The organism is Lascolabacillus massiliensis (assembly GCF_001282625.1).
GTDB lineage: Bacteria > Bacteroidota > Bacteroidia > Bacteroidales > Dysgonomonadaceae > Proteiniphilum > Proteiniphilum massiliensis.
Genome location: NZ_CTEJ01000002.1, coordinates 579,215 through 694,557, shown reverse-complemented (window position 1 = coordinate 694,557; position 115,343 = coordinate 579,215). Strand labels below are relative to the sequence as shown.

100 protein-coding genes, 1 tRNA gene and 4 pseudogenes (2 of these 105 running past the window's edge) are annotated in these 115,343 nt (G+C 37.8%); 54 read left to right on the top strand and 51 right to left on the bottom strand.

Features of this window, described 5'->3' with window-relative positions; genetic code table 11:
• The 3 genes in view from BN1354_RS07675 to recR are tightly spaced (each overlapping or abutting the next) and all read right to left on the bottom strand, a layout consistent with a single transcriptional unit that may run on beyond the window.
• Positions 1-436, bottom strand: the 5' portion of a protein-coding gene (locus BN1354_RS07675) for a GNAT family N-acetyltransferase (RefSeq protein WP_045089004.1). The gene continues 101 nt to the left of window position 1, outside the view; the window shows 436 of its 537 coding nt (coding positions 1-436); the start codon lies at positions 434-436; its stop codon lies off the left edge, out of view.
• Positions 420-938, bottom strand: a complete 519-nt coding sequence (locus BN1354_RS07670; RefSeq protein WP_053826753.1) for a hypothetical protein — start codon at positions 936-938, stop codon at positions 420-422. The genes BN1354_RS07675 and BN1354_RS07670 overlap by 17 nt, the downstream gene beginning before the upstream one ends.
• Positions 935-1,567 (bottom strand): recombination mediator RecR, encoded by a 633-nt coding sequence (recR, locus tag BN1354_RS07665; RefSeq protein WP_045089006.1) that lies wholly within the window; start codon positions 1,565-1,567, stop codon positions 935-937. Before recR ends, BN1354_RS07670 begins: the two co-directional genes overlap by 4 nt.
• 238 nt (positions 1,568-1,805) lie before the next feature.
• Here recR and BN1354_RS07660 point away from each other — a divergent pair, with 238 nt between their 5' ends.
• From BN1354_RS07660 to BN1354_RS07645, 4 genes are all read left to right on the top strand, one after another.
• Entirely contained in the window at positions 1,806-2,732 is a 927-nt protein-coding gene (locus BN1354_RS07660; protein ID WP_045089007.1) for an NAD(P)-dependent oxidoreductase, read from the top strand.
• A 96-nt stretch (positions 2,733-2,828) separates the two neighbouring features.
• On the top strand, positions 2,829-3,908 hold the full coding sequence (gene serC / locus BN1354_RS07655) for a 3-phosphoserine/phosphohydroxythreonine transaminase (RefSeq protein WP_045089008.1): 1,080 nt from the start codon (positions 2,829-2,831) through the stop codon (positions 3,906-3,908).
• Positions 3,909-4,222: 314 nt separating this feature from the next.
• A complete protein-coding gene (locus tag BN1354_RS07650) occupies positions 4,223-4,585 on the top strand; it encodes a BlaI/MecI/CopY family transcriptional regulator (RefSeq protein WP_045089009.1) in 363 nt (120 codons plus the stop codon).
• Between the two features lie 29 nt (positions 4,586-4,614).
• Positions 4,615-6,708: a M56 family metallopeptidase gene (locus BN1354_RS07645; RefSeq protein WP_053826752.1), complete on the top strand. Its 2,094-nt coding sequence runs from the start codon at positions 4,615-4,617 to the stop codon at positions 6,706-6,708.
• A 95-nt stretch (positions 6,709-6,803) separates the two neighbouring features.
• On the opposite strand, the gene BN1354_RS07640 is transcribed toward BN1354_RS07645, so the two are convergent.
• The 6 genes from BN1354_RS07640 to trmB all read right to left on the bottom strand — a co-directional run bounded on the left by BN1354_RS07640 (position 6,804) and on the right by trmB (position 16,752).
• Positions 6,804-9,101, bottom strand: coding sequence for a transglycosylase domain-containing protein (locus BN1354_RS07640; protein ID WP_045090778.1), 2,298 nt, complete (start codon positions 9,099-9,101; stop codon positions 6,804-6,806).
• Between the two features lie 291 nt (positions 9,102-9,392).
• Positions 9,393-11,117: a hypothetical protein gene (locus BN1354_RS07635; RefSeq protein WP_045089010.1), complete on the bottom strand. Its 1,725-nt coding sequence runs from the start codon at positions 11,115-11,117 to the stop codon at positions 9,393-9,395.
• Positions 11,118-11,147: 30 nt separating this feature from the next.
• Complete coding sequence (locus BN1354_RS07630) at positions 11,148-14,138, bottom strand: tetratricopeptide repeat protein (protein ID WP_053827242.1); 2,991 nt, start codon at positions 14,136-14,138, stop codon at positions 11,148-11,150.
• 135 nt (positions 14,139-14,273) lie between these two features.
• Positions 14,274-14,798: an NUDIX domain-containing protein gene (locus BN1354_RS07625; RefSeq protein ID WP_053826751.1), complete on the bottom strand. Its 525-nt coding sequence runs from the start codon at positions 14,796-14,798 to the stop codon at positions 14,274-14,276.
• Positions 14,799-14,809: 11 nt separating this feature from the next.
• Entirely contained in the window at positions 14,810-15,919 is a 1,110-nt protein-coding gene (locus tag BN1354_RS07620; protein ID WP_045089012.1) for an Mrp/NBP35 family ATP-binding protein, read from the bottom strand.
• Positions 15,920-15,996: 77 nt separating this feature from the next.
• Complete coding sequence (trmB, locus tag BN1354_RS07615) at positions 15,997-16,752, bottom strand: tRNA (guanosine(46)-N7)-methyltransferase TrmB (RefSeq protein ID WP_045089013.1); 756 nt, start codon at positions 16,750-16,752, stop codon at positions 15,997-15,999.
• Positions 16,753-17,018: 266 nt separating this feature from the next.
• On the opposite strand from trmB, the gene gdhA reads away from it, so the two are divergent.
• Positions 17,019-18,356 (top strand): NADP-specific glutamate dehydrogenase, encoded by a 1,338-nt coding sequence (gene gdhA / locus BN1354_RS07610; RefSeq protein WP_053826750.1) that lies wholly within the window; start codon positions 17,019-17,021, stop codon positions 18,354-18,356.
• Here the strand turns inward: gdhA and BN1354_RS07605 are convergent.
• From BN1354_RS07605 to BN1354_RS07560, 10 genes are all read right to left on the bottom strand, one after another.
• The gene (locus BN1354_RS07605; RefSeq protein ID WP_053826749.1) at positions 18,341-19,135 is read right to left on the bottom strand and encodes a glycoside hydrolase family 16 protein; all 795 of its coding nucleotides are present in this window, start codon (positions 19,133-19,135) and stop codon (positions 18,341-18,343) included. The genes gdhA and BN1354_RS07605 overlap by 16 nt on opposite strands.
• 149 nt (positions 19,136-19,284) lie before the next feature.
• The gene (locus tag BN1354_RS07600; protein ID WP_053826748.1) at positions 19,285-20,364 is read right to left on the bottom strand and encodes an AGE family epimerase/isomerase; all 1,080 of its coding nucleotides are present in this window, start codon (positions 20,362-20,364) and stop codon (positions 19,285-19,287) included.
• A gap of 225 nt (positions 20,365-20,589) precedes the next feature.
• Positions 20,590-23,115, bottom strand: coding sequence for a glycoside hydrolase family 9 protein (locus tag BN1354_RS07595; protein WP_045089016.1), 2,526 nt, complete (start codon positions 23,113-23,115; stop codon positions 20,590-20,592).
• Between the two features lie 159 nt (positions 23,116-23,274).
• Complete coding sequence (locus BN1354_RS07590; protein ID WP_053826747.1) at positions 23,275-24,612, bottom strand: DUF5125 domain-containing protein; 1,338 nt, start codon at positions 24,610-24,612, stop codon at positions 23,275-23,277.
• Positions 24,613-24,634: 22 nt separating this feature from the next.
• Positions 24,635-26,128: a glycoside hydrolase family 30 protein gene (locus tag BN1354_RS07585; protein WP_053826746.1), complete on the bottom strand. Its 1,494-nt coding sequence runs from the start codon at positions 26,126-26,128 to the stop codon at positions 24,635-24,637.
• 4 nt (positions 26,129-26,132) lie between these two features.
• Positions 26,133-27,524, bottom strand: a complete 1,392-nt coding sequence (locus BN1354_RS07580) for a cadherin repeat domain-containing protein (protein ID WP_053826745.1) — start codon at positions 27,522-27,524, stop codon at positions 26,133-26,135.
• A gap of 36 nt (positions 27,525-27,560) precedes the next feature.
• Positions 27,561-29,099: a RagB/SusD family nutrient uptake outer membrane protein gene (locus BN1354_RS07575; protein ID WP_053826744.1), complete on the bottom strand. Its 1,539-nt coding sequence runs from the start codon at positions 29,097-29,099 to the stop codon at positions 27,561-27,563.
• 14 nt (positions 29,100-29,113) lie between these two features.
• Entirely contained in the window at positions 29,114-32,050 is a 2,937-nt protein-coding gene (locus BN1354_RS07570) for a SusC/RagA family TonB-linked outer membrane protein (protein WP_154904867.1), read from the bottom strand.
• A gap of 490 nt (positions 32,051-32,540) precedes the next feature.
• Entirely contained in the window at positions 32,541-33,728 is a 1,188-nt protein-coding gene (locus BN1354_RS07565) for a FecR family protein (RefSeq protein ID WP_052673073.1), read from the bottom strand.
• A 167-nt stretch (positions 33,729-33,895) separates the two neighbouring features.
• Complete coding sequence (locus BN1354_RS07560) at positions 33,896-34,438, bottom strand: RNA polymerase sigma factor (RefSeq protein WP_053826743.1); 543 nt, start codon at positions 34,436-34,438, stop codon at positions 33,896-33,898.
• Positions 34,439-34,581: 143 nt separating this feature from the next.
• Here BN1354_RS07560 and BN1354_RS07555 point away from each other — a divergent pair, with 143 nt between their 5' ends.
• Positions 34,582-37,497, top strand: coding sequence for a PD-(D/E)XK nuclease family protein (locus BN1354_RS07555; protein ID WP_053826742.1), 2,916 nt, complete (start codon positions 34,582-34,584; stop codon positions 37,495-37,497).
• A 4-nt stretch (positions 37,498-37,501) separates the two neighbouring features.
• Here BN1354_RS07555 and BN1354_RS07550 read toward each other — a convergent pair whose 3' ends face one another.
• From BN1354_RS07550 to metG, 7 genes are all read right to left on the bottom strand, one after another.
• A complete protein-coding gene (locus tag BN1354_RS07550; RefSeq protein WP_074010744.1) occupies positions 37,502-38,149 on the bottom strand; it encodes an HAD family hydrolase in 648 nt (215 codons plus the stop codon).
• A 23-nt stretch (positions 38,150-38,172) separates the two neighbouring features.
• Positions 38,173-39,162, bottom strand: coding sequence for a metallophosphoesterase family protein (locus BN1354_RS07545; protein ID WP_053826740.1), 990 nt, complete (start codon positions 39,160-39,162; stop codon positions 38,173-38,175).
• 149 nt (positions 39,163-39,311) lie between these two features.
• Positions 39,312-40,130: a copper resistance protein NlpE N-terminal domain-containing protein gene (locus tag BN1354_RS07540; protein WP_197272044.1), complete on the bottom strand. Its 819-nt coding sequence runs from the start codon at positions 40,128-40,130 to the stop codon at positions 39,312-39,314.
• Between the two features lie 25 nt (positions 40,131-40,155).
• A complete protein-coding gene (locus BN1354_RS07535) occupies positions 40,156-42,693 on the bottom strand; it encodes a YfhO family protein (RefSeq protein ID WP_154904836.1) in 2,538 nt (845 codons plus the stop codon).
• A 64-nt stretch (positions 42,694-42,757) separates the two neighbouring features.
• Entirely contained in the window at positions 42,758-43,483 is a 726-nt protein-coding gene (locus BN1354_RS07530; RefSeq protein WP_231623091.1) for a 3-keto-disaccharide hydrolase, read from the bottom strand.
• A 95-nt stretch (positions 43,484-43,578) separates the two neighbouring features.
• Positions 43,579-44,133 (bottom strand): hypothetical protein, encoded by a 555-nt coding sequence (locus BN1354_RS07525; protein ID WP_154904835.1) that lies wholly within the window; start codon positions 44,131-44,133, stop codon positions 43,579-43,581.
• A 118-nt stretch (positions 44,134-44,251) separates the two neighbouring features.
• Positions 44,252-46,318 carry a methionine--tRNA ligase gene (gene metG, locus BN1354_RS07520; RefSeq protein WP_053826736.1) on the bottom strand — a complete coding sequence of 689 codons (2,067 nt, stop codon included), beginning with the start codon at positions 46,316-46,318 and terminating at the stop codon, positions 44,252-44,254.
• Positions 46,319-46,439: 121 nt separating this feature from the next.
• Here metG and BN1354_RS07515 point away from each other — a divergent pair, with 121 nt between their 5' ends.
• Positions 46,440-47,228 carry an SDR family oxidoreductase gene (locus BN1354_RS07515; RefSeq protein WP_053826735.1) on the top strand — a complete coding sequence of 263 codons (789 nt, stop codon included), beginning with the start codon at positions 46,440-46,442 and terminating at the stop codon, positions 47,226-47,228.
• A 41-nt stretch (positions 47,229-47,269) separates the two neighbouring features.
• Here BN1354_RS07515 and BN1354_RS07510 read toward each other — a convergent pair whose 3' ends face one another.
• Positions 47,270-48,985, bottom strand: coding sequence for an alanine/glycine:cation symporter family protein (locus BN1354_RS07510; RefSeq protein WP_053826734.1), 1,716 nt, complete (start codon positions 48,983-48,985; stop codon positions 47,270-47,272).
• Positions 48,986-49,127: 142 nt separating this feature from the next.
• Between BN1354_RS07510 and BN1354_RS07505 the strand changes: the two genes are divergently transcribed.
• Entirely contained in the window at positions 49,128-50,498 is a 1,371-nt protein-coding gene (locus tag BN1354_RS07505) for a Gfo/Idh/MocA family protein (protein WP_045089029.1), read from the top strand.
• Positions 50,499-50,656: 158 nt separating this feature from the next.
• Here the strand turns inward: BN1354_RS07505 and BN1354_RS07500 are convergent, their stop codons facing one another.
• The 4 genes from BN1354_RS07500 to BN1354_RS07485 all read right to left on the bottom strand — a co-directional run bounded on the left by BN1354_RS07500 (position 50,657) and on the right by BN1354_RS07485 (position 52,674).
• Complete coding sequence (locus BN1354_RS07500; RefSeq protein WP_045089030.1) at positions 50,657-51,214, bottom strand: NADPH-dependent FMN reductase; 558 nt, start codon at positions 51,212-51,214, stop codon at positions 50,657-50,659.
• A gap of 159 nt (positions 51,215-51,373) precedes the next feature.
• Entirely contained in the window at positions 51,374-51,760 is a 387-nt protein-coding gene (locus BN1354_RS07495) for a hypothetical protein (RefSeq protein ID WP_053826733.1), read from the bottom strand.
• A gap of 181 nt (positions 51,761-51,941) precedes the next feature.
• Positions 51,942-52,376 (bottom strand): nucleoside deaminase, encoded by a 435-nt coding sequence (locus tag BN1354_RS07490; RefSeq protein ID WP_045089032.1) that lies wholly within the window; start codon positions 52,374-52,376, stop codon positions 51,942-51,944.
• 73 nt (positions 52,377-52,449) lie between these two features.
• Positions 52,450-52,674 (bottom strand): hypothetical protein, encoded by a 225-nt coding sequence (locus BN1354_RS07485; protein ID WP_053826732.1) that lies wholly within the window; start codon positions 52,672-52,674, stop codon positions 52,450-52,452.
• A 129-nt stretch (positions 52,675-52,803) separates the two neighbouring features.
• On the opposite strand from BN1354_RS07485, the gene BN1354_RS07480 reads away from it, so the two are divergent.
• The 9 genes from BN1354_RS07480 (at position 52,804) to BN1354_RS07440 (ending at position 59,803) form a co-directional block, all read left to right on the top strand.
• On the top strand, positions 52,804-53,166 hold the full coding sequence (locus BN1354_RS07480; protein WP_053826731.1) for a YraN family protein: 363 nt from the start codon (positions 52,804-52,806) through the stop codon (positions 53,164-53,166).
• A gap of 12 nt (positions 53,167-53,178) precedes the next feature.
• Positions 53,179-53,541: an MmcQ/YjbR family DNA-binding protein gene (locus BN1354_RS07475; RefSeq protein ID WP_045089035.1), complete on the top strand. Its 363-nt coding sequence runs from the start codon at positions 53,179-53,181 to the stop codon at positions 53,539-53,541.
• On the top strand, positions 53,525-54,277 hold the full coding sequence (locus BN1354_RS07470; RefSeq protein ID WP_053826730.1) for a biotin--[acetyl-CoA-carboxylase] ligase: 753 nt from the start codon (positions 53,525-53,527) through the stop codon (positions 54,275-54,277). Before BN1354_RS07475 ends, BN1354_RS07470 begins: the two co-directional genes overlap by 17 nt.
• 19 nt (positions 54,278-54,296) lie before the next feature.
• Positions 54,297-55,001, top strand: a complete 705-nt coding sequence (pyrH, locus tag BN1354_RS07465; protein ID WP_045089037.1) for a UMP kinase — start codon at positions 54,297-54,299, stop codon at positions 54,999-55,001.
• Positions 55,002-55,080: 79 nt separating this feature from the next.
• Positions 55,081-55,638 carry a ribosome recycling factor gene (gene frr / locus BN1354_RS07460; protein ID WP_045089038.1) on the top strand — a complete coding sequence of 186 codons (558 nt, stop codon included), beginning with the start codon at positions 55,081-55,083 and terminating at the stop codon, positions 55,636-55,638.
• The gene (gene rsgA / locus BN1354_RS07455; protein ID WP_053826729.1) at positions 55,638-56,600 is read left to right on the top strand and encodes a ribosome small subunit-dependent GTPase A; all 963 of its coding nucleotides are present in this window, start codon (positions 55,638-55,640) and stop codon (positions 56,598-56,600) included. Before frr ends, rsgA begins: the two co-directional genes overlap by 1 nt.
• 2 nt (positions 56,601-56,602) lie before the next feature.
• Entirely contained in the window at positions 56,603-58,027 is a 1,425-nt protein-coding gene (gene cls, locus BN1354_RS07450; protein WP_045089040.1) for a cardiolipin synthase, read from the top strand.
• A gap of 7 nt (positions 58,028-58,034) precedes the next feature.
• Entirely contained in the window at positions 58,035-58,586 is a 552-nt protein-coding gene (locus BN1354_RS07445; protein WP_045089041.1) for a shikimate kinase, read from the top strand.
• 8 nt (positions 58,587-58,594) lie between these two features.
• Entirely contained in the window at positions 58,595-59,803 is a 1,209-nt protein-coding gene (locus BN1354_RS07440) for an alanine dehydrogenase (RefSeq protein WP_053826728.1), read from the top strand.
• Here BN1354_RS07440 and BN1354_RS07435 read toward each other — a convergent pair.
• From BN1354_RS07435 to BN1354_RS07425, 3 genes are all read right to left on the bottom strand, one after another.
• Complete coding sequence (locus BN1354_RS07435; protein WP_231623090.1) at positions 59,800-61,179, bottom strand: MATE family efflux transporter; 1,380 nt, start codon at positions 61,177-61,179, stop codon at positions 59,800-59,802. The genes BN1354_RS07440 and BN1354_RS07435 overlap by 4 nt on opposite strands.
• A gap of 134 nt (positions 61,180-61,313) precedes the next feature.
• A complete protein-coding gene (ribH, locus tag BN1354_RS07430; protein WP_053826727.1) occupies positions 61,314-61,805 on the bottom strand; it encodes a 6,7-dimethyl-8-ribityllumazine synthase in 492 nt (163 codons plus the stop codon).
• A 5-nt stretch (positions 61,806-61,810) separates the two neighbouring features.
• The gene (locus tag BN1354_RS07425; RefSeq protein ID WP_053826726.1) at positions 61,811-62,515 is read right to left on the bottom strand and encodes a tetratricopeptide repeat protein; all 705 of its coding nucleotides are present in this window, start codon (positions 62,513-62,515) and stop codon (positions 61,811-61,813) included.
• A gap of 277 nt (positions 62,516-62,792) precedes the next feature.
• Here BN1354_RS07425 and BN1354_RS07420 point away from each other — a divergent pair, with 277 nt between their 5' ends.
• The 10 genes from BN1354_RS07420 to BN1354_RS07380 all read left to right on the top strand — a co-directional run bounded on the left by BN1354_RS07420 (position 62,793) and on the right by BN1354_RS07380 (position 70,249).
• A complete protein-coding gene (locus tag BN1354_RS07420) occupies positions 62,793-63,353 on the top strand; it encodes a DUF4468 domain-containing protein (protein WP_197272043.1) in 561 nt (186 codons plus the stop codon).
• Positions 63,354-63,577: 224 nt separating this feature from the next.
• The gene (gene rpmB, locus BN1354_RS07415; RefSeq protein ID WP_045089046.1) at positions 63,578-63,817 is read left to right on the top strand and encodes a 50S ribosomal protein L28; all 240 of its coding nucleotides are present in this window, start codon (positions 63,578-63,580) and stop codon (positions 63,815-63,817) included.
• A 32-nt stretch (positions 63,818-63,849) separates the two neighbouring features.
• Positions 63,850-64,038, top strand: a complete 189-nt coding sequence (gene rpmG, locus BN1354_RS07410; protein WP_053826724.1) for a 50S ribosomal protein L33 — start codon at positions 63,850-63,852, stop codon at positions 64,036-64,038.
• Between the two features lie 14 nt (positions 64,039-64,052).
• Positions 64,053-64,211 carry a DUF4295 domain-containing protein gene (locus BN1354_RS11885; protein WP_074010743.1) on the top strand — a complete coding sequence of 53 codons (159 nt, stop codon included), beginning with the start codon at positions 64,053-64,055 and terminating at the stop codon, positions 64,209-64,211.
• Between the two features lie 151 nt (positions 64,212-64,362).
• Entirely contained in the window at positions 64,363-65,316 is a 954-nt protein-coding gene (gene ftsY, locus BN1354_RS07405) for a signal recognition particle-docking protein FtsY (RefSeq protein ID WP_045089048.1), read from the top strand.
• A gap of 20 nt (positions 65,317-65,336) precedes the next feature.
• Complete coding sequence (gene rimO / locus BN1354_RS07400; protein WP_045089049.1) at positions 65,337-66,632, top strand: 30S ribosomal protein S12 methylthiotransferase RimO; 1,296 nt, start codon at positions 65,337-65,339, stop codon at positions 66,630-66,632.
• A gap of 43 nt (positions 66,633-66,675) precedes the next feature.
• Positions 66,676-67,581, top strand: coding sequence for an HU family DNA-binding protein (locus BN1354_RS07395; protein ID WP_053826723.1), 906 nt, complete (start codon positions 66,676-66,678; stop codon positions 67,579-67,581).
• Positions 67,529-67,957, top strand: coding sequence for a LysM peptidoglycan-binding domain-containing protein (locus tag BN1354_RS07390; RefSeq protein ID WP_053826722.1), 429 nt, complete (start codon positions 67,529-67,531; stop codon positions 67,955-67,957). The genes BN1354_RS07395 and BN1354_RS07390 overlap by 53 nt, the downstream gene beginning before the upstream one ends.
• A gap of 87 nt (positions 67,958-68,044) precedes the next feature.
• Positions 68,045-69,439 (top strand): Gfo/Idh/MocA family protein, encoded by a 1,395-nt coding sequence (locus BN1354_RS07385; protein WP_053826721.1) that lies wholly within the window; start codon positions 68,045-68,047, stop codon positions 69,437-69,439.
• Between the two features lie 30 nt (positions 69,440-69,469).
• Positions 69,470-70,249: a 3-keto-disaccharide hydrolase gene (locus tag BN1354_RS07380; protein ID WP_053826720.1), complete on the top strand. Its 780-nt coding sequence runs from the start codon at positions 69,470-69,472 to the stop codon at positions 70,247-70,249.
• 26 nt (positions 70,250-70,275) lie between these two features.
• On the opposite strand, the gene sucD is transcribed toward BN1354_RS07380, so the two are convergent.
• From sucD to BN1354_RS07350, 6 genes are all read right to left on the bottom strand, one after another.
• Complete coding sequence (gene sucD, locus BN1354_RS07375; protein WP_045089054.1) at positions 70,276-71,142, bottom strand: succinate--CoA ligase subunit alpha; 867 nt, start codon at positions 71,140-71,142, stop codon at positions 70,276-70,278.
• 13 nt (positions 71,143-71,155) lie between these two features.
• Positions 71,156-72,301, bottom strand: coding sequence for an ADP-forming succinate--CoA ligase subunit beta (sucC, locus tag BN1354_RS07370; RefSeq protein ID WP_053826719.1), 1,146 nt, complete (start codon positions 72,299-72,301; stop codon positions 71,156-71,158).
• Positions 72,302-72,649: 348 nt separating this feature from the next.
• On the bottom strand, positions 72,650-73,252 hold the full coding sequence (locus tag BN1354_RS07365; RefSeq protein ID WP_045089056.1) for a helix-turn-helix transcriptional regulator: 603 nt from the start codon (positions 73,250-73,252) through the stop codon (positions 72,650-72,652).
• On the bottom strand, positions 73,245-73,922 hold the full coding sequence (locus BN1354_RS07360; protein WP_197272042.1) for a hemerythrin domain-containing protein: 678 nt from the start codon (positions 73,920-73,922) through the stop codon (positions 73,245-73,247). Before BN1354_RS07360 ends, BN1354_RS07365 begins: the two co-directional genes overlap by 8 nt.
• Before the next feature lie 404 nt (positions 73,923-74,326).
• On the bottom strand, positions 74,327-75,925 hold the full coding sequence (locus tag BN1354_RS07355; protein ID WP_053827240.1) for a RagB/SusD family nutrient uptake outer membrane protein: 1,599 nt from the start codon (positions 75,923-75,925) through the stop codon (positions 74,327-74,329).
• 18 nt (positions 75,926-75,943) lie between these two features.
• Positions 75,944-78,886: a SusC/RagA family TonB-linked outer membrane protein gene (locus BN1354_RS07350; protein ID WP_053826717.1), complete on the bottom strand. Its 2,943-nt coding sequence runs from the start codon at positions 78,884-78,886 to the stop codon at positions 75,944-75,946.
• A gap of 382 nt (positions 78,887-79,268) precedes the next feature.
• Here BN1354_RS07350 and BN1354_RS07345 point away from each other — a divergent pair, with 382 nt between their 5' ends.
• The 4 genes from BN1354_RS07345 (at position 79,269) to nadD (ending at position 82,086) form a co-directional block, all read left to right on the top strand.
• The gene (locus BN1354_RS07345; protein ID WP_053826716.1) at positions 79,269-79,832 is read left to right on the top strand and encodes a nitroreductase family protein; all 564 of its coding nucleotides are present in this window, start codon (positions 79,269-79,271) and stop codon (positions 79,830-79,832) included.
• A gap of 8 nt (positions 79,833-79,840) precedes the next feature.
• On the top strand, positions 79,841-80,983 hold the full coding sequence (gene nspC, locus BN1354_RS07340) for a carboxynorspermidine decarboxylase (RefSeq protein WP_053826715.1): 1,143 nt from the start codon (positions 79,841-79,843) through the stop codon (positions 80,981-80,983).
• Positions 80,984-81,156: 173 nt separating this feature from the next.
• Complete coding sequence (locus BN1354_RS07335) at positions 81,157-81,399, top strand: GlsB/YeaQ/YmgE family stress response membrane protein (RefSeq protein ID WP_045089060.1); 243 nt, start codon at positions 81,157-81,159, stop codon at positions 81,397-81,399.
• A gap of 81 nt (positions 81,400-81,480) precedes the next feature.
• On the top strand, positions 81,481-82,086 hold the full coding sequence (gene nadD, locus BN1354_RS07330) for a nicotinate (nicotinamide) nucleotide adenylyltransferase (RefSeq protein ID WP_045089061.1): 606 nt from the start codon (positions 81,481-81,483) through the stop codon (positions 82,084-82,086).
• On the opposite strand, the gene BN1354_RS07325 is transcribed toward nadD, so the two are convergent.
• From BN1354_RS07325 to BN1354_RS07310, 4 genes are read right to left on the bottom strand one after another with little or no spacing between them, the layout of a single operon-like run.
• A complete protein-coding gene (locus tag BN1354_RS07325) occupies positions 82,056-84,287 on the bottom strand; it encodes a tetratricopeptide repeat protein (protein WP_053826714.1) in 2,232 nt (743 codons plus the stop codon). The two genes, nadD and BN1354_RS07325, sit on opposite strands and share 31 nt — an antisense overlap.
• Before the next feature lie 8 nt (positions 84,288-84,295).
• Positions 84,296-85,144: a hypothetical protein gene (locus BN1354_RS07320; protein ID WP_053826713.1), complete on the bottom strand. Its 849-nt coding sequence runs from the start codon at positions 85,142-85,144 to the stop codon at positions 84,296-84,298.
• Between the two features lie 25 nt (positions 85,145-85,169).
• Positions 85,170-86,402, bottom strand: coding sequence for a phosphoserine phosphatase SerB (gene serB, locus BN1354_RS07315; RefSeq protein ID WP_053826712.1), 1,233 nt, complete (start codon positions 86,400-86,402; stop codon positions 85,170-85,172).
• A gap of 20 nt (positions 86,403-86,422) precedes the next feature.
• The gene (locus BN1354_RS07310) at positions 86,423-87,265 is read right to left on the bottom strand and encodes a DUF4922 domain-containing protein (RefSeq protein ID WP_053826711.1); all 843 of its coding nucleotides are present in this window, start codon (positions 87,263-87,265) and stop codon (positions 86,423-86,425) included.
• A gap of 115 nt (positions 87,266-87,380) precedes the next feature.
• On the opposite strand from BN1354_RS07310, the gene BN1354_RS07305 reads away from it, so the two are divergent.
• Positions 87,381-87,854 (top strand): DUF4348 domain-containing protein, encoded by a 474-nt coding sequence (locus BN1354_RS07305; RefSeq protein ID WP_045089066.1) that lies wholly within the window; start codon positions 87,381-87,383, stop codon positions 87,852-87,854.
• A gap of 9 nt (positions 87,855-87,863) precedes the next feature.
• Here the strand turns inward: BN1354_RS07305 and cdd are convergent, their stop codons facing one another.
• Positions 87,864-88,346: a cytidine deaminase gene (gene cdd / locus BN1354_RS07300; RefSeq protein WP_045089067.1), complete on the bottom strand. Its 483-nt coding sequence runs from the start codon at positions 88,344-88,346 to the stop codon at positions 87,864-87,866.
• A 6-nt stretch (positions 88,347-88,352) separates the two neighbouring features.
• Here cdd and BN1354_RS07295 point away from each other — a divergent pair, with 6 nt between their 5' ends.
• The 17 genes and pseudogenes from BN1354_RS07295 to BN1354_RS07220 all read left to right on the top strand — a co-directional run bounded on the left by BN1354_RS07295 (position 88,353) and on the right by BN1354_RS07220 (position 102,365).
• Complete coding sequence (locus BN1354_RS07295; RefSeq protein ID WP_045089068.1) at positions 88,353-89,300, top strand: glucosaminidase domain-containing protein; 948 nt, start codon at positions 88,353-88,355, stop codon at positions 89,298-89,300.
• Between the two features lie 73 nt (positions 89,301-89,373).
• On the top strand, positions 89,374-89,967 hold the full coding sequence (locus BN1354_RS07290) for a DUF4290 domain-containing protein (protein WP_053827239.1): 594 nt from the start codon (positions 89,374-89,376) through the stop codon (positions 89,965-89,967).
• Between the two features lie 6 nt (positions 89,968-89,973).
• On the top strand, positions 89,974-90,495 hold the full coding sequence (gene rimM, locus BN1354_RS07285) for a ribosome maturation factor RimM (RefSeq protein WP_053826710.1): 522 nt from the start codon (positions 89,974-89,976) through the stop codon (positions 90,493-90,495).
• 34 nt (positions 90,496-90,529) lie between these two features.
• A complete protein-coding gene (locus tag BN1354_RS07280) occupies positions 90,530-91,558 on the top strand; it encodes an ABC transporter ATP-binding protein (RefSeq protein ID WP_053826709.1) in 1,029 nt (342 codons plus the stop codon).
• 53 nt (positions 91,559-91,611) lie between these two features.
• Positions 91,612-92,787 (top strand): 1-deoxy-D-xylulose-5-phosphate reductoisomerase, encoded by a 1,176-nt coding sequence (locus BN1354_RS07275; RefSeq protein ID WP_045089071.1) that lies wholly within the window; start codon positions 91,612-91,614, stop codon positions 92,785-92,787.
• A 12-nt stretch (positions 92,788-92,799) separates the two neighbouring features.
• Positions 92,800-94,122, top strand: a complete 1,323-nt coding sequence (gene rseP, locus BN1354_RS07270) for an RIP metalloprotease RseP (RefSeq protein ID WP_045089072.1) — start codon at positions 92,800-92,802, stop codon at positions 94,120-94,122.
• A gap of 63 nt (positions 94,123-94,185) precedes the next feature.
• Positions 94,186-95,136: a methylenetetrahydrofolate reductase gene (locus BN1354_RS07265; RefSeq protein WP_045089073.1), complete on the top strand. Its 951-nt coding sequence runs from the start codon at positions 94,186-94,188 to the stop codon at positions 95,134-95,136.
• On the top strand, positions 95,136-96,245 hold the full coding sequence (locus BN1354_RS07260) for a DNA polymerase III subunit (RefSeq protein ID WP_053826708.1): 1,110 nt from the start codon (positions 95,136-95,138) through the stop codon (positions 96,243-96,245). Before BN1354_RS07265 ends, BN1354_RS07260 begins: the two co-directional genes overlap by 1 nt.
• A 138-nt stretch (positions 96,246-96,383) precedes the next feature.
• Positions 96,384-97,526 (top strand): annotated as a pseudogene (locus tag BN1354_RS07255) (PSP1 domain-containing protein); the annotation flags it as partial.
• Entirely contained in the window at positions 97,489-98,010 is a 522-nt protein-coding gene (locus tag BN1354_RS11880; protein WP_045089075.1) for a gliding motility lipoprotein GldH, read from the top strand. The pseudogene BN1354_RS07255 and the gene BN1354_RS11880, both read left to right, overlap by 38 nt.
• Before the next feature lie 82 nt (positions 98,011-98,092).
• The gene (locus BN1354_RS07245) at positions 98,093-98,857 is read left to right on the top strand and encodes a Rossmann-like and DUF2520 domain-containing protein (protein WP_053826706.1); all 765 of its coding nucleotides are present in this window, start codon (positions 98,093-98,095) and stop codon (positions 98,855-98,857) included.
• On the top strand, positions 98,854-99,375 hold the full coding sequence (locus tag BN1354_RS07240; RefSeq protein WP_053826705.1) for a KdsC family phosphatase: 522 nt from the start codon (positions 98,854-98,856) through the stop codon (positions 99,373-99,375). Before BN1354_RS07245 ends, BN1354_RS07240 begins: the two co-directional genes overlap by 4 nt.
• Positions 99,376-99,451: 76 nt before the next feature.
• Positions 99,452-99,682 carry a 4Fe-4S dicluster domain-containing protein gene (locus BN1354_RS07235; protein WP_045089078.1) on the top strand — a complete coding sequence of 77 codons (231 nt, stop codon included), beginning with the start codon at positions 99,452-99,454 and terminating at the stop codon, positions 99,680-99,682.
• Between the two features lie 37 nt (positions 99,683-99,719).
• The gene (locus BN1354_RS07230) at positions 99,720-100,802 is read left to right on the top strand and encodes a 3-methyl-2-oxobutanoate dehydrogenase subunit VorB (protein ID WP_053826704.1); all 1,083 of its coding nucleotides are present in this window, start codon (positions 99,720-99,722) and stop codon (positions 100,800-100,802) included.
• Positions 100,803-100,814: 12 nt separating this feature from the next.
• Complete coding sequence (locus BN1354_RS12035) at positions 100,815-100,976, top strand: hypothetical protein (RefSeq protein WP_157360202.1); 162 nt, start codon at positions 100,815-100,817, stop codon at positions 100,974-100,976.
• Positions 100,977-101,018: 42 nt separating this feature from the next.
• Entirely contained in the window at positions 101,019-101,780 is a 762-nt protein-coding gene (locus tag BN1354_RS07225; protein WP_045089080.1) for a thiamine pyrophosphate-dependent enzyme, read from the top strand.
• A gap of 18 nt (positions 101,781-101,798) precedes the next feature.
• Positions 101,799-102,365, top strand: a complete 567-nt coding sequence (locus BN1354_RS07220; protein WP_053826703.1) for a 2-oxoacid:acceptor oxidoreductase family protein — start codon at positions 101,799-101,801, stop codon at positions 102,363-102,365.
• A gap of 674 nt (positions 102,366-103,039) precedes the next feature.
• On the opposite strand, the pseudogene BN1354_RS12165 reads toward BN1354_RS07220, so the two are convergent.
• Positions 103,040-104,269 (bottom strand): annotated as a pseudogene (locus BN1354_RS12165) (DEAD/DEAH box helicase); the annotation flags it as partial.
• Positions 104,270-104,445: 176 nt separating this feature from the next.
• Between BN1354_RS12165 and BN1354_RS07210 the strand changes: the two are divergent.
• The 3 genes and pseudogenes from BN1354_RS07210 to BN1354_RS07200 form a co-directional block, all read left to right on the top strand.
• A tRNA-Ser gene (locus BN1354_RS07210) sits at positions 104,446-104,530 on the top strand.
• Between the two features lie 282 nt (positions 104,531-104,812).
• A complete protein-coding gene (locus BN1354_RS07205; RefSeq protein ID WP_053826702.1) occupies positions 104,813-106,534 on the top strand; it encodes an ISL3 family transposase in 1,722 nt (573 codons plus the stop codon).
• 26 nt (positions 106,535-106,560) lie between these two features.
• Positions 106,561-107,985, top strand: a pseudogene (locus tag BN1354_RS07200) (TraM recognition domain-containing protein); the annotation flags it as partial.
• A gap of 19 nt (positions 107,986-108,004) precedes the next feature.
• On the opposite strand, the gene BN1354_RS07195 reads toward BN1354_RS07200, so the two are convergent.
• From BN1354_RS07195 to BN1354_RS07175, 5 genes are read right to left on the bottom strand one after another with little or no spacing between them, the layout of a single operon-like run.
• Entirely contained in the window at positions 108,005-108,970 is a 966-nt protein-coding gene (locus BN1354_RS07195) for a protein NO VEIN domain-containing protein (RefSeq protein ID WP_053826701.1), read from the bottom strand.
• Positions 108,967-110,835 (bottom strand): DEAD/DEAH box helicase, encoded by a 1,869-nt coding sequence (locus BN1354_RS07190; RefSeq protein WP_082331557.1) that lies wholly within the window; start codon positions 110,833-110,835, stop codon positions 108,967-108,969. Before BN1354_RS07190 ends, BN1354_RS07195 begins: the two co-directional genes overlap by 4 nt.
• Positions 110,836-110,840: 5 nt before the next feature.
• A complete protein-coding gene (locus tag BN1354_RS07185) occupies positions 110,841-112,106 on the bottom strand; it encodes a hypothetical protein (protein WP_053826699.1) in 1,266 nt (421 codons plus the stop codon).
• A 5-nt stretch (positions 112,107-112,111) separates the two neighbouring features.
• Positions 112,112-112,576 (bottom strand): BglII/BstYI family type II restriction endonuclease, encoded by a 465-nt coding sequence (locus BN1354_RS07180; RefSeq protein WP_197272041.1) that lies wholly within the window; start codon positions 112,574-112,576, stop codon positions 112,112-112,114.
• A complete protein-coding gene (locus BN1354_RS07175) occupies positions 112,563-113,462 on the bottom strand; it encodes a DNA-methyltransferase (RefSeq protein WP_053826697.1) in 900 nt (299 codons plus the stop codon). The genes BN1354_RS07180 and BN1354_RS07175 overlap by 14 nt, the downstream gene beginning before the upstream one ends.
• A gap of 249 nt (positions 113,463-113,711) precedes the next feature.
• Between BN1354_RS07175 and BN1354_RS07170 the strand changes: the two are divergent.
• Positions 113,712-115,195 (top strand): annotated as a pseudogene (locus BN1354_RS07170) (DUF3945 domain-containing protein).
• A 28-nt stretch (positions 115,196-115,223) separates the two neighbouring features.
• Positions 115,224-115,343, top strand: the start of a protein-coding gene (locus tag BN1354_RS07165; RefSeq protein ID WP_053826696.1) for a type IA DNA topoisomerase. Its footprint extends 1,962 nt past the window's final position; the window shows 120 of its 2,082 coding nt (coding positions 1-120); the start codon lies at positions 115,224-115,226; the stop codon falls past the right edge of the window.

Sequence of the window (115,343 nt, the reverse complement as noted above, 5' to 3'; positions counted from 1 at the left end):
CTTTGCTGAAAAGTCTTATACTGCCTCTGTTATTCTCAGGAATAATGGCATAGAGCTGTTTTATCTTCAGAAAATTAAACGAGTACTCCTCAAGAATATGTAATGCCTGCAATCCATATCCCTGTTCACGAAACTTCTCGTCTATAAGAATACCAACTCCTGCTCTCTTGTGAAAGGGATCAAAGTCATACAGATCAATTGTTCCAGCAACCTCATTTGACTCTTTTATAACTATCATCAGACGTAACTGTTTATCTGCATAAAGATCTTGTTTTGAGTCAATAAGATACTGTTTCAAAGCAAAACGTGAGTATGGAGCAATAGATGCGCCGTACTCCCATAGAGATGTGTCATTCTCCCACCTGTATAAATGATCCAGGTCTTCGGGCTCAGGAGCTCGTAAACGGATAACATTGTTTTCAAGTATTTTCTTCATCTGCTTCGTTTGCTTTATTTATTTCCTGAATCTCATTCCTCAAAGGTTTTTTCTGCTCACCTTTTTCGGTCAATCCTGTCAGTTCCGGATAGGAGGGTCTGCAGAAATAGTAAATAATAAAAAGTATTATAGTAAACCAGAAGAAGTTCATATTTCCTGAAATAGCATAAAGGGCTATATTCATTAATGTAACTGCATTAATTATCAGCAGACGAATTACTGATGCTCTTTTGTATCTTTTTATTACAGTTGCATTGTCGGAATCAGGTGATGTTTTTTTCAATATCTCTGCAAAGAGTTTTAGTGCAGCAGGAATAGCCAGTATTGTAATTACAATTGCATATCTCTCTAATGTTACACTTACTTCTGCTCCTTCTACTTTAATTGTAAGTACTTTAGAAATAAGAAGCAGGAAGAGTGGAACAACCGCTGCTATGCTAAACCAGTAATACAATTTTAAGCTGCTGATTGTTTCGTCGAAAATGTTTTTAGATTCACTCATTTAGATAATTGATTAAAAGATTCGTCAAACGGTGTCCTGTTTAAAATTGAGCGTCCCAGAGTAACCTCATCTGCATATTCAATTTCATCTCCAATTGATACTCCACGGGCAATAATGCTCACTTTTATATTGTAAGGCTGCAGTTTACGATAGATGTAGAAGTTGGTTGTATCTCCCTCCATTGTGGCGCTGAGGGCTAAAATAACCTCTTTAATTTCACCCGACTTAACTCTCTCTTCCAGACTTGCTATCTCAAGATCGGAGGGACCAATTCCATCAATTGGAGAAATTATTCCTCCAAGTACATGATATAGTCCCCTGAACTGATCAGTTTTTTCTATAGCCATAACCTCCTTCACATTTTCAACAACGCAAATGAGTGAGTTGCTTCTGGATTTATCGGAACAGATTTCACATATATCTATATCTGAAATGTTGTGGCAAATTGCGCAGTATTTTATCTCCTGTCTGAGTTTAAGGATAGTATCTGCAAAAGTAACCACCTTTTCTTCATCCTGTCTTAGCAGATGAAGTACAAGCCGCAGTGCAGACTTTTTCCCGATACCGGGCAATTTCGCAAATTCATTTACTGCATTTTCTAGTAAGGTGGAAGGGTAATGACTGTTCATAGAGTTATCTTTGGTGCATTATCACAAAGATAATATGAATCGATTTCCTGAACAAATATCTTTTATTTTTGGAACATTTGTGAACTTTGTCTTGTTTTTTTCTTCTAATTTCGTTTTTTGTAACGTTTAAGTTTGTAAATTTGTAACCATTAATATTTTTTATTATAGGAGAATTGTCTAAAAATCTACCAATCATATCAAGGTGTGATTCCAATTTATTTAATAAGTGAAACAAAATATGAAAGTACTTTTGGCAACAAGTAAACCTTTTGCTTTACAGGCAGTGCAGGGAATTCAAAATGTAGTTGAAACTGCTGGTCTTGAATTTGAAAAAATAGAAAACTATACAGAGAAATCGCAATTACTTGATGCCGTTAAAGATGCAGACGCTTTAATTGTTAGAAGTGACAAAATAGATGGTGAAGTAATGGATGCTGCTAAGCAACTGAAGCTTATTATCAGAGCCGGAGCAGGTTATGATAATGTTGATCTGGATGCTGCAACCAGTCGCAATATTTGTGTAATGAATACTCCGGGACAAAATGCCAATGCTGTTGCAGAACTGGTATTTGGAATGATGATATATATGCAGCGAAACAAATTCGACGGATCTGTTGGTCGTGAGTTGATAAACAGACGACTCGGACTGTACGCTTTTGGTAACGTTGCTAAAAAAGTTGCACGTATTGCACGTGGGTTTAATATGGCTGTTTACGCATATTCACCTGCTCTGACACATGATGACCTCAGGAAAGAGGGAGAGTATGGAGTAATTACTGCGTATAGCAATAGAGAGCTTTTTGAAAACAGTGATATAGTATCTCTTCACATGCCTTTGCTGGAAGATACCAGAAACTGTATCGACTATAAACTTCTGGCTTATATGCCAAAAGATGGTTTGCTGATCAATACAGCTCGTAAAGAGCATATTGTTGAGGATGATTTGATTCGGATAATGGAGGAACGTCCTGCTTTTCAGTACGTAACAGATATCAAACCTGATAAGCATGAAATCTTCCTGGAGAAATTCCCTAATCGTTATTTCGCAACACCAAAAAAATCAGGTGCACAAACTACAGAGGCAAACAGAAATGCAGGAATTGCAGCTGCCCATCAGGCAGTAATGTTTTTAAAGAGTGGAGATGACAAGTATAGAGTCAACTAATAAAAATCAACGGGATATCAAATAAAAGTCATCTTCCTGAATCAGCTTGAAGAGTGACAAACTGAATTCTGGATATAATTTTTAAAATAACAATCAATGGAAAAGTACAATTTTAATGCCGGACCCTGCGTGCTTCCCAGACCGGCAGTTGAGTCGGCTATTGAAGCAATCCGCAATTTTGACAACACAGGAATAGGTATTCTTGAGATTTCACATCGCACCCCGGGTTGGGAGCGAATCATGAAAGAGACAGCCGATTTGTGGAAGGAACTTCTGAATATTCCCGATAATTATCATGTTCTTTTTCTTGGTGGAGGTGCAAGTACACAGTTCTTTGATGTACCGGCCAACCTGTTAAAAAGTAAAGCAGCCTACCTGGAGACAGGCTCATGGGCAAAGAAAGCAATTAAAGAGGCTAAATTTTATGGGGAAGTTGAGGTTGTAGCTTCATCGGCTGACAAAAATTTCTCATATATTCCTAAGGGTTATTCTATCCCTGAAGATGTTGACTATTTCCATATAACAAGTAATAATACAATCTACGGAACAGAGATTCATGAAGATATAGATAGTCCTGTTACCCTGGTAGCAGATATGTCGTCAGACATCATGAGCCGTCCGGTTGATGTTTCTAAATATGGTATCATTTATGGTGGTGCACAGAAGAATGTTGGTCCTGCCGGTGTTTCATTCGTAATTGTACGTGAAGATATACTTGGAAAGACTGGTCGCCCTATTCAAACTATGGTTGATTACCGCACACATATAAGCGATTCGGAGAAAAACCGCTCAATGTTTAATACTCCTCCTGTATTCTCTATATTTGTTATGCATGAAACCCTTAAATGGCTCAAGGAGCAGGGCGGGGTAGAAGCAATCTATAAACTCAATAAAGAGAAAGCCGGAATGCTTTATGATGAAATCGACAGAAATAAACTTTTTGTTGGAACAGCTGCAAAAGAGGATCGCTCAATTATGAATGTATGTTTCGTAATGAAAGAAGAGTATAAAGATAAAGAGGCAGAATTCCTGAAATTTGCAACAGAAAGAGGTATGGTTGGAATAAAAGGACACCGTTCGGTTGGCGGTTTCCGTGCATCAATCTATAATGCCTGTCCAAAAGAAGCGGTTGAAGCTCTTATCAAATGTATGCAGGATTTTGAGGCTCAGAATTAAGAGATAGAACTAAACTTTTTAAATAATAAGGGAGTATCACCATTGTGATACTCCTTTTTTTTATTCATACTTAATATAAACTAAACATATACCTCGCCTTAACATTATACACTCTTTCATCTTTTTTATATAAGGTATATAAGAAGAAGGTAAGGCCAATGCAAGAGTTTGGTAAAATCCTTTTTAGGTCAGATTTAGGGTGTTATAATTATTTAACTATAAAAAAATACGAAAACATTTGACTATTACGAAAATATCGTACATTTGTGATGTAATAATATTGATTATTTGAAGTAGTCTAAAAATAAATGATTATGGAACGATTAACACCTCAGGAAGAAAATGTGATGTTGCATGTGTGGCAGCTTAATGAATGTGCAATTAAAGATGTTGTTGAAAGGATGGAGGAACCCCGTCAGCCATATACAACTGTTGCATCAATATTCAATAATCTTGAGAATAAAGGATATTTGACAAAAAGAAGATTCGGTAACGTAAAAGTGTATAAGCCAAAAATTACAGAATCAGCATATAAAAAACACTTTTTGTCTGATGTAGTGAAAAGTTATTTCGATAACTCATACAAAGAGCTGGTATCTTTCTTTGCGAAAGAGCAGAAGATTAGTGCTGATGATCTTCAAGAGATTGTGCGCCTAATCGAAAATAGTCAGAGGTAGAAATTTAAACACACTAAAAATCAGCGATCATGCATCCAATATTAGTATACATTTTACAGGTTAATTTTGCATTGGTGCTGTTCTATCTCCTTTTTACACTTCTGTTTAAAAGAGATACGTTTTTGAAAATCAGGAGGTTCTATTTCCTCTCGGCATTACTCTTTTCAGTTATATACCCACTTTTGGTTGTTCCCGGATTGAGTGATTTCTGGAATTTCAGATTCAGTGAGCCTCAGACGGTTGAAGCAACAGTTTTCTTTGAGGCACCAACACTAGAAGTGATGGTTGAAGAATCGGAAGCAGAAGCTGGCTCGTTAAATATCCCCTGGGAGCAGATCTTTATCACACTTTATATAGCTGTGACGATCTTCTTTATCCTAAGATTTTTATGGCAACTGATTTCAATCTTCAGGATTCGATTAAAGAGTGAAGAGACAGAGGTCTTGGGTATAAAGGTTTACGATCTTAAAGATAATATAACTCCATTTTCGTTCTTCGGGATGATCTTTATAAACTCAGAAATGCACTCAAAGGAGGAATTGGAGCAAATTATAATTCATGAGCATACACACGTAAGTGAAAAACACTCTCTCGATATAATGCTTGTGGAATCTATATTACTTTTTTCATGGTGGAATCCCGCTGTTTGGCTTCTAAAGCGAGAAATGGCAATGAACCTTGAGTACCTTGCCGATGTAGGTGTGCTTAGAGAGGGCGTTGACAGCAGGGAGTATCAATATCACCTGTTACGATTGACTTATCATGAAACTGCAGTTCAGATAGTAAATAACTTTAATGTATCACAATTAAAACAGAGAATTATGATGATGAATAAAACCAGGTCTTCTTCACTGAAGTTGGCTAAATACTTAACCATTTTGCCTATATTCTTTATTCTGATTGCTGCAAACAGCTCGTATGCCGGTGAGAAAGATCAGAGTCTTCAGGAACCCCCACCTGTAAAGAAAGAAGTAACAGAAGAAATATTTGTAGTTGTTGAGGAGCAACCTGAATATCCGGGAGGACAGGAAGCAATGATGAAATTTTTGTCAGACAGCATAGTTTATCCGGAAGAAGCAAAAGCCAAAGGCATACAGGGCAGGGTGATTTGCAATTACGTTGTAATGAAAGATGGATCTATTGACGATGTTAATGTTGTTAGGGGTGTTGATCCATTGCTGGATGCAGAAGCTGTAAGAGTTTTAAAGTCAATGCCTGCCTGGAAACCCGGCAAGCAGAGAGGGCAAGCTGTTAATGTGAGGTATACATTGCCTGTGGTATTCAGGATATCTGCTGAGGATTCCCAGAATAAATTGTTAACAACTGAAGACAGGAATAGAATGACAGATGGTGAGAAAGGTGATCAGAAAGTGATGCCGGAACCATCTGAAGTATTTGTAGTAGTTGAGCAACAACCTGAATTTCCGGGAGGACAGGAAGCAATGATGAAATTTTTGTCAGAAAGCATAGTTTATCCGGATGAAGCAAAAGCCAAAGGCATACAGGGCAGGGTAATTTGCAATTTCGTTGTAATGAAAGATGGATCTATTGACGATGTTAATGTTGTTAGAGGTGTTGATCCATTGCTGGATGCAGAAGCTGTAAGAGTTTTAAAGTCAATGCCTGCCTGGAAACCCGGCAAGCAGAGAGGACAAGCTGTTAATGTGAGGTATACATTGCCTGTGGTATTCAGACTTGATAATAAGCCTTTATCAGAAGAGAAAAAAGAGGAGCTTCAAAGAATTAAGGATAGTTTTGTAGAGGCCGAATTTCCAGGTGGAGAGAGTGCATATTTTAAATATTTAACTGAGAGCATTAAGTATCCTGTTATTGCTCAGGAAAACGGTATTCAGGGATTGGTTTTAGCAAGATATAGAATTCTTTCTAATGGAAAAGTTGAATTCATTGATATAACAAATGGAGCTGATCCTTTGCTGGGGAGGGAAGTACAGCGAATTATTGAGGGGATGCCTGACTGGACACCCAGTAGAATTGATGGCAAGGGTACCACCAGTGTTGCTACTTTAACTGTGCAATTTCGCTTGCAAGGTGATAACACAAAACCTTATGATGGTCCACCATTACCCGAAAATGCTATTGTTGTAGTTGGGTATGCTTCATGATAAAAGTTTATAAAAAAACTCCCCCACGGGGAGTTTTTCTTTCAAACAATCACTTCAAACGGGAGCTTTCAGTAATGAGTCTCCCGTTATGTTTTTTAATTGAATATATCATCAATTCCTTCGCTTTGTACAGGCTCGGTACTTTTGTAAAAGTCAGGTGAGTATCTCTCTGATCCTGCGCAGGGATTGAAATCTTCCGGGATATCAAATTTGCCATCATCAGTATAGTTCAGTTCAGGATCGGCATACACCTTCTGGTAGAAGAGACCATGCAGGGGAAGCGCCATACTGGCTCCCTGACCATATGCCATCTGATCGAAATGTATCGAGCGTTCTTCTCCTCCTACCCAGGCACCTGCAACAAGATCTGGTGTGAACGACATAAACCAACCGTCGGAGTTGTTATTGGTTGTACCAGTTTTACCACCCATAGCACCTTTTAAGTTGTATCTCCAGCGTAGACGGTTACCTGTACCTCCATCAACTACTGCTGTTAGCATATCCAGCATCTTGTAAGATGTTGATTCACTGAATATTTCCTTCATTCGGGGAACAAAAGCTGAAATCTCATTGCCGTATGAATCCTCAATACGGGTAACCAGCAGTGGTTCAACACGTATGCCTTTATTTATAAAAGACGAATAAGCTCCAACCATCTCATAAACAGACGCATCGTTTGGTCCTAATGCAAGAGAAACAACAGGATCGGCAGGCGTTTTTAGTCCAAATGACTGCAACATCCTTGCAAATGCATATGGAGAAAACTGCCCCATAAGATAAGCTGTTACCCAGTTGCTTGAACGCTGAAGTCCCCATTTAATAGTAACAGTCTCTCCACTTGTATGTCCTGGGTTTCTTGGTGTCCATGGATTGCCATTCTCATCCATAAGAGTGATTGGTTGATGAACTAAAGGTGTGCAGGGAGTTAATCCCTCTTCCATAGCCAAAGTGTAAAGATATGGTTTGATTGTAGAACCAATCTGACGTTTTCCGGTTGTTACCATATCATACTTGAAGAACTGATAATCCGGTCCTCCTACATAAGCTTTAACATGCCCTGTGTAAGGATCCATTGCCATAAAGCCGGTACGCAGATAGTTTTTGTGATAGCGTATTGAGTCCCACGGAGTCATTACAGTATCAATCTCGTGATGCTCCCATGAAAAAACCTTCATTTCAACGGGCTGTTCTTTGAAATTCTTAATGATATCAGCTTCAGACATACCTTCGTTCCTTAAAATACGGTAACGATCGGTCTGCCTCATTGCTCTAAGCATCAGGTCTTCTACCTGATCACTTACCTCACGTGAGTATGGAGCATATGACCTTCCTCTTTTTTCTCTGAAAAATTCATTCTGCAGATATCCTCCCATATGTTCGGTTACAGCATCTTCGGCATGTTTCTGCATACGGGAATCGAGCGTAGAGTATATCTTAAGTCCATCTGTATATATATTATACTTGGAACCGTCTGATTTAAAGTTTTTATTACACCATCCATAGAGAGGATCTTCAATCCATGCTAATGAGTCCTCTGTGAACTGCTGATTCTGCCAAGAAGCGTAGTTCTTTCTCTGAGGTTTCTCAGCCATCATTATCTTAGCAAGATGTTGACGATAATAGGGAGCAGAGATATCGATGTGACCTGAACGGTTGAAGTCGATCTCCAAAGGCAACTGCTTAAGTGAATCAAACTCCTGACGTGTTATATGCCCTGCTTTACGCATCTGACTAAGAACAACGTTACGTCTATCAAGAGTTATCTCGGGACGTCGTACAGGGTTGTAAAGAGATGAGTTTTTGAGCATGCCGATAATTGTTGCAGCCTCCTCAATTGAAAGTTCTCGTGGGGTTTTATTGAAGTAGGTGCGTGTGGCAGATTCAATACCCACGGCATTATAATTGAAGTCATATTTATTCAGATAGAGATTAATAATCTCATCCTTTGTGTAGTAGCGTTCGAGTTTTGCAGCAATTACCCACTCAACAGGCTTTTGGAAAACACGCTGAAGCTTGCTGGTAGCCCTGGGAGAGTAGAGCAGTTTTGCCAGCTGCTGAGTAATTGTACTACCACCTCCACTCTCTTCTCTCTGCAGAATTACTGTTTTGAATATTGCTCTACCCAGACCGATGATATCAATTCCCGAATGTGAATAGTATCGAATATCTTCAGTAGCAACCAATGCGCTGATAAGATGTGGTGATAGGTCGGAATAATCGATCATGATTCGATTGTCATCACTAAGTGAGTAGGTGAAAAGCAGCTCATTATCAGATGATATCACCTGAGATGCATATCGGTCAATAGGATTTTCAAGTTCGTCGATATTGGGCAGATAACCTATTGCTCCAACAGAGAGCAATCCAAAGAAAACTATAACAGCAGCCACCATCAGTCCAAATATACCCCAAAGAGTTTTAATTATATCACGTTTGGTTTTATTATAACCCTTTTTGTTTCCGCTGTCGGCTCCAGTTTTTTTGTTGTTTGTTGTTGTTTTTTTCTTACTCATAATTCAGTAGAGTCTCTACAGGATATTATACATGTTGCAAAGATGGCGCAAAAGTACACAAAACCAGTGACTAGAAGAAAGAAGTATTATTAAAAATAGTTTTTTAGGGAGTTTCGGCACATTATGAAACTCCCTTATATTAATCAATATTACCCTTAATTTATTCGGCTCTTAGAATTTAAAAGTGAACCCACCGGCAATATTAATTCCCTGTGCAGGGTAACCATACCAGATGTCATACCTCTGAGAGAAGAGATTATTTGCCTTCACATTCAGAGAAAACGAGTCATTTATATCATAAACAGCTCCCAGATTGAGATCGTTTATATTATCCATTTTAACATTCACCCTTTCAAAATTGTCAATCCTCTCGGAGAAAGTCCATCGGTCACTTGCCAGATAGTAGTTAAGAGTTAGCTTTAGATTGCTGATAATATCAAGTGTTGCCTTGATATCAGTTTCAAAACCGGGTTTGTTATAAGCCATTGGATCACTAACTTCTACACCATTAGATGTCATCTCAGCAGCTTCAAAGAAGTTCTTTTTTAAACGTAGTGATAAATTGAGAGGTGACCATATATTTGTTTGAATCATACCTCCTACAAAAGAGTGGGTGAGACTACCATATATGGGTTTAAGGGACTCCATAAATGGTCCGAATGCATCGTCACCAATGATGTCGCGACCATTTAAAATGAGAAAGTGCTCATCTTCTGTTTTCTTATATCCACCGAATAGGTCAAACCTGAAGCCACTCAGTTCACCAATCTTTAATCCTGCTTCTATATCCAGATGTGAAAAAGATGGGTTAACTGGTGCAAATGCAAGGAAGTACCTTGATTCATTCATCATATCCAGCAGAGTATTACTGTCAAATCCACCATGTATGGTTGCATAAACAGATGAATAATCAGTGAATCCTAACTTAAGATCTACATTAGGAACAACTCGGATTTTTGTACCTCCAGTTGATTGGAAAAGAATGTCAGCCCCAAGTTTAGCGTACCTGTTGAGTTCGCCAAAACGTATATATGGGGATGCATTTAAAAGAAAATAATTATCTCTTTCGCCATTATATAGAGCTGTCAGAAAAGAACCATCGACACCAATTTTGCTGCCTCCTCCAAAAGGTTTGTCAACTCCAATGCCGGCATGAATTTCATTTCCTTTCATCCAATCATATACAGGAGTTTCACTTCTTTTTGTATTGAAGTTGTTAAAGTCGATAAATACATTATAGTTCAACAGATCGTTTTTAGCAGATTCAAGAGCAACCATAGCATTCAGTACTCCCAGACTGTTTTTCTCGTTATCGAAGAAACGTTCATTTCCGAAAGTATTTCCATAATAGTTAAACTGTGAATTGAGGTACGAGATGTGCATATTGAGTTTGGCAGTCTCTGCATTATGGCTGTATACCAGTTTACCGATATTATCCATAAAAAAAGCATTGTTGCCGGCAGGATCTGACTCCTGTACATAATTTATATCACCGTTTGTGGAGTTATGCAGGAAAGAAAAAGCAAGGTTATGCTTAGCATTATCAACCAGCCTGTATCCCAATCCACCATTAAAGTTTGCATAATTGCCGGCATTAAAGAATAGGTAACCTCTCTTCATACTGTAGGGAATCTCAGTCATAATATCTCCTGGACGCGGAAGTGCTATTTCAAGAGGAGGAGCAATTCGTCCTGCCCAGTTGGAGTAATTGGTGTTTGCCTTTTGTACGGTTGGCTCTCGCAATGCAGGCAGAGAATTGATCTTGTCAGCATCCAGCAGAGTAGGGTTAAACTCCCTCTCAAGCTCCATCTGTCTTCTCAACAAAGAGTCCTGTGTCTGAGCAAATAGTCCGGCAGACAAGGTTAATGCAGTAATTATTATATATATCTTTCTCATATTTAGTTGTCAGTTTGAATATTCATAAAATCAATTTCCCAATCTTGCATTTATCAACTGCTGAATATCAGCTTCTGTGCCTTTATAGTTATTCCTTAAACTTTCGAGATATTGTTTTGCCTGAAACTCATCACCTTTAGCAAGGTATGTATCTGAAAGAACTATAAGTGCACGTGCCATCCAGTATTGATGAGGAGTACCTTTCTGCATAAACTCTTTAACCTGAGCTTCAGCCCTGTCATAAGAGCTCTGTTTGTAATATATGTCTGCAAGAATGAACTGAGCCTCTGATCCATAAGCACTTCTTGTGTCATTTGCAATAAATTGAAAATCTGCAATCGCACTGTTTATTTCGTTAACCTGCTGATATGCCTTACCGCGTATGTATCTTACTTCAGTAATTATCTCTGCCGAAAGAGAGTTGCTTGCAAGTAATTCTGTAGCAGCCCTTACAGCATCATGATGATTGCCCAGTTGAGATTGAGTGCGAACTATACCCAGTTGTCCGATCTGCTTGTTAGTAGCATTCCTTGCTGAGTTGGAAAGTCTTGCGTAATCTGAAAGTGCCTGTTGCAGGTTGCCATTCTGATATTCTGTCTGCGCAGTATAGATTAAAGCATTGTCGAGAAACTTGATATTACCTGCATCGATTACCCTTCTGAAATGAGATAAAGCTTCCTGTTTGTTATTCTTTTCATCAGCAATAGTTCCCAGATAATAGTGAGCATCACTGTTATAGGCACCATTTGGATATGACTGCAGATAGCGGTTCATTGCTGTTTCAGCCTCTGAACGGTTACCTCTCATATAAACACTCTCAGCTGCAAGGTAGGTTAAAGAGTCCTGCTTTGAAGTAGATATTCTTAATCCTCCTGGTAGTGAATTCGCATAATCAACATATGATTGTATGTCATTAATATCCCTGTAAACCGTTTCAAGAGAAATCAGCGCATTACGTGCATCATCTGATCCCGGGAAATTGGTTATTACATTTTTATAGGCCTGAATACTTTGCTGATAATTGCCAATGTTGTAGTATAGCTGACCAAGCTGAACACCACCCTGACTGGTGAGGGGACTTCTAGGGAAATCATTTACCAGTCGCTGTAATACACTTATTGCTTCGTTTTCCCTATTGAGCATTGTTAAAGCGCGACTCTTCTCATATAGTGCATCGTCGAAATATTGCGAGTTGGGATATCTGTTCATAAGATTATCCAGTGCAGTAATTTTACCCTGGTAATTGCGTTGCAAACCGAGTACAAAAGCACGCTGGTATGCTGCATAATCGGCTGCAGAGGGATTGGCATCGGCAGCCTGTGCGTAATATCTTTCAGCATCACTAAAATTACGGTTAAAATAGTAACTGTCTCCTATTCTGTTTAGTGCATCGGCATATTCACTTTTACTGCGGTTTGTTTCAGTAGAGATATATTTCTGAAAAGAGCCAACCGCTTGTGAGTATTGCTGTTGTTTGAATTGTGAGTAACCAAGGTTATACCACCCAATAGAGTAATTTTCATCGGAAGGGGATGCATTTTGTGTGAACTGTCTGAAATCACTTGCTGCACTGGTGTAGTTGCCCATGCGATAGTATGCCTCTCCTCGCCAGAAGTAGGCATTGTTACGTGCTTTTGTGTCGTAGTTACCCATACCGACACTGTTATTGAAGTATTGAACTGCCTGGTTCATATTTCCATTGATAAATTCTTGAGCACCAAGCTGAAATAGTACCATCTGTTTAGCTTCCTGAATTCTTCTTCCTGGGTTGCTTATACGGTTTATTGCGTTTAGGGCAGCCTGGTAATCCTTTGTTGTCAGGAATGTTTCGGCTAAAATGTCGTTTACCTGATCGGTATATTGAGAATTTGGGAACTGTTGAAGGAAGTTCTCGAAAAGTGATATTGACTCACTGAAGACCGAGAAATTAGTCTCATGAGCAAGCAGTGCGTAGTTGAACATTGCTGTTTCTCTTACTTGTGGACTGAAATTGTGCCTTGAGGCAGCTTCGAATGCCATTTGTGCCTGCTGTTTCTGGTTGAGTCTCAGGTATGTTTGTCCCAACTGCAGTTGTGCATTTTGCGATAGCTCATCTGGTTCGCCAACAGCTTGCTGGAACATTCTCAGTGCTTCGTTGTATTTTCCTGTCTCAAAATAGGATAGCCCCATGAAGTAGGCATCACCGCGAAGTGGTTTTTCCGCACCTAATAGATATCTCTCATAATATGGTATAGCACTGGTGGGCTGACCAAGACGATAATAACTGTTACCCAGTATACGGCTAAGCTCTGTGTTGTGTTCACTTACAGGATATCTTGTTATGAATGCATCGGAAAGTCGTATAGCATCTTCAATTCTACCATCAAAGAATGCTGACTGAGCAGTGTAGAAGGCAACATCTTCCTGATATAAAGGATTATTCCTTAGTCTATCGAAACGACTCATCGCAGTTGAATAATTTCCGTTGGCATACTCAATATATCCAAGATAGAAATCAGCTGCATCGCGGTATTTGCGACTGTTCTGTGACAAAAGTCCAAAATACCTTCTGGCTTCATCTCTGTTTCCCAGTTGCATTTGTGTGTAACCTAAACGGAAGCTGTAATCCTCCTGTTCATCGAGTGAGAGATAATCTAGATCAGCCATGTTAAACCACTGAAGAGCGTTCTGCCACTCTTTTTTGTCGTAGTAGTTAGAGGCAATAAGAAAATTTACCTGATGTTTGTGTACTGTTTCAGGATAACTTTCCAGGAACTCTTTTAGTATCTCTCCACTATTTTCATTTCCCTTTCGAAATGAAGAAACTGCAATCATATAGGCTGCCTCTTCTTTAAGAATCCGATCATTGCTCCCGGAAATATATTCTTTAAGAATGTCCTGGGCACCTGTATAGTTCCCTTCGAGAAACATCTCTTTTCCCTGGTTAAAGAGTCGTTCCGGTTGAGAGTTATGGACAGATTTCTGTGCCGGGGATGCGTGTGTTATTAAGGCAAGAGTAAAAACAAAGATAATTTTCTTCATGTTTTTGAGTATAATTAATTTACCTTTTACATTATTCATATGATCTAAGTTATGTTTGTTCTGTTCAGATATATCTTGATTGATGTGGTTTAATCTTAATGTAACAATTTGTCGTAAACGTGAGAATATTTTAATTTAATATTTATTCTGAATCAACAATTCAACTCCTTTACGGATAGAGAGTAGTCCGAAATCATCAGGATTGAGTTTGTCCAAAGCAATAAACTTCAGATCAGAAACATCATCCTGCGCTTTTAAGTTGCTGAAGTCATCTACGTTACATTTAAAGAAAAGATCTACAGTGTGTACTTCGAAGCCCGAATATACATAAATATTTGGTATTGAGAAAAGGTACTTTAACGAAATTATATCAAGGTTAGTCTCTTCCATAATCTCCCTTTTCACAGCATTTTCGGCAGTTTCACCTACATCAATAAAACCTCCGGGAAGATCGTAGGTTCCTTTTGCAGGGTCTTTAGCCCTGCGGGCAACTAAAATCTCTCCTTTGCTGTTTTCAATCACTGCAACAGATGCTGCAGATGAGTTGTAATAGTAGGTAAACCCACAATCAGCACACTTCTTGGATTTTTCGTTATTTTCCTGGAAATGTGCTGAACCACATCTGGGACAGAAGGTGAATTGATAAAGTGGGTGATTCATTTGATTGCAGCTTATTTACTCTTCATTTCCACTATTGAGGTCTTCGGAAGTGAACTGTTTCGTTTATCAACTGCAACAACCAAATTGTCGGCAAGCTGACTGAATGCGACTCCTGTGATGCTGTCCTGATTTAGTGCTACAGGCTGGCCATCATCACCTCCTTCACGAATGCTTTGAACGATAGGTATCTGTCCAAGCAGATTGTAGCCCTGTTCTTCTGCAAGCCTTTTACATCCTTCTTTTCCAAAAAGGTAGTATCTGTTTTCTGGCAGCTCAGCTGGTGTGAACCATGACATATTCTCTACCAGACCAAGAATTGGAACATTTACCTTATCACCTGTAAACATACTTATACCTTTACGGGCATCTGCCAGAGCAACCTCCTGAGGTGTGCTCACTATAACTGCACCAGTAATGGGTACTGTCTGTACAAGTGTAAGATGAATATCGCTTGTACCTGGAGGGAAATCTATGAGGAAATAGTCCAGATCGCCCCAATCAGCATCAGCGATCATCTGCTTAAGTGCATTGCTCGCCATTGCACCTCGCCATACAACTGCATCATTCTTGTTTACAAAGAAACCTATTGAGAGCATTTTAATGCCATAATTCTCGATGGGAACCATGAGGTCACGACCATCTTTCTTTGCCAATGCAGGTGAGGAGTCCTCCACTCCAAGCATTTTAGGTACAGAAGGACCGAAAATATCGGCATCGAGAAGGCCAACCTTATAACCTTTTAGTGCCAGAGCTACTGCAAGGTTAGTGCAGACGGTACTTTTACCTACACCACCTTTTCCCGAAGCTACAGCTATTATGTTCTTTACTCCGGGCAACAATTCAGGTAGTTCAGGTCTTGGTGCTTGCTTTGATTTCACAGATATGTTTCCAACGATATCTATATCTTTATCAGCATAGGTTAGAATAGCTTGCTCTGCCATCTTTACCAGAGATTTAATGAAAGGATCGTGAGCTTTCTCTGTTATAAGGGAAAAACTCACTTTCATACCCTCTATACGTATATCGTCTTCTACCATTCCTGCAGAAACGATGTCCTGACCGGTTCCCGGATATCGCACATTTTTAAGTGCATCAATTATAAGTTGTGGATATATTGCCATAATTATAAGTTTTCAATTTGAATATTCAATTTAACTGACGCTGTGTATTTAATGATCATATCAGCCTGAATATCTTATTAATCTTTGTTTTCATTTATGTTTCTCCTGCTTCTTCCGAAGCTGCGGTAGTTATCTTTTTCGATTTCTATATCTGGTTCTATCCAGTCGGTCTTCTCCTTGCAGATAAATTTGATATATTTAATAGATAAACCGCGTTCTAGCCACTGTTGTTCATAGAATGTCTGAATTCCTAATATGTCATCCTCAGGGACAGAGTTGTACAGATCGTCAGTATCAAAAAGCACATTTAGCTGATTCTCCTTAATCATTGCACTTGTATAACTATAAAGGAAATTACTGTCGGTTTTAAGATGTATAACACCATTGTCCTTGAGTATTTTGCAATATTCTTTCATGAATCTGGTTGAAGTCAGACGTTTGTTTACTTTCTTCATTTGCGGATCAGGGAAGGTAATCCAAATCTCTGAAACCTCATTATCTGAGAAGAAATAGTTTATCATCTCAATATGAGTGCGGATGAATGCAACATTATCAAGATTATCATTGAGGGCTTCAGTAGCACCTTTCCAGATACGAGCTCCTTTGATATCAATGCCTATAAAGTTTTTGTCTGGAAACTTACGAGCAAGGCCAACTGTGTACTCTCCTTTACCACAGCCAAGTTCAAGTATAATTGGATTGTTGTTTTTAAAATGGGTATTCCATTTACCCTTTAGAGGGAAGCCCTCTGTTTCCAATGTTTTAAAGGAATATTGAAATACATTGCTGTACGTTGCCATCTCGGCGAATTTGGCTAGTTTGTTTTTTGCCATTTGAGACTAAATTCGATTAACTGCTAAACAAATACATAGCAAAAGTAACATTTAAACGTTAAAAACAGAAATTTTCGATTATTGATTAACAGGTAGATTTAAAATTGACTACATTTAAGCTTTAATTTAGATGTATATACCATTGATAAGTTAGCTCAAATAGATAAAAAGTGAACCAAAACAGTTTTTGACTATCATAATTTTAGTATTTTGAGAAGTAATGTGTATTTTTGTAAAAATAATATTTATTAAACAAGCTATTTAACATGAGAGTAAATGATGTTATGACTCAACTGGAAGCTAAGCACCCAGGTGAGTCGGAGTACTTGCAGGCTGTAAGAGAAGTATTAGTTTCTATTGAGGATGTTTATAATCAGCATCCTGAATTTGAAAAAGCCGGTATTATTGAACGTATAGTAGAACCCGACCGTGTTTTCACATTTCGTGTACCATGGGTTGATGACAATGGCAAAGTACATGTGAACATTGGGTATCGTGTACAGTTCAACGGTGCTATTGGTCCATACAAGGGAGGAATACGTTTCCATCCATCAGTATCTTTATCTTCACTGAAGTTCTTAGGGTTTGAGCAAACATTTAAGAATGCACTCACAACATTGCCTATGGGTGGTGGTAAAGGTGGTTCTGACTTTGCACCTAAAGGGAGGTCACAGGCCGAAATAATGCGTTTTTGCCAATCTTTTGTAATGGAACTTTGGAGAGTTATTGGTCCTGATACTGATGTTCCTGCAGGTGATATTGGAGTAGGTGCCAGAGAAGTTGGCTATATGTACGGTATGTACAAAAAACTTGCCCGTGAGCATACTGGTACTTTCACAGGAAAGGGTCTCTCTTTCGGTGGTTCAAAATTGCGTCCTGAGGCTACTGGTTTCGGAGCTCTCTATTTTGTTCAGAAAATGTGTGATGAGTTTCATATAGGCTTAAGAGGTAAGACAGTAGCTGTTTCTGGTTTTGGAAACGTGGCATGGGGCGCTGTTACGAAAGCAACAGAACTGGGTGCAAAAGTGGTGACAATTTCTGGTCCTGATGGTTATATTTATGACGAAGAGGGTATTAATACACCAGAGAAGATTGAATATATGCTTGAACTGCGCAATTCGGGAGAGGATATTGTAGCTCCTTATGCTGATGAGTTTCCAAGTGCTAAATTCTACCCGGGTAAGAAGCCGTGGGAGTGCAAAGTAGATATAGCTCTTCCATGTGCAATTCAGAATGAACTAAATCTAGAAGATGCTAAACAACTGAAAAGTAATGGTGTAATTCTTGTTGCTGAGGTGTCCAACATGGGTTGTACATCAGAGGCAGTGGATTTCTTTACTGAGAACGAGATGCTGTTTGCACCTGGTAAAGCTGTAAATGGCGGTGGTGTTGCATGTTCAGGATTAGAGATGACTCAAAATGCAATGCATTTGTCATGGGATAATGATGAAGTGGACAGATGGCTGCGTCAGATAATGAATAACATTCACCAGCAATGCGCTGCCTATGGCAAGGAAGGTGATTATATCAACTACGTAAAGGGAGCTAACATTGCCGGATTTATGAAAGTTGCTGATGCAATGATGGCTCAGGGAGTTGTGTAGAACCTTACTCTGTCAATATACATTTCAACCGGGAGCGTTTCGGGATCTACTTTACCAACCCAGCTTCCTCCAAGCTGCATATCTATAAGCAGATAGAAGTCCTGATCATTGAATGGGAACTGTCCCACTTTATCAGTTTCAATTCTTGGATATTGGAAAGTAAGATTATTATTTACGAAAAAGGACAGAGTGTCTTTCCTTTTTTCTACAGCATATGTATTATAATCCTCCGGATTTATAGGGGCAGTTGCTCCATTCGGAGGATTTTTTATGTTTAAATTATAGGTGTAATTAGTATGAACTGTCTGATATACAATTGAATCGTAATCAAGTCGTTCCATAATATCAATCTCACCTCCATGTGGCCATTGTGCGTCTTCGGGCAGCATCCAGAAAGCAGGCCATGCACCTTTAGCTCCATTTAGTTTTGCTCTTATTTCTAAACGTCCTTCGCCGAATACTATCTTATCTTTAGTATATACACCTCCGGTTATAAAAGGTGCAGTATCATTTGGTAATACATTGTTAACTATTCCTCTTAAAATCAGATTGCCGTTAGCTACTTCGTAAAGTGAGTCATAATCACTCATGTAATTATTCCAGTCACTCTTCCCCCTTGGTATTTTCGACCATACAGAATAGTCAATATCTGAACCATTGAAATCTTCTTCCCAGACTAATTTCCATTCTGCTTTTATCTCTTTTGGCCTTTGGCTGTTACAGGATACTAAACCTGAAATCATTACTAAAACTATAACAATTATTGATGTGTACTTCATATCTTCTTTTATTTAACTATTACATCAAAGATATACTTATTGTAATTGATTAGGACTCAATTCATGAATATATTGTAAACAGAATGAGTTCTTTATCTATTATGTCAGAAATGTAAACATATGTTATGTCGTTAATTTACAGCTGTTTATTAACTGTATCTAGAGAGTCGGCGTAGTACCTCTAAACTCATTCGACTATTATGATATGGACATTTCCAGGCTGAAATTTTAGGTGCTGTTGTGTTGAGCTGCCCATCATTTCCAAATCCCCAGAACCATTCACCATACTCTTTATCTACAAAATTCTCTTCAGTAAACTTCCAGGCAGATAGTGTATGGTCAATCCATACATCATCTTTTGTCAACTCCCAAGCATTTATGAAACCGACAACTGCTTCAGCCTGTACCCACCATTGCAGCGATATTGAATTAACACCATCAACCGATTCATTTGTCAAACTACCATTCTTATTTAATGCTTCTAATGTAGATTCAGCCATAGCAATTGACGCTTTCTCCACTTTTTCAATAAGTTCTATATCACCCAATACTTCAGCAGCTTCGAGCATTAGCCATGAACATTCAATATCATGACCATAAGATTTAATATTAGTAATACTTTTCCAATCATGGTCAAAAAAATAGTATAGACGATTAGTTTCTGGATTTATTATCTTTTCAAGAGTGAGGATAATCATTTCTTGCAATCGATCCTTAACAACAGGAGATTGCCATACCCTGTATAGATTTGTGAGAGCCTCTATTATATGTAAACTCGTATTCATAGTTTTTGCTGCATCTCCAATCTCATTTATTGAGCTATCAGTAACAGGCGACCAGTCTCTGTTGTAAATTTCCCCATAACCTCCATATAATGTGTCATGAGCATGCTCTTCTAATCTTAGGAATGTGTTTTTAGCATGTTCTAATGCCGACCTGTTACCTGTTGCCATCACATATTCAGATAGCCCATAGATAAGAAATGAATTGGCATATATGCTTTTTATTTCATTTATCCAGTTGCCAGTATTGTCAACTGTATAAACAGCGCCTCCATATACTATATCTATAAAATTATCTTCAATATAGCTATAGGCTCTGTCAGCAACTGAGAGAAAGCGTTCATCCCTATCTTTAAAATAAAGAGATGAAAATGTCCAAAGAATGCGAGAATTCAGTATTAAGCCTCTTTCTGTTTCGGGATTTCCATTCCCCTCAGAATCAACCATTCCGTAAAACCCTCCATTAATACTATCTATACTGTAGTTAAGCTAAAATGGTATTACATTATCATATAAATTTTCCTCAACAGATAAAACTAAATGATTTAGTTTCTCTGATGAGCCGATTTCTTGTGCATAAGAAATGCAATGTACAGCTACTAGAAATAATAACAAATATTTTTTCATTACATATTTCTCAATGAGATTAGATAACGCTATCTCGTAAAAGACTTATTGTTCTGTCAATAATTGCTGTGCTGCCAAAACAAGAAACATATAGTGTGAAGACCCTCCTCCCATTACATATTCAACCTGTTGCCACAAAAAAGGAAACTCAAGTAATTCGGGAAAGTCAGGTCGAATCAATGCTGTACCTGAAATAACACCCCCAGGAATATATGACCAGTCAGCTCTGTTTAAACCGTATCCAACTGTTGCTGAATTTACTCCAATACCCGAAGCAAATGATGCAGTGTTAGATCCTGGATGACATCCTAAGATGAAGTTAAGTGCATTGTAAATATATTCAGTTCCAAAAATATCAGGATATGACTTATGTAGAAAATAGTGTTTGAATCCGAACTCCTGAATATTCCATCCGGCTCCCCAGATGTGCGGGCGGTAAGGAATTCCGTAAGGTGTTTCAGCGGCTTGAGTGTCCAGGTTATTTTTCAGACTATGCAGTGATTGTTCAATAGCTTTAGAGAATGCAGTATCGTTAATTCTCTTTTCTGCTCTTCCAAGAAACCAACCTAAACTATTTATATTTTTTACTATATAATCTGTTTCTTTGAGAAGCCACTCTTTATATTTAACATCACCGGTTGTAAGATATAGTTCAACAGCAGCATGCACCTTTGCTGATTTAGAGCGATTATTCTCCTCTGTGATTTCATAAATCTCCTTGGCGCACTCTATAGCCTGAATGCTTAGAGTATCATTAAAACCTTTCAATGCCCTTGATGCAGCAGCCACATTTGCTGCAGTAGTCAGTTCTCTGGCGGGATTATTCTCAGTAAACACCCATCGGTCATCATTATTACCAATCTCATTATCAGTCATAGCAGACGCATCTCCAAGAAGAACATAATCACGCAGACTGTTAGTGATTATCCCCCTGTATAAACGACCCAGTGAACGGTAAGCTCCAACAACAGACAATGTTCCATTTTCAATCTGTTGCAGCAGATCAGGCTTCCCGTCTGGCTGATGAATCTCTGTTATACGTGAGTGCTGATCAATAGTTGTAACATCATAATCTACATTAAAAGCCTCATAAGCTAAGGTTAAAATATAGGTTTCACCCGCCTGAGATTCTACTCTTAAGTCAAAGTCACCAGCATCATGCCAGCCTCCTATATTCAGACCTGGTACAAAATCACCCGGATTGAACTTAGTAAGTGTTGACGGCCCCTGTACATAACCATCAATATGGTTGAAATCAACAGGAGCCATCCGAGCATCGTCAAAGTGACACAGATCATGCCAAACACGATACTTCTCGTTTACTCTCATATGGCACATTTGAACAGGTAGGAAGTACTCAAGTACCGGTTGCCAGACTCCTCTGTCATATATATCCTTTGATATTCTAAAGATGCTTGATTTTGAATCACCGTAAATAACCTGGTATAAACCTTCTTCTTTGATATCTGAAAAATCAAATTTTAAATAGCTGTAACGTAAGAATTCACCCCATTTTTTACCATCATCTTTAAATATCTCTTTTACTCCATCAGAAGTAATCTTGTATAAAACAGGAGTGTCGCGACCTATATCCTTTTTATCCAGCTCGATAACAGCTACTTTAGGTTGATTTGGATGATATCCTACCTGTGAGGTTTGTACAACAGGTGTATATAGCCAATCTTCAACAACATTTGGTGTAATTACCCATTTGATTGCTTCTTTTGTTATTCCTTCAGGAACTTCACTTCTAACGACAAACCATCCATTGTTGTGATTCATCCTCCCATCATATAATTTTAGTTCTGTTCTTAACGATTCAATTGTGTAATTATTATATGGATCATCGGGTCGGACAACAAAACGTTTGCCTGTAGCATATGGCTCGGATACAATATCGTCAGCTATAATGGGACTGTATCCTTCTCCTGCAAGCTGGTCAACAGATGCTTTCCCGGTTTTGTTGAAATTACCTGTATGATTATGATTTGTATGTATGATGCTGGTAGGGCCATTTGGCTGTTGTGGAAATATACCCGACTGTTTATCATCCATTATCCATGGTTTACCAAAGAGAGCACCCGGAAAAAGTTCCAAATTGAAACCAACTTTACCAATGAACTCAGGGGGAATAGGACGGTCCAGGTCAACACTGACTATAATTGACTTACCCTCACTTTTGACTTTTACAGTATAATTAAATACCAGATCGGGATATATCATAGGATTAAATCCTGTCAGATGACGAGAAGAATCAGGATAACTCAAATGCACTGTTATTGTATTTGAACTATGATCAACAACCCTTTTGCGTTGTACTGGTACAGGCTGCCATTGTCCCGGTGTTGGTTCTAATCGGATATCACCATTGGTAGCCACACGATTTCCATGCATAATTAGTGATAAACCTCCCTGGTGACCTTCAGGATAGATATCATCATAAACCATCATGTCTACTCCCCTGTTTTGGAAGTATTCGGATGGAGTCAGCTTAAATTCCTGAGCACGAATGGACACTGTGAAGAGGCAAAGAAAAATAGAGGTTAAATTCAGTAGAAGCCTTTTGTTCATATAATTGTTGTCTTTAATGTGTTGGTATTATTTCTCAGATGAACAAATTTATATAATTATTTGATTAATTGGTAGTAATCAGTTGTATAAAAAACACTCCGACTTTCTACTTCTGTAAAAAGTCGGAGTGAGTACCATGATTGAATATCTCAATAAGTACTATTTCTTAACCACTGTGAGAACACCACTGCTGCTACCTGCTGAAAGATCAACAGTGAATACATATGTTGCTCCTACCTCCAGAGTAGTACCTTCTACAAGACCAAGGTTACCATTATCTCTGCCGTTATTACCGTCTCCAACAAATACAATATCACTTGATGATGATAATGTAGCACTTCCAAATTCACCGCCCCAATCTTTTTGATGGAAGAATTTGAAGTTAATCTCATTGGCATTTATTGATTCACCTGCAACAAGAGTCATCTGATAAGTTTTATTGCCAATAGGAGCCATACATAAAGCATTTGATGTATTCCAGCCTACATGATTCTCGGTATAAGAAGGTTTCCCTAACTGATCACCAATAACCCAAACTGCACCTGTTCCATCGGACTTTAAAGTTGCAGGAGAAGATCCATCAAGCACCTCCACTCTAAAGTATTTATGAGTCAGATTTGCCATTACACGATATTTGCCACTAATTGGGTTGAATCTGTACTTACCAGTTTCGATCTCAGTGAAAAAATCAACATCAATCCACCAGTCGGCAATATCCACCAGTCCCTCAATTTCAAACTCCTGATTTTGAGTTAGATCTATATCAATCTGATAATTCTGCTTATCAACCATCATCATCTTATTTCCATTCAGAAGTATTTCAAAAAATGGAGTTGCGGCATAAGTCATTGTATTAAATGTTACAGAGTAAGTGCCTCCGGTAGGACTTACAAACGGTATATTTTCAGATACACCCTGAGTAACTGCACCAGCTTCCCATCCAAATATAATTTCCTGTCCTTTATCATCTACAATCGGTGTTTTTATATATGCCGGAAGCTCAGTTGAAGGGAATGGTTCAGTTGCTGCATACTCGTTAGGCACACCTGTAGGAATCATTGGATATGAGCCATCAGCTGTAACAAGTATGAGGTATGGGTAAGATGCTCTTGTAATAGGAATATCAAAAGTTTGAATAACGCTTTTAAGAGTTGTATTAAGCAATACAAACTCCAAAGTTGCCGTTCCATCAGGTATATCCTTGAGGAAAGGAACAGTAATCTCACCTGAATACACACCATTCTCTTTTGTTCGTATAGTTGTTCTTTCAACCTCTTCTTCACCAAAGTAAAGAATTGCTGTTAGAGTAGAGAGGGGGATGTTATCACTCACCGTTGCTGTAAATGATAAAACATCACCAAAGTGTACGTTTGTAAACTGATTCTCTACTTGCAGTGAGGGATTACCTTCCTGCTGCAGATCACTTATTTCTTCTGCACAAGAGTATATGCCGAGAATCCCGAATATAGTAAGTATAAAATATATTAATCTTCTCATGATTCAAATGTTGTTCTGTTTACTATTTATTCCATTTATAAGAGATCACCGAATTAGCAGGAACTTCGTAAGTGAAGTGTTGCTTTCCATCATCAAGTGTAATACTTTTTGAGGCTGAAGTACTATTTAATAATACCACTGCATAAGTACCATCCGTATTCTCAAAGGCAGAATGAATAAACCCAGGGTCAGAGAATCCAGTTGTACCTATTCTTACAGCACCCGGTTTCACTACTGAAGAAAGATGCCCTATAATGTAATAATGCGAATTTCTGGTGATAGTAGAGAAGTCTGAAATATCAATGTCAACAGCTCCGTAGCAGGTCTGACAGCCCCCCTCACGATTTGGACCTCTTTCTGTATCAAGCATCAGATTCCATACGATGACTGCTTTACAACCATTATTAACAGTACCCAGTGCAACCTCACGCATATCATCAATCAGTCTTACCTGAAGATTACGACCATCATTCCATGTCCCGATTGAAGTTTCAGTAAATACCAATTCTCTCTCGGGGTACCTGCTTTGCACTTTCAATAATTCAGCCTTGTCACCTCCATAGTTGTGATAAGCAGCACCTGCCACCACATCTGAATCAATTCCTGCATCATAAATCTTCATAGGATAACCATTCTGGTCAGCCATATTATCATAATTATAATTATGGTCAAACAGATAGATTTTTGTGCTCAATGAAGCTGCCTTGAATTGAGGAACAAGATGATTTTGTACAAACTCAAATTGTTCTTCCCATCCCATATATAGAGATGCTGAATTACCTCTGTTAAGAGGTTCGTTCTGAGGAGTTACCGAGTATATTTTAATACCATTTTGATTCATTGCCTGAATCCATTTCACAAAGTATGTCGCATAATCACCATAATATGCAGGATTTAGCTGTCCGCTGGTCCATGAGTTGAACGGCTGCAGATCAGTGAGGTTATTCACTTTCATCCATTGCGGCGGTGTCCATGGAGATCCCATTATCTTCAAATCAGGATTGATAGCCAATATCTCTTTCAACACCGGGATCACATAATCAGTCTCTTCAGAAGTAAGTCCAAAATTCTCAATGCCAGGAGTATCACAAAGACTATACTCGCTCAAAGAGAAATCGGAGCAACCAATTGAAATTCGCACATAGCTCTGTCCCATACCTTCTGTAGGAGAGAATGTCTCCTTCAGAAACTTGGTTCTGTTTTCCTTCGTCATCTTCATCAGATTGAATGCAGTAGAGCCGGTTATAGCAGCTCCAAATCCATCCATTGTCTGGAACCTTTCAGCGGGATTAAGTTTTATGGTTGTAGGCGACATATTACTTTTACTGCTGAAATCTGCAGCCTGTTTTTTGAAATCCTGAGAGCGATTGTTGGTTGTAACATATATAGTCACATCTCCTTTTGGTAATTCAGGCTCTTCTCCATTACTATTATCTGGTATTGTTTTTTCACACGAAGAGCAGCTGCAAAGTGCAAGAACAAGTAAAATCAATTTAAATGAATGTATTATTTGCATTTTGTTATAGTATTATTTTTTCAATGTTTACAGTATTAGTATTGAGATTTATAGTAAATCTGTAGTTAGCAGGTTCCACCACCGGATCATTCTCTCCATTGGCAATAGTCCAGTCGTTATCTCCACTTATTATCTGTTCACCTGTGAAAGTAAAGTCACCCGCTTTCTTCTCATTACCCCAGCCAGTATTTTCAAAAGGTTTAAATCCGGCATATCTGTCATGATCCCCAGGTGTATAAAAAGTGCCTTGATAAACCCCTTCACTTATTTGACGCAGAAGAACATAATTCAGTACATTACCAAAACCCCAGCTGGTGTGAGTGCGTCCATGACCTGAATAAACAGCACCTATCTCTTCAGAAGTTACGTTTGTAGGATATCCAAGTCCCCAGCCACAAGCCAGCAAATAATCAGGATATGAAGGATTCTCTGTACCCACGAACACATTTTTTCTCACAGGATTAAAATAGATAGTATATTCACCGGTCTTACCCAGAAACTTAACACTACTTTCTGAAACTCTCTCGAAGAAATCAGGATTGTATATATTCTGTGAATCACCCAATGCTCCAAAAACGGTATATGTTTTATTATTCTCCAACGTGCGGGTCAAAGTATGGAAAGTTTCATTCTCAATATCCTGACTACCGAAACTGCTCAAAGAGATATCATCTGCTCCCAGGTTATCCCCCACCGCAGTTACACTAAAAGTAAGATTATTAAAGACAAACTCTTTTGTATAATCTACATTTGGAGTAAAAACAAATACCGATTCACCATTTTCAGTAATAAGCCCTAATTTTCCATTAACATTACCATAAACATCGCCACTATAATCGATGCTTTTATCTGCATGCAATTTCTCAGCAATTTTGAAATTAAAAGATGGGTCAAGCGTTAGGCCCTCATTCCCAAAACTATTATTGTCCCCTGGAAGAAGTGTTATAACTGTTCCATTATCGGTTACAAGATAAAGCTGAGCATACTGAGGTCTGTTTCCGGTAATACCTTCTATTGTATGCGAAGTCATACCTTTAAGCACATTCCTCGCAATCAGATTAAATTTCAACTGTACACCGTTAGCCTGATCTTTTAATAAAGGTATATAGATTGATGCAGTAATATTAGCAGTGTCACCATCAAGAGGGATACTTCCCGAAGTGATAACTCTCCCTCCGTCAGCTACCTCATAAAGCAGCTCAGATAGATTAGTAGCCGGATCAATAATTGAAGCTGTTAAAGTCACCGAGTCACCAAATGTAAAAGTGGTTGGACTAACAGCAGCAGATTTAAATTCAGGTACCGACTCTTTACGTGGTCCATATTCCTCATCACACGATATAAACAGCAGTGCAATAATTCCGGTTATTATTAAAATATTATATATATGCTTCATATAAATTATCTTTTTTAGAATGAATAGTTCATAAAATTAGTATCCCGGATTCTGAACAAGATTAGGATTCTGATCTATCACATCCTGTGGAATAGGAAGAATGTAAGATAAGCTTGTAAAAGGATATGCCTGAGCAGGACGTCCTTCATCCTTAGCATAAACTGCATTCATAACCTCTTCAACTTTATCAAGTCTTACAAGATCAAACCAGCGATGACCTTCAAGAGCCAGCTCAAGTCGTCTCTCTTTCAAATAAGCAGCCAGAATAGACTCCCTGCTAGCCGATGCCGATGTTGGCAGATCTGATAACCCTGCTCTGCGTCTTGTTTGATTTATTATTTGTGCAGCACCACTATAATCCCCTTTTGCAATTAAAGCCTCAGCTTTTAAAAGAAGAATATCAGCATATCTCATTTTAATAATACTGTTGTATGCACTGCGTGTCTTGTACATAAACGCATAGTGATCTGCAGGATAATAAACACTCCAGTCGGTCTGATAAAATACAACTGTCTGTTCATACCTCTTGTCACCAGGCTCACTGGTAAATGCTTTTATAAGGTCACGTGAAGGAGTAATCCACTTAAGCCATGTGAAGTAGAAATTCCAGTCATCCAGTGGTCTTCCAAACATCCATGTCACCCAGTTAGCATTACCTGGGAAAAACTGAGCCTCATAAATACTCTCAACGCTGTTTCTTGTCTTTGCCTCTATTGCCCTGTTTTCCTGAGAAGGGGGAGAGTTGGGATCAGTTAAAACTACATCAAAAAGAGATCTATATTCAGTTTCAAGAGTAAATCCATCGGCTGCAAGCTCATCAGCATACTGAATTACTTTATCATAATCACGTAAAGGCTTTTCGGCATACATCTTCGCAAGCAGAGCACGAGCAACAGATTTTGTAAACTTAGTTTTGTCAGTAGGATCATTTACCGGTGCACTCTGTAAACCCTCAAGAAGATCCTCCTCAATCTGCTGATATATGGTAAGAGCATCCACCTGAGGCGGGAAATAGGCGGGATAAACATCCTTAATCGTTTCTGAAGTAATATCACCTGCAGAGGTAATAACTAATGGAACATTTCCCCAAATCCTAACCATATCAAAATAAATCATTGCCCTGAGTATCTTAGCTTCAGCCTTAAACTGAGCTTTCTCTGCTGCGGTCAATGAAGCATCTGTTACCAGATCAACATTGTTAATCATTTTGTTAGCCTGAGCTATATTACCCATATGCCCGTTCCAGTCACGTCTTAGATTGGTATTAGAACCCTCAATAGAGTTAACCTCAAACGGAGTTGTCTCAGCGTTGGGTGAACCTGCATATGCATTATCAGAATGTGATTCTGCAAGCAGTAACATATCAAGATACCAGTGTTCCTGTCCGTTTTTAAACAGATCAGTCAGCGTTTGTCTGTGCGATAATACAGCAGCTTTATCCTTAAATACAACCTGCACGCTGTCATCACTCATACCCTCAGTAAGATCAGAGTATGTATCCAGCGGCTCATAATCAAGAGAACAGGAAGCCAGCAATAAAGCAAATATGATTGAAATTATATTTATTTTTTTCATTACTAATAGCTTTTTTAAAATTCAAGATTAATACCAAAAACAACAGTTTTACTGTGAGGATATGTTCCCCAGTCAATTCCCTGAACAGCACCACTGTTACCCCATTGGTTTACTTCCGGGTCCATACCGCTGTACTTAGTAATTGTCAAAAGATTGCTTACAGTTACAAAAGGCTGAAGCCGTGAAATTCCTGCTCTGTTCAAGAGGTTTCCTCTAAAATTATATGAGAGTGATACATCTTTTACTCTAAGATAGCTTCCATCTTCAACAAAGTAGCTCGATGGCTGAAGATTAAAACCGGCTTTTGGTATATCTGTTATCATCCCTGGTGTACGCCAGCGCTTAAGTACTTCAACCGACTGATTTTTTAAATCATACATACCTTCTGTATCGCCTTTCGAAGCATTGAATATATCGTTGCCTATTGATCCCTGGAGGAAAATATTAAGGTTGAATCCTTTATATGATAGAGTGTTAGTTAATCCATAAGTGAAAAGTGGATTAGGATCACCAATATAGGTTTTATCCGAAGCAGTCACCCTGCCATCTTCATTTATATCCCTATACATCAGTTCACCAGTTTCAGGATCAACACCATCACTTATATATCCGTAGAATCCACCAAGAGGTCTTCCCGGTTCATTTCTAACAACACGTGTCTGATGGAATGCCTGAGTAGTTTCGGCAGCGTAGTATATCTGCTGGAGCTCAAGACTTTCCAGCCTGTTTCTGTTAAATGATATATTGAAGTTAGTGTCCCAGCTGAATTTTCCTGTCATGTTACGAGAATCGGCGCTGAACTCAAAACCTCTGTTGGTCATCTCACCCTCATTCCTCACAATTTGAGTGGCTGCAGCAGCTCCTGAAGGCAGAGAAACATACATAAGCATATCTTCAGTACGTTTGTAGTACCAGTCCATAGCCAATGTAAGCCTGTCGTTGAAAAGAGTTGCATCCACACCCACATTAAACTGATTGGTGGTTTCCCATTTCAGGTCAGTTGTTCTCAGGTTAGCCTGAGTAATAAGAGGAAGAGCATCTGTTTTGCCTGTCTCAAACCAAGCCTGTCTGGTGATATTATATCTCTGCAGGTAAGCAAAGTCACCAATACCCGATTGGTTACCGGTCTGACCCCAACCACCTCTTAGCTTCAAATCAGATACCCAGTCAGCATCCTCCATAAACTCTTCAGAAGAGAGACGCCATGCGGCAGAAAGTGAAGGGAATGTGCCCCACCTGTGATCAGGATGCAGTTTCGAAGATCCATCCTCACGAACATTAAAAGTCATCAGATATTTGCTGTCAAAGTTATAGGATACACGCCCAAACAGTGAAAATATTCCCCATTGCGATGCATTTGAACCTGTATTATCCCATGCAATCTTATTTGCAGCATTTAATGTTTTGATCGAACTATCCTTAAAGTGAGAAGCGTTTATGTAGCTCTGCGACCATTGAGAATCGGTCCATGAACTACCAGCCATCACTTCCAGATTATGCCTTTCATTAAATGTATTCTTATATGTCATAACATTATCAAATACCATTAAGGTATTCATGTTTCGGGTATCCCACGCATTACCCCAGTCATCTCTGTCAGATCCGTGCGATGGAGGTGTAAAACCTGTAATCTTACCATTGCGGCGGTCAATTGTAAAAGTCGACTTAAGATTTAACTGAGGCGAAAAAGTAAATGTCATATTTGCAGAACCAATAAGTCTGTTCTCATTATTCTTATTGTTTCTTCCATTCTCAATCTCCTCTATTGGGTTTGCAATGTTTTGTCCGTAAAACAGTCGGTTGTATAGTCCTGTACTCTCATTCCTGATCAATGCAGAGGTAGGAAGATTTACAACAGCAAGAACAACACCACCGCGGTTAGATCCCTGACCTGTTGTTACACCATTGCTTGTATTGTCTGAATATGAAACGTTTACCCCAAAATGAAGCCATTTTCTTATCTGGCTCTCCACATTACTTCTGAAGTTAAATCTGCGGAAAAAAGCTGAGCTTAAAACACCCTGTTCGTCAAGATAACCAGCCGAAACAAAGTAACGCAATCTCTCATTACCATCTGATACCTGAAGCTGATAATTTTGAGTAATACCAGTTCCATACACCTCTTTAAACCAGTCGGTTCTGTCAGTAGTCCCCTCAGGAATGGCGCCCGGACGAATCTCATCAATAAGCTCTTTATACTGGCGTGCGTTAAGCGATTTAATAGGGTTGCTTACATTGCTTACACCCATTTGAACAGTTGCAGAGATCTTAGCCTCACTGCTTGCCTGTTTTGTAGTTATCAATACAACACCATTAGCTGCACGCGATCCGTAGATAGCAGCAGAAGAAGCATCCTTTAATATCTGTATACCTGAAATGTCTGTTGGAGAGAGGAAATTAATATTATCCACAGGTACCCCGTCAACCACATATAGCGGGTCGTTGCTACCATTAAAAGAGGTAGTACCACGGACACGTACAACCATTTCTCCCCCCGGTGTACCACTAGGTCTGTAAACATTCACACCTGCAGCTTTTCCCTGTATTGCCTGAGCTGCCGATACTATCGGTCTCTCATTAAGGTCATCCAGAGAAACAGTCGAAACTGCAGTTGTCACATCACCTCTCCTGACAGTACCGTATCCAATCACAACCAGTTCATCCAGAGCTTTAGTATCTTCCACAAGAACAATATTAATGCTTGTCCTTCCCGAAGTGTTTATCGTTTGATCATGGTAACCTATGTAGCTCACCTGAATTGTAGCATTATCCTCCACATCCAGTGAGTAATTACCATCAATATCAGTAACAGTACCATTTGTAGTGCCTACCTCAATAATATTTGCACCTATGATTGCCTCACCTGCCTGATCGGTTATATTACCTGAGATTCTCTTTTTTTGCTGTTCAATCTGAGTAATAGTCTTTGCAATTTCTTTCGTAGCTTGCATGACCTCATTCTGGTAAATTACTACCTGATCATCAAGAATTTTATACGTAAGTCCTGTAGCAGTAAGTATTTCATCAAGAATATCCTCAATCTTGTGAGTATTATCAGATAGAGTTACTCTCTTCCCAATAATCTTCCTTGCATTGCTGTCAAAAATAAAACGGAAATTGCTTTCACTTTCAATCTCAGCAAGTATTTCCTGAATAGATGCAGTCTTGAGATCTATATTTAATTCGGTCTCCTGTGAATAACCCGGGGCAGCCTGTGCGAGCAGAATGCCAAGGAACAAAAAGCAAAATGTTATTCTCATTATTATCAGCAGATGTTTTAAATTATCGACCGGGCTTTCCCCTTCAATAAAGTTATTATTCATATATTTGTATGATTTTAATTATTTTTATACTAGGTAATTAGAATTCTTTGTCGGACGATATTCGCACTATCGTTCGACTTTTTTTGAGGTCATTTTTTGTCTTACATAGGCATAAGTTTTAATTTTTGTAGATAAATATTGAATTATTCTCTCGTTTATAATTTGTGGAAGAGATAAGTGAAAGAGCAGTCAGCACATTATCCAGGTTGTCCGAAAGGATAATTTTACCTGTGCATTCTGAACCTGCAAATGACACATTATCACCAAAATTGAATGAAAGGTTGTAATACCTCTCAATCTGTTTTAATGCTTCCATGATGGGTGTATCGCTAAATGTTAGGTAACCATCCTTCCAGCTGGTGTAAAGACCGGCGTCAACATCTCTTCTGTTGAAGGTGCCGGAATCAGAAAGTAATGCCTGCTGGTTAGGTGCAAGAATGATCTCTTCTTTTGCTGCGGACGACTTGAGCTCTACGCTTCCTTCAACAAGGACAACTGATGAGCTTGAGCCTTCATATGCTGTTACATTAAACTTGGTACCAAGTACCTGCACATTAAATTCCGGGGCAATAACTACAAATGGGTGCTTGCTGTCTTCAGCCACCTCAATATACATCTCTCCTGATATTGTAACTGTACGGTTGCTTCCTTCAAACATAGAAGGAAACTCAAGAATTGAACCGGAATTAAGCCAAACCTTTGTTCCATCTGATAATATAATCTTGGATCTTTTACCATAAGGAACTATTAGCCTGTTCATAGTATTATCGGCAATTTTAACCTCCTTTTCTCCACTCTCGCCTGTTATTACGCGGGCACTGTTACCATTCTGAATATGAATATCTATATTTTCCTGAAAAGAGGTTACATTATTTCCTGACGATAAAATTATATCCTGCGATTCCAATTCACTCCCTACAATATAACCCGGTGAAAAAACAGCCTCATCTGCTGATTGGTTAAATCCTCTCTGGAAGTAAATAAGTGAAATAATCAAAATCGATATACAGGCAGCTGCAACATATCCTAAATTTCTTAATCTTCTTTTTCTGTTGAAACTCTCTACTGAGCTTTTAAGTCGCCTTCTCAGTTCAACCCTTTTTTCTTCAGGGATTTCAAAATAAGATAGTTTTATTTTATGAAAATGTTGGTCTGCCAGCTCCAGATTCTCCTTCTCTTCCGGGTGGCTTTTTACAAAATCACTCCAGAAATTATTCAGCTCATCATTAGGAAGCAGTTTCCACTCAATAAACTTCTCATCTTTCAGGTAATTGATATATTTATTGTTTTCTGTATTCAATCCCATTAGTCAAAATGTTAAAAATGACAGCTTCTCATTTTGGTATATTAAGATGCTTTTAATAATAGACGATTAAATTCAAAAAATATCATCACTTTTCGAAAGAAAAATGAATAACTGCTTAAATTTAACAATTAAGGTCGATTTATTGTAATATAGGATGGGTTATAAAATCAGTAAATGTATGTCAACAGATTCTGATTTTTTAATTTGCTGAGAGATTTACTAATCAGATTTCTTGATGATTCCACAGATATATTCATAATTTCTGCAATCTCCTCATAGCTGTGTTCCTCTATAAATCTAAGATATATGATTTCCCGCTGTCTGTCACTCAGTTTTTTAAGATACTCCTCAACTTTATGCCTGATCTCATCCTGAGCCTCTTTCTCAATCAGTTCATCTTCAACAGTCACATTAAGCATAAATGTAAGCTTCTCAGCATCCTCTTCCTTTTTTGTATTTTCAACTGTCTGTATTCTGTCTGAACGATTTATGTCTATCAGACGGTTTCTTAGCGCTCTTAACAGGTATGATTTATGGTTTGAAATATTATTTAGTACCGATTGATTGATGCAGAGTTTATAGAACACATCGTGTATAGCATCCATCGCGGTCTGTTCATTAAAACCCATATGAATAGCGTATGAATACATACTGTTTAGATATTCATCGTATAGAGAGGCTATGTATGAAAAATTTACTCCCCTTGTCATTAGGTTGTGGTTGCTATTACCGACAAATTTATAGAAAAAAATTGTTTATGTAGATTGTTAATGCATTAATATTCTTTTTACATAAAAGATATTGACTAAATTTGTAGGTAAGGAGATTAGTAATGTAACCTGCAAAAATATATATGACCCCTTTCCTTTATAAAGTAGCTGAAGTTTTTTTACGTGAGTATAGTTTTGATCTGTACAAGCTTACATTTGTATTCCCAAATCGTCGTGCTGCAATGTTTTTCCAGAAGTATCTTGCAGAGATAGCCGGGAAGCCACTGTTTTCTCCAAGGATGCTTACAATTCAGGAGCTTTTTTCTTCACTTTCTTCACTACTGCCTGCTGATAGAATTGAGATGCTTGTAATGCTATACAAACATTTTGTAAAGATTAGCGGATCGGACGAAACGTTCGACGATTTCCTTTTTTGGGGTGAGATGCTGTTGAATGATTTTGATGATGTCGATAAGTATCTGGCAGATGCGAAGCAGCTTTTCAGGAATGTTCATAATTTCAGATCTCTCGATGATGATCTCTCTCATCTAGATGAAAATCAGATAGAGGCACTTCGCCGTTTCTGGTCAAACTTCATGCCTGCTGAGGGCAGTAAGACAAAAGAGAAGTTTCATGAAACATGGAAGGTACTATATGAGCTATATGATTCATTCAGAACAGAATTGCTTGAAAGAGGGCATGCATATGAGGGGATGATTTTTAGAGATGTAGCTGAAAATATTAAAGACAGGGAGGTTGATGAGTGGCAGTCTGATGGTTTTGTTTTTGTGGGATTAAATGCGCTTACCCCTTCAGAAATGGTTCTGCTGAAGCATCTGAAAAGTATAGGCAAAGCTGATTTTTATTGGGACTACGATTCTCCATTTGTTCATGATGAACTTAACCGTGCCTCGTTGAGGGTGAAGGAAAATCTGACTCGTTTCCCCTCCAGGTTTGAAATTGCTGACAACTCTTCTGATATTAAGCCAAAGATGGAGGTTATTGGCGTTCCCTCTGGCGTGGGACAGGCTAAATTTATAACTCAGGTGATTCAGGATCTGATTAAATCAAATGATATTGCTGATCCGGATGAGGCTATTAATACGGCAATTGTTCTTCCTGATGAGAATCTCCTTTTACCTGTACTTTACTCTATTCCTGAAGAGATAGACAAAATAAATGTAACAATGGGATATAGCTTGTCTAATTCATCAATAGCGGGACTTATAAATCATCTCTCTTTAATGCAGCAAAACCTGAGAAAATGGAATGGGGAAGATGCTTTTTATCACCGTTATGTAAATGCTGTTCTTAATCACCCTTTGGTGAGCAGATCTGCCGGACCAGATTCTGAACAGCTCAAAAGTCATATTCTCAAATATAACAGGATAGTTGTTCCTGTTTCTGAAATTCCTACAAACAGTTTGCTAAGACTTATATTTACACCTATTGACGACTGGCGTAAGATTGGCGGATATCTGCATGAAATATTGTCTACTCTATATAATAGTTTAACCGCGGAGAAGCATGCTGATATGGAAAAAATGCAACCGGGTGATCTATCGGTAGAGGAGGAGATTGATGCAGATATGAGTAGTGCAGGTACCGACGATCTGGAGCGTGAGTTTATAGTTCAGTATTATAAGACTGTTACAAGATTGCAGGATACATTGAGTGAAGCCGGAAATATGAGTATAGATACATACTTCAGACTTCTCAAGAAGCTGGCACACAATATTACTGTCTCTTTCAAGGGTGAACCATTGTCTGGACTGCAGGTTATGGGTGTACTCGAAACTAGGGCTGTTGATTTTGAGAATTTGATAATTCTCTCGTTTAATGAGGGTGTATTTCCACTGAAGAATAGTGCCAACTCATTTATCCCAATCACTTTACGTAAAGGGTTCGGACTGCCTGTTTATGAGCACCAGGATAGTGTATATGCATATCACTTCTACAGGATGATCAGTCGCCCCAAAAACATTTACCTACTCTACGATACAAGAAGCGATGGTTTGCAGTCGGGTGAAGTAAGTCGCTATTTCTATCAGCTGAAGTACCTCTATAACGACTATTTTGATATCTCTGAGCGTGTTGTAACTTATGATGTTACAACACCACAGATTGCACCTGTGTCAGTTGACAAAACCGATATTATTATGGAGAAGCTAAGAGAATTCCGTCAAGGTGGAAGTAAATCTCTTTCAGCATCACTTATCAATAACTATATTGATTGTCCGCTAAAGTTTTACTTTACAGCAATAGAGGGACTCTCCGAGGAGTCGGAAGTACAGGAATCTGTTGAATCTGACGTGTTCGGATCAATTTTCCACCGCCTGATGGAGATAATCTATCAAAGGTATAAAAATAGTGTAGTGACAATTGATGTACTCAACGAGATAATAAAAGATGATAGCTACCTCACAGCTATTATTGAAAAAACATTTGCACAATACTATTTTAAAGACAGTGACAATCCACGCCCGCTTGAAGGACAGTACTACCTTATAGGTGAAATCCTGAGGAGTTATGTGAAGCAGACATTAAATATAGATAAGCAGTTTGCTCCATTCACCTATATCAGTTCTGAGTATCGTTTCAACAGGGAGTATAAGTTGAACGACGAGCTTACTGTCAACTTTAAGGGAAGTATTGACAGAATCGACATAGTAGGGGGTTCTGTTAGAATTATCGACTATAAGACCGGAGCAGGGAAGACAACTGTTAAAGATATCCCGGAACTGTTTGATGACTCCAAATCCAAACGCCCAAGCCAGATACTTCAGGTTTTTGTGTATGGCCTGTTCTACCTGCTCGAGAACCCTTCTGTTGAGCTATCTCCGGCAGTCTACTATCTGCGGGAAGTATTCAAAGATTTCAATCCCACAATTAAAGTAGATAAAAAAGTTGTTAGTAACCTTGCAGAATATCTACCTGAGTTTACGGAAATGTTCAATGAACTGATAGAAGAGATTTTCAGTCCGGAAATTCCCTTCTATCAGACAAAAAACAACGAAAACTGTAAATGGTGTGCGTTTAAAGGAATCTGCAATAAATAGCAGATTATAAATTTAATCTTTTCTGTAACTCAGCGTAGCTGTCCACAACAAAATCAGCTCCCGCAATCAATAATGTTTTTGCATCGAAAGATGTTGTAAGTCCCGCCACCACACAGCCGGCTGACTTAGCTGATGCAATCCCGTTAAGAGAGTCCTCAATGACCAGTGTCATTGATTTATCAGCCTCTAACCTCTCTAATGCCAGAAGATATGGATCGGGTTCCGGCTTATGCTTTTGAGTATCTTCCTCTGCTATAATCACCTCAAAATTATGAGTTATATCAAGAAGCTCATCAATCTTTTTTACAGTGAATTTAGAAGAAGAGGTAACTAGTCCCTTCTGAATATTTTTCATACCGATAACCTTTATAAACTCGGTAAATCCATCAACATACTCGAGCTCCTTCAGCATTCCTTCAAAAAATCTGTTCTTCTCTTCAAGCAGCTTCTCTACATCTACTCTGTTGTCAAAGTTATAATAAATATACCTAAAGAAAGATTCATCAGATTTCCCCACAAATTTATTCAAGATTGACTTATCATATACTACATTGTGTTTCTCCAGTGATAAGTCCATAGCTTTCAGGTGCAGCTTCTCAGAATCGATAACCACACCATCCATATCAAATAAATACGTTTTAAAATCTGTCATCTTAATTTAATCTTTTATTATTTTCAGGGCATCTTCTCAAAGTGATCAGGGTAAGTAACCTTATGCTTTATTGTTCCATCCATCTGATGCAACCATGTAACAAACTCACGCTTACCCTCTTTGAGTACAACAACCCTCACACCATTAACCGCAGGTTTAGGAGTATAGGTTGTAGTCCAGCCGCTGAAATGTCCATAAGCAAGTGCGATATTATAAAAGTTGACAATATAATCATTTATATGCTCATGCCCAACAAATGTTGCCATAATATCCTTCATCTCTTTCATTGCAAGAAACATTCCTGAGTTAAGTTCAGAACTGCACTCGTCCTCATTTCTTTCACCAAAAGAGATATTCTTCTTATCATTAAATGCTGTGCGGTATTCAGGCAGCGGTATATGAAAATAGGCCAAAGCAGGCAGAGGATTGAAGTTGTTCTGAACAGTGTAATGCATACTCTGTTTCTTATACCACTCAATCTGATCAGTAGTAATCCATCCATAACCACCCACACCATCAATCGTGGAATATGCTCCCGAATCGAAGCAATAGATAAGAGCAGCCGGGTTAAGATGCTTTTCACTGTGGTAGACAGGTATTGCATCATTCAGTACCCTTCCTCCGATATTATTAATACTGTTTACATTAAAGGGGTAAGAGGTGACAAGTTCAGCAATCTCTTCCCTTGTAACGCCATTCTCATGATCGTGATTGCCAAGGGTAACAGCAAATGGTATTTCCCGATCGATTACATATTTTGTGATAACATCCCATCCTTCTACAGAGCCTGTAACAATGTCACCAGTAAAAACAACAAGATCAGGCTTTTCACTATCAAGTATATATGGGACTAACAAAAGTGTTGTATCTGATTTAGGGTTTCCATGCACATAATGCATATCAGTAAACTGTACAACTTTAAATTCGCCCTCTTTGTTGAAGGATAGTTTTTGTGCACTCATCGAGATGCTTAGAGAAACAGCAATAAAGGCTGTGATAATTTTTGACTGCATAATTATTTTAATAGTTATATCACCAGCACAGTAGTGAATGATTAATATATTGATTTAACCTGTGACCTGTTTTATTCTTGGTTGGCTCTTATAACTATAAGGTTTATAAGAGCGAGGTAAGAGCAATATAAGAGCGAGGTATGAATATATTACCTTAGGTATACAGCTACAAATTTTGCAACAGGTGTGTCTCCGTCAGAAAAAAGTGAAAGAGTATCGTTTTCTATAGAGTATTTTTTGCTTCCATCAAATATTAAAAGATATTCATGCTCGTATTCAGCATCTAAACATGCCATTCTTGTTGCTGCAAGAGGTGAAAATTTTATCTCTCCCTGCTGTGCAGAACCCTCTGTAAGTTCATAGCTGCCCATCATATTGTTACATCCGCTGTTGCCTGTAATTCTGTTTTCATTACTATGGAGAATAAAATGAGCCTCTCTTCCTGTTTCATTGGCTGACGACTGAATACTCTTACCGTTTAATTCAATTAATTTCCAGTATTTTTCAGTTACAACATTGTCAATGTCGATTTTATTCAGTACATACTTCTCTTGTGGGATTGAGCTCTCTATCCTGTTGCCATCGATATCTAGTGCAATCAGTCTGTTTTCACCAACCTTGTACCACTCTTTGGTATCTGAAGATTTATCAGTGATTATAATTTTACCTCCTGTTTCATCCCAATCGAAACTACCTGATTCGCGAAGTTTATCATCTCCCTTACCCAGATAGTCCATTATCCTTTCAAAGCTGTTATCACTATTTAAACGTATTTCTGTAACAATACCCTCGCAGTCGGCACAAGGCAGTGTACCTCTATAAACTCCTGCCCAATCTAAGGAGTTTCTGCTACTATGTTCTGCTGCAAACTCTGCAGACAATTCAGTACCGCTTGAGGTTTTTTTACCGGTGTTGCAGGCAGATGCTACTGCAAATAAAATCATCAGAAGTAAAATAATTTTTCTCATAGTTTTTGTTGTTTTAATTGGTTTGTTAATAATCTTTTTTGATTTTGGTTTTATTTCTTTTAATTGCATTTATAAAAATAACAACTGCTGTCAGCAACATAATTAGCAGAGCACCATATGCAATTCTGTCTGTCACTTTTATGCTTTCGGGATCGAAGCGGAATTCAACAGTATGTTTTCCTTGAGGAATAGGTAATGCGCGAAGCGTATAGTTAGCCCTTAACATCTCAGCCGGTTCCCCATCAATTGTTATCTGCCACCCTTTTGGATAATACACCTCAGAGAAGATGGCCAACTCATCTTTTTTTGCATCAACAGAGTAGATTAGAAAATCTGAGTCGTAATCAGTAAGCATAATCGTTGATGCTGAATCAGCCTTAGCAGGTCTGAACCCCTGTTTAAAATTATCAAGTATGGGCTCATACTTTTTGTCAGCTACAGCAACACTGCACAGATCGATACTTCCTAATACCTCTATCTCTTCATCTGCATTATTTACAAAAAGAATCTCATCAACAAACCATGCGTTGCCCATCGCATGTGGATTTTCCACAGGTATATTTGCCCCTTCCTGAGAGGGAAGTATAACCCATTTGGTGTTGAGCATATTGAGTACCTTAAAACCGTTTGTATCCACTGAATCAAGATTACCTGCTGATGTGATTACAGCATAATGGATATTCATCAATTCATCTGTAAGGTATACATCGATAAGATCCTGATAACGTCTTAGTTTAGCTGCATGATAACCTCCAATAACCTTATGGTGATACGGAGTTATACCATCGTTAAATGTACTTGTTGCAAGATTAAGCACTCTGTAATATTTGGTGGTATCCTGCAGAATATGCTGATCTGTTGGAGTTAATGTGAAAAGTTGCTCCTGACTTGATTTATAGACAAAATCATCATCGTTGAGATAACGTCTGTTCACATCCCACATATCTGCAAGGCAAAGTAAAAGAATACCAGCTACAGTCCATGTAGCTTTAATCTTCTTCTGCAGAAAGAGCCATAATATCAATCCACCTATTGCTACAATTATAAAGCTTCTTAAGGCATCTGCAGTGAACAGTGACAGACGCATCTCCGTCAGGTTTGCCACTAATGGTTGAATATGAATGGGTGGTACAGCCTGACTAATAGCCTGCATCTCATTAGCCGAGATATAGGATGGGAAGAATATCTTTGGTGCAATAGCAAAAAGCAATGCTAAGCCACCGGTTAAACCGAGACTTATATATAAATACTTCAGATTGTTTTTTAGTACTTCCGGTTTATGAACTATCTCTTTAACTGTAAGAGCAGCAAGTAATGGAATGCAAAATTCAGCAACTACCAGAATAGATGATACGGCACGAAACTTATTATACATCGGAATATAATCGATGAAGAAGTCGGTCAGTGGCATAAAGTTTTTCCCCCATGAAAGGAGTATGGAGAAAATTGTACCTGTAAGGAGTGCCCATTTAACGGGCCCCTTCACGATAAACAGACCTAATATAAAAAGTGCAAGAACAAAAGCGCCTGCATAAACGGGACCGGAAGTGCCGGGCTGATCACCCCAGTACTGGCCTATCTGCTGATAAATCTGATAATATTCCGGGCGTGCTTTGCTCATTGCCTTCTCATTTTGAGAAAGAGGCACTGATGCTCCACCTTTAGTGTTGGGAACAAGCAATGTCCATGTTTCACCAATTCCGTAGCTCCAGGCAGTGATATAGTCACGTTCTAGTCCGTTGTCCGTTGTGTTTGCCTCCTCATGGTGGGAGAGCTCCGACTTCCCTCGCATTGTCTCTTTTGAATACTCATATGTATGATAGAGATTGCTTGAGTTTGCCGCTACACCAATGATTCCCGCTATTATCAGTACTCCCGTTGCTTTGAAGAAATTAGGCAACTCCCTTTTTTTATATGCATCAACAAAGAAAGCTATAACCATGAAAAGCATCAGGAACAGGAAGTAATAACTCATCTGTATGTGATTTGCCGAAATCTGGAAAGCCACGAAGATCATGAAGAGTAGTCCTCCCAAAAGATACCTCTTCCTGTAAACATAAACCATACCGGCAATTGTAGGAGGTATATAGGCCAATGTGATGAATTTCCATATATGTCCTGCCGAAATAAGAATAAAGAAATAGGATGAGAATGTCCATATTACCGCTCCCAGTGCACTAATCAGCGGAGATGCCCTGAATGCCCGCATCAGAATATAAAAACCGATGAGCATTATGAACATCAGGTAGACGTAATTTGGTAAAAACAGAGAATAGAGCTCTTTGGCACTATCCAGAGGCTTTGAGGAGTTGTAAGTGGGGCTCATCTGATATGATGGCATACCACTGAACATTGAAATGTTCCAGCGAGTGCGCTCGCCTTCATGACGTTCCATATAGTCACGCTGTTCCTGTCCCTGTCCTATAGCGGCAAGTGAGTCGTGCTGAGCAATTACCCGCCCGTCTATTACAGCCGGAGCAAAATATATGAATGAAATAATAATGAATCCCGCTATAACAATCAGGTCGGGAATTAACTTTCTGATATTGCCACTTATTTGCATGATCTATCCTTTGCAGTTTTATATTAAACCACAAATTTACATTTAATTATGATAAATCAATTAATTAAAGTTCCCTTATCCAAATATTTCTGAAACTTATTGGAGCACTCGGATCGCCATGGTCTTGCAGTCTGATTGGTCCTGCACCATGCTCAACAACTTTTGGGAAACCAATATATTCTGTTGTTCCAAGTATGATTGTATTATTTTGCAGAACTACACCATTCTGTATAACAGTTACCCTTGGATGTGTGCGGTAAGTTCCGTCAGCTTTGAATGTTGGAGCAGTATATATTATATCATATGTATTCCATTCACCCGGACGGTTCATTGCATTTACCAGTGGAGGAGTCTGTTTATAAACACTACCTGTTTGGCCATTCACATATGTCTCATTTTGGTAGCAATCAAGTATCTGAATCTCATACATTCCCTGCAGGAATACCCCGCTATTTCCGCGAGCCTGACTTTCGCCTGTAATGCCTTCCGGTATAAGCCATTCGAGGTGCAGCTGGAAATCGTTGAACTCCCTTTTTGTCTGAATATCACCAGTACCTTTTTTAACAGTAAACACACCATCGTGAACAGTCCATCCTGCCGCTTCACCCTTGCTGTTTTGCCACTCAGACAGATCTTTGCCATCAAACAATACTATAGCATCAGAAGGTGCAGCAGCTGGCGCTTGTGAACTGTTGCCCGGAGTAACCACAGGTGGCTGAGGTTGCCAGTATTCACTCATTTCAGGTCTCATACGTGCCTGTTCAGGATATTGTCTATCCTGCGAATTCATTGTAAAGACAAATAAAAAATTCAATAAAATCAATGTACCTAATGCTTTCATGTTTTTTTAATTAAAAAATTGTAATTGTATAAATTGATGGTTCTTTAGAATCTTTTTCCAATGGTAATACCCAGACGAGGATAACCTCCGCCATTTACGAAGTCTCGTCCCCCTCCGGCATATATCTCACCTACCCAGTTATTGCCTGACAGGTACTTCCAGCCCAGAGCAAGTCCCACTCCAGCTCCTGTAACGTTGTCATATACAGTGGCGAAGGTTTCATTCTCATAGTATATTGTTTCTTTCTCTTTTGTGAATATACCACCGTTTGCCTCAATAAAGAAACCTGCACCATATTTCTGAAGGTTTTCCTGATTGCCTCCAAAAAACCATCGCACGTACGGGGTGAAAAGTAAGTCAGTTGCGTAAATATCATCAAGAGAAACACCCAGAGAAGCACCTGCACTGAGATCTGAATTTATAATCCGCTCATAGGCAATTTCAGGGAATGAAGCGAAGATAGAGGTTCCCAGATTAATCTTCAGCTCATTCTTAGGAATGTCTTTTGTCAATTTCCATCCAAAAGCACGGTAGGTTCTCTGAGAAAACATTGATAAGCTAACAAACAGAGCAAAAATCAATAATAGATGTTTTTTCATAAAAAAGTTATTAAAAGATTTATACTTTACTCTTTAAATAAAACATTTATTAAGAGCACTATTTGATAGATTAATAACTATACCAATAGTTACAAAGTTGCTAGTTAAATTAACTTAATCATACTACCTGACTTCCAGGGTCAACATCTTTGGAAGGTGTTACCAGTGCTAGGGTTCCATCACTGTTTTCAGCTGAAAGAATCATTCCTTCTGATACAAACCCTCGCATCTTTCTTGGAGCCAGATTTGCAATAAAGCAGACCTGCTTACCCACCAGCTCTGCTGGGTTTGGATAGTATGCTGCGATTCCTGATAATATTGTTCTTTGTTGCAATCCATCATCGAGAAGGAATCTAAGGAGCTTATCAGTTTTAGGCACTTTCTCACACTCGATAACAGTACCAACACGGATATCAAGTTTTTCGAAATCATCAAAATCAATAGTAGGCTTAACAGGTTTTACTGCCGACTTCTCAGCTGCAACTGTTTTCTCATTTTCAGCTTCGTTAAGTTTCTTTGTATCGTGAAGCTTCTGAACCTGTTTTTCAACCACTTCATCCTCAATCTTTTCAAAAAGGAGTTCAGACTTGCCCAATGTATGGCCTTCTGAAAGCAGGTCGAAGCTACCTAACATATCCCAGTTGATGTGTTCTATATTGAGGAATGAGAGAATCTTCTCTGCTGTGAAAGGCAGGAATGGTTCAGTCACAATTGCAAGATTAGCAGTAATCTGCAAAGAGATATTAAGAATTGTTGCAGTGCGATTCATGTCGCTTTTGGCCGTCTTCCATGGCTCAGCATCAGCAAGATATTTATTACCGATACGAGCAAGATTCATAGCCTCTTTCTGCGCCTCTCTGAAATGGAAGTTGTTCAGATTATACTCAACAGCCTCCTTAACTTTTTTAGCCTCTGCTATAGCCTCACGGTCAAGATCGGTCAACTCACCTATAGCAGGCACTTTATTATCGAAATATTTCTGAGTAAGCACCATTGCTCTGTTTACGAAATTACCAAGCACAGCTACCAGTACATTATTGTTATGGGCTTGAAAATCTTTCCATGTGAAATCGTTATCTTTAGTTTCAGGTGCATTTGCAGTAAGTGTATAACGAAGTGCATCCTGTTTACCCGGGAACTCTTCTAGGTATTCGTGAAGCCAAACTGCCCAGTTGCGTGAGGTTGATATCTTATCACCCTCCAGATTCATGAACTCGTTTGAAGGTACATTATCAGGCAATATGTAGCTGCCCTCGGCTTTTAACATTGCAGGAAATACAATACAATGGAACACTATGTTGTCTTTTCCGATGAAATGAATCAGACGGGTATCTTCATCTTTCCACCATTTCTCCCAATCGTCAGGCAGAAGCTCTTTTGTATTAGATATATATCCTATTGGAGCATCAAACCATACATAAAGTACTTTGCCCTCGGCACCTTCTACCGGCACAGGGACACCCCAGTCGAGGTCGCGACTCACAGCACGAGGCTGCAATCCAAGATCGAGCCACGATTTGCACTGACCGTATACGTTACTCTTCCACTCTTTGTGCTCTTCCAATATCCATTGGCGCAGCCATGCCTCATGTTTGTCCAGCGGGAGATACCAGTGCTTTGTCTTGCGCATAACCGGTACGCTGCCACTTAGTGTTGATTTAGGATTGATAAGATCGTTGGGACTTAGTGATGTGCCACACTGTTCACACTGATCACCATATGCGTTTTCGTTGCCGCAATGGGGACAAGTGCCTGTGATATATCTGTCAGCAAGAAACTGCTGTGCCTCTTCATCATAATATTGCTCACTCTCCTGTTCACTGAATTCACCTTTTTCATAAAGTTTGCGGAAAAAATCTGAAGCTGTTTCCTTATGAATTTCAGAGGTGGTGCGAGAGTATATATCGAAAGTTATTCCGAACTCCTTAAATGACTTTTTAATCAATTCATGATATCGGTCTACAATATCCTGTGGCGTTACACCCTCTTTGCGGGCCTTTATTGTAATAGGAATACCATGTTCATCAGATCCTCCAATAAAGAGAACCTCTTCACCTTTCAGCCTTAGATAGCGGGCATAAATATCAGAAGGAACATAAACACCGGCGAGGTGACCAATATGCACCGGACCATTGGCATATGGCAGTGCAGATGTAATCAGTGTACGTTTAAATTGTTTTGACATGTCATGTATTAATTAAGTTGCAAAGATAGACAAAATCATAAATATATTTGTTTAAATTTGGTTCCACTTATTACTTATCCTGTGCAGTTTGGATGAATAAACGGAAATTTGTAATTAAGCTATGAACTTAAATTTAAAAGGAAAGACCGCAATTATTGGCGGCAGCAGTAAAGGTTTGGGCAAAGCATGTGCTGTTTCTCTTGCACGTGAGGGGGTAAATGTTGTAATATGTGCAAGAAACGTTGAGGCTTTGAAAATAACAGAGATGGAGATAGAAGCACATGGAGTTGAGACACTGGCGCTTACTGCTGATATGTCTGTTGCAGATGATAACCGGAGAATAGTAAGTGCTACTATTGAAAAGTTTGGTGGTGTTGATATACTGATAAATAATTCAGGGGGACCAAAACCGGGTACGTTTCGTGAAGTTTCTGAGGATGATATGGATGAGGCTTATAATTCAGTTTTAAAATACAATATACGTATGATAAATCTTTGCCTGCCTTATATGGAGAAAAAGGGGTGGGGCAGAATTATTAATATTGCATCGGTAAGTGTTAAAGAGCCGTTGCCAAATATTGTGTTGTCGAATATATTCCGTTCAGCAGTAGTTAGTTACGCCAAGACTATCAGCAGAGATCTGATCCCAAAAGGAATAACAGTGAATACAGTTTGTCCCGGTTACTTTAAAACTGATCGCATAACTCAACTGATAAACAGGGGTGCTGAAGCAGAAAATATCTCTGTTGAGGAGTATGAGAGGAGGGCAATTGAAGATTTTCCTCATAAGCGATATATGGATCCAATGGAGTTGGGTGAGATGGTTTGTTATCTATGTTCAGATCAGGCACGATCAGTTACAGGTACCACTATTCAGATTGATGGTGGACTGGTTAGTGGTTTGCTTTGATTTTAAGACTTTTCTGAATTAGATACACATCTGGAATCTTTTTATTCTTTTGGAACCTTTTCATTGGGATGCTCCTTACGGAAATCAACCCAGTAACTTCCTATTACAGACTTAACCTCTTTGTGCAGTATTAACAGGCCGATCAGATTTGGAACTGTCATAAAGGCTACTGTAAGCATCGACAGGTTCCAGATTATTGTTGTATCTACAAACGATGCAATAAAGAATGCCATAACAAATATTATCCTGTAAATCATAACATATTTTGCCCCAATAAGGTAGGTGATTGCCCTGTCGCCATAATATGACCATGCAATTGCAGTTGAGAACGCAAATAGAAGTAATCCGATAGCTACCACGTATTTGCCAGATTCACCAAGAAAGCTCTGTGTATAAGCAAGAGTGGTGAGTGGCGCACTATGAATAAGTGATTTGCCACTGAAAATAAGATCATTGGGCGTATCAGCTACACTTCCATTTGTTACAACTATTTCGCCACTATATAACACACCTCCTTTTTTTACCACTATATCTTCTGCAAGAGATCGGGCATGAATAATGGAGTTATTGTCAAGGATTTTACCATCGATGACTGTTAAAGTACCTGTGTAAAGCGGAATATCAGATTTGTTATTCAGATAATTACTCAGTTTTGCAACATTATCTTCACTTGATTCAGTATAGCTCTCTGCCAGCACAATAATATCTGTTTTCTGAAACTGATTGGGAACCTTTTCACTCCAAACTCCGGATGAAAGAATAACCATTCCGGTAAGAAAACAGATAACGACAGTATCAATGAATGGCTCAAGAATGGCAACAATACCTTCCGAAACAGGCTCATGTGCTTTTGCAGCAGCGTGTGCAATTGGAGCAGAGCCTTGTCCCGCCTCATTGGAAAAGAGTCCCCTGTTTACCCCATTATTGAATGCAAAAGCGAATCCGGCACCTAGAAATCCACCTATAGCTGAAGTGCCTGTGAATACATTCTCAAATATTGATAAAAATGAAGGAATAATATTTTGATAATTTGAAGCTATTATTGCAATTGCGGTTAGAAAATAGATGATGGCCATGAAAGGAACAAGTTTTTCAGTAACACTAGCAATGCGGCGTATACCTCCAATAATTATAAGAGCCAGTAATACAGCCATTACAGCACCAGTGATTATATGCTGAACTCCAAAAGTGGCAAATATAGCATTGGAAATACTGTTTATTTGAGGCAGACTTCCGGTTCCAAAAGATGAAAGTACAGTTGCAATTGCAAAAAAACCACCCAGCCAGTAACCGGTTTTTATCATTTTATTGTTCTTCAAAGGGATGTTTAGTCGCTTCCTCATGAAATACATGGGTCCACCCGCAACCATTCCTTTCTCATCAAACTCGCGATATTTATGAGAAAGAGTAACTTCAACAAACTTAGTACACATACCCAGAAATGCTGTAACCAACATCCAGAACAGGGCAGCCGGTCCTCCTAAATGAACAGCCAGGGCAACTCCGGCAATGTTACCTGTGCCAACTGTTCCTGAGAGTGCAGTTGCCAGCGACTGAAAATGGGTGGTATCTCCTTTGTCTGTAATTCTATCATATTTGCCTCTTACCACCCTGACAGCATGTCTGAAGTATCTTATTTGAGGAAATTTTAGATATAGAGTGAAAAACAATCCTGTTCCTAAAAGAAGGAAAATAAACCAGTTGTTACCTCCGATGTATTGATGTAATGTTGTAAAGATCTCGTTGAGTTGCTGCATATATAAGCAGAATAATGGTGAGAAAATAATTATACAAAAATTCAAATATATATATTTTTTTTAAACATGCACATTGAGGCTGTTAACTTTATTATCTTTGTAATTCATTAATTACTATATTTGTCAATCAACATTTATTATCATGGATAGACGAAATTTTCTTAAGAAATCAGCTATTACAGCAACAGGTTTAAGTCTGACACCATTAATGGGGAAACCTTTTAACTCAATATTTGGGCAGTCGGCACCTAGTAATAAAATAAAAATAGGATTAATAGGGTGCCGTAATCAGGGGTGGAGTAACCTTACTACATTTTTACAATATCCGAATGTGGAGTGTGTATCTCTTTGTGATATTGATGATCAGTGGCTTTATCAGCGAGCTTCTGAACTGGAGGAGATGACAGGCAAAAAACCTCCTCAGTTGGTAAAGGACTGGCGCCGTGTTATTGACAATAAGGATGTTGATATGGTGATCATTGGGACTCCTGATCACTGGCACTGTCTGCAGACTATTGCTGCCTGTGAAGCAGGGAAAGATGTTTTTGTAGAGAAACCACTTGCGAATACTATTGAGGAGTGCGACCTGATGGTGAAGGCTGCACGTAAATATAACAGGATAGTTCAGGTTGGTCAATGGCAGAGGAGTGATCCTCACTGGGATGAGGCTGCTGCTTATGTGCAGAGTGGAGTTCTTGGTAAAGTTAGAACTGTTAAGGTATGGGCATATCAGACAAGTAAGTGGACACTTCCTGTTGTTCCTGACTCTGCTCCTCCGGCGGGTGTCGATTATGATATGTGGCTTGGACCGGCTCCTAAACGTAATTTCAACCAGAACCGCTTTCATTATAATTTCAGATTTTTCTGGGACTATGCCGGGGGGTTGATGGCCGACTGGGGTGTGCATCTTCTCGACTATGCTATGAAAGGGATGAATGCTGGTTTACCATCATATGTTTATGGTGCAGGTGGTAAGTTTGGGTATCCTGATGATGCTATGGAAACACCGGATACATTAATGGCAACTTATAAATATCCCGATTTTAATATTATTTGGGATCATGCATGTGGAATTGGCAATGGGTTGTTTGACAAACGTGAAGGTGTTGCATTCTTTGGTGAGAACGGAACACTTGTGCTTACAAGAAGTGGCTGGGAGGTAATCCCGGAGCAAGCTGTGAATAGTAGAAATTTCCCATATTGCTATCCATGTGATGATGAAAGAAAACCAAACAGTTTGAGAATGGAGGCGGTTGAAATGCATAAGGGATTGGGAAAGGGACTTTATATGCATGCGGGTAATATGCTTGACTGTATAAGAACCAGGGAACTGCCTAACGCTGATATTGCAATAGGAGCTGAGGTGGCTAAACTGAGTCATATGGCAAATATATCATGTAGGGTAGGTTCTGCATTAAGATGGGATAATAAGACAGGGTTGTTTGATAATGAAGAGGCTAACCTGTTGGCAAAGGCTAATTACAGATCACCCTGGAAGCTTCCTGTTTTGTAATATTAATATTTAGATGAAGTACTATTGATCTGATAAACAGGATAGAAGTGCTTCTCTTAAAACTACTATAAAAAGAACATAAAAGGCAGAATATAGTAAATCTATACTCTGCCTTTAATATTTAGTTATTTGCCTTTTATCTGTGGTCTGTAATGATATTAATCATTATAGAATTTATGGACCCATGCTTCGAATGCTTTCAGCCAGTTATCCAGAAACTTACGAGTCTCGGGATTTGCAATTTCGTTATTCTCATTAAAGAGTGTTGTGGTGTTGCCAATATAAGCTTCAGGTTGTTGCATCATATATACATCAATGAAAACCATTGGCTGACGAAGTACATGGTTTGCAGCCTCTCCACCAAGCGCACTGATTGAACTGCTGACTATTGCACCTGGCTTGCCTCCCCAGTTGTTTTGTCCATATGGTCTTGATCCGACATCGATTGCATTTTTCAATACACCTGGAATTGATCTGTTGTATTCAGGTGTAAAAAACAGATAGCCATCTGCTTCTTTAATTTTTTTGCGGAATTCTACCCACTCTGCAGGTGGATTATGATCCAGATCCTCATTATAATGGGCTAGCTGACCTATTTCAACTATTTCCATATCTAATGTGTCGGGCTGCATTTTAATTGCATCGAGAGCTAATTTTCTGTTATAGGAGTCTTTTCTTAAACTGCCTACTATAACTGCGATTTTTTTCTTGCTCATATCTTTGTTTTTTTATGTTTATATAATTTTATATTTATGGTAACATTTAGATAATTACTTTTTTGTAAAGCAACTAAAAATCAATTACCTGTAAGTTCATATTTGAATATATAAACGCCATATAGAACAATTTGTTCTATAGTTAATATTTATAAGCTATTATTTGGGACGTATCAGTTTTTTTAGAGGAGAGATTTTAGTCTCACCTGTATTTAAGTTTCGAATATAATACTGTACAGATGAATCAGGCTTACTTACAATCATCGAGAAATTATAATTGGGTGGAACAATTACAGGCATTTGATCAATAGGGGATTTGAATGGCTTTATTTCCGATTCAGTAAACTCTCTTCTTAGCTTTTCCCATATACTATTGGGAATTGTATCTCCGGGGTAAAATCTGATTGTGTCTGGCAAGACAAATTCTCGTGGAAGCTGAGGCTTATATGGCAGAAAAAATGTATTGTCCTGAGTTAATACATCTTTTTGAGCAACAAGGGAAAAAGTAATAGATACAATAATACTTATTAGAATGAAGTGTTTCATAATCGTAAATATTATAGAGTTAGTATTGTTCTCAAAAATATTTATTTATTCTGGATTATGATACTGATATTTATTCTAATAACCTAAATTTTAATTATTTAACCTGTATGCGAGGGAGCAGATTAATTTTGTGTGTGACATCAGACTGTAGGTAAATAATAATTTGTAAATTAATCTCAAATCAACGAATGTTCTTAAAAAATGTCTGCATAAGTTCAGAACATTCATTTGCCATAACACCTTTTGTTACTGTAGTTTTTGGATGAAGTAAGAATGGCGAAATTGTTGAGTAACCTCTTTTCTCATCTGAGGCACCATAAACTAATCGTGATAATTGTGCCCAGCGAAGTGCTCCGGCACACATGGGACAAGGCTCTACCGTTACATATAGTGTACAGTCGGTAAGATATTTTCCTCCCAAAACATTTGTAGCAGATGTAATTACCTGCATTTCTGCATGTGCTGTAACATCATTTAGCAGTTCTGTAAGATTATGTGCTCTTGCAATAACTCTTTGTTCAGAAACTACAACAGCGCCGACCGGAATCTCATTTTTATTGAAGGCTTTTTGTGCTTCCTGCAGGGCCTGTTTCATAAAATACTCATCATCAAACATATATCTAACGCAATAAATTATATTATTATTCCCTGATAAAATCTTACTTTCGTAATGTTTCAAGCCTCTGCTATCAACGTCTCATTTCATTTTCTTCAAACAGAGTGGGGTAATCCTTTTCCATACTTTTTAAAACATGAGAAAGAATAGTTTCTCTATACCATCTTGATCTATTAGTAATTTTATATTTCTTAAGATAGAAATGAATTAAATCATACTCCTCTTCAGCAAGAGCAAAGACCACTTTTTTTGTGCGTGGTCTGGTTTTAACGTTCAAACTCTGTTTTTTAGTTCCCATTAAGTTATAATTGAAAATAGGGTATCCCTTTGTACATACAAAAAAACAAAATATTTTCGCTAAAAGGAAGTATTTATGCGGTAAATTTGTATTTTTACACTGTATATAGCGTTTTTCGTACTATATCTGATGGCTGATCATAACGATTTAGGAAATAAGGGTGAAGATAAAGCAGTGGCTTTTCTGAAGTCAAAGGGATATAGGATTATTGAAAGAAACTGGACTTTTCATGGTTACGAAATTGATATCATTGCAGAAGACAGCGAGTTTATAATATTTACCGAAGTAAAGACCCGGGCAACGGATGTCTGGGGAAATCCTGAAGATGCTGTAAGCAGACAGAGAATGAGGAGAATGATAAATTCAGCAAGTCACTATTTGAAAATTAACTGTATTGATAAGCCTGCCAGGTTTGATATTATCGCTATAGTCTGGAATGAAGACAAACCTGTTCTGGAACATTTTGAAGATGCCTTTATGGCTTTCTTATAGCAGAACCTGATTATGGATATTGAAGAGCTGTTTGATTATTGTATGTCTATTCCCGGTGCAGAGGCTACCACTCCTTTTGATGATGTAACTATTGTCATGAAGGTGATGGGGAAGATGTTTGCATTAATACCAACTGATAATGAAAGGTTTAGCATTACTCTGAAGTGTGACCCTGAAAAAGCAATATTATTGCGTGAATCTTATGAATGTGTGGAGAGTGCATACCACATGAATAAAACCTACTGGAACACAATCTTTCTGGATGGTGATTTGCCGGATAGTGAAATTAAAGTGTGTATCGATAATTCAGTAGAGGAGGTAATAAAGAAATTGCCAAAAAAATTACAAAGGGAATATTATGGAACTTTTAAGTGAAGAAAGATTGGTTGTGCATCTCGACGAAGTGGATTCTACAAATAATTATTTACATAGTCTGGTCAGAAAGCAAAAACCTGAAGAGGGATCTGTTGTAATTGCAGAATTCCAGCTGGGAGGACGCGGACAAATGGAAAATGGCTGGTTCTCAGAAAAAGGTAAGAATCTTCTGTTTAGTTTACTTATCTATCCTGATAATGTGGAGGCAAACGCGCAGTTTATAATTTCCCGTATAGCATCACTTGCTGTAAAAAATACTTTAGACCAGTTTACTGATGATATTCGTATAAAATGGCCTAACGATATATATTGGAAAGATAAGAAAATTGCAGGGATATTGATTGAAAACGATATCAGTGGAAGGGTGATAACAAATTCGATTATCGGAATAGGAATAAATATAAATCAGGATCAATTCCCTGAAGAATTGCCTAATCCTGTTTCATTAAAACAGGTTACAGGGTCTGAGTTCGATAGAGACTATATTCTGGATAATTTCGTTAGAGAGTTCTTTCTTATTTATCGTGAATTCCAGAATGGAAACGAGAAAGCTATAGAAGATGAATATATGCTAGATCTCTATAGAATCAATGATTACTACTGGTTTGAAGATGATAATGGACGTTTTAAAGCAATAATAAAAGAGGTGCTTCCTTCGGGTCATCTGGTACTAAAGACTCTTGAGACAGCTGAAGAGAGAGTATATGCTTTTAAAGAGGTCTCATTCGTGGATTAAGTTGATACAAAAACTAGATATGGAATATAACAGAATTTTACTGAAGCTCAGTGGAGAGTCGCTTATGGGTGACAAACAGTATGGTATTGATGAGGTAAGACTAAATCAATATGCAGAACAGATACATGAAGTGGCTCAAATGGGTATTCAAATTGCAATTGTGATTGGTGGAGGTAATATCTTCCGTGGACTGAGTGGTACCTCAAAAGGATTTGATCGTGTTAAGGGTGATCAAATGGGTATGTTGGCAACAGTGATAAATAGTATTGCATTGAGTTCTGCGCTCACTAATGTGGGTCAGCGAAACCGACTATATACAGCTATCCGCATGGAGCCTGTAGGTGAATTATACTCTAAATGGAAAGCGATTGAATCAATGGAAAAAGGTGAAGTTGCAATAATTTCAGGTGGTACAGGTAATCCTTTCTTTACTACAGATACTGCCTCTGCATTAAGAGGGATTGAGATTGAGGCTGATGCAATGTTAAAGGGAACCAGAGTTGATGGTGTGTATACTGCTGATCCGGAGAAAGATCCAAATGCTACTAAATTTCAGACTATATCTTTTGATGAGGTTTATAAAAGAGGGCTGAAGGTGATGGATCTGACAGCAACTACTATGTGTAAAGAGAATAATTTGCCGATAGTAGTTTTTAATATGGATATTTACGGAAATCTGAAAAGATTGATGCAGGGCGAAAACATCGGTACTGTGGTTAAATAGTTGTTCTATAGATTTTATTCACTATTTTTGCTTATTAAACAGATTATAACAGAAAAACAAAATAAAACGATATTTTTATATGGATACATTAGCAATAAGACAAGAGGCTGAAGAAAAAATGAAAATGACCCTCGAGTTTTTGGATGAAACTTTTTCACGTATAAGGGCAGGACGTGCAAACACTCATATCCTTGATGGAATTCGTGTTGAATATTATGGAAGTAATGTTCCTCTATCAAATGTTGCCACAGTGACTACACCTGATGCAAAAACGATTGTGGTGCAACCCTGGGAAAAATCAATGCTTAAGGTTGTGGAAAAAGCAATAATGGACTCCGAGGTTGGTATTACTCCCGAAAATAACGGAGAAGTAATTCGATTGGGTATTCCTCCACTTACCGAAGAACGCAGAAAGCAGCTTGTAAAACAGACCAAGCAGGAAGCTGAGGATGCTAAAATAAGTATTCGAAACGCACGCAGAGAAGGTATGGAAGAGATAAAAAAGGCTGTTAAGAATGGTCTGCCAGAGGATATGGGTAAAGATGGTGAAAATGAACTACAGAAACTGCATGATAAATATATCAAGCGAGTGGATGAGGCTTTTGCCGAAAAAGAGAAAGAAATTTTAACCGTTTAATGGTAAACGAACTTGATGAAAGAACCCGGAAAGGTGTTAAAGGTCTTGTAATTAAGAATACCGGTAACACCTATTTCGTCCGGGATTACAACAATAACGAGTATATATGTAAGGCTAAGGGTAACCTTAGGCTTAAAGGAATAAGGAGTACAAGTCCAATTGTTGTAGGTGATATTGTTTTCATGGATGTTAATGCCGATGGGACTGCTTTTATTTCGGATATAGAAGACAGAAGAAATTATATCGTGAGAAAGGCCTCAAATCTATCAAAGCATTCACATATACTTGCTGCAAATATTGATTTGGCATTGTTCTGTTTTACTGTACGATATCCTGAAACAACTACTGTATTCACAGACAGATTTCTTGTTACTGCAGAAGCATACTCCGTACCCGTACATATTATATTTAATAAGATAGATCTTTTTAATGAAGAGGAAAAAGAGTATCTTGATGCAATAATTAATCTTTATAATACGATTGGTTATCCCTGTCTTAAAACTTCGATGGAAACTGGTGAAGGGGTAAATGAACTGAAAGATATTACTACGGGTAAAACGGTTCTGCTTGCAGGACATTCAGGAGTTGGGAAGTCTACAATAATTAACACCCTGATGAAAAAACAGGTTCAGAAAGTAGGAGAAATATCGGATTACCATTTTAAAGGAAAACATACTACAACATATTCAGAGATGATTGAACTTGATAATGGGGGGTTCATTATTGATACACCAGGCATAAAGGGGTTTGGTACAATTGATATGGGTGTTGAGGAGGTTTCACACTATTTCCCGGAAATATTTAAAATATCAAAAAAATGCAAGTTCAATAACTGCCTTCATGTAAATGAACCTGACTGTGCAGTGCTGGATGCTGTAGAAAATCACTATATCAGCGAAAGCAGATACAACTCTTATCTGAATATATTAGTGGATATCAATGAAGGTAAATACCGCTTGTAATCATGCAGATCAACGCAGCATTACTACTGATAATTGAAATTCTATATTTGCTTACAGTTGTGAGTATCGTGGTTGTGGTTATCTCTGAAAACCGTAACCCGATAAAAACTGTTGCATGGATTCTTGCTGTTCTTTTTCTACCTTTTATAGGAATTATCTGGTATGCTATTTTTGGGCAGGATACCACAAGGAAGCATATAATTTCCAAGAGGATGTATAGTAAATTAAAAAGGAGACCTCTTGATGAAATGGGAACACCGGTAGAAATTAAAGTCCCTGATGAGCATGAAAATCTGGTTGAACTGCTTCGTAATATTGATTATAATCCTCTGTTGGGAGGGAATGATGTCAAGATATTCACAAATGCCAAAGATAAGTTCGAACATCTTTTTGCTGATATTGAGAATGCAAAAGAGCATATTCATATAGAGTATTATGTGTTGCAATGTGATGAGATTGGAGAGAAGTTTAAGAATGTTCTAATCAGAAAGGCAAAAGAGGGTATCGAAATTCGTATCATATATGATAGCTTTGGCTCTCGTAAGCTGAAGAAACAATTTATTGAAGATTTCAGGATGGCCGGTATCGAGATAGAGCCGTTCCTAAAGCTATCCTGGAGTTCATTTACCTCAAGACTAAATTATAGAAATCACCGGAAGATAATAGTAATTGATGGTCAGGTTGGCTATGTCGGAGGTATGAATATTGCAGATCGTTATATTAAGGGGTTTGATTGGGGAGAATGGAGGGATACTCATGCTCGTATCGAAGGTAAAGGAGTGCAGGGGTTGCAGTCTGTGTTTCTGATCGATTGGTATTTTGTGTCTCAAACACTTATCACTTCAAGAAAATATTTCCCTTTACTGGAGAATTTTGGAGATGTTCCAATGCAGATTGTAAACAGTGGACCACTTATTGATGATAAAAATATTTCACACGGAATAATCCAGGCTATTTACGATTCTAAGAAATCTATCTTTATTCAAACGCCCTATTTTTTTCCTCCAGAGGCAATGATAGATGCATTGCATGCTGCCGCCATTCGTGGTGTTGATGTAAGAGTGATGATTTCTAAACGCTCTGATGTGGCTTTGGTACAGAAGGCTTCACGATCTTATATCAAGAGTATTCTTGAGTCAGGTGTGAAAGTCTATTTTTATAAAAAGGGTTTCTTACACTCAAAGATGATGGTGTTTGATGACTCACTAACATTAATTGGATCGGCAAATTTTGATACCAGGAGCTTCGAACAGAATTTCGAAGTTGAAGCATTTATATATAGTGAGGAGGTGGCAATTGAAGCAAATGAGATATTTGTTGAGGATCAAAGCCATTCTGAGCAGGTTGTGTTGAAAGAGTGGTTGAAACGTCCATTGTTACAGAGATTTTTTGAGTCTGTATTGCGCCTGTTCGCACCTCTGTTATAATAAAAGTATGAAAAGAGTATTTCTAATAGGATATATGGGATCGGGGAAAACAACAGTTGGTAAGAAACTAGCAAGTTTACTCAAGCTCTCATTTATTGATCTTGATGCATATATAGAAGGTAAACACAGGAAGAAAATATCAGAAATCTTTGCTGAGAAAGGTGAGGATGAATTCAGAAAAATAGAAAGAAGAGCTCTTATTGATGTGTCTCAGATTGAAAATGCAATAATATCAACCGGTGGAGGCGCACCCTGCTTTTTTGATAATATGAGTTTGATGAATGAGTCGGGTGTAACTGTTTATATTGAGGCAGATCCGGAAGAACTTGCTGCGAGGCTAATGGCATCTAAGACAGTGCGACCTCTTATTGCAGGGAAATCTAAAGATGAGCTTATACCTTTTATTACGAAACATTTAGCTGATAGAGAGCGTTATTACAGGAACGCAAAAATCATTTATCACACTGAAAGAATGATTTCCAAAGAGGATGTATACCTGACAGTAAATGGAATAGCAGAGCAATTGAATAAATATCTACCTGAAAGTTTTCAGAAATAAACATAGAAATGATCTATAAATCTCAAAAAAAGAATCAGTTTGTAGTAAGTGAACTTATGCTGAAAACTGATAAGCATAAGGTTACAACTATTATTGGTGTTCCAAAGGAAAATCAGGAAACGGAGAAAAGGGTTCCTATTACACCTGAAGGGGTATCATTACTTGTTTCAGCCGGGTACAGGGTAATGTTTCAGAAAGGTGCCGGATTGACTATAAACTATTCAGATTCATACTACGCTGAATCGGGTGCGGAAATCGTAGATACGGCTAAAGAAGTTTTTCAGGCTGATATTATTCTAAAGATAATGCCTCCCACACTCGAGGAGGTTGAAATGATGCGTCCCAGAACTTCAGTGTACTCTTTTCTTTATCTTCATAACTTGTCGAGAACCCTTCTGGAACATATGATGGAAAAGAGAATAAACGCACTCTCTTATGAGCTGATTAATGATGATACGGGTGCATCTCCTTTTGTAACTGCAATTTCGGAAATAGAGGGTGCCTCATCTATTACTCTTGCGGCAGAGATGTTGAGTAATGCAAATGGCGGTAAAGGTATTCTGCTGGGTGGGATTCCAGGAATTACTCCAGCTGAAGTTGTAATAATAGGTGCTGGTGTTGCAGGTATAATGGCTGCCAGGGTTGCTATTGCAATGGGTGCTTCTGTAAAGATATTTGATAATGATATTATAAAACTTAGGGCAATACGTCACGAATTAGGAAATCCTGTATATACTTCCACGCTGCAACCGAAGGTCTTAAGAAATGTTTTTCGCTCTGCTGATGTCGTAATTGGAGCATTGCAATATATAAACAAAATACATTTTTACAGAATTTCCTCAGACCTTATTAGCGAAATGAAAGAGGGAGCTATTATAATAGACCTTCGAATGGAACAGGGTGGATGTTTTGAAACTACAATGGAGGCATGCTTGCCTGGTCATCCATCTATATTTGAGAAATATGGTGTGCTGCATTTTTGTGAGATGAGTTTGAGTTCACGTGTTGCGCGCACTTCATCAATTGCTTTGAGCAATATTTTTGTATCTATGTTCAATGCAATGGGTGATTCTGGAGGAATTGATCATTTTGCACGGTTTGACCGTGGGTTTGCTTCAGGTTTTTATACCTATTCAGGTAAAATGGTGAATTCTTATGTGGCAAGTCATTTTAATTTGCCTGTTTCTGATATCGGACTATATCTGCAGGGTTTCTAAATTGAACTTAAGTTCGGTTCCTTTAATACTCTTCTTTTTAGTAAAAGATACCAGATAAATAGTATTGAGCCTTTAAATATTGAAGTGATAGTAATTGCCCACCATACACCGGTAACTCCAATTAGTGAACCTAAGAATATTGCAAGAGGTATTCTTAGTGTATTGAAAACAATACTAATTATTGCAGGGGGCGATGTCCTTCCTAATCCGTTAAACATTCCCTGAGTAGTAAGTTCAAGCATCATAAAGAGCTGAGATATTCCCAGTACAAAAAGATATTCTCCTCCTGCCATGTAAGCTTCTTTCTCGGGTACAAAAAGCGAGAATATCTCTTTTCCGTAACCCATAAATGCGATACTGGCTATTCCACCCAAAATACCCATTAGAATTAAGGTTGTTCTAAAGGCATTTTTGGCACGATTCATCTTTCCGGCAGCATAATTTTGTGCCACAAAACTACCCAATGCAGTGGAGAATCCTGATGATGAGTTCCATGTGACTCCTTCAATCTGACCACCGGTCGTTTGACTCATTATTCCAAGATGTCCCCCATATAGTGATGCTATGCGTGCAAGGTTCATATTTATAAATGCAAAATATACATTCATGGCGGCAATTGGAAGTCCCAGTTTAAGTATATTTATAGTGTAGCTCTTGCGTGGTCGAATAAAATATGAGAAACCTCCAAATAAACCTCTTTCCTTTTTTAAATGGTTGATAAAAAGAAATACTACAACACCCTGAGATATAATAGTAGCCAGGGCAGCTCCTTTAACTCCCATTTCCGGAAAAGGTCCAATACCGAAAATAAGCAATGGGTCAACTATAATATTAATAATTAATCCTGCAGAATTAAAATAGAATGGTATATCACTTCTCCCTGAGCCAATATATATCCCTGAGAAATTAAGGCCCAGAAATACGAATGGTATTCCAAGTGAAATAATTCTAAGATAACCTTCAGCCTGTGCTGCAATGTCATTTTCGAGTTGATAGAATGAAACATAAGGATTCGGAAAGAGGAAGAAGGTCACTCCAAATGCTATTCCCAGTATTATAGCAATAGTGGTTGTATGAGAAGCATAAATTGAGGCCTTATCTAATCTGCGAGCCCCAATAGATTGGCCAATTGTAATTTCTGCACTAACCTTTGAAATAAGAGCAAAGGAGTTCATCATCCACATCAGCATACCTATGGATCCAACTGCTGCTACCGCTTCGCTTCCTATACGCCCAATCCAAAGAATATCTATGAGGTTATAAGCCATCTGAATAAAACTAATGGCAAGAAGTGGTAATGCAAGGGAGAACAGCTCACGGGTGATATTACCCTGAGTCAAATCACGCACATAATTGTTTGATTGTTGTTCTCTCACAGTTAAATAGGGCTTTTATTATTGCTATTTGAATATTATAGAATATATAATAGCGAGGCTTTTATTTCGGACAGATTAAAAAAAAGAAGTAACCGCTAAGTTACTTCAATAATTTATATATAAATAAATGCAGATTATTTATAACGTTGCTGAAGTTCAATCATCTTCAGAGCAGTGATTGCCGCTTCATCACCTTTATTTCCATGCCTTCCACCTGATCTGGCAATTGCCTGATCCAGAGTGTTAGTAGTAAGTAGTCCAAAAACTACAGGAACATTATATTTTAAATTAAGTTCAGTTGTTCCCTCTGTAACACTGTTGCATACAAAAGTAAAATGAGGTGTTTCACCTTGTATAACGCATCCAAGAATAATTACACTGTCAACATCTGTATTCTCAATGAGTACCTTTGCACCATATGTTAGCTCAAAACTTCCGGGCACATGTTCAATGATAATATCTTCAGCGTCCACACCAAATTTTACAAGTGTGTCATACGTGCCTTTTAACAGGCTGCCTGTTATGTTTTTATTCCAGTCAGAAACAACTATTCCAATCTTTTTTCCTTTGCCATCAGGAATTGAATCATGATCGAATGAAGAAAGATTTTTTAGTTCTGTTGCCATAATATTTATTTAGACTCTTTTTGTAACTCTGCCTGTTTGATGAATTTATCTGCTTCCTGGCCTTCAGGTGAATTCAGATAGTCATTCTTCAACATTGTAAATGTTTCCAGTGCTTTGTCGAAATTGCCTATGTGTAAATAAGCTTCTCCTGCTTTTTTGTAATAAATAGGGCTAAGCATATCATCACCTGCTTTTTTAGCAGCTTTCAGATATTGTGAAATAGCTTGTTCTGTTTCTCCAATATTCATGTATACATCACCTATTGCACCTGCTACAGATGGTGTGATAAGGATATCTCCACCTTTAAATTTCTTGAGGTGTTCAAGGGCTTTTTCATAATTACCCAAACGATTGTAAGAGATACCGGCATATGCATGTGCAAGATCAGCTGTTTTTGTTCCTTTGTACTGATCGATAACTGATTCAAAGCCGATATAGTCGTTGCCATTGCCAAACAAAGCAAGGGAGTCCTCACCTTCCTGGAAATAGCGTTCACCTTTATATATTGCAGCCTGAGCTTCGTTATTACGAGGCAATTTGTATAGATAGTGGTACGCCAGAAAAGCACCAACAATAACTATTACAACCAGCAATCCGGTTAAAATACTTTTTTGATTTTTTTCGAGAAACTGTTCCGTTGTGGTTAACGCTTCACCAATATTTTCGAAGTTCTTCTCGGCCTTCGATTCTTTAGTTTTTTTAGCAGACATATTTTACTGAAAAAATGTTACGTTTGTTTTTTGAGTTGCAAAAGTAATCGTTTTTAGCAGATAAATAAAATTTAATCAGCTGTTTTTAATAAAAAGTGACTGCCTAATTTAATCTTTTTCGTATGTTTGTAGTCAAAGGGTTGTTTTTGGAACATATTTAGTATGATTGAAACTCTAAAATACAAAATAAGTTTTACGGAATTTGAAAATATAATGTTGTCGAGTTTAATGATTTATATATATGTTTCAAGGAAATAAGACCAATATATATATAATTATGAAAAAAACAGTACTTACAATAAGCCTTTTACTTGCAATAATACTAAACCTTGCAGCCCAGAATGATGCTGTGTTTAGTTCTGTACCAGTTGTTAACGGTAAGGTTGTATTTGAGCAGTTTATTATAACAAATTCAAATAAATCAGCTGAACAGAATTATGCACAACTACAAAATTGGGTGAAATCAAAATATAGCGGAAGTCCCTTACTGTCAGGTATCAGATTTGATGAAAAATCAAATTTCGTTACAGTTAGTGCCGGAACAAATCTCATACTACCGGCAAACAAAGCTGGTGTAAGGGAAGAAATGACAATGAACTACCGTTTTGATGTCTCAATTACAGGTGCCGGATGCATGCTGGTTGTAAGAGATATAACTTATCAGAGTGCGAAGAAAGATGGAGACTCCTTTTTCCCAAAAAAATATACAGCCGAGCAAACTATAACGGATCAATCTGTGAACGTATCCGGAACTGAAGGCGAGCTTAGGGCCAACCTCAGGAAGGCTTCTCTGGATTTCTTCAACGGACTCTATTCTGAAATAAACAAACTGTTTTAAATTTTTATTTAAAGAGATATTGCAGATTGATTGTATAAGTTTACAGATATATTGAGATAATTACCGAATACAAATTTGAATTAAATAGTTGAACCTGATTGAAATTAATTTACTAAAACCTTTGGTAAATTAAAATTATCTTCTTAATTTTGCGCCCTGATTTGTGAGGAATGTTCTGTTTTTAAGGACGTAAGGAACCAAATAATAAAATACACTATATAGCAATGTCTAAGATTTGTCAAATAACAGGAAAAAAAGCAATGGTTGGAAACAACGTTTCGCACTCTAATACTAAAACGAAACGTAAATTCAACGTGAACTTGTTTAAAAAGAAATTTTATTGGGTGGAAGAAGATGTATGGATCAGTCTGAACATCTCAGCAGCAGGATTGCGTACCATTAATAAAATTGGATTGGATGCAGCAATAAAAAAAGCTGCCGAAAAAGGATATTTAAACGCGTAATCTATACGCAATAAAAAGAGGAGGAAGCAGAGATGGGTAAAAAAGCTAAAGGAAACAGGGTACAAGTGATTCTTGAATGTACAGAACACAAAGAGAGTGGTATGCCCGGTACATCCAGATATATTACAACTAAGAATAGAAAGAATACAACGGCAAGACTTGAATTGAAAAAATACAATCCCGTCTTAAAGAGAATGACCGTTCATAAAGAAATAAAGTAAAATTATTATAGACTATGGCAAAGAAAGCAGTTGCGGGTTTCCGCGATAAGACAACCACTACAGGACGAAGCCACACAAAAGTAATCAGAATGGTTAAATCACCTGAAACTGGTGCATATAGCTTCAAAGAAGAAATGATCCTTAACGATAAGGTAAAAGATTACTTTAAATAGGATATTCGTCGTTGAGGTTAGTACTCACGATAATATTCGTTAATAATATCTAAAAGCTTCCCTGTGCCAAAACGCAGGGAAGTTTTTTATTTACTATTTAGTAGATTTGCAAACATATCAATTCCGCCTATAATTTAATAATCACTTCAATATGGGTTTATTTAACAGATCCTCTAAAGGGAAAAAAGATGTACTCGATAAAGGTCTTGAGAAAACAAAAGTCAGTTTTTTCTCTAAAATCACTCGTGCGGTAGCAGGAAAATCTAAAGTAGATGATGATGTTCTCGATAATCTGGAAGAGGTCCTGGTGTCATCTGATGTTGGCGTTGATACCACATTGAAAATTATTGAAAGAATAGAGGCACGTGTGGCAAGAGATAAGTATGTTGGTACAGATGAGCTAAATAGTATACTACGTGATGAAATAACATTTATGCTCACCGAGAATCAATCAACTGATGTTGAGGATTTCACTGTTGCAGGAGATAAAAAACCTTACGTTATAATGGTTGTAGGAGTCAATGGTGTTGGCAAAACCACAACCATAGGAAAGCTTGCTTATCAGTTCAAACAGAACGGAATGTCTGTATATCTTGGTGCAGCCGACACTTTCAGGGCCGCAGCAGTAGAACAGCTTGACATTTGGGGACAACGAGTCGGAGTACCGGTAGTAAAGCAGAAGATGGGATCAGATCCTGCCTCAGTTGCTTTCGACGCGGTAAGTTCAGCTAAAGCACATAATGCAGATGTGGTAATAATCGATACTGCAGGCCGTTTACATAATAAAGTTAACCTGATGAATGAGCTTACCAAGATCAAGAATGTTATGGGCAAAATTGTTCCTGATGCACCTCATGAAGTTCTTCTTATACTTGACGGATCAACCGGACAGAATGCATTTGAACAGGCTAAACAATTTACTGCAGCTACTGAAGTAACAGGTCTGGTAATTACAAAACTCGACGGAACAGCAAAGGGTGGGGTAGTATTGGGTATCTCAGATCAGTTTAAGATACCTGTAAGATATATTGGTCTGGGAGAACAGATGGAAGATCTTCAGGTATTTCGCAGAAAAGAGTTTGTTGACTCTCTCTTTGGCGAGTAATAGAAAAGGAACGATTTCATATGATAAAGAATAGGATAGATGTGGTAACCATGGGTTGCTCAAAGAATCTTGTAGACTCTGAGCTGCTGATGCGTCAGCTTATCGCTAACGGATATACTCTTGAGCATGATCCCGAAACACCTAAAGGTGAAATTGCTGTTATTAATACTTGTGGATTCATAGGCGATGCAAAAGAGGAGTCTATTAATATGATACTCTCGTTTGCTGAAGCCAAGAAGGAGAGGGGTCTTAAAAAACTTTATGTTATGGGCTGCCTTTCTGAAAGATACAGAGAGGAGTTGCAGAAAGAGATACCAGAAGTTGATAAGTTTTATGGCAAGTTTGATTGGCGAGGACTTATTTCTGATCTTGGGAAATCATATAATAAAGAGCTTGAGTTCGATCGTTCTTTGTCAACGCCACCTCACTACGCATACCTAAAGATTTCGGAAGGGTGCGACAGAACCTGCTCCTATTGTTCTATACCAATTATTACAGGTAAATATAAATCCCGTCCTATCGAAGATATTGAAGATGAAGTTCGCCGTTTAGTTACCGGGGGTGTAAAAGAATTTCAGTTTATTGCTCAGGATCTTACCTATTATGGTATTGATCTCTATAAATCGATGAAACTGCCTGAATTGGTTGAGAGAATATCAGATATAAAAGGGGTTGAGTGGATCCGATTGCATTATGCCTATCCTGCTCATTTCCCTGTCGACCTGCTCAGGGTTATGCGTGAGAGGGACAATGTATGCAACTATCTGGATATCGCTCTTCAGCATATCAGTGACAGGATGCTTAAAATAATGCGCAGAAATATAACCAAACAGCAAACTTATGATCTGATTAAGCTCTTCCGTAATGAGGTGCCGGGCATACATATCCGTACAACAATGATGGTTGGACATCCTGGAGAGACTGAAGAGGACTTCAATGAACTTGTTGATTTCGTAAAGGAGATGAAGTTTGAGCGACTGGGTGCATTTCCTTATTCTCACGAAGAAGATACTTATAACGATAAGAATTACTCAGATGATGTGCCCGCTTCTATTAAACAGGAGCGAATGAATACTCTGATGGATATGCAGGAGGGTATCGCTCTTTCTGTTAATGAAACGAAGGTTGGGCAGACCATGAAAGTGATCATAGATCGCGAAGATTCGGATTACTTTGTAGGACGAACCGAATTTGATTCTCCTGAAGTTGACGGAGAGGTATTAATCAGTAAGGCCAAAGATCTTGTTGTAGGTGAATTCTACAATGTAAGAATCGAGGCAGCTTATCCTTTTGATCTGCTCGGTACTGTTATTTGAAATTATTTCATTTACCGTATAATCTTAACAAAATCCTAAAGGAATGACACAAAAAGAGTTTATAGCGAAGCTTGCAGCCAAACTTCAGTGGGATGAATCTAAAACTTCTGCGATTCTGAGTGATATTGTAGATGTTCTTACTGAACAGTTGTCTGATAACAATGTGGTGACGGTTGATAATTTTGGTCACTTCTCTACTCACAAATTTCCGGAATATATTTTAGTAGACGCTGAAACTAAGGATCGTTATCTAATGCCACCCGAGGTAGTTGTGCTATTTGAACAGGAAATGGATGATACTTCAGTGTCTGTAGAACCAAAGCTCTATATTTCTTTTGAGATTGATGATTCATTTAAAAGCAGTATCAACAGTGCATTTACTAACTTCGAACCCACGCTGTTAAACGAAGGGGTAGAGTTACCAGGAATTGATGTTATCAGTACCAAGCAGCCTGAAGAAGAGGTAGAGGAGATTAAAGACGAAGCTGTTCCGGAAATTGAGAAGTCTGAGATTGAAGAGAGTCTTGTTGTCGAAGAATACGATAATATTCATGAATCAGAAGTAGAAGAAACAGACATTAGTGATGAATCCTCGGAAGATACTGATAATTATAAAGATCTATTAGCCGAAACATCAGAAGATGAGGTAGTTGCTAGTCTCAGCGAGTATGCCGATACTGAAACAGAACCCGATCTTAATTTAGAACCGATGCCTCAAGATCTACCGGAACCACTTTTAGTCAGACAAAGAACAACATTTACTGAGCATCAGTCCGAACAAGTTTTGCAATCAGGACGGAGTCCGAAATCCAGATCCCGTTCCCATAAAAGCTCCAGAGTTTTTGTTCCTATATTAGGTGGTGTAGTCATTGTTATGGCAACTCTTTTTTTTTTCAATGGCGTTGCAAACAGAAAAAAAAACAATAAGAGAAAAGGACATAGAGGTTGAAACATCACAAGTTTCAAGTGATGCAGAGCAAATCACATACTCCAGTAAAATGGAATCTGATATTGAATCAGATCAAATAACAAATTCCGAAACAGCTGCTGAGAACATTGTAAAACCTGAGAAACAGCTCCCTGCATCAATAACACTTGGTCAAGGGGAAACTTTACGTACAGTCGCACTTGATCTGTTCGGAAGTAAAGAGTTTTGGGTCTATATCTATCAGGAAAACATGCATAGCGTCATAAATCCAAACGTAATCCCTGTAGGTACAAAACTATTACTTCCTGATGTTGAGAAGTATGATATCAATGCCAACGATCCACACTCAATTGCCAAAGCAAAAGAAAAAGGTGCAAGGATAATTAATGGTTTGTAGTATTCTTATATAAAATAAGTATATTTACATTCTTAAGCTATAACTACTCCACCATGAGTCTTTTAAACATAAAAATACTAACATTCTATGCAAAAACATTTTGTATTGATAGCCATACTGCTGGCTATGTTGCTTACTACTGGTTGCACTACAAACAACAAAACCAAGAGTAGTCAGGTTATTGAACCAATTCAGGTTGATGTGCCTTTACGACCCGAAGGTCAAATGGATGTTCTGGAACTGAGAACCCCAAAAATTGATACTGTCAGGGTAGGTTTTATTGGCTTAGGTTCAAGGGGACCGGGTGCTGTTCAACGTTATGTACATATTCCCGGTGCAAAAATTGTAGCACTTTGTGATATTTATGAAGAGAATGTGGAAAAAACTCAAGCTATACTTGATAAAGCTGGGTTACCAAGGGCTACAGGTTATAGTGGCAGTGAAGATGCCTGGAAACAGCTGTGTGAGAGCGATCAGGTGGATCTTGTATATATTGCAACCGACTGGAAGAATCATGCAAAAATGATGATCTATGCGATGGAGCAGGGTAAACATGTTGCATGTGAAGTGCCGGCAGCAATGACTCTCGACGAGATCTGGGCTATAATAGATACTGCAGAAAGAACTCAAAAGCATGCCATGCAGCTTGAGAACTGTGTATATGATTTCTTTGAACTTACTACTCTGAATATGGCACAGCAAGGTGTTTTTGGAGAGGTGCTTCATGTAGAGGGGTCATATATCCATAATCTAAACAACAATTGGGAAAGGTATGTAAACGACTGGCGCTTGCAGTATAATAAAGAGTTTCGTGGAGATGTTTATCCAACTCACGGTATTGGTCCGGTGGCTCAAGTACTTAATATACATCGTGGTGACAGGATGAAAACATTGGTTTCAATGGATACTAAACCGGTAAATCTCCCAGAATATCTTATAGAGAAACGTGGTGTCGACAGAGACAGTGCATATAATTTTGCAAACGGACAGCATACAATGACGATGATTAGTACTGAAAACGGGAAAACTTTGCAGATTCAGCATGATGTAACATCGCCTCGTCCCTATTCACGCATGTATCAGGTGAGTGGAACAAAAGGGTATGCCAATAAATATCCTGTTGAAGGTTATGCTATAGAAGATGAAGGGCAGGGTTTTTCTTCTCACGATTTTCTCTCTCAGGATAATATGAATATGCTTATGGATAAATACAAACATCGTATTCACAGAGAGCTTGAAGAAAAGGCAAAAGAGGTTGGCGGGCATGGTGGAATGGATTTTATAATGGACTATCGCCTCATTTACTGCCTGAGAAATGGTTTGCCTCTTGATATGGATGTGTATGATCTGGCTGAGTGGTGCTCATTAGTTGAGTTGAGTCGCATATCAATTGAAAACAACAACTCACCGGTTGCAATACCTGATTTCACTCGTGGAAACTGGAACCGTATTCAAGGTTATAGCCATGCATTCGCAGATTAAAATTAAATAACATTGTTAATCATTTACATCATGAAGCGTCAATTATCGATTATACTAATTGCTATTGCAGGTTTCTACTTTTCTGTCTCTGCACAACAGAAGTATATTGATCTTTTTAATGGCAAGGATCTGAGTGGATGGTATATTTTCCTTAAAGAAAAAGGTGTAAACAACGATCCGAACGGGGTGTTCACTGTTAAAGATGGTAATATTGTAATCTCAGGTGAGGAGTTTGGCTGTATCACAACAGAAGATGAGTTCGAGAACTATAAACTGACAGTTGAATTTAAATGGGGAAAAAGAACCTTCTACCCTCGTGAGGATAGAGCACGTGATAGTGGAATACTTCTTCACTCGGTAGGCGAAGATGGCGCTTCTGACGGTACCTGGATGCACTCTATTGAGTGTCAATTAATAGAGGGAGGTACAGGAGATATAATAGTTGTAGGCGATGGTTCAGAAGATTTTGCTATAACCACCACTGTCAGTGGAAAAACAACGCAAGGTTCTCACTATTTTCAGCCCGATGGTGAACCGCTTACATTTAACGGAGGACGAATAAACTGGTATGGCCGTGATCCTGAATGGAAAGATGTTAAGGGCTTTCGTGGAGCAAATGATCTTGAAAAACCGCTGGGTGAATGGAATCTGATTGAATGTTATGTGAATGGAGATGAGCTGTTGATATATCTTAATGGAAATCTCCTGAATAGGGCATATAATGTAAAACCGAGCAAAGGTAAAATACAAATTCAGTCTGAAGGTGCCGAACTGTTTGTTCGAAAGGTACACCTTACCAGACTGAATTAATAAATACTTATATGACCTTTATTTAATTAAAACCTGTTTAACAGTAGTTGGGGTATCTCTTTTGGTTCTTTTGCCACGGGAACTCCAACTGCTTCAAATGCAGCAATCTTTTCAGCTGCACTGCCTGTACCACTCGAGATTATAGCGCCGGCATGTCCCATCTGCTTTCCCGGAGGTGCCTGTTGTCCCGCAATAAATGCAACTACAGGTTTGGTTACATGGTTCTTTATATATTCTGCGGCCTGCTCTTCAGCATCACCACCGATTTCACCAATCAGAACAATTGAGTCTGTTTCAGGATCTTTCTCAAACATCTCGAGGAGTTCAATGTAATAAAGTCCCACTACCGGGTCACCACCAACACCAACTGCTGTTGATTGTCCTATCCCTTTTTCCGTAAGGTTGTAAACCAGTTCATACGTTAAAGTTCCACTCCTGCTTATTACACCTGTATTTCCCTCTTTAAAAACCAGCGAAGGCATAATTCCAACCAGACTCTTTCCCGGTGACATAAGTCCGGGACAATTAGGACCAATCAAACTGGCTCCTTTACTCTTAATGAAACTGTGTGCTTCAACAACATCAAGTGTTGGCACTCCCTCTGTAATACATACAATTAGCTTTATCCCCGCATCAGCAGCTTCCATCATTGCATCCTTGGCAAACGGAGCTGGCACAAAAATCACCGATGTGTTTGCGCCTGTTTCATTAACAGCATCTCTTACTGTGTTAAAAACCGGAATGTCATCTACAAATTCTCCTCCTTTTCCGGGTGATGTTCCACCAACTACATTGGTTCCATACTCTTTCATTTTTGAAGTGTGAAAACCCCCATCACGACCGGTAATTCCCTGTACTATCAGTTTTGTGTTTTTATCTATCAGAATACTCATAATCTATGTTTTGTCAATATTGATGTTGTTGGGCAAGTTCAACTGCTATTCTGGTTGCTTTACTCATCGTTTTGGCTACATGCAGATCTGTGTCTTTGAGCATAGCGCGACCCTCTTTCTCGTTTGTACCGGTAAGACGAATTACAACCGGGATATCTGTTTTTATCTGTCTGAAAGCCTCCAGAAGTCCTTTAGCCACGTCATCACAACGGGTAATACCACCAAAGATATTAATCAGAACTACTTTCACATTCTTATCGTTAAGCAGTAGTCTCATTGCCTCGATAACTTTGGTTGGACTGGAACTTCCGCCTATATCCAGGAAGTTGGCAGGGTTTCCACCATAAAGTTTAATGATATCCATCGTAGCCATGGCAAGTCCGGCTCCATTTACCATGCAACCAATCTCCCCTCCCAAATTTACATAACTAAATCCCTTGCTTTTAGCAAATAGCTCCTTTTTCTCCTCTTCGGTAGGCTCATTCAAGGCTGCAATCTTTGGATGACGGAACAGTGCATTATCATCGAATGTCATCTTGGCATCAATTGCAATTATCTCTTCTTCCTTAGTGAGAACAAGTGGATTAATCTCAGCCAGCGATGCATCTGTATCAACAAAGAGTTTATACAACCTCTGAATTATAACTGCAGCATTACGTACATGTTTGATATCGTCAAACAGTTTAAAGGCTGCTTCACGTGCAAGATAATCAGGGACGCCAGCCAAGGGGTCAATTGCAAATTTATGGATCTTCTCCGGAGTATCTTTAGCTACCTGCTCAATATCCATTCCACCCTCCTTGCTAAGCATCAGGATAGCAGATTTTGAACGTCTGTCAATAACATAGCTTATGTAAAACTCTTTCGCGATGTTGACTGCCTGACCAACAAGTATACGGTCAACCTTAAATCCTTTTATGTCCATCCCCAGAATTGCAGCAGCATGTTTGCGAAGCTCAATTTCGTCACCGGCAAGTTTTACACCACCTGCTTTACCTCTTCCTCCTGTATGAACTTGCGCTTTAACAACCACTTTCTGTGAGTCAATACGCGAATAAGCCTTCACAGCGTCCTCCACCGAACGGCAAACTATACTTTGCTCAACAGGGATTCCGTATGTCGAAAACATCTCTTTTGCTTGGTATTCATGAATTTTCATGGCCCTCAAGTAATATTTTTATATGATAAAGAAATTTTAAAAACTACTATTTTGTAAATCTAAGATAAATGTTTCAAAATGCGATAATCATTTTAAATTTTAACTTAGAAAATCTTCCAAAGGCTTGAAACGTATAAACCCGATGTATTGTTTATTAAATGTTACAAAAAACTGTTGAAGTTTAAAATAGCTGACAGTTTTATTGCTCTTACCTTCTTCTTACCTTCTTCTTACATCGCTCTTATCAACCATATAAAATATTGATGTTTATAAGATTCAAGATTGAACCAGATACGAATAATGTTAAGCTGAGGTGTAACCGATAACTGTCAAATTTAATAAGGATTATCAAATCTCAATATCCTCAATTTCCACAATCTTTTTAGATATTGCATAAATTGTCAGACCGGACTGACTTCTTATTCCTGTTTTTGTAGTAATGTTTTTTCTATGTCTTACAACGGTATGTATACTTATATTGAGCTCATCAGCAATCTCTTTGTTTATTTTTCCGTTCACAATACAGGTGAGAACTTCAATCTCTCTTTTCGTCAGGTTATCGTCATCATCCCTGTTGTTGGTAAGTGATCTGTTTTTATTGTCTATCCGCGAAATCAGGTTGATGATATGTTCAGGCGTATCATATAGTGAAAAAGATGCATCTGTTTCAGTAACAGTTTTTTGCATAAGTCCAAAATCGATACCCAGAATCGAAAGTGAAGGAAACTCCTTTCTTATCTTTTTCACCTCCTTGTCCCTGTTCACAAAATGGAGAGGATTGGCAATAATCTGGTCGATTTTCTCAGTTCTCAGTAAATCCAGCAGTTCATCCAGATTCTCAGCTTTATATATTCGGCAATTGATATCAGACTGATGCAGTATTGAGTATAATCCCTCGAAAATAATTTTCGAACTCTCAACAACAACTATATGAAGAGGTGAACTAAGCATTTTCTTTCTTTTCGATGTTTACACCTGAAGGAATCAGTATTGTTTCCTCAATCAGTGAGTGTACAAACAGATCATACTCAAGTTCATATAGTGCAAAGAACAGTTTCCTGCGCAGATCCAGATCATTATCGATTTTCACATACTTAAGCAGCAGATTCTTAAGGTCATGCAACTTAAGCTCAATGTCAGAATGATGCTCACTATACTCAATAGAAGAATATTGTTCGAAGCTAAAGTCGTCACTACTTTTTTTCAGCAGATTGATAAAATATGGAAAAGCAACATTGTCTTCATAGTCAAGATGTTCAAGCACTTCAGTGAAATATTCATTGAAAAACTTCTCAAGCAGTTTTAACTCCCTCTCGGGATGATTTTTCTGCAACATCTTAATATATGAGTTTATCTGTGGGTACATATCTGAACGATAGTAGTGGTGACTATTTTTCAGAAAATCTATTACCTGCAGCAGATCTTCCTTCGTGTAAGTGTGATTTTTTTTCGTTCCAAAGCCATTATAAAGATTGGCAATATCAACAAAAAGAGTCTCGCTGATTTTATATTGCTTGCAAAGCTGAGAAACAGTAAGATCGCTCATCCTGAAATCTATATTAAAATGTTGCAGCATCAGCAGTAAGCGTGGATTGGCATCTATCTGATCCGCCATTTTCATAGACGGACTCATTTTTGTTGCAGTGAAATGAGGCATGATCTGTTTTATTTTCTTGCAAAAGTAGTAAAAATAGTTGGTTATTTAGAACAATTCCATATAATAGTTTTGATCGGTCGATATTTTATTTTGGAGCTAATTATAAAAGACTAAATAAAATAAGACACTACTTTAAAAGATAAAAGTAATTTTCAAAAGAATCGATTTCACTATAAAGATTTTATTATTTTCTATTCTAAAATTATAAAACTGACAATTAATTAAGAGCCTTATTTAAAACTTTAAAACAGTTAAACTCAAATAAAAGGAGGAATGTCAATAGGTCTTCCTCCTTTACTTATATAAAGCTTTCTTATTATACGATAACTTTGTAAAATTATTGTATAAAGCTTTATATTAAACTAACATTAATAACCAGTATTCTGTATCAATCCAGGCTCAACTTTCAAGCTGTTCTCGTGAAATGGCCATCTGTAGTTGTGTGGTAAGAAAGATCTATCTTCAACCTTCAAAGTCTCTTTTTTACCATCAACAATTCTCGTGTGACCTTCAGCAGGTTTGTTTAGTACATTCTCAGCAAGCTTCCATCTGATTATGTCGTCGTAGCGCTGACCTTCTGCAGCAAGCTCAATACGTCTTTCATTCTGTAGAAGTTCAAGCCACTGCTGTTGAGTATAGTTTGCATATTCAGGAAGTGTAACGTCTGCAACACTCATATCCAAACCAGCTCTTCTGCGAATATCATTAATACATTTCTTAGTCAAATCGTCCACCTGATTAAGCATAATTTTAGCTTCGGCATATGTGAGCAATACTTCAGCGTATCTAAGCAATGGGAAATGCATGTTGCCGCCCGTCTTAAACGCATCGGACTCATCAACAAACTTTCTGAACCAATATCCGGTTCTACTTGCTCTTAGCTTCTGATAATGCATTGGAGAGTTTTCATTATAAATATCAATCTCTTCACCATAGAACATGTCGCCATGACCCATTATTGAAGTAGCATAACGTGGGTCTCTGTTTAAAGAAGGATTTAGCTCATATTCCTCTTTTGTGTGTAACGGACATTTGTCAATTGGCCTTCCCTGAGCTGTCCAGTACGCATCAACCAATGCTTTTGTAGGAACTACATACGATTGTCCTGGTCCAGTTCTGTAGTGTGGGCCTAGGTGCTGGAATGATTGTGTTGCACTGTTGGCATGGCTATCCATGTCAAACCACATAATAAATTCATTATTGGTTGAGTGTGCCTCATACGTAAACAGATCTTCATATACAGGATGTAGTGAGTATTTGCCACTATCAATAATCTCTTTAGCAAGTCTTGCAGCCAGTTCATATCTTCCATTATATAGTGCATAACGCATTGTTAGGGCCTTAAATGAATATCTGTTAAACATATACTTATCAGTAGTATACTCTTCGGTAGGCAACTTTGCAGCAATCTCTTCGGCTAATGGAAACAGTGTGTCTAATATTTCATCTTTAGGAGTAACTGGCTGACGCGCGGTCTCTAAGTCGGCAGGCTCCAACACAAATGGAACATCACCCCATCTCATTGTTAGTCTGAAGTAGTGCCAAACTCTCAAAGCTTCTAAAATACCTGTATACTTATCTCTTACGCTTTCATCTTCTACATAAGGCACATGAGTGTTTGCAATAAAAGTATTCAAACGACCAAGGTGTTTCATATACAACTCATAATAATATAAAAATGCTGTAGAGTTACTGTTGAAGTTACCATTAGCAATATTCTGATGATGGTCACCTTCCACTCGGCTATAAGCGTTATCAGACTTAGCCTCTTCCATATAAAAAATAATAGCTCTCGATGTAGGGTTTGTAAACACGTCTAAATAACTACTGTAAACCACCCTTCTCAAGTCCTCTTCATCATTAAAGAATTCAACAAACGAGGTGGCAGTCGGGTCTTTCTTGTTGAGAAAATCTTCACAAGAGCCAAATGCAATAATAAGTAAAAGTAAAAATATAATTTTTTTCATCTTCATATAGTTTTAAAATTAAAATAAAGTAACTTGAAAACCAATGCTATAAGTTGCCATTCTTGGATAAGCTCCATTACCACCGTCACGCTCAGGTTCTAAACCTTCCCAATTTGTAAAAGTAAGGAAGTCCTGTGCATTAAAGTAAACTCTTAAATTTCTAACATGAGTTCCAATTCTTGTAATTGTGTAACCAAGTTGAAGCGACTTAATTCTGAAGAAAGAGGCATCGCTAATCCATACATCACTTAGGTAAGTGTTAGTGCTTGTACCTGTCCATACACGTGGAAATCTGCTGTTTGGAGTCTCTGGAGTCCATCTGTTGTCAACATAATACTGACGAGGAGCACCAAGGTTGTTACTACCACCATCAACAAATACGGGAAAACCTTCCTGACCTCCAAGTCTACCCACTCTTTTGCCAACACCTTGACCAAGTAAACTGAAATCCCAATCCTTATAACGCATATCTAACGATAGTGAGTAGTTGTAGTGAGGTGCAGGGTCACCAAGGAAGACTCTATCGGCATCATTAATAACTCCATCATTATTCTGATCCACATATTTGATATCTCCAGGCAATGTGTTAGGGAATTTTGCGGTTGTTGCATCAATCTCAGCTTGATTCTGGAAATAACCATCAGTTTCGTAACCATAGTAATTTTCAATAGGAATACCACGATACCATATTCTGTCGTTAGTTCCTTTGAAAATCAAAGTATCAGTTGGGTTGTAGCCCGCTTTAAGCACGCTGTTCTTGTTGTCGAAAATCATACCACCAATGCTGTATGAGAAATCGCCAATCTTGTCCGACCAGTTGGCCGAAACTTCCCAACCCTTGTTCTCTACCTCGCCAATGTTAACCGATGTTTCAAGATAGTACGAGCCAGTTAATGGAGGTACTGGGAATTGCGAATAGATCAAGTCGAATGAGTGTTTGTGATAAACATCTGCAGTGAGTGAAAATCTATTTCTCAGCATAACAAGGTCCATACCCACATTCCACTGATTCTGTTTTTCCCAAGTAAACTCAGGGTTAGGCACACGCATTGTCCATCCCCAAGTGTTTACAACTTCTTCCCATAAGTATGGAGCAACATTTTCATTACCAATTCTTCCCCAAGATGCTCTCAGTTTTAAATCATTTATAGCTCTTGATTCTTTTAGTGAGTTCATAAACGATTCGTTATGTACATTCCATCCTATTGATGCTGATGGGAAGAAACCCCACTGATTACCCGGAGCAAACTTACTACTACCGTCGGTTCTTACTGTTGCTTCAAGTAGATATCTGTTATCAAAAGAGTAATTCCATTTAGTAAAGAAAGATGCTTTTGTAATCTCCCTGTAGTCGGTAAAAATATAAGACATTGCTTCGGCACCTAAAATTGCATATAGCTTATCTTTATCTTTTCTAATATCTTTTTCGAAGTTAAGTAGAGCACGACCAGTCAACTGGCTCTGGCTCACATTCTGTTCCGAGCCGATATCATTTGCCCAAGATGTAACAGGCTTTCCATCACCATCAAAGAATTTATGAGTCAATCTTCTCCATTTGCTAGCCGACTTGTCAATCATATATGATACATTACCTTCAAGGTTTAAGTCGTCTGTAATGTAATAACGTGGTCTTAAATTGATTGTACTCTTGTCGTACATATTATTCCAGGTACCACCCTTCTCAATAAATGCAACTGGGTTTAGGTCGTTATGAAGCATATAGTGTTTTTCAATATCAGTGTTTTCATAATATACCCCCTGAGTAGGATTCATTCTCCATGCAATCTGATAAAGACCATGGCCATCATTATTTCTTCTAAGCCTATCCACTTTTAGTCTGTGAGCATAAAAGTCGGCCAATAAAATAAACCTGTCAGCAATATTGATATTGGTGTTGAAGCGAGCACTGAACTTATCAGTACCCTCAATCTTGTTCAATCCATTCTCCTCAATGTAGTTCAACATCAGATTAAATGTTCCAACACCACCACCACCAGAAATACTAGCTGATGTATTATTGGCCGAAGCCTTTCTTTCCATAATCTCTTTAATCCAATTGGTATTAGGTGTCAACCCCTGTTCTGCCTTTGATATATCCTCATCTGTATAAAGCAGAGGCTGACCCTGAATTGAATGCGCTTCGTTCCTATAACGCATGAAATCTGCCGAATTCACAAAGTCAGGCAAATTAAGTGCATTCTGTATAGCAAACCAGGTGTTAATGTTAACTGTAAATTGACCGGTGTTACCTCTGTTTGTTTCAATTACAATAACACCGTTAGCACCTCTTGAGCCGTACATGGAAGCAGCCGCAGCATCTTTAAGAATATTGATGCTCTTAACCTGATTCGGGTCCAAATCTGATAGCGACATCTCCATACCGTCAATAATAACAAGAGGAGCAGCATTCTGTAGAGTACTTATACCCCTAATTGATAAGCTGCCTGGTATAGAACCTGGAAGGTTACTACCCTGAAGCATTGTTAAACCAGGCACAGTTCCTGCAAACACCTGTTCTAGTTTAGTGATTGGACGAGTAACCATTCTCTCCATATCAACCGATTCGATAGATGATGCCAAGTGTCTTCTCTCAACAACGTTATAACCTGTAACTACAACCTCGTCGAGTCTTACGTTATCCTCTAGCAAGACAACATCTAGTCTCGTTTTTCCTTCAGTTGAAACCTCAAGATCTCTGAAACCCATGTAACTGAATATCAGAGTCACATCGTCGGTAATGTTCATTTCATAAATACCGTTTTCATTAGACGTAGTACCAATGTTTGTACCCCTAATAATAATTGTAACATACGGCAAAGTTTCTCCATTCTGGTCAGTTACAGTACCGTAAATGCGACGCTGACGCTGTTCCACTCCTGCATTTTCATTACCAATAACTTTTTCTCCCGATATCACAGAAAATAATACCAAGAAGAACAAATAAACTCTTGCTTTCTTCATTTTGATAATTTTAAATTTAGTAATGTTATTATGATATGTGATATTAAATATGGATATAAATTAATATTTGTTCATGAATTACGTATTCTCAGTTAAATTCTATCATATTAGATTGATTTTTTTCATATATTAGTTCAGTGTTGGTGTAAATATAATAAAAAAACCATTTACTTCAAATAAAATTAGGTTTTTAAAGTTAATATAGTTTAAATATTCTAAATGACAGTTTTTATGTTATAATATTTAGCGAAAAAAAATATTGAGCGAGTCTTAAAATTCTAAAGTTCCTTTCTTTTGATTATTATTGCAATTTCTTTTGAGATAAGCACTATATACATAGTAGAATTGATTTTATAGTTTACATAATAACTGATAATATAAAATGGGAAATTTTCAACAATTACAGATAAAACGACGAAGTGTTCGCAAGTACATAAAAGAGCAACTTAAGCCGGAAGAAACAAAAAAGATTCTGGAGGCAGCACTTCTATCGCCCACTTCTAAGAATAAGCACTCATGGAGTTTTATAGCTGTAGAGGATAAGGAAACAATAGCCAAGTTGGCAGAGTGCAAACCTCAGAGTGCATCTTTTATTACCGAAGCACCCCTGGTAGTAGTAGTTGCAGGCGATCCGCTAATCAGCGATGCATGCATAGAGGATGCCTCAATTGCAGCTATCAACATGCAGCTGCAGGCTGAAGAGCTGAACATTGGCAGCTGCTGGATACAGGTTAGAAATAGGTCATACTCAGATAACATGACATCAGGCGAGTATATAAATGAACTGCTTGATATACCCATGCCTCTAGAGGTAATTTGTATGATTGCTTTTGGTAAAAAAGAGGCAAACAGGAGGCCAGCTGATATAAACAACCTGCGCTGGGAGAAAGTGCATATTGGCAAATACAGGTTAGAGTCAGCCAGTTCAGAACAAGAAGAAAAATAAAAATTAAGATGATAGATATATTAAAAGTACCATCGCCATGCTTTGTAATGGAGGAGGATCTGCTGCGAAAGAACCTGGCATTGATTAAGTCGGTTAGTGACAGAACCGGAGTTGAAATAATTCTTGCCTTTAAAGCCTTCGCAATGTGGAAATCCTTCCCTATATTTCGTGAGTATATTGATCACTCCACAGCTAGTTCCGTTGCCGAAGCCCAGCTCGCTTTTGAAGAGATGGGAAACCTTGCACACACATATGCACCGGCATATACAGATGAGGATTTTCCTCTGTTTATGAAATACAGCAGCCATATTACCTTCAACTCACTTTCACAGTTTGAGCGATTTTATCCACAGGTTTTATCTTCGGGTAAGAATATAAAGTGTGGACTAAGAGTCAATCCGGAGTATTCGGTAGTTGATACAGCTCTGTATAACCCAAGCAGTCCCGGTTCCCGTTTAGGCGTAACATCGTCAAAATTAGGAGATACATTACCCGAAGGGATAACAGGATTACATATGCACAATCTGTGTGAAAATAACTCGTATGATCTTGAGAAAACACTTGAGGTATTGGAGAATAAGTTTGGAAAGTTTTTCGGAAATATTGAGTGGCTGAATCTTGGAGGTGGTCATCTTATGACCCACAAAGATTATGATACTGATCATCTAGTGAATTTGCTTATCAGTTTCAAAAAGAGATACCCAAATCTGGAAATAATTATGGAGCCGGGTAGTGCCTTTGCATGGGAGACAGGAGTATTGGTGGCAACTGTAGCTGATATTGTAGAAAACAATGGTGTTAAAACAGCAATGCTTAATGTCTCGTTTTCATGCCATATGCCCGATACATTGGAGATGCCATACAAGCCAAGAATCAGAGGAGCTTACCAGGAGCCGGTAGAGGGTAAACCAACATACCGTATGGGTGGAAATAGCTGTCTTAGTGGAGATTTTATGGGTGACTGGTCATTCGACAATCCTCTTAAAATTGGAGACAGGATTGTGTTTGAAGATATGATACACTATACCACTGTTAAAACAACTATGTTTAATGGTGTTTCTCATCCATCGATAGGAATATGGACCAGTGAGAATGAATTTAAACTTTATAGGAAGTTTGGCTATGAGGATTATAAAAGCCGTATGAGCTAACATCTTGTAATATAGTTATATGTGAAGTGTTTGTTTGCACTTATCATTAAAAATTTCGTAACATCGTTTTAAGTTTTTGTGTTAATGTTAAACTATTTATAAGTTTTCATTGTTTAATTATCAGATTTGTTAATACAATATTGACAAAAATTATTAACTAAAAACTTTACAATATGGGATGGTTATGGTGGATAATTATCGGAGCAATTGCCGGATGGCTTGCAGGTAAATTAATGAGAGGCGGAGGCTTTGGACTCTTGGTCAACATCATTGTAGGTATTGCCGGTGCAATAATCGGCGGGTGGGTTTTCGGCCTTCTCGGTATATCAGCAAGTGGTATTTTAGGAAGTCTTATTACCGCACTGGTTGGGGCAATTTTATTACTTTGGATTATATCACTGTTTAAGCGAACGTAGATATTATTCATCTAAAGGCACTAATAAAGATCGGTACTTCTAGAAAAAGGGGTATCGGTTTTTTCTATAATCATAAATAAAATGCATAAAAGAGAGATAGGTATATTTTCAGGTTCATTCAATCCAATCCATAACGGACATTTGATGCTTGCAAGCTATCTAAGTGAATTCACCTATCTGGATGAGGTGTGGTTTGTGGTAACCCCTCATAATCCGCTGAAAGATACTAAAACCCTGATTGAAGATGATGTCAGGCTTGAAATGGTCAAGATCGCAGTGGAAGGGTATAAAAAGCTGTCAGTATCAGATGTGGAGTTTAATATGCCGCGACCATCTTTCACGATAGATACCTTAAATAGACTTTCTATAGAAAACCCGGATATAAACTTCACACTGATAATAGGAGCTGACAACTGGTCGATTTTTAACCGTTGGAAAAATGCTAATGAGATTATAAGCAAATATAAAGTACTTATCTATCCAAGAGCAGGCAGCGAGATTATTATTCCTGATTCATACGGACAAAATGTACAGTCAGTTAATGCACCTGTAATAGAGGTTTCCTCTACATTTATACGCAAATGTATCAGTGAAGGGAAAAGTATGCAAGCATTTGTGCCTGAAAAAGTGTATAAGTATATAATTGAGAAACGACTCTATTTGACCTCTGAATCACCCGAGTCATAAAGCATTTTATCGATAATTACAGGCAAAATATCAGTATCTACACCAGCCTCCTGTAATTCGTCAATATCATCCTTAAGCATTTTCAGGAAAGTATCGAAACTGCCAGTCTGCTTATATGATAGGGCATACAGTTTTACTGCATCCCTGTTATTTGAAAGACAAAGTTCAACATGCCCTGCGTTGAGATAGTCATGAGCATTTGGTTTGTTTTCAAGAATCCGCTTGTAGTATCTCTGTGCAATATCAAACTTCCTTGATAGGAATGCACACCATGCGATCGATCTCCATGCACGTGTGTTATTGCTGTTAATAAGCTCCACCTTGAAGTAGTAGTTAAGAGCCTCATCATACTGCTTCAGTTCAAGGTAACAGTGACCAATATTAAGCTGTATATTCAAATCATCAGGTCTGAACTGCTCAAGTCGGCGATAATATTCCAAAGCTGTATCAGCCTCCTTCAACACCCTGTAACAGTGGGCTATACGGTTAAGCAGCCATGTGTTGTTGTCCTCAATCAGGTCGGCATGCAGATAAGCATCAAGTGCCCCTCTTATATCTACCATCATCTGCTTACAGAATCCTATTTTTTGCCACACCTCACTGTTTCCCGGCACTTTCCCTGCCAGCATATTATATGCACCAAGTGCTTCATTGAAGTTGTTTTTCTCAAAGTAATAGAGAGCAATTTTCTCTAGATTTTTAGTTTGCAGTACAATCGGCTGAAATGCCTCTATCTCGTGATAATTGAGCGGGAGACTGAATATGTCAGTGAAGTCGGCTCTACGAGGATGTAGCTTGTAAAAACGATAAAGATCCTGTATATACTGTTTGATTATTGTAGATTCCTTCTGATAAGGATTCAGTGTCATCTCCTCCTCCTGAATCTTTTTCAGTTCATCACCTTCAGAGCCAAGCTGATTAATCATCATACTGCGGTATTGCTCAGGCATCATCATAACACTGAAAGAGAGAGAGTACTTGTCGGAATTACATATTATTGAAGAGCCCAGCATAGTATCGATAAACTGATCACTTTCACCCGATTTGGAGAGCAGTCGCTGGAGACTACTATGTTGGGGATCATATGGCATAAACCAGTTACTCATCTCATTAAAGAATGGATAGTTCTTAAGATTAGAGAAAGTAGAGTGAAATACATCAGCACCCTCAAGCTGCAGATCAGAAAACTCCTTAAGCTTATCTGTCAAGCCACTTTCTTCAAGTATCTTCTGCCATTCAGGATTTTTATCATCAATACCACTTTCTTCCATCCATTCGTCAAGCTTTATCTTCTTGCCAATCATGGGACTCAGTTTCATCATCTCAGGAATTATCTCCTCAGTCAGTCTCTTCGTAATCTTCTCAGTCTCATGAGCCTGAATAAACCCGAGTACAGTAGCCATAAACCGTCGGGTAAACTGTGCATCATCCGACAGTAGTTTCAGTCGGTCACTACATTCCGGATATAGATGCCACCTTGTTCTGTATCGCTGAAAAATTGGAATAATACCGGTTATTGCGCGAGCAGATATTTCAGCTTCATGTCTGCGGCAAACATCAAGCAAAAAAAGTACTTTTGCAGCATCAAAACGCTGCATTATATTAAGTGTAATTGCCGAAATCAACATACACTTATCATTCACAGGTATTGTCTCATTCTCAATAAAACTATGTAGCGATTTTATGAAATCAGCATTAGCTCTTGGAGAAACAAAAATTGAATAAAACAGATCTCTAACACTATTTTCATGAGCAATAGCACACGGTATTTTTCGTAATTCTTTTTCGGGGCCTTCGTCCAGTAGTTCAATAATTGAGGAGATGTCTGTCTGTTTTACAATGGTGTGTATATATTCATCGATTGAGATTGTATTACGAACATTCATTAATCTTTCTCTCTCGAAAAAAAAAGATGAACTATCCCTTACAAGCAGATTCTCGGCAGCATCATCAGTAATAGAGTAAATATCGCGAATAAGCTTATTATAGATTTTATCCTGATCCGGGTCACCCTTACCTTCAACAAGGTAATGGAGCATAAATTTATAATTTGTTTCCAGCTCATCAATTTTTTCGGAAATAGCCCAATTATGTTGCAGTTCAATAAGCTCTTTTACGCTATCAATTGCATGCTTTAATTGTTTCTCTTCTATAAAACTATGAATTTCTCTTACTTTTCTATTTATTTTAGTTGGACTCATAAATTCCTTTATGTTGTTTTTTCTTTTATAATAAGTGTGGATGGCAGAAATTCAATCCAGGGTAATGAGGTGGCAATCAGTTTGTACCACCCATCTATGCCAAAAATACAGAGATCCTGATTTATTATAAAATCGTTATCAATCTTTTTGTTTACGTCCCACAGATACATTCTATCATCAGCTTTTTTTACATAGGTCTGATATATCTTCTGCATCTTGGGATTTGACTCAATAGCTCCAATTGCATCCCAAACCATTATATCAACATTCTCTTTTTGTACAAAACGCATTGTTGTGTAAGGAATTGCCTGAATATCAGTTGTACTTAATATTGGAACAAATATATTTTCAATACGTTTCAGGTTGTTATAAATAAACAAACCTATAGAAATAGAGTTCAAATCAAGCAGTGAAGTGATGTTGTTCATCATTTCAAACTCATTCTCTGTAAACTGCTCCTGTATGTATGCGTCAGAATTGGCAGGGTCGCTCTTTAACCTGTTATATTTCTGAAATATATCAGGAGACAGAATACTCCTGTTAATTCCAGCCACAATGAAATCGCTATTCTGCTCTTTTGAAACATTGATAATTTCTGATACGTAATTATCATATCTTCTGGCAAAATAACGAATAGTGAGTTTGCTCTTATCAATGATGTCTATGAAATCTTCTAATTTATTTTGATTATCATGATTCTCTTTTTCAATCAGATGTAGAAAGGTGGCAGTGGATTTTTCAGATCTTGATCCGGCTAAACTTACTGCCATTCTGCTTAAAACCCGGCCTATCTCAGGATCAGTGAAACAGACAAGAACATTAAGCGGCTTCTTTAAAATATTTTCAACAGATTCCATAAATTATAAAATTTAAATAGCAGAATCAACCTTTAAGCATCTCACTGTCGAGCATAGAGTCTTTATATCCAAGGAAGTACAATATACCATCGATACCCACAGACGATAGTGATTGCCCAGCATTTTGCTTAACCTTTGGCTTAGCATGGAAAGCGATACCCAGACCGGCGATACCAAGCATTGGAAGGTCGTTTGCCCCATCTCCAACTGCTACAGTCTGCCTTATATCAATCTTCTCTACCTGTGCTATAAGCGAAAGAAGCTCAGCCTTCTTTTTTCCGGTTATTATATCGCCCAGATAGTTACCGGTTAGTTTACCATCAACAATCTCCAGCTCATTTGCATACATATAATCAAAACCATACTTGTCCTTAAGGTAGTTACCAAAATAGGTGAAGCCTCCCGATAGAATTGCAGTTTTGAAGCCAACTTTCTGGAGTACCTTCATCAGTCGGCCCAAACCTTCCGTAATTGGCAGATTCTCAGCCACCTCTTTAAGGACAGATGCATCGAGACCTTTCAATAATTTAATCCGCTGTTTGAAGCTCTCCTCAAAATCGATATCGCCATGCATTGCCGACTCTGTAATGGCTTTTACTTTATCCCCAACACCAGCTCTTTCGGCAAGTTCATCAATCACTTCAGTCTGAATAAGTGTAGAGTCCATATCAAAGCATATAAGACGACGCATCCTTCTATACATACTCTCTTCCTGAAATGAGATGTCGAAATTAAGTTTGGATGAGAGCTCAAGGAACGACTGCTGCATTTTATTCCTGTCTGCCAGGCTTCCGCGTACAGATAGTTCAACGCACGACTTAGCAGCTCGCTGTTTTTCATCAAGCGGGATACGACCTGTCAGTCGTATCATATTATCGATATTAAGATTTTGATCTGCAATAATTCTGGAAACGGCTGCAATCTGTTCTGCCGTGAGTATTCTTCCCAGCAGCGTTATGATATACCTGTTCTTGCCCTGCATTGCTACCCAGTTTGAGTACATTTCTGCCGAAATAGGAGTAAATTTGATATTCACATCCATCTCATATGCTTTGAAAAGCAGATCCTTGAGGATTTCACCAGAATTGTTGTGCATCGATTTAAAAAGTATACCTATTGCTACATTTCTGTGGATGTCCGACTGACCAATATCCAGAATAAATGCACCATGCTTTGCCAGAATCTCGGTCAAAGCAGCAGTTAAACCCGGTTTATCCTCTCCATTAATATTGGCTAAAATAATTTCTGAATTTTCCATTTTAATTTTTTATTATGTTGTTACATAATTGGTAAAGATACCTGCATATAGATATCTTCAATATCCTGTTTTTCTATTTTGTTGAAATCCTCCTCTCTCACAGTGATGATCATTCCCGACATATCAAGGGCTCCAGGACTTATCAATAGTTTCTTACTGCCCTCTTCATAATACTGTTTTGGGCGATGAGCTTTTCTTGGGAAAATATGTATTTTGTATCTGTCTCCCTCCATAAAGGTGATAATGTTTAACATCGGCTCCTCTTCTTCAGGCTGAAGAGTGCGGAGATACTGATAAACCTCTTCAAAAAGCTCAGTGCATTCAGAAATAGTTGACCCCTCGATGATAAGGCATGATCTCAATTCATTGTCACCCTGTGTAAGTTCTGCTGTTTTGAGTCCTGCCTGCAGATGAAAATGATCTGGTGCTGAAGCACCGCTTTTCGGACCGTTGTAGAAAACCACATAATCCGGCAACTTTTCCGTCAATGTAAGCATTTCACCTACCTTATGCCTGATGCGCTGAGGAACATGTGAAAATAGCGGAATGGTCAGATGGTTTCTGAGAATTGGGAAAGGGTTACATAAAATTAAATATTTATCTAAAAATATTATACCCTTCTGTTCCGATGGTCGGTTTTGTTCACACAAAAAACAGGGTCTTTCATCGATAAACTTTTTATCTATTTTTGCTCCTGTAGATGTAATTCTTGCAGGGTTGAACTGAACTTTTACAGAGATGTTGTCTCCCCAGTTAAGCTGTTTAACCATCACATCATCAAGTTTAAGAATTGCATCGTTCAATTGAGGCCACTCTTTTTTCTGTAAAGAGAAAAGATTTTCTATATCGTTCTGTAAGCTCATTATAATATTTTTTTGTAGTAACAAAGATAAGGATAATTTTTACTATTTGGTTATCAAGTTTTTTTATACCTTTGTGAGACAATAGAGGGGTTATTTAATTTACTTTTTATAACAAATGAAAAAAGCAGCTTTTTTATTTTTCTGCATTATTTTGGTGTTTCTCATCTCATGCACTCAAAACAGAGGTGAAAAGGGTATGAAAGGTAAAGAGATAGCTGATTCGGCTCTTACAGAAGAATTTGAGGTTGAAGAGTTCAGTGAGTTTATGGAAAGATTCAGTTTGGAAGAGTCATTTCAACTTCAAAGAATAAAATTCCCAATAAGTGTTATCGTTCCTGATACAGGCAATGAAGGTATGGCTCCAATCAGGGAAGTGATTGGCAGGTATGACTGGGAACCGCTTGACCTGACATATGATAGTACTTACTTAACCAGGCCATATGATCAATATTACCAGGTTGTACGCTTCAATAATGATACTGCGGTTGTCGAGATAAGAGGTATTGACAATGGTATTTACGCAGATTATTATTTTGAGCTTATCGACAGGAAATGGTATCTTGTAACACTCTATGAAGCCTCTTTCTAAGAGATTCAGCTATTTCTTGAGCATTTCGTCACCAAAACTTAGTGGTAAAAGATCTTTTATACTGCTAACAACATAAACTGAGTCGTTACCGCACATCATAACCTTCATTGGTGAATTGAACCGGTTCTCTGCCTCAAGTAGTACCTGCCTGCATCCACCGCAAGGAGTGATTACATCTTTTGTAAATTCCCCTTTATTCCATGCTGCTATAGCGATAGCTTCAACTTTCTGATCAGGATATTTGGAATGAGCATAGAAAACAGCAGTTCTTTCAGCGCATAATCCCGAAGGGTATGCAGCATTCTCCTGATTATTTCCGGTGATTATTTCACCATTGGCCAGTAATGCTGCAGCACCCACGTGAAACTCAGAGTATGGTGCGTAAGAGTTTAATGTTGCATTTTTAGCTGCTTCAATAAGTTTTTTTTCGATATCGGAGCACTCCTCTATCGGATAAACAGTTATCTTTGTGGATAAATTGATTTCTTTCATATTATAATGCAATATTTATCTTACAAATATACATTTATTTCATCGTTAACGCTATTACTATCATTTTTATTTAATATTTCTAACCTGTCAGCTCAATCTGGGGTAAGAACATATGAATTATACATTGAAAGATATAGTGATCTGGCTATACAGCATATGGATAAATATGGTATTCCTGCATCCATAACGCTGGCACAGGGTATATTAGAATCGGGTGCAGGTATGAGCGATCTGGCAAGACGATCGAATAATCATTTTGGAATTAAATGTCATAGCGTGTGGAGCGGACCCAGAGTGTATGCCGCAGATGATACGCCAAATGACTGTTTCAGAAGTTACAGCAGAGTTGAGGATTCATATCAGGACCATTCAGAGTTTTTAGTAGGTAGTGCCAGATACAGATCTCTGTTTGAGCTTTCGATTACGGATTATAAAGGATGGGCAAGGGGACTACAAAAGTCGGGCTACGCAACAGATAAAGCCTATGCCAATAAGCTTATAAAACTTATAGAGGATTATGAACTTTACAGGTTTGATGACAAGAAGTATCGACGCGGAGTTAGCAAACGCGACCGTGAAGCTATTCGTTCGGCAGAGTCTTCAAGGGCATCATGGACACATGAGCCTTATATAACACATGGACTGGTATATGTGATTGCTGTAGATGGTGATACGTTTGGAAGTATTGCAAAAGAATTTGGTTTCAGTGAAAAGGATTTACTGAAATTCAATGAGGTGCCTGAGGATTTCCCACTTAGTGAAGGTGATATAGTATATTTTCAGAAGAAGAAGACAAGGGCGGACAAGCCTTATGAATATCACACGGTGCAGGTAGGTGAATCTATGTACAGTATATCTCAGACTTATGGAATACAACTGAGGAACCTGTACAGGCTGAACAAAAAGAGTTATGAATACATTCCTGAAGAGGGTGATGTGCTAAAATTAAGATGATTTCATTATGATATGAATGAAAATATTTTTTTCATTTGTATGAATAAAAAAATAAAAGATGAGAAATATGGAAATGAAATATAATACTCAAAAAGAGAAACTTATAATGCCTGAATACGGACGCAATATCCAGAATATGGTAAATCATTGCGTAAGTATTGAAGATCCTGAGGAGCGTAAAAGATGTGCCAATGCAATAATTGATGTTATGGGCAATATGTTTCCTCACCTTCGCGATGTTAATAATTTCAAGCATATCCTTTGGGATCATCTTGCAATCATGTCGGATTTCAAACTGGATATTGATTACCCATATGAGGTAATTAAAAAAGAGGAACTCTATTCTTCTCCGGGACGACTAGAATATAGTCGCCCAAGCATGAAATATCGTCATTACGGTAAAATTCTTGAGAGGATAATCAACATCGCCACAAAAATGGAGGATGGAGAAGAGAAGAAACAGCTGGTTAAACTGATTCTCAACCAGATGAAGAGATCATATGTTCAATGGAACAAAGCAATTGATGATGAAAAGATCTTTGAAGATTTAAGAGAGTTGTCGGGTGGAAAACTTAATATTAAGAGTGAAGACTATTCAATTCCTGAAATAAAAGTTACACCAAGCCGCACTAAACTTAAGAATATAAAATATCAACGAAAAAAATAAAAAAGGATGATCTCAGAAAAGGATATCATTAAAATTGGCAGCACTCAAAAGCCTTATGGAATAAAAGGGGAGATAGTCATACTTTTTTCAAGGGAAGAATTTGCTGAAGCTGATTCCGAGTACTATTTCCTAATGATTGATGGTATCCCTGTTCCTTTTTTTATTGAAGAATTTACATTCACAACAGATCGGTCTGCACGTATTAAATTTGAGGATATTGAGGATGAAAAAGATGCTTCTAAGTATTTGAATCTGGATGTGTATGTGCCACGCAGCATTCTCACTGAGGAAAATCCTGAAATAGAAGAGAGCTGGCACCTGTTTGTGGGTTATGATATTGTGGATCAGAGTGGAAACATGATTGGCACAATCAGCGATGTTGACGATTCTACATTAAACGTGCTTTTTATACTATCGAAAGATGATAAGGAGCTCCTTATTCCTGCTACAGAAGATTTTATAATTATGATAGACGATGAGAATAAAGTAATCGAGATGAATCTTCCAGAAGGTCTTATTGATAGTTAATAGTTGTAACTGGTTACAGATCACATATAATCGAATGCCTTTCCTTCAAATTTCAGATGTAACAATAGGTTATACAGCAAAAAACAGGCTAAATGTAATACAGACAAGCCTGAATTTAACTGCTGAGGAAGGAGAGCTTATTGTTCTGGTCGGCAAAAACGGTTGTGGTAAATCAACACTCATAAGATCTATTGCCTGCCTTCAACCAATTTATGGAGGCAGAATAACACTTAACGGGAAAAATTTAACTGAACTCTCACCGGCAAAGAGAGCGCGACTACTTTCGATAGTGCTTACTGAACAGCAATCAGTTGCCTCTTTTACAGTCAAAGAACTTATATCAATTGGGCGCGATCCATATACAGGCTGGTTGGGTAAACTTACTGATAAAGATATAAGGATTGTTTCGGAAGCTGCTGAACTCACTTATCTTAAAGGGTTCGAATATAGGAACATTCATGAGCTCTCTGACGGTGAGCGGCAACGTGTGTTTATAGCAAGAGCTCTGGCACAGGATACCCCAATGATAATTCTTGATGAGCCTACTTCTCACCTCGACCTGCCAAACCGTATAAATATTTTGCTTCTTCTCCAGAAGCTTGCACGTGATACCGGAAAGACGATTATAATTTCTACTCATGAGCTGGAGACCGCTATGCAGGTGGCCGACAAGCTCTGGATTATGGAAAACAGGGGAGGGGTTACTGTTGGTATTCCTGAAGATATGGTTCTTAACGGTAGTTTTGATAAGGTATTTCATCATCACAATTATGAGTTTGATAAAGAGTATGGAAGTTTTGTAGTGCAGAAACAGCTGGATAAAAAAATAACAACTTTCGTAGATAAACCTGATGGTTTAATAGCAAGATGGACTACAAAAGCTCTTTCGAGAAAAGGATACAGGATTGTTGAAGATGCTCCCGTGAGACTTTACGTTGATGAGGGTAGTCGCACCTGGACAATCAGAAAGGATAACCAGTCACTCGTAACCTATAGCATTGAAGATGCATTACGGGGAATAGACGAACTTTATCAACCCTCCAATTCGTCAGCAAACCTGTAGAATGCCTCTCAATTTTTTATTATCTTTGCAAGATTTCAGGTGAAATAAACAACATGCAATTAAAGAAACGACATATAGCTATTCTTGGTTCTACAGGCTCGATAGGCAGACAGGCACTGGATGTGATTTCAAACCATCCTGAAAGGTTTGAGCCCTACGCACTTGTGGCAAATAATAGTGTTGAACTACTTATACAGCAAGCTCGTACTTTCATGCCAGAGGTTGTTGTAATTGCAAACGAGGATAAGTATGATCAGCTAAAATCTGCATTGAGTGACCTGCCGATCAAGGTTTGGTGTGGCAGCAAATCAATAGAGGAGGTGGTGCTTGATGAGAATATTGATATGGTGCTTACGGCAATGGTGGGTTTTTCAGGTTTAAAACCAACTATTAATGCTGTAAAAGCCGGGAAGGCAATTGCTCTGGCAAACAAGGAGACGCTGGTTGTTGCGGGAGAACTGATTACATCTCTTGCAATAGAAAACAGAGCAGCCATACTGCCTGTTGATTCTGAGCATTCAGCTATTTTTCAATGCTTGAATGGAGAAGGGAACAATAATGTTGAGAAATTGTTATTAACTGCTTCAGGCGGACCATTCCGCAGCTTTTCCAAAGATCAGCTGCAGAGTGTTACCAGAGATCAGGCGCTTGCTCATCCAAACTGGAGTATGGGGGCAAAGGTTACAATCGACTCATCAACCCTCATGAACAAAGGTTTTGAAATGATTGAAGCAAAATGGCTGTTTGGAGTGGACTCTTCACAGATAGAGGTGCTTGTTCATCCGGAATCTATTATTCACTCGATGGTACAGTTTGAAGACAAATCAATTATTGCACAGTTGGGACAGCCTGATATGAGAGTTCCCATACAATATGCTTTTTCATATCCTGAGAGACTGAAAACTGAAGTAGATGAGGTGGACTTTTTCAAGCTTTCGCAGCTTACCTTTGAGAAGCCCGATCTGAATAGGTTTCCTAACCTCAGCTATGCTTATGAAGTTATAAAAACAGGTGGTAATATGCCATGTATACTCAATGCAGCAAATGAGATAGCTGTAGAACTTTTCCTTCAGGAAAGGATTGGGTTCCTGGATATGAGCCTGTTGATTGAGAAAACATTACAAAAAGCTTCGTTTGTGAAAAATCCATCGCTTGAGGATTACTTGCAGACTGACAGTGAGACAAGAGATATAGTTACAGAATTATTCAAAACACACATTACTGTGTGAAAAATTTAGTGGATGGAATCATTTTTAATTAAAGCGTTGCAGCTCATAATGAGCTTATCGATTTTAGTAATCGTACACGAGTTTGGGCATTATATTTTCGCGAGAATGTTTAAAATCAGGGTAGAGAAGTTCTATCTGTTTTTTGATGCAGGCTTCGCACTTTTCAGATACAAACCGAAAAATAGTCAAACCGAGTATGGTGTTGGCTGGCTTCCTTTAGGAGGCTACGTTAAGATCTCCGGTATGATTGATGAATCAATGGATAAAGAGCAGATGGCTCTGCCTCCGCAACCATGGGAATTCAGAACCAAGCCGGCATGGCAGAGGTTGCTGGTAATGGTTGCAGGTGTCTTCTTCAATCTTATCCTGGCATTTTTTATCTATTCCATGGTTCTATTTGCATGGGATGATACATATCTGCCTCTTGAAAATGTTACTCAGGGGATGGAATTTAGCACTGCAGCTAAAAAAGCAGGTTTTCAGGATGGTGATATTCTATTGATGGCTGATGGTAAAAAGCTTGAAAGATTTGGAGTACGTACACTGCTTGATGTGGCTGATGCTGAGGTAGTAACTGTAAAAAGAAATGGAGATATTATTGATCTGAAAATGGAAGAAGGGCTGATGAAGAATCTGCTTACTGACAAAGAAGGATTTGCAACATATCGTATACCTACTGTAATTTATGATACGATGGAAGGTAGCTCTGCAGAGCTGGCCGGACTGACAAAAGGTGACAGTATAGTAGCCGTAAATGGTGTAACTACTCCATCATTTGCAGATTTGCGAAATATCCTTGATGAAAATCGTGACGGTGAAGTAGCCCTTGATTATTATAGGGGTGGTATCCAATATTCAACAACAGCTAAGCTTGATTCTGCAGGAACACTTGGATTTTATGTAATGCCTGCAGCCATGGTTTACAATACCCATACACTTACATATGGCTTTTTTGAATCTTTCCCTGCCGGGATGAAAATGGGTATTCAGACATTAAAAGACTATATTGCACAATTCAAATATGTGTTCACTAAAGCGGGAGCTTCTTCCCTTGGAGGATTTGGTGCTATTGGTAATTTGTTCCCTGCACAATGGAACTGGCAGTCATTCTGGATGATGACCGCATTTCTGTCTGTTATTCTTGCATTCATGAATATTCTGCCTATACCTGCACTCGATGGGGGCCATGTAATGTTTTTGATATATGAAGTTATTACAAAGCGCAAGCCCAATGAGAAGGTAATGGAATATGCACAGATTGCTGGAATGGTATTGCTGTTTGCATTAGTGCTGTATGCAAATGGAATGGATATTGTAAGAGCTATCTTTAAATAAATTTTTACTGAATAATCAGAATAGTTTATTAATCGGTTGATCTAAAGAATTAAAGTGTATAGTATGAATATTCCAGAATTAATTGGAAAAGGAGGTAAAACAGCTTTTTCTTTTGAATTGCTGCCTCCCCTGAAGGGAAACAGTATACAGCAGGTGTACAGGACTATTGATCGCTTGATAGAGTTTGATCCAAAATATATTAATATTACAACTCATCATAGTGAAAACATATATAAAGAGGATAGCAATGGTGTTTACCGTAAGGTAAATGTCAGAAAGCGTCCGGGATCAGTTGCGATTGCCGCGGCAATTCAGAACAGATATGGGGTGACAGCTATTCCTCACATTATATCACAGGGATTTACAAAAGAAGAGACCGAGTATGCACTAATAGATCTCTCTTTTCTTGGCGTTACCAATCTGCTGTTATTAAGGGGAGATACAAAAAAGCTTGATGCTGATCAGAGAGCGATGGATAGTCATAAGAATGCAACAGGACTGCAGGAACAGGTTAATAACTTTAACAAAGGCATCTCTTTCGATGGATCTCCTTTAGCTCCTCCTGAAGTTCCTTTTTCTTACGGAATGGCTTGTTATCCCGAGAAGCATGAGGAGTCTCCAAATATGGAGTCGGAGATATTCTTCACCAAGATGAAGGTGGATAATGGGGCAGAATATCTTGCAACTCAGATGTTTTTCGATAACAGGAAATATTTTGAATTTGTTGACAGATGCAGAGCTGCAGGAATAACAGTTCCAATTATTCCCGGGATAAAACCTATTAACTTAATGAGTCAGCTTACTGTACTTCCGCGTATTTTCCGAACAGATATTCCGGAAGAGCTTGAGAAAGAGCTTCGTAAATGTAAAAGTGATGATGATGCCAAAGAGGTAGGTGTTGAGTGGTGTATCAAACAGTGCAAAGAGTTGATAGCTGCCAACGTACCAAGCATACACTTCTACTCACTAATGGCTACAGAAAGTATTTACAGAGTAGCAAAAGAGATATATTGATGTATTTTCGTGATGTTATAGGACATAGTGATATAAAACAGCATCTTATCGAGAGTGTCAGACGAGGGAAAGTGCCTCATGCAACAATGCTCTACGGTCCCGAAGGTGTTGGTAAACTACCTCTGTCCTTAGCATACGCAAGATATCTTAACTGTGCAGATCGTGGTATAGATGACTCTTGTGGTAAATGTCCCTCATGTCACAAGTTTGATAAACTGGCACACCCTGATCTCCATTTTGTATTTCCCGTGGTGAAGTCAAAAGTGAGTGACGACTATCTGCCACAGTGGCGTGAATTTTTATCCGGTAGTGCCTACTTTAATCTCAATCAATGGTTAGCATACATTAATGCAGAGAATGCTCAGGGTGTCATTTACTCAAAGGAGAGTGATGAGATAATCCGAAAGTTGAATCTTAAGGTTTATGAAGCTCCATATAAAGTGATGATTATATGGCTTCCTGAGAAAATGCATGATTCCTGTGCAAATAAGCTTCTGAAGATGATAGAAGAACCACCTGGTAATACAGTATTTCTGCTAATATCTGAAGATAGGGAAAATGTGTTGCAAACTATATGGTCTCGTTGTCAACCCTTACGGATAAATTCAATTGGTGATGAAGAGATGATAAGGGTTATTCAGCAAAATTTTGATTTGGAAGCCGACGAAGCCCAGACAATAGCACATATTGCCAACGGAAGCTATACCAAGGCGGTTGAAATGATCAACTCTTCTGACGATACCCGCTTTTTATTTGAACTGTTTGTAAACATGATGCGAAGTTCAGTATCGGGTAACATTAAATCAATCAAGCAGTCAGCCAATGAAATTGCGGGAATAGGGAGAGAGATGCAAAAAAGCTTTCTCAGCTATTCGATAAGGATGTTCAGGGAGTATTTTGTGAATAATCTTGGAGCACCTGAAATGGTTTATATGAATGATTATGAACAGGATTTCGGTGAGCGTTTTTCTCCCTTTATTAACGAGAAAAACATTGAGAAATTCAATGAAGAGTTCTCTCTTGCTTATCGGCAGATAGAACAGAACGGAAATGCAAAAATTATTTTCCTCGATCTTTGTTTAAAAGCAACAATGCTTTTAAGGAAATAATTTGTAACTTGCATTATATTTTACTATTAAAATAAACATAAAGTCTCGCTTTTCAATCCTAAAAAGCGATTTATATATATGGACAGAGAAATATTAGCAGATAAACTGGCGGACATTGTACCTGCAAAAGAGACTACTATACGAAATACTAAAAGTTGTAAGGGATGTACACGCCATACAAATAAACTTCACATATATGACTGGCTTCACGACTTTCCTGAATTTCAGGATCTCACAAAAATGGTGGAGGTTCAGTTTAAAAATACAAGAAAAGGGTATTACATAAACAGTAATGATCTCAAGCTGGAACTGGGTGATCTGGTAGCCGTTGAGGCTACTCCCGGACATGATATTGGTACTGTTACTCTAACCGGGAAACTGGTAGAGAAGCAGATGAAGAAAAATAATTACCGGGAGGATGCAAATGGTGGATTGAAACGTATTTATCGTATTGCACGTCCCGCCGACCTGGAAAAGTATGAACAGGCAAAAGCGCGTGAGCAGTCGACCATGATTCGTTCACGTCAGATTGCCGAGGAGCTTGGACTGCAGATGAAGATTGGCGATGTTGAGTATCAGGGTGATGGTAATAAAGCTATCTTTTACTATATCGCTGATGAGAGAGTCGATTTCCGTCAGTTAATCAAAGTGCTGGCCAGTGAGTTCAGAGTAAAGATTGAGATGAAGCAGATTGGTGCCCGTCAGGAGGCAGGACGAATTGGAGGAATTGGTCCCTGCGGACGCGAAATGTGTTGCAGCAGCTGGGTGTCAAGTTTTGTCTCTGTATCAACAAATGCAGCCCGTTGTCAGGATATATCAATCAATCCACAGAAGCTTGCGGGTCAGTGCGGTAAACTTAAATGCTGCATGAATTACGAAGTTGATATGTATGTTGAAGCACAGCGCAGTCTTCCTTCACGTGAAATTGTTCTTCGCACCAAAGATGCAGATTACTATCATTTCAAAACCGATATTCTGGCTGGGATGATTACGTATGCGACAGACAAGAATGGTATGGGAAATCAGGTGACTATACATAAAGACAGGGCTTTCGAAATTATTGGAATGAACAACAAGGGTTTAAAACCTGATAAGCTTGCTCCTGAAAACCAAAATAATGATCCAAACAAGGAGGTTGTATATAACAATGATATACTTGAAGATCAGAGTATAACCCGATTTGATAATACTGCTAAGAGTAAAAACAAGAAAAAGAGAAAGCCTAGAAGAAGAGCTTCAGGTAATGCAGGAAACAATAATCAGAAAAATAACAGATCGTCAGGTGATAAAAAGGAATAAAATCCTCTTTCTATTAGTCGGTACGCTATTTATAACACATACGTCCTGTTCTGATGGAGAGGTTTATTTTAGATATCATCATATAGAGAGAGGGAAATGGTATAGTGATAGTGCGTTGACTTTCACTATGGATTCCATCGGCTTTAATCCTGCTGCCAGACATGATTTATCAATAGAGCTTACAACTGCTGATATCTATCATTATAAAGATATATGGATGCAGGTTGAGCATAACCTTATCGACACTATTTACAGATGCGACACCTTGCATTTCAGACTGACAGATGATTATGGTAAATGGCTGGGCAGTGGGACAGGTGGTTTGCACCAGATATCACTCCCATATAAGTCAGATATACCACTCGACACATCGCGTCTATATATTTTGCAAATCAAACAGATAATGAAAGATGACCCACTAATCGGTGTTGAAAAGGTGGGTATTAAAATAATAGAGAAAATTTGATGACATTTAATCTTAATTGAACTATTAATTAGTTAATAGTACGTCCGTTTGAGTTAGAGAGAATTACATGTTATTTAAAAAAATGAGAATAGTATTTTTAGGATCGGGAAATGTTGCAACGCATCTGTCGTTTGCACTTAAGAAAACCGGAAACGATATTATTCAGGTTTACAGTAAAACTCTGGAAAATGCTGAGTTACTTGCCTCAAAGGTAGATGCTGATCCAATAGACGATATTAAGTTGATAAACACCAATGCAGACCTGTACATTTATTCAGTAAAGGATGATATACTACCTGAGATTGTGGAGCATATGCCTGAAACCACTGGAATATGGGCTCACACCGCCGGGAGTATGCCGATGTATCTCTTTTCAGCTAAACGAAGAGAGGGATATGGAGTAGTTTATCCATTGCAGACATTCAGTAAGAGCAGAGAGGCAGACTTCAGTAATATTCCTTTTTTTATTGAAGGAGACAACCCTAAAACAGAGCATATTCTAGTGGAAACTGCTAAATCGATTTCCGGTAGTGTAAGACTGCTTGATAGTGAGAAAAGAAGATACCTTCATCTGGCAGCAGTATTTGCAAATAATTTCAGTAATCATATGTTTACGCTGGCATCAGAGATATTAGATCAGGAAGGAGTCTCTGCTGAAGTATTAAAACCATTAATAAGTGAAACTGTGGCCAAGGTAATGGTTATGGAGCCTAAAAAGGCACAAACCGGACCTGCCGTAAGATATGATGAAAAGGTTATTCAAAAACATCTGGATCTGATACAAGACAACGACACGAAAAAAATATATGAATTAATAAGCAAAAGCATAAATAAACATTCTAAATGAGCGCAATAAACTACGATCTGACAAAGATTAAATCATTTATTTTTGATATTGATGGTGTATTATCAAAACAGACAATCAATCTTTCAGCGGATGGTGAGCCACTACGTACAGCTAATATACACGACGGTTATGCATTAAACCTTGCTGTTAAACTTGGATATGGCGTGGCAATAATTACCGGAGGAAATTCAGACTCAGTAAAAGTACGTTATGAATCACTTGGTATTAAGGATATATATATGAAGTCAGGAATTAAAATGAATGATTTTCTTGACTATATAAATAGAACCGGATATAAACCAGAAGAGATAATTTATGTGGGTGATGATATACCCGATTATAAAGTAATGAAAGCTGTTGGTCTGCCCATTGCATCAAACGATGCAGCTCATGAAATAAAAGCTATCGCAAAATATATCTCTCCAAAAAAAGGGGGGGAAGGGGTTGCCCGTGATGTAATTGAGCAGGTTCTGAAAGTTCAGGGACATTGGATGAGCGAGACAGCTTTTGGTTGGTAATTATTAAAGTTTTTAACCTGTTTAATCATTTAAAACAGGTATATTTGCAAAAATAAAATAAAAAAACCTCCGGATAATGGCAAAATTCATTGGTTATGTTGTGGTAGATAAAGATCACTGTAAAGGGTGTGATCTTTGTGTTGTATCATGTCCTACTGACGTTCTTGAACTTGAACCACGCGAAGTTAACGATCGCGGGTATCACTATGTGTATATGAAAAATCCCGATGATTGTATTGGATGTGCAAATTGCGGATATGTTTGTCCGGATGCATGTCTTACAGTTTACAAGAAAAAAGTGGGCTAATTTTTTTACACCGTATAAATTTTTTTAAAATAATAGTATGTCAGAAGCGATATCTTTGATGAAAGGGAACGAGGCCATTGCCCATGCAGCAATTCGTTATGGTGTTGAAGGCTATTTTGGGTACCCGATCACACCACAGTCTGAAATTATTGAAACCTTAATGGCTGAAGCACCATGGAATACAACCGGAATGGTGGTGTTACAGGCTGAAAGCGAAGTAGCTGCAATAAACATGGTATATGGTGGAGCAGCATGTGGAAAATACTCGATGACCTCATCTTCCAGCCCGGGAGTTAGTCTCAAGCAGGAAGGAATTTCTTATATGGCAGGTGCTGAGCTGCCAGGACTTATTGTAAATGTAATGCGTGGCGGACCGGGTTTGGGTACAATACAGCCATCGCAGGCTGATTACTTCCAGACTGTAAAGGGTGGGGGACATGGTGATTATAAACTTATTACTCTTGCTCCTAATTCGGTTCAGGAGATGGCCGACTTTGTGGGCTTGGCTTTTGATCTAGCTTTTAAATACCGCAATCCGGCAATGATTCTGACTGACGGAGTAATTGGTCAGATGATGGAGAAGGTGAAACTTCCCGATTTCAAACCAAGAAGAACAGAACAGGAAATACGTGAACAGTGTCCCTGGGCAACACTTGGGAAGACCCCTGAAAGAGGTCCTAATATCATTACCTCGCTTGAACTTGATTCAGCATCTATGGAGAAAAATAACATTCGTTTCCAGGCAAAATATCGTCAGATTGAAGCAAACGAAGTACGTTATGAAGAGGTTAAATGTGATGATGCTGAATATATAATAGTTGCATTTGGCTCAACTGCTCGTATCTGCCTTAAAGCAATTGAGATGGCCAGACAAGAGGGCATAAAGGTTGGTCTGGTTCGTCCTATCACCTTATGGCCTTTCCCAGCTAAGATACTCAATGAATATGCAGGCAAGGTTAAAGGGATGCTAACTGTGGAGATGAATGCCGGTCAGATGGTTGAAGATGTACGCTTATCAGTCAATGGTAAAGTACCAGTTGAACATTATGGCCGACTCGGTGGTATTGTTCCAACTCCAGACGGTGTTCTTGATGCTTTAAAAGAAAAAATAGTAAAATAAAAACCTTACGTCATGGATCCAAAAATAAGAAATTTGTTTCTGTTGCTTTTCCTATTAGCGTTTATCGCAACAATTGTAATTTACTTTTCAACCGATAAGGATATGAAACTCACCTGGTGGTCAGGAGGAGCAGCAATAATATTTTATCTGATCTACAGGTTCAGTAAAAGGTAAACAGTATCGTGCGATACAATTGAAAATAAATAGTTTAATCGAATGAATAGAGAAGATATAGTATGTCCGGAAAATTTGATTTACTCAAAACCGGATATCATGAACGAAAATTATATGCACTACTGCCCGGGCTGTTCTCATGGAGTAGTACATAAAATAATTGCGGAGGTTATAAAAGAGCTTGGACTTCAGGAGAAAACAATTGGAATTGCACCTGTTGGTTGTGCAGTATTTGCGTATAACTATCTTGATATTGACTGGCAGGAAGCTGCTCATGGTCGCGCTCCCGCTGTTGCCACTGCGACAAAACGACTCCTTCCTGATAAAATGGTATTCACATACCAAGGTGATGGCGACCTTGCCGCAATTGGTACTGCTGAAACAATCCACACTGCAAACAGGGGTGAGAATATTGCCATAATATTCATAAACAATGCAATTTATGGTATGACAGGTGGTCAAATGGCTCCTACAACACTGGAGGATATGAAAACATCTACAAGTCCTTTCGGACGTGACACCAGCAGTATGGGTCGTCCTCTTAAAATCCTTGACATGCTTGCACAGCTGGATGGCGTTTGCCTGGCCAGTCGTACAAGCGTGCACACTGCAGCTGCAGTAAAGAAAACCAAGAGACTTATCAAGCTTGCATTTGAAAACTCAATGGCAGGTAAGGGCACATCAATCGTAGAGGTTGTTTCAACTTGCAACTCAGGTTGGAAAATGACACCTGCTGCAGCAAATGACTGGATGGTTGAAAATATGTTCCCGGTGTTTCCTCTTGGTGATTTGAAAAACGTTTAAAAACTTTAATTATATAAAATGCTACAGGAAATTGTAATTGCTGGTTTTGGTGGTCAGGGTGTTTTGTCGATGGGCAAGATACTGGCTTATTCAGGTATCATGGAGGGTAAAGAGGTGTCTTGGTTTCCGGCTTATGGACCAGAGCAAAGAGGGGGAACAGCAAATGTTACAGTGATCATTTCTGATGAACCAATTAGCTCTCCTGTTGTTAATAATTATGATGTTGCAATTGTTCTTAACCAACCATCACTAGACAAGTTTCAGGACAAGGTTAAGCCTGGTGGGATCCTTATCTACGATGGATATGGTATCAACAATAAAGTGCAGCGCACCGATATAAATATATATCGAATCAATGCGATGGATGAGTCGGTGAAGATGGAAAACAGTAAAGTTTTTAATATGATTATTCTGGGAGGATTACTCAAAATCTCTTCTATGCTTAAGATAGAGAATGTGATGAAAGGACTTAAGGAGACTTTGCCTGAGCGTCATCATTATCTGTTGCCGATTAACGAAAAAGCTATTATTCGTGGAATGGAAGTAGTGGAACTGGAAAACAGAGCAGTTTTAGAAACAGTTTAATTAATAAACATAAAAGCTGAAAATATTCTGAGATTATAAAAACATTATCATAAAGCGGATGGAATAGGATCAAAAACTATCTTTCCGATTAGGAGCCGGTCTGATGCCTGTCAGTCCGGCTTCGCGATTTATTTAGAGCCGAATGGCCACCAACTCCACCACTTTTTTTTAGCCGTTTTCTCCTGCTGTTTTACCGATTCATTTTTAACTTTAGCAGAGTCCTGTTTTTTCGCAACAGCTTTCATCTTTCGTGAGCCAGTATCTCTTCCTTTACCTGATTTTACTTCAGCTGATACTCCTTTATTACCGGTTTCTGCGGCAGATATATCCGACCTGTTAAGATCTTTTTTCTTTACCAACCTTTTGTTTGTAGATTTACCAGGGGTTGTATTATTTGAATCCTGCTTATTTGATTTAACCTTACCCTGAGCAGTTTTAACATTCTGTTGAGTATTTTCTTGAACCAGTTTTCTTTTTCTATTATTACGATTATTCCTTTTTCTATTCTGATTATTGTTGCTGTTCTCTTTATTACTCAGGTCGTTTTTTAGATTCTCGTTCTCTTTTGTCACATTATTTACAGACTCTTCTTTAGAACCCTTAATTGTACGATTCTTATTCCCTTTACGCTGTTTATTCCCGGATCTTGCAGATTTCTCCACTTTTTCTCTTTTATCATTACCACCCGGTTTAGTTGAAGACCTTCTCTTTGATGAATTTCTCTTTGTACCTTTTTGTTTTCTGAATTCTTCAGGATTATATTCAGGTGTTTCACCAAGTTCACTTGGTACAGGTATTCTATAAATCTTTTTCTGAAGGAACTGTTCTATTTTCTCAAACAGATGCTGATCCTCCGGTGAAACAAAAGTTATTGCCATTCCTGAATCACCTGCACGTGCAGTTCTCCCTATTCTATGCACATAATCCTCCACATCGTAAGGTACATCAAAATTTATTACAAGGGTAATATCATCAATATCAATGCCTCGTGAAACAATATCAGTGGCTACTAAAATATCAATTCTTTCATTTTTAAACTCACGCATGACATGCTCACGCTGTGACTGATCCAGATCGGAATGCATCTCACCTACAGAAAGGTCCATCTTCTGAAGTGTTTTAGCAATCTCTTTTACCTTCTGTTTTTTTCCAGAGAAAAGTATAACCTTGTGAGGCTTTTTATTTTTGAAAAGGAGTTTAAGAATCTCCATTTTCTGTGACTCATAACAGATGTAAGACGACTGAATAATTGATTCAGGTGGTTTTGCTACAGATATAGTTATCTCTTCAGGATTTCTAAGAATTGTTTTTGCCATCTGTTGGATTTTAGGTGGCATGGTTGCTGAAAACATTACAGTCTGCCTATCTTTTGGAAGCAGCTTCACTATCTTCATGATATCATCATAGAATCCCATATCCAGCATCCTGTCAGCCTCATCAAGGATGAAATATTTAACTCCTGAGAAATCTATATTATAAAGATTTATGTGTGATAATAACCTTCCCGGAGTTGAAATCACCACATCTGCCCCATTTAAAAGTCCTTTTTTCTGAACATCCCATGCCTCACCATCATTACCACCATAAACCGCAACCGAAGAAAATGGAGTATAATAAGAAAAACCTTCCATCATCTGGTCGATCTGTTGAGCCAGCTCTCTCGTTGGAGCCATAATAATTGCATTTACCTTATTTTGATCATGATCATCTGTTTGCAGATTATTTAAAAGTGGAAGCAAAAATGCAGCAGTCTTGCCCGTTCCTGTTTGTGCACAGGCTATAACATCCTTTTTCTTGAGCAGGATAGGAATTGCCTGTTCCTGAATAGGAGTAGTTTCTTTAAAATTCATTGCATCCAATCCTTCTAAAAGAGAATCTGTTAAGGGAAGTTCGGTAAATAGCATATGATAGTTTATTGTTAGAGTAGAATATATGTTTGAGGTATGTATAAAAGTACTTTACAACACTCAGTTTATACAAAGATACAACGAAATATTGATTTTTTTAAATTGAATAAAAATATTCCTGATTTTGTCTTTTTTATTAAGAGAATTAATCATATCTTTGCACTCGATTTTTAGGAGAGATGGCAGAGTGGTCGATTGCGGCGGTCTTGAAAACCGTTGAAGTGCGAGCTTCCGGGGGTTCGAATCCCTCTCTCTCCGCAATATACATTGAATGTCAATGTTTTGCAAAACTTACACACAGTTTTACGCACACTTTAGCGTTGACTGTGTGTTTTTTTTGGTAAGCACCCGAGCAACTACCTCTTGATTATTCCGGAGCATATGGGTTCTTCGTCAAATTTGGTGCAAAATTACAACTCTTAAACCTCCTTATAAAAATACAGTTATATTACTGATATTCAGATAAATAAATGGCAATAAAGCTAGCATAATCGAATCATTTTTATTATCTTTAAAGCTCTGACACTAAAGACTTTAAAGATGATTGACTACACTAGCCAAACCAAATATAGTAACTTTTCTATTAACAAACACTCACTTCAAGCTATTTTTGGAATACCAGGTGTTGTATTTTATGATTCCGTTATAAGAGATAATTTGATTTTCCTTTCTGCTCGTCTTAAAGCCAAGACAGCAAAATGTACTTGTTGCGGTAAAAGGAGTAAAAGCGTTCACTCATCCTATACGCGCAAATTAACCGATCTTTCAGTAACCGGCAGGGCTGTGAAAATTATACTGAAAGTCAGAAAGTTTAGATGCCGTAGCAGTAGTTGCACTCAAACAATTTTCTCTGAACAACATCTGCCATTAACACAAAGATACTCACGACTGACAGAACGCACAACTCACTATTTGCAAAGACTGTTAGTTGAGGTCTCTTCTTGTAAAGGTGAGTATATAAGCAGTCTCTTCTCAATAAAACAGAGCAGTTCTACCTGTCTTAGAATCGTTAAGTCTATTGAAATGCCCGATTATCAGGAACTAACTACGATAGGAATAGATGACTGGGCATACAGAAAAGGCAAATCCTATGGTACTATTATTGTAAATGCGATTAATAACCGTCCTGTAGAATTGCTTAAGAGTAGAGACAAAGAAGAAGTTGCAGATTGGCTTAAAGAACATAATTCCATACAATATATCACCAGGGATCGATCAAGCAGTTACTCTAAAGCTATAAAATCAGGAGCTCCTAATGCTGCACAAATAGCTGACAGGTTTAATTTGGTGAAAAATCTGGGAGATCATATATCAGATGAGATACGAATGGGGTATAAAACTATTAAAAATGAATGGCTGGCTCATAGAAAGAGTCTTTATCAAAGCAAAGAAAATAACAGTTCTTCAAGTAGCGGAGGTCATGAAGATACACGCGATTCACAATATAACAAAAACAACAATAGTGTTAACCATAGAAAACAGGAGATGTTTATCAGGATTCATGAACTTAAAAAACATAACTACTCTCAAAGAGCAATTGCCAAGGCTTTAAACATTAACCGTAATACTGTAAGATATTATTTTGAAATGGAAGAGTTGTTGCCACGAGCAGCCATCTATTATAATAATTATGGAGATTTTATGGATCTGATAAAGGAGTGTTGTAATCAAGGATTTAATGTAAGAACTATATTTGTCTCTATAAAAAAACAGGGATTCAAAGGTAATCAAACATCTTTTTATCAGTGGTTCAACAGACACTTCCCGGAATATCAGACTAAGAAAAGATTACCAGTACCACTAGGTTCCTCCCCGATAGTATATGAGGCAACTAAATTTAGCGGAATGTCACCCAACAGACTTGCCATTCATTTAACAAACAGTGAATGGGGTGTTTCAAAGGAAACAGGCGAGTGCAGCAAATCTCACATACTGGCAGAAGAGATTATTAACTCCTCTATTCTATTAAAAAACATGAGAGAAGCATACAACACTTTTAGAGAGATTTTAAACAGTAAAGATGAGCTTAGGTTAGACCAATGGCTCGAGAAGTATAAATCGACTAAAATAAAGAGGATTAAAAGTTTTATAAATGGTATTAATCATGATTTGGAAGCAGTAAAAAACGCCATTAAATACCCTTGGAGTAATGGAGTTGTAGAGGGTCACGTAAACAGATTAAAAAACAAGAAAAGAGAGATGTATGGCAGGGCTGGATTTGAACTGTTAAGACGAAAGGTAGTGTTTTCCAACTCAGGATAACCTGCACCAAATTTGACGAAGAACCGATTAACGTCGTAAATCCTTTTCGTGGTACTATCGTGCTAGGAACACCAGGTAGTGGTAAGTCTTATGCTGTGATAAATAATTACATTAAAGAACAGATAGAAAAAGGATTTGCACTCTACTGCTATGATTATAAATTTCCGGATTTGTCAGAAATTGCATATAACCATCTGATAAATCATTCGGATGCTTATAAAGTTAAACCGACCTTTTATGTAATTAATTTCGATGATCCACGCCATAGTCACCGATGCAATCCTATTAATCCTAAATTTATGACTGACATATCGGATTCTTATGAATCAGCATATACTATTATGCTGAACTTAAATCGCAACTGGATAACCAAGCAAGGCGATTTCTTTGTGGAATCTCCAATTATCCTATTAGCGGCTATTATTTGGTTTCTCAAGATATATAAAGATGGACAATATTGCACTTTTCCTCACGCTATTGAGTTTTTGAATAAAAAGTATGTGGATACGTTTACTATTCTGACTTCTTATCCAGAACTTGAAAATTATTTAAGTCCTTTTATGGATGCGTGGGAAGGTGGTGCACAAGATCAGCTTCAAGGACAGATTGCTTCAGCAAAGATTCCGTTATCAAGAATGATAAGTCCTGCATTGTATTGGGTTATGACAGGTGATGATTTCACATTGGACATCAATAATCCGCTAGAGCCCAAAATACTCGTGGTAGGAAATAATCCCGATCGTCAGAATATCTACTCGGCAGCACTGGGACTGTATAATAGCCGTATTGTAAAGCTGATAAACAAAAAGGGAAAGCTAAAGAGTTCTGTTATTATTGACGAGCTGCCGACTATCTATTTTCGAGGGTTGGACAACCTAATTGCTACCGCCCGTTCTAATAAGGTAGCAGTTTGTCTAGGTTTTCAGGACTATAGCCAGCTAACAAGGGATTATGGAGATAAAGAAAGTAAAGTGATTCAGAATACAGTAGGAAACATCTTTTCCGGTCAGGTAGTTGGAGAAACTGCTAAGACTTTATCGGAACGTTTCGGGAAAGTCTTGCAGAAACGTCAATCCATGACAATCAATCGTCAGGATAAGTCAACTTCTATCAGTACACAGATGGACAGTTTAATTCCCACAGGTAAAATATCGAATCTTACACAAGGAATGTTTGTGGGTGCAGTCAGTGATAATTTCGATGAACGGATAGAACAAAAAATATTCCATGCTGAAATCGTAGTGGACAACGAGAAAGTAAAATGTGAAACTGCCAGCTATGAAAAGATACCAGAGATTATCAATTTCCGAGATGCAAATGGTCACGACCTGATGGAAGAGCAAATCCAGCTAAATTATAATCGGATTAAGCAGGAAGTCAATCAGATAGTAATTGATGAAATGGTACGTATTAAGAATGATCCGGAGTTACTGTATTTGCTTAGAGAATAAAATGAATGAGATATTAAACTTATATTCTATATTTAGAAATATCCAAAACACATCTACATTCAGACCATTCTGAGATAGGGCTCGTATCTTTAGGCATATGATCTTCTAATTCTTTCGCTGGAATAATAAATGGCCCATCAATTGCTGATTCTTTTTCTAAATTTATTCCAGGCCAGCAATAAAAAAAGTATGATTGCAAATTATTCAGGGCAGTCTTCCATTCTGGTTTTGATATGTAGAATCTAAAGGATTCTATATTGGATATATCAGAGGATTTAACTTCAATTTGTATTTTATCTCTATCATTTAAATCGAAAGGTAGAGATTTTCCTTTTATAGAAAGAATGTCATAGCCAAAGCGATCGCTTATTAAAGAAGCCCATTTTACAAATGATTTAGCGGGTTTGAATCCATCTCTATCTATTCGAGATAATTCATGCTCATAAGTTAATTTTTCACCTACATCTCCAATCGCTTTTTTAAGCTTTTCTTTATAATCCTCGTATTTTGCCAAAACTCTATTCCACCAATCATTAACACAAGGTTCGTCAAAATTAAACAATTTTGCGTTATCAAGAAGATTAGTCCACTCTTGATCATTGTCAAAGAGATAAGCTCTGAATATCTCTGGGTCCGAATCATAAAAAATTAACCATTGAAAGTTATGATATGAAATCAAGTGAAATAGGATAGCTCTGAGTGCATCTATATTAGGATCATCATTATCACAAAGCGAAACTATTTCATTTTTGGAGATATCTGTAAGATGAAGGATTCCATCTTTAAATACTAATAACTCATAATCAATACAAATTTTAAGACCTTGTTTCGATGGCATTGTACCGCCAAGTTTTCCTGAATTATTTAAAATGCGGTGAACAGCATCAGGCTTTAAGTGCTCATGACGGGATATTAAAGATAGAATGTACCATGAAGCTACTACATGGCCATAAGTAATCGAATAATATTTAATTTTTTTTTTCATTTACTATTTACATGCTCTTTTATTACTTCAAAGTCTTTCATGTCAATACCAACTTCATCTTCTATAGGAATGTCTGCAGGGTCATATGCTAAAGAGTGTAAATAAGGGTCATCAAGTACATCTCCCATAGCTTTTATTTTATCATTTAATCTAGAGATTAGCAACTCCTCAATAGAATTCTCAGATATCAAAATCTCAATATTAGTATCAATCTCTTTAGGTAAACCTAATCTATGTATTCTATCAATGGATTGTAGATAAAAAGCAGAATTAAAATTTCTATCTAAATAAATTGCATAGTGACATATTTTATGTAGACTTATTCCTTCTCCACAAGCTTGGGGGTTAGCAATCATAATTTTGCACGAGGGGTCATCATGAAACTTTCTTATTCTTCCCTCTCTATTGGTTTCTTCTTCATCAGACCCAGATGGTATCCCCCCATATATTGTAACAGGATTATATTCTTTGAATATTTTCTCAAGTATTAATATGTTTCTAACAAAATATGTCCATATCAAAACTTTATTCTCTGGGTTTTCAGATGTAATTTCTTTAACTCGTTTAATGAGATATTCTATTTTTACAGGCTTTTCATATTTTCGAAAATCCTCTAGTAATTCCCAATATTCCTTATTATTAGGAATGGGTAATGTATCAGTAGTATAATCATCTTTCAACGACAGAAGCATAGGATTAGTTGCAGCTTGAAGCAACTTTACTACGCTTTTCCCAATTCGTCTAAAAGTATACATGTTAGGTTTGTCTATCCCAGCTATAACTCTAGCTGTCTCAGATTTAAAAAGCCTATATAGCTCTGACTGTATTGGCCCCATAGGAACAGTTGTGTATTTAACAACTGGGGGTGTTAATCCCAACTCATTTTTGGTTGTTCTGACAAATAATTTATTAATAGATGTATTTATGTTAGCAATAACAATATTCTCGTCTTTATCGCTTTGCGATTTAATAATATTTTCTCCAGGCCATAAATAATCAAACTGAGGTTCTAAATCCAAATAACTTTGAGGCATTGGAGTTCCTGATAGAATATCTCTACGTTTCGCAATATCGGCTAATTTAATTATCTGATTAAAGCTTATATTGTTAACTCCGCTTTTTATTCTATGTGATTCATCTAATATTAAATGAACTTTATTATTTATAAAAAAAGGAACTATTTCGTTAATATTTCGTCTTAATTTTTCGTAGTTAACTAATAAAATGTCTGGGTCTTCTTTTTTCAAAATAGAAGAGTCTTCAAAATGGAATTTGTTTAATCTTACAATTTTAGGTTTATTATCCTTATATATTTCATCTATTTCATCTTCCCATGAGATAAAAGCGTTAATGGGAGAAATTACAATTAATTTATTGACGATACTTATTTTCTTTAGTATAGAATGTACGGCTAGAATTGTTGTCGTTTTTCCTGCACCAGGAACGGAAAAATTTGCACCATGCCTTAACGACAATAGTTTTAGTGCATCTCTCTTTTGTTCAGGCTTTAAGGTTCGCTGGAAATTTGATTCACTCAAGTAATTTTCAAATTCATCTTCTCCAATTTCAAATGACGCTCTCCTTTGCTTTATATTTTGTCTATCTGTGATAATTTCAGAAATTAGTTCTGTTGAAAATGAGTCAAAAATTACGTTGACTAGTTCTTGTTTAAGAACGTATGCAATACTTGTAATGCCTCTTCTTAATTCAAACCAAGGTAACATAAAGGTATTATTGTGAAAAGAATAATTGTCTGATAAATTAGAACATAATATTTTCAATTCATTTATCAATTTATCATTTGTTTCACTTAATCTAATTGAGGCTATTAGTGTTTCTTGACAAACGGAAATATTAGCAGTCATTTTTTTTATTTTCCAATTGAATTAGCTTCACGTAATAAACGTTGTGCAGCATCAATAATTTGTTCTAATTTGTTTCTAATACTATTTATTTTAGCGGTTTCCGAATCAATAATTAATCCTTGTATATCTCTCAAAGCAGCACTAACCCCTTCGTATACAGCCTCAGCATTACGTTTTTCTTTATTCTCTGCCTGAACATCTGCTATTGCATCAATCAATATACTTGCAGTTTCTTGTGCGTTGGCAGGGTCATTAAAAATATCTATATTGTCATTTTTTTTGTCTCCAATTAATTCTTCAAGAATATCCTTGTCTGAGTCATTTGCGACTAATTCTGTTTCACTTTTAATTTTTTCTTCAGAGTCATCAGGCATTTTATCACAAACTTTGTCAAAGTTTTTAATTAAAGCTGTAACATAATTATAAAGACGTCCTGAGGTTGGTCTTTCTTCGATTAAGATAAAAATAGCATTTTGTAAACTCTTTTGTTTTACAATATCTCGATTATATTTTTTTATAGCTTTTTCTAATTGCCTAAAAACCTCTTCCGCATCATCCAATTTGGAGTAATCATATTGCCCTTTAATGTTTTTCCAGATTAAAAAAGCATCAACTAAATCTAACATTTTTAGTTTTACTCTTAGATCTTTTAGATCCAGACGAAGATTATTTGCTAACTCTTTTTCTGTAAAATTAAGTCTGGTATCTTCTAATCCTTTTCTAATATTTCTTAACTCATTAATCCAATGATATTCTTCTCTAAAATCTTCAGATATTTGTAATTGTTGTTCTAAGAAATATATATCTTTCGGAGTTGTATCTTCTGGCAATACAACACATTCTATATAACGTTCGTCTAGTGATTTTAGAGCTGATGTTCTTCTATTTCCGTTAACGAGATATCCATCATAAGTAATTATACAAGGATCTTCTTGTTTTCTTAAACGCAAGTCATCTAATAAATCTTTGCCTTTATTTCGAACCATATTTATTAGAATCTCTTCTTGAGCTTGTTGAACCAAATATGATTCAGGATCATTAAAAAAATCGCTAGGCAATGATTTACTTCTGATGTAGGATAACTGTTGAATTTCTGTTCTTGAATTTTCTATTCGGAACATAAGGTATTCAGAGTCAATTTGTATTACTTTTCTGTACAGAGGCTTACCTCGCCAGTGTTTGATGGTATAATAATTTTTTGAGATATTATCATCTAGTGCTGCTTTGTGGACTCTTCGAATATATTCTATTCGTTCTTCTCTTGATTTCATAGTATTTAATTTGAAATTCCAATCACAAGAACTGGCATTGTTATTATTTCTTTGAAATGTACTATTTCTTTTGATAATCTTTCATATTGTGCATAATTAGCTCCCATTTTCTTCGATTCTAATGCGTGAGGGACGAATATTACTCCTGCATCAATAACACCTTTATGATGAAGTTGCATTAATTTAAGAATATCGGCATATGTTCGAGCTACATTGCCAATTTGGAAACACACCCCTATTTTTGATTTTAAGAAACTAATAGTAAGATTTGATCTTCCAACTTTAACCCTGTCAGCCCACCCCTTTTCATTAAACCTATCACTTATAATGGTCTTTATGTTATTGGGACTATGAGTGCCAAACTTAATGTCTGATATATTCACAATATCATTTAACTCACTCATTATATTATCTTTACTCTGTATAATTTCCAGAGCATTTCGATGGCTATATTGATCACTGTTTTTCATTTTTTTTAAATTCTTCAGGTATTTCTGATAGCTTAGATTTTTTATTATCATATATTGGAGTATCAATAGATCTAAACTTTAAATTTCCAGACTTAAATTGCTCTATTCGTTGAGTTCCTATTTCTAAGTATTTTTTTATACGCTCAATACCTACTACCTTTCTGTTATTTTTAAGGCTAGCAAGAATTGTAGACCCAACACCCGCATATGGGTCTAATATCCAATCATTTTCATCGGTTAAAGCTAAAACACATCGTTCTACCAATTCTATTGGATATTGGCATGGATGTGCTGTCTTTTCTATATGATTAGATTTTACATTCGGTATATTCCAAATTTCATTTTCCCAATCATTGAGTACTATTTCCCAGATATCTGAGGGATTCTTACCTTTAGGATTACTCGAATATTGACCCTTTTTAGGACCTTTGAAATGTTTTTTTCCTGGATATTTAGATGGTATTCTAACAGGGTCTAAATTAAATGTATATTCGTCTGATTTAGTAAACCAAAGAATTGTCTCATAACGCCCTGAAAATTTTTTAGAGGAGTGCAATCCGTGACCAAATTGCCAAATAATTCTATTTCTCAAAAATAAACCTTTGTTCTTGAAAATATTATAGTAAAAGATATCGAGAGGGAAGACTTCTCCTTTATTTACAAAATTACCCACTTGCCAGCATATACTACCTAAAGGATGAAGGACACGTATTAATTCATTAATTATTTCATCTTGTTCTTCTAAATATAGTTCAATAGATTTTTTTACTTCATATTCTTTCCCCACATTGTATGGTGGAGAAGTAATAATTAGTTTAAATTTATTATCTTCTATCTCTTTTAAAACATCTAAAGAATCACCCAAAATATAATTGTATTCCATCATTCAATTTAGTACTATTTATAATCAAACGGACTGTATACAAAGATATTCAAAATATTTGTAATAGAATGAGTCTTAAATATGGGATATTGAAGTGTAATACTATTTCTTCCTGTATTTACACAATATTTAGGTCTTCTTCAGTCACTTAAAGACATCTGTTACCTCCTTTCTAAAAATAGGGTGGCAGCTTTTTTATATAGCCTAACTTTGATTTGATAATTAGATGTTTAATCATTAAAATCAAAAGTTATGGCTATAAATTCAAACAACAATTCCGGCTCTGATGAACAGATGATGGACATTCTTCTTGTCTTTGACAAGGAAAAGAAAACGATTAATGCCGTAAAGGGTATTGATGAAAACGGGGAACTGCAAACCGTTCCGCCGAAGCAGAAACATAACAACGATTTCCTGAAAGTGGATAAGCAGGGTAACGCACTTGAAAATTTTTTGAAGAACTTTTTCAACCAGCTAAAAGACCCGACCCGTTTCAGTTTCTTCAAAATAGCACCCGAAGATACCGAACGGACAGTAAAAATCATTCAGGAGAATATCAAGAATCCGACACCTGCTGCGGATGAAATGCTTGATAAAATCCGTATCGAGCCTAAAGACCTGAAAGTGGAAAATCCGAAAGAATCCACAGTACAAGAACAGAAGCCCGATACGAATAAGTATTTCATCGACCCTAACAAAATCAACTGGGACGACCTGAAAAATCTGGGTATCACCAAAGAACAGCTTGAAAAGTCAAAGGTTTTAGAACCTATGCTGCGAGGATATAAGTCGCCTTCTACCTTTCCGATTGAAGCCAACTTCGGGTCAATGGTAATGAAAACGGATGCCCGTCTTTCGTTTCGTCCGGACAGTGAAGGGAATGTGGTATTGGCTATTCATGGTATCCGCAAAGAACCGGAACTTGACCGTCCGTTCTTTGGACACCAGTTTACCGATGAAGACAAAAAGAATCTCCGGGAAACCGGAAATATGGGTAGAATTGTTGATGTAAAGAACTATCGCACAGGCGAACTTGTCCTTCTTTTATCAGTATCGACAAACAGACCAATGAACTGGTATCCATGAAGGCTTCGTCCCTCAAACTCCCTGATGAAATAAAAGGCGTTAAGCTGGATGAGAAACAAAAAGCGGCCCTGATGGAAGGTAAAGCGGTATTCCTTGAAAATATGATTTCCGCCAAGAATAAACCGTTTTCTGCCTTCGTTCAGGTCAATGCGGAAAAACGCAGCCTTGAATTTATCTTTCCCGAAAAAGAGCAAAAGCAAACCCAGCAGCAGGGACAACAGCAAAGAAACGACCAGCCCGAAGGGGTGCGTATTCCCAAATCCCTTGCAGGAGTGGAATTATCCGACAAACAGCAGGCTGATTTGCGGGCGGATAAAACCATCTATGTGAAAGGGCTGAAAGATAAAGAAGGGCAGGAATATAATGCCTATGTAAAGGTAAACCATGAAAAAGGGAAGCTGGATTTCTACAAATTCAATCCTGATAAAGCGAAAGAGAAAGCCAAAGAAATAACCCCTGCCAACGAACATAAAACACAGGTAGCGGTCAATTCCGAAGGCAAAACGAACGAAGCGACCAAGCATACGAAAGAACCTTTGAAGCCCGGACAGGCTACACCTACCGGGGAACAGAAGAAAAAGCAGGAAGAGAAGAAAGAAGAACAAAAACCCGACAAGCCTAAAAAGTCGCAAGGTCGCAAAATGAAATAATTATTAACCACAAAAATCCAATTATATAATGATAGCAGTAATAGCAGAAAAGCCCAGTGTGGCAAGGGATATAGCCACCGTACTGGGAGCAACACAAAAGAATGACGGGAACATTTCAGGTAACGGATACATCGTTACCTGGGCGTTC

What these genes read in the sequence shown, in the direction of transcription:
- BN1354_RS07530 (WP_231623091.1), bottom strand. Translation starts at nt 43,483, where the DNA reads ATGAATTCGCAGGATAGACAATATCCTGAACAGGCACGTATGAGACCT.
- BN1354_RS07650 (WP_045089009.1), top strand. Translation starts at nt 4,223, where the DNA reads ATGGAACGATTAACACCTCAGGAAGAAAATGTGATGTTGCATGTGTGG.
- BN1354_RS07640 (WP_045090778.1), bottom strand. Translation starts at nt 9,101, where the DNA reads ATGGTGGCTGCTGTTATAGTTTTCTTTGGATTGCTCTCTGTTGGAGCA.
- cdd (WP_045089067.1), bottom strand. Translation starts at nt 88,346, where the DNA reads ATGAAAGAAATCAATTTATCCACAAAGATAACTGTTTATCCGATAGAG.
- BN1354_RS07630 (WP_053827242.1), bottom strand. Translation starts at nt 14,138, where the DNA reads ATGAAGAAAATTATCTTTGTTTTTACTCTTGCCTTAATAACACACGCA.
- BN1354_RS07440 (WP_053826728.1), top strand. Translation starts at nt 58,595, where the DNA reads ATGATCTATAAATCTCAAAAAAAGAATCAGTTTGTAGTAAGTGAACTT.
- rsgA (WP_053826729.1), top strand. Translation starts at nt 55,638, where the DNA reads ATGGTAAACGAACTTGATGAAAGAACCCGGAAAGGTGTTAAAGGTCTT.
- BN1354_RS07175 (WP_053826697.1), bottom strand. Translation starts at nt 113,462, where the DNA reads ATGATGGAATACAATTATATTTTGGGTGATTCTTTAGATGTTTTAAAA.
- BN1354_RS07385 (WP_053826721.1), top strand. Translation starts at nt 68,045, where the DNA reads ATGCAAAAACATTTTGTATTGATAGCCATACTGCTGGCTATGTTGCTT.
- BN1354_RS07325 (WP_053826714.1), bottom strand. Translation starts at nt 84,287, where the DNA reads ATGAGTCCAACTAAAATAAATAGAAAAGTAAGAGAAATTCATAGTTTT.
- BN1354_RS07205 (WP_053826702.1), top strand. Translation starts at nt 104,813, where the DNA reads ATGATTGACTACACTAGCCAAACCAAATATAGTAACTTTTCTATTAAC.
- BN1354_RS07445 (WP_045089041.1), top strand. Translation starts at nt 58,035, where the DNA reads ATGAAAAGAGTATTTCTAATAGGATATATGGGATCGGGGAAAACAACA.
- BN1354_RS07245 (WP_053826706.1), top strand. Translation starts at nt 98,093, where the DNA reads ATGAGAATAGTATTTTTAGGATCGGGAAATGTTGCAACGCATCTGTCG.
- BN1354_RS07515 (WP_053826735.1), top strand. Translation starts at nt 46,440, where the DNA reads ATGAACTTAAATTTAAAAGGAAAGACCGCAATTATTGGCGGCAGCAGT.
- ribH (WP_053826727.1), bottom strand. Translation starts at nt 61,805, where the DNA reads ATGGCAACAGAACTAAAAAATCTTTCTTCATTCGATCATGATTCAATT.
- BN1354_RS07390 (WP_053826722.1), top strand. Translation starts at nt 67,529, where the DNA reads ATGGCGTTGCAAACAGAAAAAAAAACAATAAGAGAAAAGGACATAGAG.
- BN1354_RS07265 (WP_045089073.1), top strand. Translation starts at nt 94,186, where the DNA reads ATGAATATTCCAGAATTAATTGGAAAAGGAGGTAAAACAGCTTTTTCT.
- BN1354_RS07275 (WP_045089071.1), top strand. Translation starts at nt 91,612, where the DNA reads ATGCAATTAAAGAAACGACATATAGCTATTCTTGGTTCTACAGGCTCG.
- frr (WP_045089038.1), top strand. Translation starts at nt 55,081, where the DNA reads ATGGATACATTAGCAATAAGACAAGAGGCTGAAGAAAAAATGAAAATG.
- BN1354_RS07425 (WP_053826726.1), bottom strand. Translation starts at nt 62,515, where the DNA reads ATGTCTGCTAAAAAAACTAAAGAATCGAAGGCCGAGAAGAACTTCGAA.
- gdhA (WP_053826750.1), top strand. Translation starts at nt 17,019, where the DNA reads ATGAGAGTAAATGATGTTATGACTCAACTGGAAGCTAAGCACCCAGGT.
- BN1354_RS07350 (WP_053826717.1), bottom strand. Translation starts at nt 78,886, where the DNA reads ATGAAGAAAGCAAGAGTTTATTTGTTCTTCTTGGTATTATTTTCTGTG.
- BN1354_RS07670 (WP_053826753.1), bottom strand. Translation starts at nt 938, where the DNA reads ATGAGTGAATCTAAAAACATTTTCGACGAAACAATCAGCAGCTTAAAA.
- BN1354_RS07290 (WP_053827239.1), top strand. Translation starts at nt 89,374, where the DNA reads ATGAAATATAATACTCAAAAAGAGAAACTTATAATGCCTGAATACGGA.
- BN1354_RS07560 (WP_053826743.1), bottom strand. Translation starts at nt 34,438, where the DNA reads ATGACAAGGGGAGTAAATTTTTCATACATAGCCTCTCTATACGATGAA.
- BN1354_RS07580 (WP_053826745.1), bottom strand. Translation starts at nt 27,524, where the DNA reads ATGAAGCATATATATAATATTTTAATAATAACCGGAATTATTGCACTG.
- BN1354_RS07500 (WP_045089030.1), bottom strand. Translation starts at nt 51,214, where the DNA reads ATGAGCAAGAAAAAAATCGCAGTTATAGTAGGCAGTTTAAGAAAAGAC.
- BN1354_RS11880 (WP_045089075.1), top strand. Translation starts at nt 97,489, where the DNA reads ATGCAGGAAACAATAATCAGAAAAATAACAGATCGTCAGGTGATAAAA.
- BN1354_RS07180 (WP_197272041.1), bottom strand. Translation starts at nt 112,576, where the DNA reads ATGAAAAACAGTGATCAATATAGCCATCGAAATGCTCTGGAAATTATA.
- BN1354_RS07490 (WP_045089032.1), bottom strand. Translation starts at nt 52,376, where the DNA reads ATGTTTGATGATGAGTATTTTATGAAACAGGCCCTGCAGGAAGCACAA.
- BN1354_RS07475 (WP_045089035.1), top strand. Translation starts at nt 53,179, where the DNA reads ATGGATATTGAAGAGCTGTTTGATTATTGTATGTCTATTCCCGGTGCA.
- BN1354_RS07510 (WP_053826734.1), bottom strand. Translation starts at nt 48,985, where the DNA reads ATGCAGCAACTCAACGAGATCTTTACAACATTACATCAATACATCGGA.
- BN1354_RS07545 (WP_053826740.1), bottom strand. Translation starts at nt 39,162, where the DNA reads ATGCAGTCAAAAATTATCACAGCCTTTATTGCTGTTTCTCTAAGCATC.
- pyrH (WP_045089037.1), top strand. Translation starts at nt 54,297, where the DNA reads ATGGAATATAACAGAATTTTACTGAAGCTCAGTGGAGAGTCGCTTATG.
- BN1354_RS07220 (WP_053826703.1), top strand. Translation starts at nt 101,799, where the DNA reads ATGCTACAGGAAATTGTAATTGCTGGTTTTGGTGGTCAGGGTGTTTTG.
- metG (WP_053826736.1), bottom strand. Translation starts at nt 46,318, where the DNA reads ATGTCAAAACAATTTAAACGTACACTGATTACATCTGCACTGCCATAT.
- BN1354_RS07470 (WP_053826730.1), top strand. Translation starts at nt 53,525, where the DNA reads ATGGAACTTTTAAGTGAAGAAAGATTGGTTGTGCATCTCGACGAAGTG.
- BN1354_RS07310 (WP_053826711.1), bottom strand. Translation starts at nt 87,265, where the DNA reads ATGAGCTTACAGAACGATATAGAAAATCTTTTCTCTTTACAGAAAAAA.
- BN1354_RS07505 (WP_045089029.1), top strand. Translation starts at nt 49,128, where the DNA reads ATGGATAGACGAAATTTTCTTAAGAAATCAGCTATTACAGCAACAGGT.
- BN1354_RS07555 (WP_053826742.1), top strand. Translation starts at nt 34,582, where the DNA reads ATGACCCCTTTCCTTTATAAAGTAGCTGAAGTTTTTTTACGTGAGTAT.
- cls (WP_045089040.1), top strand. Translation starts at nt 56,603, where the DNA reads ATGCAGATCAACGCAGCATTACTACTGATAATTGAAATTCTATATTTG.
- BN1354_RS07645 (WP_053826752.1), top strand. Translation starts at nt 4,615, where the DNA reads ATGCATCCAATATTAGTATACATTTTACAGGTTAATTTTGCATTGGTG.
- BN1354_RS07595 (WP_045089016.1), bottom strand. Translation starts at nt 23,115, where the DNA reads ATGAACAAAAGGCTTCTACTGAATTTAACCTCTATTTTTCTTTGCCTC.
- rimM (WP_053826710.1), top strand. Translation starts at nt 89,974, where the DNA reads ATGATCTCAGAAAAGGATATCATTAAAATTGGCAGCACTCAAAAGCCT.
- BN1354_RS07550 (WP_074010744.1), bottom strand. Translation starts at nt 38,149, where the DNA reads ATGACAGATTTTAAAACGTATTTATTTGATATGGATGGTGTGGTTATC.
- rseP (WP_045089072.1), top strand. Translation starts at nt 92,800, where the DNA reads ATGGAATCATTTTTAATTAAAGCGTTGCAGCTCATAATGAGCTTATCG.
- BN1354_RS07480 (WP_053826731.1), top strand. Translation starts at nt 52,804, where the DNA reads ATGGCTGATCATAACGATTTAGGAAATAAGGGTGAAGATAAAGCAGTG.
- BN1354_RS07420 (WP_197272043.1), top strand. Translation starts at nt 62,793, where the DNA reads ATGAAAAAAACAGTACTTACAATAAGCCTTTTACTTGCAATAATACTA.
- BN1354_RS07355 (WP_053827240.1), bottom strand. Translation starts at nt 75,925, where the DNA reads ATGAAAAAAATTATATTTTTACTTTTACTTATTATTGCATTTGGCTCT.
- BN1354_RS11885 (WP_074010743.1), top strand. Translation starts at nt 64,053, where the DNA reads ATGGCAAAGAAAGCAGTTGCGGGTTTCCGCGATAAGACAACCACTACA.
- BN1354_RS07395 (WP_053826723.1), top strand. Translation starts at nt 66,676, where the DNA reads ATGACACAAAAAGAGTTTATAGCGAAGCTTGCAGCCAAACTTCAGTGG.
- BN1354_RS07360 (WP_197272042.1), bottom strand. Translation starts at nt 73,922, where the DNA reads ATGAAAATGGCGGATCAGATAGATGCCAATCCACGCTTACTGCTGATG.
- rpmG (WP_053826724.1), top strand. Translation starts at nt 63,850, where the DNA reads ATGGGTAAAAAAGCTAAAGGAAACAGGGTACAAGTGATTCTTGAATGT.
- BN1354_RS07335 (WP_045089060.1), top strand. Translation starts at nt 81,157, where the DNA reads ATGGGATGGTTATGGTGGATAATTATCGGAGCAATTGCCGGATGGCTT.
- BN1354_RS07495 (WP_053826733.1), bottom strand. Translation starts at nt 51,760, where the DNA reads ATGAAACACTTCATTCTAATAAGTATTATTGTATCTATTACTTTTTCC.
- sucC (WP_053826719.1), bottom strand. Translation starts at nt 72,301, where the DNA reads ATGAAAATTCATGAATACCAAGCAAAAGAGATGTTTTCGACATACGGA.
- recR (WP_045089006.1), bottom strand. Translation starts at nt 1,567, where the DNA reads ATGAACAGTCATTACCCTTCCACCTTACTAGAAAATGCAGTAAATGAA.
- BN1354_RS07540 (WP_197272044.1), bottom strand. Translation starts at nt 40,130, where the DNA reads ATGAGAAAAATTATTTTACTTCTGATGATTTTATTTGCAGTAGCATCT.
- sucD (WP_045089054.1), bottom strand. Translation starts at nt 71,142, where the DNA reads ATGAGTATTCTGATAGATAAAAACACAAAACTGATAGTACAGGGAATT.
- BN1354_RS07660 (WP_045089007.1), top strand. Translation starts at nt 1,806, where the DNA reads ATGAAAGTACTTTTGGCAACAAGTAAACCTTTTGCTTTACAGGCAGTG.
- BN1354_RS07525 (WP_154904835.1), bottom strand. Translation starts at nt 44,133, where the DNA reads ATGAAAAAACATCTATTATTGATTTTTGCTCTGTTTGTTAGCTTATCA.
- BN1354_RS07600 (WP_053826748.1), bottom strand. Translation starts at nt 20,364, where the DNA reads ATGGTTGATTCTGAGGGGAATGGAAATCCCGAAACAGAAAGAGGCTTA.
- BN1354_RS07305 (WP_045089066.1), top strand. Translation starts at nt 87,381, where the DNA reads ATGAAAAAAGCAGCTTTTTTATTTTTCTGCATTATTTTGGTGTTTCTC.
- nspC (WP_053826715.1), top strand. Translation starts at nt 79,841, where the DNA reads ATGATAGATATATTAAAAGTACCATCGCCATGCTTTGTAATGGAGGAG.
- BN1354_RS07260 (WP_053826708.1), top strand. Translation starts at nt 95,136, where the DNA reads ATGTATTTTCGTGATGTTATAGGACATAGTGATATAAAACAGCATCTT.
- BN1354_RS07235 (WP_045089078.1), top strand. Translation starts at nt 99,452, where the DNA reads ATGGCAAAATTCATTGGTTATGTTGTGGTAGATAAAGATCACTGTAAA.
- serC (WP_045089008.1), top strand. Translation starts at nt 2,829, where the DNA reads ATGGAAAAGTACAATTTTAATGCCGGACCCTGCGTGCTTCCCAGACCG.
- BN1354_RS07230 (WP_053826704.1), top strand. Translation starts at nt 99,720, where the DNA reads ATGTCAGAAGCGATATCTTTGATGAAAGGGAACGAGGCCATTGCCCAT.
- BN1354_RS07295 (WP_045089068.1), top strand. Translation starts at nt 88,353, where the DNA reads ATGCAATATTTATCTTACAAATATACATTTATTTCATCGTTAACGCTA.
- BN1354_RS07380 (WP_053826720.1), top strand. Translation starts at nt 69,470, where the DNA reads ATGAAGCGTCAATTATCGATTATACTAATTGCTATTGCAGGTTTCTAC.
- BN1354_RS07240 (WP_053826705.1), top strand. Translation starts at nt 98,854, where the DNA reads ATGAGCGCAATAAACTACGATCTGACAAAGATTAAATCATTTATTTTT.
- BN1354_RS07620 (WP_045089012.1), bottom strand. Translation starts at nt 15,919, where the DNA reads ATGGCAATATATCCACAACTTATAATTGATGCACTTAAAAATGTGCGA.
- serB (WP_053826712.1), bottom strand. Translation starts at nt 86,402, where the DNA reads ATGGAAAATTCAGAAATTATTTTAGCCAATATTAATGGAGAGGATAAA.
- BN1354_RS12035 (WP_157360202.1), top strand. Translation starts at nt 100,815, where the DNA reads ATGGATCCAAAAATAAGAAATTTGTTTCTGTTGCTTTTCCTATTAGCG.
- BN1354_RS07605 (WP_053826749.1), bottom strand. Translation starts at nt 19,135, where the DNA reads ATGAAGTACACATCAATAATTGTTATAGTTTTAGTAATGATTTCAGGT.
- BN1354_RS07225 (WP_045089080.1), top strand. Translation starts at nt 101,019, where the DNA reads ATGAATAGAGAAGATATAGTATGTCCGGAAAATTTGATTTACTCAAAA.
- BN1354_RS07535 (WP_154904836.1), bottom strand. Translation starts at nt 42,693, where the DNA reads ATGCAAATAAGTGGCAATATCAGAAAGTTAATTCCCGACCTGATTGTT.
- BN1354_RS07485 (WP_053826732.1), bottom strand. Translation starts at nt 52,674, where the DNA reads ATGGGAACTAAAAAACAGAGTTTGAACGTTAAAACCAGACCACGCACA.
- rimO (WP_045089049.1), top strand. Translation starts at nt 65,337, where the DNA reads ATGATAAAGAATAGGATAGATGTGGTAACCATGGGTTGCTCAAAGAAT.
- rpmB (WP_045089046.1), top strand. Translation starts at nt 63,578, where the DNA reads ATGTCTAAGATTTGTCAAATAACAGGAAAAAAAGCAATGGTTGGAAAC.
- BN1354_RS07590 (WP_053826747.1), bottom strand. Translation starts at nt 24,612, where the DNA reads ATGAGAAGATTAATATATTTTATACTTACTATATTCGGGATTCTCGGC.
- BN1354_RS07585 (WP_053826746.1), bottom strand. Translation starts at nt 26,128, where the DNA reads ATGCAAATAATACATTCATTTAAATTGATTTTACTTGTTCTTGCACTT.
- BN1354_RS07190 (WP_082331557.1), bottom strand. Translation starts at nt 110,835, where the DNA reads ATGACTGCTAATATTTCCGTTTGTCAAGAAACACTAATAGCCTCAATT.
- BN1354_RS07320 (WP_053826713.1), bottom strand. Translation starts at nt 85,144, where the DNA reads ATGGAATCTGTTGAAAATATTTTAAAGAAGCCGCTTAATGTTCTTGTC.
- BN1354_RS07575 (WP_053826744.1), bottom strand. Translation starts at nt 29,099, where the DNA reads ATGAAAAAAATAAATATAATTTCAATCATATTTGCTTTATTGCTGGCT.
- BN1354_RS07635 (WP_045089010.1), bottom strand. Translation starts at nt 11,117, where the DNA reads ATGAGAAAGATATATATAATAATTACTGCATTAACCTTGTCTGCCGGA.
- nadD (WP_045089061.1), top strand. Translation starts at nt 81,481, where the DNA reads ATGCATAAAAGAGAGATAGGTATATTTTCAGGTTCATTCAATCCAATC.
- trmB (WP_045089013.1), bottom strand. Translation starts at nt 16,752, where the DNA reads ATGGCAAAAAACAAACTAGCCAAATTCGCCGAGATGGCAACGTACAGC.
- BN1354_RS07185 (WP_053826699.1), bottom strand. Translation starts at nt 112,106, where the DNA reads ATGAAATCAAGAGAAGAACGAATAGAATATATTCGAAGAGTCCACAAA.
- BN1354_RS07365 (WP_045089056.1), bottom strand. Translation starts at nt 73,252, where the DNA reads ATGCTTAGTTCACCTCTTCATATAGTTGTTGTTGAGAGTTCGAAAATT.
- BN1354_RS07570 (WP_154904867.1), bottom strand. Translation starts at nt 32,050, where the DNA reads ATGCAAGCTACGAAAGAAATTGCAAAGACTATTACTCAGATTGAACAG.
- BN1354_RS07625 (WP_053826751.1), bottom strand. Translation starts at nt 14,798, where the DNA reads ATGAATCACCCACTTTATCAATTCACCTTCTGTCCCAGATGTGGTTCA.
- BN1354_RS07345 (WP_053826716.1), top strand. Translation starts at nt 79,269, where the DNA reads ATGGGAAATTTTCAACAATTACAGATAAAACGACGAAGTGTTCGCAAG.
- BN1354_RS07565 (WP_052673073.1), bottom strand. Translation starts at nt 33,728, where the DNA reads ATGGGATTGAATACAGAAAACAATAAATATATCAATTACCTGAAAGAT.
- BN1354_RS07195 (WP_053826701.1), bottom strand. Translation starts at nt 108,970, where the DNA reads ATGAAAAAAAAAATTAAATATTATTCGATTACTTATGGCCATGTAGTA.
- ftsY (WP_045089048.1), top strand. Translation starts at nt 64,363, where the DNA reads ATGGGTTTATTTAACAGATCCTCTAAAGGGAAAAAAGATGTACTCGAT.
- BN1354_RS07280 (WP_053826709.1), top strand. Translation starts at nt 90,530, where the DNA reads ATGCCTTTCCTTCAAATTTCAGATGTAACAATAGGTTATACAGCAAAA.